Annotated in this window: 105 protein-coding genes and 2 pseudogenes (1 of these 107 running past the window's edge); 47 read left to right on the forward strand and 60 right to left on the reverse strand. The window is 54.0% G+C overall.

Annotated elements, in window-relative coordinates; genetic code table 11:
- The first annotated feature begins 18 nt into the window (after positions 1-18).
- The 3 genes from JGF26_RS04545 (at position 19) to JGF26_RS04555 (ending at position 1,627) form a co-directional block, all read left to right on the forward strand.
- Positions 19-762: a 3-oxoacyl-ACP reductase family protein gene (locus JGF26_RS04545; protein WP_049008033.1), complete on the forward strand. Its 744-nt coding sequence runs from the start codon at positions 19-21 to the stop codon at positions 760-762.
- A gap of 183 nt (positions 763-945) precedes the next feature.
- Positions 946-1,251 (forward strand): type II toxin-antitoxin system RelE/ParE family toxin, encoded by a 306-nt coding sequence (locus tag JGF26_RS04550; RefSeq protein ID WP_134707296.1) that lies wholly within the window; start codon positions 946-948, stop codon positions 1,249-1,251.
- Complete coding sequence (locus tag JGF26_RS04555) at positions 1,223-1,627, forward strand: helix-turn-helix transcriptional regulator (RefSeq protein WP_045909615.1); 405 nt, start codon at positions 1,223-1,225, stop codon at positions 1,625-1,627. Before JGF26_RS04550 ends, JGF26_RS04555 begins: the two co-directional genes overlap by 29 nt.
- Here the strand turns inward: JGF26_RS04555 and JGF26_RS04560 are convergent.
- The 7 genes from JGF26_RS04560 to entC all read right to left on the reverse strand — a co-directional run bounded on the left by JGF26_RS04560 (position 1,624) and on the right by entC (position 8,965).
- Positions 1,624-1,821, reverse strand: a complete 198-nt coding sequence (locus tag JGF26_RS04560) for a YbdD/YjiX family protein (protein ID WP_006177086.1) — start codon at positions 1,819-1,821, stop codon at positions 1,624-1,626. The two genes, JGF26_RS04555 and JGF26_RS04560, sit on opposite strands and share 4 nt — an antisense overlap.
- A 60-nt stretch (positions 1,822-1,881) precedes the next feature.
- Positions 1,882-3,987, reverse strand: a complete 2,106-nt coding sequence (cstA, locus tag JGF26_RS04565; protein WP_028019508.1) for a pyruvate/proton symporter CstA — start codon at positions 3,985-3,987, stop codon at positions 1,882-1,884.
- Positions 3,988-4,136: 149 nt separating this feature from the next.
- Positions 4,137-4,550, reverse strand: a complete 414-nt coding sequence (entH, locus tag JGF26_RS04570) for a proofreading thioesterase EntH (protein ID WP_134707295.1) — start codon at positions 4,548-4,550, stop codon at positions 4,137-4,139.
- Positions 4,550-5,305, reverse strand: a complete 756-nt coding sequence (entA, locus tag JGF26_RS04575) for a 2,3-dihydro-2,3-dihydroxybenzoate dehydrogenase EntA (RefSeq protein ID WP_134707294.1) — start codon at positions 5,303-5,305, stop codon at positions 4,550-4,552. Before entA ends, entH begins: the two co-directional genes overlap by 1 nt.
- Positions 5,305-6,159 carry an isochorismatase gene (locus JGF26_RS04580; RefSeq protein ID WP_134707293.1) on the reverse strand — a complete coding sequence of 285 codons (855 nt, stop codon included), beginning with the start codon at positions 6,157-6,159 and terminating at the stop codon, positions 5,305-5,307. Before JGF26_RS04580 ends, entA begins: the two co-directional genes overlap by 1 nt.
- A 10-nt stretch (positions 6,160-6,169) precedes the next feature.
- Entirely contained in the window at positions 6,170-7,777 is a 1,608-nt protein-coding gene (gene entE, locus JGF26_RS04585) for a (2,3-dihydroxybenzoyl)adenylate synthase EntE (protein ID WP_134707632.1), read from the reverse strand.
- A gap of 12 nt (positions 7,778-7,789) precedes the next feature.
- Positions 7,790-8,965 carry an isochorismate synthase EntC gene (gene entC, locus JGF26_RS04590; protein WP_134707292.1) on the reverse strand — a complete coding sequence of 392 codons (1,176 nt, stop codon included), beginning with the start codon at positions 8,963-8,965 and terminating at the stop codon, positions 7,790-7,792.
- A 186-nt stretch (positions 8,966-9,151) separates the two neighbouring features.
- Between entC and fepB the strand changes: the two genes are divergently transcribed.
- A complete protein-coding gene (fepB, locus tag JGF26_RS04595; RefSeq protein ID WP_134707291.1) occupies positions 9,152-10,111 on the forward strand; it encodes a Fe2+-enterobactin ABC transporter substrate-binding protein in 960 nt (319 codons plus the stop codon).
- A gap of 46 nt (positions 10,112-10,157) precedes the next feature.
- Here the strand turns inward: fepB and entS are convergent, their stop codons facing one another.
- The gene (entS, locus tag JGF26_RS04600; protein WP_134707290.1) at positions 10,158-11,405 is read right to left on the reverse strand and encodes an enterobactin transporter EntS; all 1,248 of its coding nucleotides are present in this window, start codon (positions 11,403-11,405) and stop codon (positions 10,158-10,160) included.
- Between the two features lie 108 nt (positions 11,406-11,513).
- On the opposite strand from entS, the gene fepD reads away from it, so the two are divergent.
- From fepD to fepC, 3 genes are read left to right on the forward strand one after another with little or no spacing between them, the layout of a single operon-like run.
- The gene (fepD, locus tag JGF26_RS04605) at positions 11,514-12,518 is read left to right on the forward strand and encodes a Fe(3+)-siderophore ABC transporter permease (protein ID WP_134707289.1); all 1,005 of its coding nucleotides are present in this window, start codon (positions 11,514-11,516) and stop codon (positions 12,516-12,518) included.
- On the forward strand, positions 12,515-13,507 hold the full coding sequence (fepG, locus tag JGF26_RS04610; protein WP_134707288.1) for an iron-enterobactin ABC transporter permease: 993 nt from the start codon (positions 12,515-12,517) through the stop codon (positions 13,505-13,507). The genes fepD and fepG overlap by 4 nt, the downstream gene beginning before the upstream one ends.
- Positions 13,504-14,304 (forward strand): iron-enterobactin ABC transporter ATP-binding protein, encoded by an 801-nt coding sequence (gene fepC, locus JGF26_RS04615; RefSeq protein WP_134707287.1) that lies wholly within the window; start codon positions 13,504-13,506, stop codon positions 14,302-14,304. The genes fepG and fepC overlap by 4 nt, the downstream gene beginning before the upstream one ends.
- 57 nt (positions 14,305-14,361) lie before the next feature.
- Here fepC and entF read toward each other — a convergent pair whose 3' ends face one another.
- From entF to fes, 3 genes are read right to left on the reverse strand one after another with little or no spacing between them, the layout of a single operon-like run.
- Positions 14,362-18,219 (reverse strand): enterobactin non-ribosomal peptide synthetase EntF, encoded by a 3,858-nt coding sequence (gene entF / locus JGF26_RS04620; protein ID WP_134707286.1) that lies wholly within the window; start codon positions 18,217-18,219, stop codon positions 14,362-14,364.
- Entirely contained in the window at positions 18,216-18,428 is a 213-nt protein-coding gene (locus tag JGF26_RS04625) for an MbtH family protein (protein WP_028019520.1), read from the reverse strand. The genes entF and JGF26_RS04625 overlap by 4 nt, the downstream gene beginning before the upstream one ends.
- Before the next feature lie 10 nt (positions 18,429-18,438).
- Positions 18,439-19,638: an enterochelin esterase gene (gene fes / locus JGF26_RS04630; protein WP_134707285.1), complete on the reverse strand. Its 1,200-nt coding sequence runs from the start codon at positions 19,636-19,638 to the stop codon at positions 18,439-18,441.
- Positions 19,639-19,782: 144 nt separating this feature from the next.
- On the opposite strand from fes, the gene JGF26_RS04635 reads away from it, so the two are divergent.
- Together JGF26_RS04635 and entD are read left to right on the forward strand one after the other, a co-directional pair.
- A complete protein-coding gene (locus tag JGF26_RS04635; RefSeq protein ID WP_108090632.1) occupies positions 19,783-22,032 on the forward strand; it encodes a TonB-dependent siderophore receptor in 2,250 nt (749 codons plus the stop codon).
- Positions 22,033-22,117: 85 nt separating this feature from the next.
- Entirely contained in the window at positions 22,118-22,774 is a 657-nt protein-coding gene (entD, locus tag JGF26_RS04640) for an enterobactin synthase subunit EntD (RefSeq protein WP_134707284.1), read from the forward strand.
- Positions 22,775-22,888: 114 nt separating this feature from the next.
- On the opposite strand, the gene betT is transcribed toward entD, so the two are convergent.
- Positions 22,889-24,922, reverse strand: coding sequence for a choline BCCT transporter BetT (gene betT / locus JGF26_RS04645; RefSeq protein ID WP_134707283.1), 2,034 nt, complete (start codon positions 24,920-24,922; stop codon positions 22,889-22,891).
- A 128-nt stretch (positions 24,923-25,050) separates the two neighbouring features.
- On the opposite strand from betT, the gene betI reads away from it, so the two are divergent.
- From betI to JGF26_RS04685, 8 genes are all read left to right on the forward strand, one after another.
- Positions 25,051-25,638, forward strand: coding sequence for a transcriptional regulator BetI (gene betI / locus JGF26_RS04650; protein WP_134707631.1), 588 nt, complete (start codon positions 25,051-25,053; stop codon positions 25,636-25,638).
- Between the two features lie 13 nt (positions 25,639-25,651).
- Positions 25,652-27,124 carry a betaine-aldehyde dehydrogenase gene (betB, locus tag JGF26_RS04655; protein ID WP_134707282.1) on the forward strand — a complete coding sequence of 491 codons (1,473 nt, stop codon included), beginning with the start codon at positions 25,652-25,654 and terminating at the stop codon, positions 27,122-27,124.
- 13 nt (positions 27,125-27,137) lie between these two features.
- Positions 27,138-28,802 carry a choline dehydrogenase gene (betA, locus tag JGF26_RS04660; RefSeq protein WP_134707281.1) on the forward strand — a complete coding sequence of 555 codons (1,665 nt, stop codon included), beginning with the start codon at positions 27,138-27,140 and terminating at the stop codon, positions 28,800-28,802.
- 143 nt (positions 28,803-28,945) lie between these two features.
- Positions 28,946-29,509 (forward strand): fasciclin domain-containing protein, encoded by a 564-nt coding sequence (locus JGF26_RS04665; RefSeq protein WP_134707280.1) that lies wholly within the window; start codon positions 28,946-28,948, stop codon positions 29,507-29,509.
- Between the two features lie 43 nt (positions 29,510-29,552).
- The gene (locus tag JGF26_RS04670) at positions 29,553-30,107 is read left to right on the forward strand and encodes a sigma-70 family RNA polymerase sigma factor (RefSeq protein ID WP_134707279.1); all 555 of its coding nucleotides are present in this window, start codon (positions 29,553-29,555) and stop codon (positions 30,105-30,107) included.
- Positions 30,104-30,751 carry an anti-sigma factor gene (locus tag JGF26_RS04675; RefSeq protein WP_134707278.1) on the forward strand — a complete coding sequence of 216 codons (648 nt, stop codon included), beginning with the start codon at positions 30,104-30,106 and terminating at the stop codon, positions 30,749-30,751. The genes JGF26_RS04670 and JGF26_RS04675 overlap by 4 nt, the downstream gene beginning before the upstream one ends.
- A 273-nt stretch (positions 30,752-31,024) precedes the next feature.
- Positions 31,025-31,765 (forward strand): SDR family oxidoreductase, encoded by a 741-nt coding sequence (locus JGF26_RS04680; protein ID WP_134707277.1) that lies wholly within the window; start codon positions 31,025-31,027, stop codon positions 31,763-31,765.
- Between the two features lie 33 nt (positions 31,766-31,798).
- Complete coding sequence (locus JGF26_RS04685) at positions 31,799-33,493, forward strand: thiamine pyrophosphate-binding protein (protein ID WP_134707276.1); 1,695 nt, start codon at positions 31,799-31,801, stop codon at positions 33,491-33,493.
- A 33-nt stretch (positions 33,494-33,526) separates the two neighbouring features.
- Here the strand turns inward: JGF26_RS04685 and JGF26_RS04690 are convergent, their stop codons facing one another.
- Positions 33,527-34,225 (reverse strand): GNAT family protein, encoded by a 699-nt coding sequence (locus JGF26_RS04690; RefSeq protein WP_134707275.1) that lies wholly within the window; start codon positions 34,223-34,225, stop codon positions 33,527-33,529.
- A 201-nt stretch (positions 34,226-34,426) separates the two neighbouring features.
- Between JGF26_RS04690 and JGF26_RS04695 the strand changes: the two genes are divergently transcribed.
- From JGF26_RS04695 to JGF26_RS04715, 5 genes are all read left to right on the forward strand, one after another.
- Positions 34,427-35,995: an ABC transporter substrate-binding protein gene (locus JGF26_RS04695; RefSeq protein WP_108090639.1), complete on the forward strand. Its 1,569-nt coding sequence runs from the start codon at positions 34,427-34,429 to the stop codon at positions 35,993-35,995.
- A 98-nt stretch (positions 35,996-36,093) separates the two neighbouring features.
- Positions 36,094-37,107 carry an ABC transporter permease gene (locus JGF26_RS04700; RefSeq protein ID WP_134707274.1) on the forward strand — a complete coding sequence of 338 codons (1,014 nt, stop codon included), beginning with the start codon at positions 36,094-36,096 and terminating at the stop codon, positions 37,105-37,107.
- A complete protein-coding gene (locus JGF26_RS04705) occupies positions 37,107-37,940 on the forward strand; it encodes an ABC transporter permease (protein ID WP_108090641.1) in 834 nt (277 codons plus the stop codon). The genes JGF26_RS04700 and JGF26_RS04705 overlap by 1 nt, the downstream gene beginning before the upstream one ends.
- Complete coding sequence (locus JGF26_RS04710; RefSeq protein WP_134707273.1) at positions 37,933-38,769, forward strand: ABC transporter ATP-binding protein; 837 nt, start codon at positions 37,933-37,935, stop codon at positions 38,767-38,769. The genes JGF26_RS04705 and JGF26_RS04710 overlap by 8 nt, the downstream gene beginning before the upstream one ends.
- Entirely contained in the window at positions 38,756-39,460 is a 705-nt protein-coding gene (locus JGF26_RS04715; protein ID WP_134707272.1) for an ABC transporter ATP-binding protein, read from the forward strand. Before JGF26_RS04710 ends, JGF26_RS04715 begins: the two co-directional genes overlap by 14 nt.
- Before the next feature lie 109 nt (positions 39,461-39,569).
- Here JGF26_RS04715 and JGF26_RS04720 read toward each other — a convergent pair whose 3' ends face one another.
- The 4 genes from JGF26_RS04720 to budA all read right to left on the reverse strand — a co-directional run bounded on the left by JGF26_RS04720 (position 39,570) and on the right by budA (position 43,438).
- A complete protein-coding gene (locus tag JGF26_RS04720) occupies positions 39,570-40,043 on the reverse strand; it encodes a cold shock domain-containing protein (protein WP_028019531.1) in 474 nt (157 codons plus the stop codon).
- Between the two features lie 131 nt (positions 40,044-40,174).
- Positions 40,175-40,945: a (S)-acetoin forming diacetyl reductase gene (locus tag JGF26_RS04725; protein ID WP_028019532.1), complete on the reverse strand. Its 771-nt coding sequence runs from the start codon at positions 40,943-40,945 to the stop codon at positions 40,175-40,177.
- Positions 40,946-40,965: 20 nt separating this feature from the next.
- Complete coding sequence (gene alsS / locus JGF26_RS04730) at positions 40,966-42,645, reverse strand: acetolactate synthase AlsS (RefSeq protein WP_028019533.1); 1,680 nt, start codon at positions 42,643-42,645, stop codon at positions 40,966-40,968.
- A 13-nt stretch (positions 42,646-42,658) separates the two neighbouring features.
- On the reverse strand, positions 42,659-43,438 hold the full coding sequence (budA, locus tag JGF26_RS04735) for an acetolactate decarboxylase (protein ID WP_028019534.1): 780 nt from the start codon (positions 43,436-43,438) through the stop codon (positions 42,659-42,661).
- 105 nt (positions 43,439-43,543) lie between these two features.
- On the opposite strand from budA, the gene JGF26_RS04740 reads away from it, so the two are divergent.
- Positions 43,544-44,425 (forward strand): LysR family transcriptional regulator, encoded by an 882-nt coding sequence (locus tag JGF26_RS04740; protein WP_114978036.1) that lies wholly within the window; start codon positions 43,544-43,546, stop codon positions 44,423-44,425.
- Between the two features lie 72 nt (positions 44,426-44,497).
- Here JGF26_RS04740 and JGF26_RS04745 read toward each other — a convergent pair whose 3' ends face one another.
- Both JGF26_RS04745 and JGF26_RS04750 read right to left on the reverse strand, forming a co-directional pair.
- Entirely contained in the window at positions 44,498-44,860 is a 363-nt protein-coding gene (locus JGF26_RS04745) for a cupin domain-containing protein (protein WP_028019536.1), read from the reverse strand.
- Between the two features lie 75 nt (positions 44,861-44,935).
- Entirely contained in the window at positions 44,936-45,754 is an 819-nt protein-coding gene (locus tag JGF26_RS04750) for an AraC family transcriptional regulator (protein ID WP_164989094.1), read from the reverse strand.
- Between the two features lie 205 nt (positions 45,755-45,959).
- Between JGF26_RS04750 and JGF26_RS04755 the strand changes: the two genes are divergently transcribed.
- Both JGF26_RS04755 and JGF26_RS04760 read left to right on the forward strand, forming a co-directional pair.
- The gene (locus JGF26_RS04755; protein ID WP_028019538.1) at positions 45,960-46,550 is read left to right on the forward strand and encodes a hypothetical protein; all 591 of its coding nucleotides are present in this window, start codon (positions 45,960-45,962) and stop codon (positions 46,548-46,550) included.
- 38 nt (positions 46,551-46,588) lie between these two features.
- Positions 46,589-46,864: a hypothetical protein gene (locus tag JGF26_RS04760; RefSeq protein WP_075204635.1), complete on the forward strand. Its 276-nt coding sequence runs from the start codon at positions 46,589-46,591 to the stop codon at positions 46,862-46,864.
- Between the two features lie 81 nt (positions 46,865-46,945).
- Here JGF26_RS04760 and gstA read toward each other — a convergent pair whose 3' ends face one another.
- Positions 46,946-47,551 carry a glutathione transferase GstA gene (gene gstA, locus JGF26_RS04765; protein ID WP_134707271.1) on the reverse strand — a complete coding sequence of 202 codons (606 nt, stop codon included), beginning with the start codon at positions 47,549-47,551 and terminating at the stop codon, positions 46,946-46,948.
- Positions 47,552-47,670: 119 nt separating this feature from the next.
- On the opposite strand from gstA, the gene JGF26_RS04770 reads away from it, so the two are divergent.
- The 4 genes from JGF26_RS04770 (at position 47,671) to JGF26_RS04785 (ending at position 51,263) form a co-directional block, all read left to right on the forward strand.
- Positions 47,671-48,555 (forward strand): LysR family transcriptional regulator, encoded by an 885-nt coding sequence (locus JGF26_RS04770; protein ID WP_134707270.1) that lies wholly within the window; start codon positions 47,671-47,673, stop codon positions 48,553-48,555.
- Between the two features lie 295 nt (positions 48,556-48,850).
- On the forward strand, positions 48,851-49,306 hold the full coding sequence (locus tag JGF26_RS04775) for a hypothetical protein (RefSeq protein ID WP_134707269.1): 456 nt from the start codon (positions 48,851-48,853) through the stop codon (positions 49,304-49,306).
- A 505-nt stretch (positions 49,307-49,811) separates the two neighbouring features.
- Positions 49,812-50,171: a hypothetical protein gene (locus JGF26_RS04780; RefSeq protein ID WP_028019542.1), complete on the forward strand. Its 360-nt coding sequence runs from the start codon at positions 49,812-49,814 to the stop codon at positions 50,169-50,171.
- Between the two features lie 657 nt (positions 50,172-50,828).
- Positions 50,829-51,263, forward strand: a complete 435-nt coding sequence (locus JGF26_RS04785) for a hypothetical protein (RefSeq protein ID WP_134707268.1) — start codon at positions 50,829-50,831, stop codon at positions 51,261-51,263.
- Positions 51,264-51,489: 226 nt separating this feature from the next.
- Here the strand turns inward: JGF26_RS04785 and JGF26_RS04790 are convergent, their stop codons facing one another.
- A complete protein-coding gene (locus tag JGF26_RS04790; protein ID WP_134707267.1) occupies positions 51,490-54,552 on the reverse strand; it encodes an efflux RND transporter permease subunit in 3,063 nt (1,020 codons plus the stop codon).
- On the reverse strand, positions 54,549-55,577 hold the full coding sequence (locus JGF26_RS04795; RefSeq protein ID WP_167587141.1) for an efflux RND transporter periplasmic adaptor subunit: 1,029 nt from the start codon (positions 55,575-55,577) through the stop codon (positions 54,549-54,551). Before JGF26_RS04795 ends, JGF26_RS04790 begins: the two co-directional genes overlap by 4 nt.
- A 304-nt stretch (positions 55,578-55,881) precedes the next feature.
- Between JGF26_RS04795 and JGF26_RS04800 the strand changes: the two genes are divergently transcribed.
- Together JGF26_RS04800 and JGF26_RS04805 are read left to right on the forward strand one after the other, a co-directional pair.
- Positions 55,882-57,300 (forward strand): efflux transporter outer membrane subunit, encoded by a 1,419-nt coding sequence (locus JGF26_RS04800; protein WP_134707265.1) that lies wholly within the window; start codon positions 55,882-55,884, stop codon positions 57,298-57,300.
- A 28-nt stretch (positions 57,301-57,328) separates the two neighbouring features.
- A complete protein-coding gene (locus JGF26_RS04805) occupies positions 57,329-58,219 on the forward strand; it encodes a Mig-14 family protein (RefSeq protein WP_134707264.1) in 891 nt (296 codons plus the stop codon).
- A gap of 263 nt (positions 58,220-58,482) precedes the next feature.
- On the opposite strand, the gene JGF26_RS04810 is transcribed toward JGF26_RS04805, so the two are convergent.
- Both JGF26_RS04810 and JGF26_RS04815 read right to left on the reverse strand, forming a co-directional pair.
- The gene (locus JGF26_RS04810) at positions 58,483-59,670 is read right to left on the reverse strand and encodes an ATP-binding protein (protein ID WP_134707263.1); all 1,188 of its coding nucleotides are present in this window, start codon (positions 59,668-59,670) and stop codon (positions 58,483-58,485) included.
- On the reverse strand, positions 59,667-60,353 hold the full coding sequence (locus tag JGF26_RS04815) for a response regulator (RefSeq protein WP_134707630.1): 687 nt from the start codon (positions 60,351-60,353) through the stop codon (positions 59,667-59,669). Before JGF26_RS04815 ends, JGF26_RS04810 begins: the two co-directional genes overlap by 4 nt.
- A 103-nt stretch (positions 60,354-60,456) precedes the next feature.
- On the opposite strand from JGF26_RS04815, the gene JGF26_RS04820 reads away from it, so the two are divergent.
- From JGF26_RS04820 to JGF26_RS22320, 4 genes and pseudogenes are all read left to right on the forward strand, one after another.
- Positions 60,457-61,233 (forward strand): MipA/OmpV family protein, encoded by a 777-nt coding sequence (locus JGF26_RS04820; RefSeq protein ID WP_134707262.1) that lies wholly within the window; start codon positions 60,457-60,459, stop codon positions 61,231-61,233.
- A 190-nt stretch (positions 61,234-61,423) separates the two neighbouring features.
- Complete coding sequence (locus JGF26_RS04825) at positions 61,424-62,326, forward strand: ATP-grasp fold amidoligase family protein (protein ID WP_167587139.1); 903 nt, start codon at positions 61,424-61,426, stop codon at positions 62,324-62,326.
- A 196-nt stretch (positions 62,327-62,522) separates the two neighbouring features.
- Positions 62,523-62,771, forward strand: coding sequence for a hypothetical protein (locus JGF26_RS04830; protein ID WP_134707260.1), 249 nt, complete (start codon positions 62,523-62,525; stop codon positions 62,769-62,771).
- Positions 62,772-63,036: 265 nt separating this feature from the next.
- Positions 63,037-63,209 (forward strand): annotated as a pseudogene (locus JGF26_RS22320) (cytoplasmic protein); the annotation flags it as partial.
- 242 nt (positions 63,210-63,451) lie between these two features.
- On the opposite strand, the gene JGF26_RS04840 reads toward JGF26_RS22320, so the two are convergent.
- The 8 genes and pseudogenes from JGF26_RS04840 to JGF26_RS04885 all read right to left on the reverse strand — a co-directional run bounded on the left by JGF26_RS04840 (position 63,452) and on the right by JGF26_RS04885 (position 74,041).
- A complete protein-coding gene (locus tag JGF26_RS04840) occupies positions 63,452-63,838 on the reverse strand; it encodes a hypothetical protein (protein ID WP_134707259.1) in 387 nt (128 codons plus the stop codon).
- A 225-nt stretch (positions 63,839-64,063) separates the two neighbouring features.
- A complete protein-coding gene (locus JGF26_RS04845; RefSeq protein WP_134707258.1) occupies positions 64,064-64,396 on the reverse strand; it encodes a hypothetical protein in 333 nt (110 codons plus the stop codon).
- A pseudogene (locus JGF26_RS22325) lies at positions 64,389-66,099 on the reverse strand (RHS repeat-associated core domain-containing protein); the annotation flags it as partial. The gene JGF26_RS04845 and the pseudogene JGF26_RS22325, both read right to left, overlap by 8 nt.
- Positions 66,100-66,535: 436 nt before the next feature.
- Complete coding sequence (locus tag JGF26_RS04860) at positions 66,536-67,156, reverse strand: hypothetical protein (protein WP_134707257.1); 621 nt, start codon at positions 67,154-67,156, stop codon at positions 66,536-66,538.
- A gap of 308 nt (positions 67,157-67,464) precedes the next feature.
- Positions 67,465-68,361, reverse strand: coding sequence for an HNH/endonuclease VII fold putative polymorphic toxin (locus tag JGF26_RS04865; protein WP_134707256.1), 897 nt, complete (start codon positions 68,359-68,361; stop codon positions 67,465-67,467).
- Positions 68,362-68,958: 597 nt separating this feature from the next.
- Complete coding sequence (locus JGF26_RS04875) at positions 68,959-69,363, reverse strand: SMI1/KNR4 family protein (protein WP_134707255.1); 405 nt, start codon at positions 69,361-69,363, stop codon at positions 68,959-68,961.
- Positions 69,363-73,586: an RHS repeat-associated core domain-containing protein gene (locus tag JGF26_RS04880; protein WP_203250357.1), complete on the reverse strand. Its 4,224-nt coding sequence runs from the start codon at positions 73,584-73,586 to the stop codon at positions 69,363-69,365. The genes JGF26_RS04875 and JGF26_RS04880 overlap by 1 nt, the downstream gene beginning before the upstream one ends.
- Before the next feature lie 17 nt (positions 73,587-73,603).
- Positions 73,604-74,041: a DUF1795 domain-containing protein gene (locus tag JGF26_RS04885; protein ID WP_134707254.1), complete on the reverse strand. Its 438-nt coding sequence runs from the start codon at positions 74,039-74,041 to the stop codon at positions 73,604-73,606.
- 219 nt (positions 74,042-74,260) lie between these two features.
- On the opposite strand from JGF26_RS04885, the gene JGF26_RS04890 reads away from it, so the two are divergent.
- Entirely contained in the window at positions 74,261-74,920 is a 660-nt protein-coding gene (locus JGF26_RS04890) for a helix-turn-helix domain-containing protein (RefSeq protein ID WP_134707253.1), read from the forward strand.
- Positions 74,921-74,923: 3 nt separating this feature from the next.
- Here JGF26_RS04890 and JGF26_RS04895 read toward each other — a convergent pair whose 3' ends face one another.
- Positions 74,924-78,031 (reverse strand): efflux RND transporter permease subunit, encoded by a 3,108-nt coding sequence (locus JGF26_RS04895; RefSeq protein ID WP_134707252.1) that lies wholly within the window; start codon positions 78,029-78,031, stop codon positions 74,924-74,926.
- A complete protein-coding gene (locus JGF26_RS04900; protein WP_134707251.1) occupies positions 78,031-79,206 on the reverse strand; it encodes an efflux RND transporter periplasmic adaptor subunit in 1,176 nt (391 codons plus the stop codon). The genes JGF26_RS04895 and JGF26_RS04900 overlap by 1 nt, the downstream gene beginning before the upstream one ends.
- 302 nt (positions 79,207-79,508) lie before the next feature.
- On the opposite strand from JGF26_RS04900, the gene JGF26_RS04905 reads away from it, so the two are divergent.
- The 3 genes from JGF26_RS04905 to catA all read left to right on the forward strand — a co-directional run bounded on the left by JGF26_RS04905 (position 79,509) and on the right by catA (position 81,198).
- Positions 79,509-79,904: a Spy/CpxP family protein refolding chaperone gene (locus JGF26_RS04905; RefSeq protein WP_164881355.1), complete on the forward strand. Its 396-nt coding sequence runs from the start codon at positions 79,509-79,511 to the stop codon at positions 79,902-79,904.
- Between the two features lie 217 nt (positions 79,905-80,121).
- The gene (locus tag JGF26_RS04910; protein ID WP_323673942.1) at positions 80,122-80,439 is read left to right on the forward strand and encodes a hypothetical protein; all 318 of its coding nucleotides are present in this window, start codon (positions 80,122-80,124) and stop codon (positions 80,437-80,439) included.
- A gap of 99 nt (positions 80,440-80,538) precedes the next feature.
- Positions 80,539-81,198, forward strand: coding sequence for a type A chloramphenicol O-acetyltransferase (gene catA, locus JGF26_RS04915; protein WP_049007426.1), 660 nt, complete (start codon positions 80,539-80,541; stop codon positions 81,196-81,198).
- A 98-nt stretch (positions 81,199-81,296) separates the two neighbouring features.
- On the opposite strand, the gene JGF26_RS04920 is transcribed toward catA, so the two are convergent.
- Positions 81,297-82,187, reverse strand: a complete 891-nt coding sequence (locus JGF26_RS04920; RefSeq protein WP_134707250.1) for an oxidoreductase — start codon at positions 82,185-82,187, stop codon at positions 81,297-81,299.
- Positions 82,188-82,292: 105 nt separating this feature from the next.
- Between JGF26_RS04920 and JGF26_RS04925 the strand changes: the two genes are divergently transcribed.
- The gene (locus JGF26_RS04925; RefSeq protein WP_108090655.1) at positions 82,293-83,414 is read left to right on the forward strand and encodes a YbdK family carboxylate-amine ligase; all 1,122 of its coding nucleotides are present in this window, start codon (positions 82,293-82,295) and stop codon (positions 83,412-83,414) included.
- Positions 83,415-83,445: 31 nt separating this feature from the next.
- On the opposite strand, the gene JGF26_RS04930 is transcribed toward JGF26_RS04925, so the two are convergent.
- On the reverse strand, positions 83,446-86,154 hold the full coding sequence (locus tag JGF26_RS04930) for a cation-transporting P-type ATPase (RefSeq protein ID WP_134707249.1): 2,709 nt from the start codon (positions 86,152-86,154) through the stop codon (positions 83,446-83,448).
- A gap of 488 nt (positions 86,155-86,642) precedes the next feature.
- Here JGF26_RS04930 and JGF26_RS04935 point away from each other — a divergent pair, with 488 nt between their 5' ends.
- Positions 86,643-86,891 carry a DUF1158 domain-containing protein gene (locus JGF26_RS04935; RefSeq protein ID WP_028018441.1) on the forward strand — a complete coding sequence of 83 codons (249 nt, stop codon included), beginning with the start codon at positions 86,643-86,645 and terminating at the stop codon, positions 86,889-86,891.
- A gap of 55 nt (positions 86,892-86,946) precedes the next feature.
- Here JGF26_RS04935 and JGF26_RS04940 read toward each other — a convergent pair whose 3' ends face one another.
- Positions 86,947-87,288: a RamA family antibiotic efflux transcriptional regulator gene (locus tag JGF26_RS04940; RefSeq protein WP_028018442.1), complete on the reverse strand. Its 342-nt coding sequence runs from the start codon at positions 87,286-87,288 to the stop codon at positions 86,947-86,949.
- Between the two features lie 32 nt (positions 87,289-87,320).
- Entirely contained in the window at positions 87,321-88,424 is a 1,104-nt protein-coding gene (locus tag JGF26_RS04945; protein ID WP_028018443.1) for an MBL fold metallo-hydrolase, read from the reverse strand.
- 190 nt (positions 88,425-88,614) lie between these two features.
- Between JGF26_RS04945 and JGF26_RS04950 the strand changes: the two genes are divergently transcribed.
- From JGF26_RS04950 to nfsB, 3 genes are all read left to right on the forward strand, one after another.
- A complete protein-coding gene (locus JGF26_RS04950) occupies positions 88,615-89,205 on the forward strand; it encodes a TetR/AcrR family transcriptional regulator (protein ID WP_028018444.1) in 591 nt (196 codons plus the stop codon).
- Positions 89,195-89,563: an MmcQ/YjbR family DNA-binding protein gene (locus JGF26_RS04955; RefSeq protein ID WP_028018445.1), complete on the forward strand. Its 369-nt coding sequence runs from the start codon at positions 89,195-89,197 to the stop codon at positions 89,561-89,563. Before JGF26_RS04950 ends, JGF26_RS04955 begins: the two co-directional genes overlap by 11 nt.
- Before the next feature lie 120 nt (positions 89,564-89,683).
- Positions 89,684-90,337: an oxygen-insensitive NAD(P)H nitroreductase gene (gene nfsB, locus JGF26_RS04960; protein WP_108090658.1), complete on the forward strand. Its 654-nt coding sequence runs from the start codon at positions 89,684-89,686 to the stop codon at positions 90,335-90,337.
- Between the two features lie 34 nt (positions 90,338-90,371).
- Here nfsB and JGF26_RS04965 read toward each other — a convergent pair whose 3' ends face one another.
- Positions 90,372-91,400 carry a DUF2157 domain-containing protein gene (locus tag JGF26_RS04965; RefSeq protein WP_108090659.1) on the reverse strand — a complete coding sequence of 343 codons (1,029 nt, stop codon included), beginning with the start codon at positions 91,398-91,400 and terminating at the stop codon, positions 90,372-90,374.
- Positions 91,397-92,266 (reverse strand): helix-turn-helix transcriptional regulator, encoded by an 870-nt coding sequence (locus tag JGF26_RS04970; RefSeq protein ID WP_108090660.1) that lies wholly within the window; start codon positions 92,264-92,266, stop codon positions 91,397-91,399. The genes JGF26_RS04965 and JGF26_RS04970 overlap by 4 nt, the downstream gene beginning before the upstream one ends.
- Positions 92,267-92,373: 107 nt before the next feature.
- Between JGF26_RS04970 and JGF26_RS04975 the strand changes: the two genes are divergently transcribed.
- On the forward strand, positions 92,374-93,810 hold the full coding sequence (locus JGF26_RS04975) for an MFS transporter (protein WP_134707248.1): 1,437 nt from the start codon (positions 92,374-92,376) through the stop codon (positions 93,808-93,810).
- A gap of 66 nt (positions 93,811-93,876) precedes the next feature.
- Positions 93,877-95,121 carry a mechanosensitive ion channel family protein gene (locus JGF26_RS04980; protein ID WP_134707247.1) on the forward strand — a complete coding sequence of 415 codons (1,245 nt, stop codon included), beginning with the start codon at positions 93,877-93,879 and terminating at the stop codon, positions 95,119-95,121.
- 44 nt (positions 95,122-95,165) lie between these two features.
- On the opposite strand, the gene pheP is transcribed toward JGF26_RS04980, so the two are convergent.
- From pheP to JGF26_RS05015, 7 genes are all read right to left on the reverse strand, one after another.
- Complete coding sequence (gene pheP / locus JGF26_RS04985) at positions 95,166-96,554, reverse strand: phenylalanine transporter (RefSeq protein WP_134707246.1); 1,389 nt, start codon at positions 96,552-96,554, stop codon at positions 95,166-95,168.
- Between the two features lie 117 nt (positions 96,555-96,671).
- Positions 96,672-96,947: a DUF1471 family periplasmic protein YahO gene (gene yahO, locus JGF26_RS04990; protein ID WP_024906894.1), complete on the reverse strand. Its 276-nt coding sequence runs from the start codon at positions 96,945-96,947 to the stop codon at positions 96,672-96,674.
- A gap of 149 nt (positions 96,948-97,096) precedes the next feature.
- Positions 97,097-98,128: an ABC transporter ATP-binding protein gene (locus JGF26_RS04995; protein ID WP_134707245.1), complete on the reverse strand. Its 1,032-nt coding sequence runs from the start codon at positions 98,126-98,128 to the stop codon at positions 97,097-97,099.
- A 1-nt stretch (position 98,129) separates the two neighbouring features.
- Positions 98,130-99,704, reverse strand: a complete 1,575-nt coding sequence (locus JGF26_RS05000) for an iron ABC transporter permease (RefSeq protein ID WP_028018454.1) — start codon at positions 99,702-99,704, stop codon at positions 98,130-98,132.
- A gap of 24 nt (positions 99,705-99,728) precedes the next feature.
- Positions 99,729-100,745, reverse strand: coding sequence for an iron ABC transporter substrate-binding protein (locus tag JGF26_RS05005; protein WP_028018455.1), 1,017 nt, complete (start codon positions 100,743-100,745; stop codon positions 99,729-99,731).
- 330 nt (positions 100,746-101,075) lie between these two features.
- Positions 101,076-102,296 (reverse strand): cytochrome P450, encoded by a 1,221-nt coding sequence (locus tag JGF26_RS05010; protein WP_108090664.1) that lies wholly within the window; start codon positions 102,294-102,296, stop codon positions 101,076-101,078.
- Between the two features lie 348 nt (positions 102,297-102,644).
- Entirely contained in the window at positions 102,645-103,010 is a 366-nt protein-coding gene (locus tag JGF26_RS05015) for a S24 family peptidase (RefSeq protein WP_134707244.1), read from the reverse strand.
- Positions 103,011-103,169: 159 nt separating this feature from the next.
- On the opposite strand from JGF26_RS05015, the gene JGF26_RS05020 reads away from it, so the two are divergent.
- Positions 103,170-104,276, forward strand: coding sequence for an acyltransferase (locus JGF26_RS05020; protein WP_134707243.1), 1,107 nt, complete (start codon positions 103,170-103,172; stop codon positions 104,274-104,276).
- An 83-nt stretch (positions 104,277-104,359) separates the two neighbouring features.
- Here JGF26_RS05020 and JGF26_RS05025 read toward each other — a convergent pair whose 3' ends face one another.
- The 13 genes from JGF26_RS05025 to JGF26_RS05085 all read right to left on the reverse strand — a co-directional run.
- Entirely contained in the window at positions 104,360-104,797 is a 438-nt protein-coding gene (locus tag JGF26_RS05025; protein WP_134707242.1) for a tail fiber assembly protein, read from the reverse strand.
- Between the two features lies 1 nt (position 104,798).
- Positions 104,799-106,133, reverse strand: coding sequence for a hypothetical protein (locus tag JGF26_RS22330; protein WP_238934099.1), 1,335 nt, complete (start codon positions 106,131-106,133; stop codon positions 104,799-104,801).
- Positions 106,134-106,450: 317 nt separating this feature from the next.
- Positions 106,451-107,155, reverse strand: a complete 705-nt coding sequence (locus tag JGF26_RS05035; RefSeq protein ID WP_134707241.1) for a hypothetical protein — start codon at positions 107,153-107,155, stop codon at positions 106,451-106,453.
- Position 107,156: 1 nt separating this feature from the next.
- A complete protein-coding gene (locus JGF26_RS05040; protein WP_134707240.1) occupies positions 107,157-108,575 on the reverse strand; it encodes a ubiquitin-activating E1 FCCH domain-containing protein in 1,419 nt (472 codons plus the stop codon).
- Positions 108,572-108,904, reverse strand: coding sequence for a hypothetical protein (locus tag JGF26_RS05045; protein ID WP_059446078.1), 333 nt, complete (start codon positions 108,902-108,904; stop codon positions 108,572-108,574). The genes JGF26_RS05040 and JGF26_RS05045 overlap by 4 nt, the downstream gene beginning before the upstream one ends.
- Positions 108,901-109,617 (reverse strand): hypothetical protein, encoded by a 717-nt coding sequence (locus JGF26_RS05050; protein WP_134707239.1) that lies wholly within the window; start codon positions 109,615-109,617, stop codon positions 108,901-108,903. The genes JGF26_RS05045 and JGF26_RS05050 overlap by 4 nt, the downstream gene beginning before the upstream one ends.
- Complete coding sequence (locus JGF26_RS05055; RefSeq protein ID WP_134707238.1) at positions 109,614-110,633, reverse strand: hypothetical protein; 1,020 nt, start codon at positions 110,631-110,633, stop codon at positions 109,614-109,616. The genes JGF26_RS05050 and JGF26_RS05055 overlap by 4 nt, the downstream gene beginning before the upstream one ends.
- Entirely contained in the window at positions 110,633-110,908 is a 276-nt protein-coding gene (locus JGF26_RS05060) for a hypothetical protein (RefSeq protein WP_134707237.1), read from the reverse strand. The genes JGF26_RS05055 and JGF26_RS05060 overlap by 1 nt, the downstream gene beginning before the upstream one ends.
- Positions 110,905-111,621, reverse strand: coding sequence for a hypothetical protein (locus JGF26_RS05065; protein WP_134707236.1), 717 nt, complete (start codon positions 111,619-111,621; stop codon positions 110,905-110,907). The genes JGF26_RS05060 and JGF26_RS05065 overlap by 4 nt, the downstream gene beginning before the upstream one ends.
- A 2-nt stretch (positions 111,622-111,623) precedes the next feature.
- Positions 111,624-113,624 carry a hypothetical protein gene (locus tag JGF26_RS05070; RefSeq protein WP_134707235.1) on the reverse strand — a complete coding sequence of 667 codons (2,001 nt, stop codon included), beginning with the start codon at positions 113,622-113,624 and terminating at the stop codon, positions 111,624-111,626.
- Between the two features lie 123 nt (positions 113,625-113,747).
- Positions 113,748-114,332, reverse strand: coding sequence for a hypothetical protein (locus JGF26_RS05075; protein WP_134707234.1), 585 nt, complete (start codon positions 114,330-114,332; stop codon positions 113,748-113,750).
- 2 nt (positions 114,333-114,334) lie between these two features.
- Positions 114,335-114,772, reverse strand: a complete 438-nt coding sequence (locus tag JGF26_RS05080) for a hypothetical protein (RefSeq protein WP_101699744.1) — start codon at positions 114,770-114,772, stop codon at positions 114,335-114,337.
- A gap of 3 nt (positions 114,773-114,775) precedes the next feature.
- Positions 114,776-115,343, reverse strand: partial view of a hypothetical protein gene (locus tag JGF26_RS05085; RefSeq protein WP_134707233.1) — the end only. Its footprint extends 827 nt past the window's final position; 568 of the gene's 1,395 nt are visible here — the last part of the coding sequence; the start codon falls outside the window, past its right edge — the gene reads right to left on this strand; the stop codon is at positions 114,776-114,778.

Genomic DNA, 115,343 nt, shown 5'->3' on the forward strand with positions numbered 1-115,343 from the left:
TTTCGCAACGAGGTCATCATGCAGATCGATTTAACAGGTAAGAGGGCGCTGGTTACCGGCGCCAGCCGTGGATTGGGTCGTGCGATTGCGCTGTCACTGGCACGCGCCGGTGCCGATGTAGTTATTACGTATGAAAAATCCTATGATAAAGCCCATGCCGTCGCCAGTGAGATACAAGCGCTTGGGCGGCGCTGTGAGGCGGTTCAGGCCGACAGCGCCAGCGCCGAGGCCATTCAGGAGGCCGTGACTCACGCGGCGCGTACCCTCGGAGGCCTGGATATCCTTGTGAACAACGCCGGGATTGCGCGCGGTGGCCCGCTGGAAGCCCTGACGATTGCGGATATTGACGCGATGATTAACGTCAATATTCGTGGCGTGGTGCTCACGACTCAGGAAGCGCTGGTGCATATGTCCGACGGCGGACGCATTATCAATATCGGCAGTTGTCTCGCTAACCGGGTGGCGATGCCCGGTATCGCCGTTTACGCCATGACCAAATCCGCCCTCAACTCTTTCACCCGAGGACTGGCCCGCGATCTGGGACCACGGGGGATTACCGTTAATCTTGTCCATCCAGGCCCGACAAACAGCGATATGAACCCCGAGGACGGTGAACAGGCTGAAGCCCAGCGCCAGATGATTGCCATTGGTCATTACGGTCAACCTGAGGACATTGCCGCCGCCGTAACCTTCCTGGCAAGCCCGGCAGCTGGACAGATCTCCGGCACAGGGCTGGATGTTGACGGCGGTTTGAACGCCTGATCGCACACATGATGCAAGCCTCTGTCGTCCGGCAGAGGCCTTTTCGAGCAGCTTCGACGATTCGCGTTTTGCCGCTTTCTCCCGTTATTTCTCCGCTCTACAGTACCCCATAAGAAATTCGGAATTTATCTAATAGTCTTATTATTTCCTTATATTTTGTGTGGGCGTACAGTGGAGGTACGGATGAAGATTGTCTGGTCCAATGGTGCAAAGAAGGCGTTTTCAAAGATTGACGAGCGGTATCAGCGACGCATTGAGGTAAAGCTTACTGAGCTGGATGACCGTTCAGCTCCCCGGCCCGATATCAAAAAAATATCGGCGACAGAAGATCATTTCCGACTACGTGTTGGCGATTACCGCATCATCTATACGCTTCGGGACGATCCCGACAACCATTGTTATGTTTTGGCCGTCAAGCGCAGAACTTCAACGACTTACCTGCATGAGGAGAGTGCCACCTATGGCTGTACAGCTAATCAAGGACGATAACGGGAAAACGCAGTACGCCGTTATTCCCTATCACGAATATTTTCGTATGCTCTTACAGATGTCAGAAATTGACGACGAAACCGATGACGATCTAGAGGATATTGAGGTCGAACACGATAGTCTGGATGACGTGGAATTGCCCGGAGAAGTGTGCAGCATCATGACCTGGCAGAACGTCAGCCTGCAGGCCGCGTGGCGTATCCTCCGCGGGTTATCCCAGCAGGAAGTGGCAGAGAAACTCGGTATCAGCCAGTCTGCTGTGTCACAGCTGGAAGCGCTGGACTCCCGTCCGCAAAAACGCACCCGCGAAAAACTCGCGGCAATTTATGGCTGCAAGCAGGAGCAAATCAGCCTCTATTTACCGAAAGAGGGTTAACAGCACTTCGCGCCGCCCTTGCCGCCGTAGCGGGCATCCTGGCGATCGCGGAAAAATTCTTCGTAGGTCATCGGCGTCTGGTCGGGATGGGTGACGCGCATATGCTCGACGTAGTTGTCGTAGTCCGGCACGCCAATCATCATTTTGGCGGCTTGTCCCAGGTACTTACCTGCTTTGGAAAGGGTGTCGAACATAATTCAGATCTCACAGGAAAAGTAGGCCGGGTAAGGCGAAACCGCCACCCGGCACACAGGTTAATGCGCCCCTTTCGCCTGGGTAACAATCTCTTCCAGGTTTTCAGGCATTGGCTCATACGGCGTCTCTTTCGCCGTCGGCTTGTCTTCTTTCAGCGCTGCCAGCGCGGTTTTGAGAGAATACAACGCCAGCACCACGACCACCACCATAAAGAAGATGGTCAACCCGGCATCCAGACGGTTGTTAAACACCAGTTGCGACAGCTGAGACTCCGTATACTGCGCCGGGATCTTACCGCTGTCGATCATCGCCTGGAACTTGTTGGCAATGGCCAGGAAGCCCACTTTGTTATCCGGGCTGAAGGCTTTCTGCCAGCCCGCCGTCAGGGTACAAATCAGCAGCCACGCCGTTGGCAGCAACGCCACCCATGCATAACGCTGGCGCTTCATCTTGAACAGTACCACCGCGCAGAGCATCAGCGCCATGCCTGCCAGCATCTGGTTGGCGATACCGAACAGCGGCCACAGGGTGTTAATCCCGCCCAGCGGATCCACCACGCCCTGATGCAGGAAATAGCCCCACGCCAGCACGCACAGCGCCGTTGCCAGCAGGTTGGCCGGTAACGAATCAGTCCGTTTCAGGTTCGGGGAGATAACGCCCAGCAGGTCCTGCAACATAAAGCGTGCTGCACGGGTACCGGCATCTACTGCGGTAAGAATAAACAGCGCTTCAAACAGAATGGCGAAATGATACCAGAACGACACGTCCATCAACCCGCCCAGTGCGCCGTGCAGAATGTAGGCCATACCAACTGCCAGCGTTGGTGCACCGCCCGCACGCGAAATAATCGACTGTTCGCCGACTTCATTAGCAATACTGGTCAGTGTATCCGGCGTAATGGCAAAGCCCCAGCCGCTCACCACCTGAGCCGCAGAGGCGACCACGTCAACGGTTCCGGCTGGTGCCAGTACCGCCATTGGGCTGTTCATCGCAAAGTACACGCCCGGATCGATAATACAGGCAGACACCAGCGCCATGATCGCCACGAAGGATTCCATCAGCATCCCGCCGTACCCAATCAGGCAGGCCTGATTTTCATTGGCAAGCATTTTCGGCGTGGTCCCGGAGGCAATCAGGGCGTGGAAGCCAGACACCGCACCACAGGCGATGGTAATAAACAGGAACGGGAACAGATTGCCGGTCCAGACCGGACCAGTACCGTCAATAAATTTGGTCAGCGCAGGCATGGTCAGCGTCGGGCGCATAATCAGAATGCCGATAGCCAGCCCAACGATGGTGCCAATTTTCAGGAATGTAGAGAGGTAATCTCGTGGGGCCAGCAGCAGCCACACCGGCAGCACCGCCGCCACAAACCCGTAACCCACCAGCATCCAGGTCAGTTGTACGCCAGTAAAGTCGAAGAACGGTGCCCAGGTTGGGCTTTCCGCCACCCAGCCGCCGGAAATAATGGCGAACACCAGCAGCACCAGACCAATCACCGACACTTCGCCAATACGTCCCGGACGCAGGTAACGAATGTAGATCCCCATGAAAATGGCCAGCGGAATGGTGAAGGCGACGGTGTACGTCCCCCACGGGCTGTGGGTCAGCGCTTTCACCACGATCATCGCCAGCACCGCCAGAATGATCACCATGATCATAAAGGTCGCCACCAGCGCAATCACCCCAGCGGTTGCACCCATCTCCTCTTTCACCAGTTCACCCAGTGAACGCCCGTCGCGACGGGTGGAGACGAACAGCACCATAAAGTCCTGCACCGCCCCTGCCAGCACCACGCCGGCAAGGATCCAGATCATCCCCGGCAGATAGCCCATCTGCGCCGCCAGCACCGGCCCCACCAGCGGGCCCGCTCCGGCAATCGCCGCAAAATGGTGTCCGAACAGCACTTTTTTGTCGGTCGGCACATAGTCCAGCCCGTCGTTATGGCGGACGGCAGGCGTCATGCGCGTAGCGTCAACGCCTAAAACGTTCTTAGCAATATAGCGGCCATAAAAACGATACGCGATCAGATAAATGCAGACGGAGGCGACGACTATCCAGAGCGCATTGATCTGTTCCCCCCGATTGAGGGCGATATAGCCCAGGGCAAAAGCTCCCACAACGGAGAGCCCTGCCCATATAAGGTATTTCCCTGAGTTGTTCATAGTTGTTGTCCGTTGTTGTGAAACAGTAAGATGTTACATTTTGTTTCTAGAACAACGGCAAAAATTTAACAACTTTGAAACGCAATAATGTGTGGTCAAACCAGACATTTACATCACAATGTTAAGCCGATCACTATCAGTTGAATGGCTTAGCCCAATACCATCGTACTCAACCGGTAGGTACAGCAGCGCCGTCCCTGCTCGTCGAACACTACAATCTCCCAGCTCTGGCTGGAGCGCCCCAGATGCAGCGGCTGACACACGCCACGCACCTTACCCTGAGACACCGCGCGATGATGCGTGGCATTCAACTCGGTTCCTACCACGTTCTGCCCGGCGCGGGTCATCAGAAAACCGGCCATTGATCCCAGCGTTTCGGCCAGCGCCGCTGAGGCACCGCCGTGCAGCAGGCCAAATGGCTGATGCGTGCGCACATCCACCGGCATTTCGGCTTCCAGCGTGTCGTCACCGAGGCGGGTATAAACGATCCCCAGATGCGCCACCAGGGTGTTCAGACTGGTGGCATTCAGTGCCTCAAGCGATAAATGACGTTTCCAGATCATTACGCCCCCAGCGTGGAACCGCCGTCCACCACAATATCCTGCAAGGTAATATGGCTAGCGTAGTCAGATGCCAGGAACAGAATGGTGTTGGCAATCTCCTGCGGACGGGCGATTTTACCCAGCGGGATGCCAAGCTTAAATTGCTCGCCGAAGCCGCGAATGCGCTGTTGCTCTGCATCGCCGCTTTTCCACAGCGTGCGCTGCATATCGGTATCCGTTGAGCCCGGCGACACCAGGTTACAGCGCACGCCGCTGCCCGCCAGTTCCAGCCCGACGGTCAGAGCCAGGCTTTTCAGTGCGGCTTTCGAGGCACCATAGGCACTCATCCCGATGCGCGGCGTGTGCGCCGCATCAGAGGCAACGGTGACAATTGCCCCGCCCTGCTGGCGACGGAACTGTCCCATCGTCTGCTGAAACAGGTTAAACGCCCCGCCGACGTTAACCGCAAAGGTCTGCTGCCACTCCTCCTGTGAGAGCCGATCCGTTGCCCCCATGCGCAGAATACCGGCGGCATTCACCAGCACGTCAAGGCGGTCGAGGGTTGCAAACATGCGTCCGCAAACATCAGCCACCTGTTCGGCGTCCGCCACATCCAGCTTTTCAGTGGCGAACGGATAGTCGCCCTGTGGAAAGGCCAGGTCGAAACCCGTGACCTTAGCCCCGGCATCCACAAACGCCAGTGCCGTTGCATAACCAATACCCTTACCTGCGCCCGTCACCCAGACGCTTTTACCGCTAAAATCGAACCCCGCCATTACTTCACCTCGCGGGAAAGTAGCGTCCACCAGGCATCGATGGTTGGATTTTTTGCCAGCATCACGAAGTCAATGTCGCCGTGCACTTTACGCCAGCGGGCAGCCAGCGCCATCATGCGCACCGAATCCAGGCCATAGTCGATCAGATTTTCGTCATCCATCGGTTCATCGGATTCGTCCAGCAGCGGCAGAATAACGTCACGCAGCGCGGCTTTCGATACCGGGAGCGACGGCAGCAACTCGTTGGTCATCACCACGCGCCCGGAGCGGCCCGCCACATAGTTGAGCGACATCAGGTGCTCGTCGCGGGTGAAATCCGCCAGCGCGTCGGCAATAAAAAACGGCTTGATGTCGCGCATAAAGGCATCGGTAGCGGTGGTCATGCAGCCGATGTGGGCGTACACGCCGGTAATCAGCAGCTGGTTGCGGCCCGTTTCTTTCAGCATCTGCTCCAGCGGCGAACGGTGAAAGGCGCTGTAACGCCATTTTACCAGCACTGTGTCGGCTTCGTCCGGCGCCAGCTCAGCCACAATACGCTGCTGCTCAGGTGAACGGGTCAGACCCGGTCCCCATATGTCGTTCAACAGGGCGCGGTCTTCATCGCTCTGCTCTTTTGGCTGCGCGGTGTAATACACCGGGATGTTATGTTCTTTGCAGTACGCTCGAAGTTTCGCGATATTCGCTACCACCTGCTGCATCATCGTGCTGTTTTCGCCCCAGAAGTTCAGGAAGTACTCCTGCATATCGTGGATCAACAGCGCGGCACGATCTGGCTCAAACGCCCAGTTCACTTTACTGGTCGGCAGCTCTGCGGCGGTTGGTAGCGCATAGGCGGTTAATTTTGGGATAGCCATACTCTGTTCCTTAGCCCCGGGCGCGTTCAGCAAGCCACAGGCGCAACTGTTTCTTATCGACTTTACCGACAGGCGTTAGCGGGAGCGCATCAACGCTCTCCACGCGGTCCGGCAGTTTGAATTCGGCGACGCCCTGCTCACGCAGGAAGCGGCGCACTTCGACCGCGCGCAGCGGCTGTTTCACCACCAGATACGCACAGCTCTTTTCGCCAAGCAGGCTGTCCTCCATGCTTACCAGCGCAGCGTGGATCACCACCTCGTGGCGCAGCAGCAGGTTTTCGATCTCTTCGGCGGCGATCTTCTCCCCGCCGCGGTTGATCTGATCTTTCTCACGCCCCTGCACGGTGATGTAGCCCTGTTCGTCAATGGCGATCAGATCGCCGGAGCAGTAAAAGCCGTCGGCGTCGAAGGCACTGGCGTTGTGTTCCGGGCTGTTGAAATAGCCGCGGAAAGTGTACGGCCCGCGGGTCATCAAACGCCCGACTTCGCCGCGCGGCAGCGGATGACCGTGCTCATCAGCCACCCACACTTCGTCGTCCGGACACATCGGACGTCCCTGAGTGTTGATGATGCGTTCCGGGGAGTCGTCGAGGGCGGTGTAGTTCACCAGCCCTTCCGCCATGCCAAACACCTGCTGAAGCTGGCAACCGATTTCAGCCGGAATACGCGCGGCGAGCGTAGCGGATAACCGTGCGCCCCCCACCTGCAACAGCGTGAGTGATTTCAGTTGAGTGTTTCCGGTTCCTTCGGCAATCGCCTGTAGCCAGAGACTGACCGCGGGTGGCACCAGCGAGGTGACAGTAATCTGATGCTGTTCAATCAGCGGGAAGCACAGCGTGGTGCTCGGATCGTTCGCCAGCACCACACAACCACCCGCCGTGAAGACGCCAAGCGATCCCGGCGAGCTCATGGCGTAGTTATGCGCCGCAGGCAGCGCGTTCAGGTAACGGGTTTCAGCGGTAATGCCGCAGATCTCGTTGCTACGACGGATGCTGTAGTCGTAATCGTTGTGCGTGCGCGGGATTAGCTTCGGCGTGCCGGTGCTGCCGCCGGAGAGCTGGAAGAAGGCAACTTCGTCGGCGGGCGTCGGGTTCGGGATGAAGTTGTCAGCCGGACGCGCAATCGCCGTTTCCAGCGCATGTTCCCCTTTATCGCCACGCAGCAGCACGACGCGGACCGAGCGATGTTCATCAGTAAAGGTATTGAGAAACACATCGTCAGTAAAAAGCGCATGGTCGCGATCGGCGATCAGTACGGCGGGTTTAATTTGCGTGGTATAAGCATTCAACTCGCTGCGCTGATGGCTAAAGAGCGCGTTAACCGGAGCCACGCCGATTTGCAGCAGCGCGAAAAAGGTGATGTAGAATTCGGCCACGTTACCGAGTTGAACCAGTGCCGTTTCACCGCGATGCAGTCCCTGCGCCTGTAAAGACGACGCAAGATTGTTCACCGCCTGATTAAACACGCGGTAGGTAATGCGACGATCGCCGTCGATAATCGCCACCGCGTCGCTATCCGCGCGATCCGTCAGGATGTGGGTCAGGGGCAAATCCTGCCAGTAGCCTTTTTCTCGGTAGCGCCGGGCAAATTCCTCGGGCCATCGGGTAAAGGGGATGATCATGAGTATTCCTTAATGCAAACCAAAAACGTTGAGCATGGTGGAGAGCTTCACACCGGTTTCGCGCCACTCACCCACCGGGGAGGAAGCAGGCACAATGCCCGCCCCGGCAAACAGGCGAACAGATTTCTCATGCAGACGCGCGCAGCGGATGGTCACTACCCATTCACCGTTACCTTCGCTATCGCACCAACCGACGATGCCGCCGAACAGTTCACGATCGAACGGCTCCAGTTCGGCAATCAGTTCTTTTGCCGCCTGATGCGGGAACCCGCTCAGTGCCGGGGTCGGGTGCAACAGGCAGGCCAGGCTCAGGGCGTTTTCGTTTTCTCGTGCGTTACCTTCCACCGGCGTCGCCAGATGCCACAGCGTGGGTGTCGTGATCAACTGCGGAGAATCAGGCATGCTGAGATGGTGGCTGCGCGGCGCCAGAGTAGTTTTCATCGCCTGAGTGACCAGGTCGTGTTCGTGGCGATCCTTCTCAGAGGCGAGCAGTTTATTGCCCGCCTCGCGGTCAAGCACATCGTCGGGCTGACGACGCGCAGAGCCTGCCAGCGGGAGCGAGCTAAAATGCGCCCCCTCTTTTCGCAACAACAGTTCCGGACTTGCTCCCAGCAGCACGCCCCCCTCTTCCAGCGGCACATGGAAGTTAAAGCTCGCCGGGTTCTGGGCGATAAGACGCTCCATCAGCGCACCGCTATCAATGTTGTTATCGGTCGCGATATCAATCAGGCGCGAGAGCACCACTTTGTTCACCTGAGGTGTGGCGGTAAGTGCGGCGGCGCGGGCGACCATCTCTTCAAAAACAGGCTGCGGGGGAATTTCGGTGCGTTGCTCCACCTTCAGCGCCTGCGAGCCGGAAAAATAGCGAGCGGATTGCTGACGTGCAGGACGGGAAAAGGTCTGCCAGCGTTGTGGAATAAACAGTGACGACCGTTTGCGGGTATCGAACGGAATAGCCCCCACCATCACCGGATGCGCGATACCGCTGGCTTTTGCATCCCGGAAGGCCTGCGCTAATTTTTGCTGGAAGTGGCCAGTCAGATCATCACCACCGACGGCAGATTCAGAGAAACGGGCAAAACAGCCGGACGTGGTAAAGCTGCGGTAAGGCGACATAAAGAAAAAGCTGTCTGATTGCAGCGTGGTCGCGGTGTGCTGAACTTCCTCAGCCAGGGACGTATCCATATCATCCTCCTGAAATGATAAAAGAAGCAATAATGATTATCATTTATGTTTTCGTCGGCTAACCTAATCCCACAGCGCTCCGCTGTCAACCATCGGGTAAATACTTGTGCGACAAACGCTTGCATCCCTTTCTTACAACCATGAAAATGAGAAGCATTATCTTCAACAAAAACAGGATGCCGCTCAGTGAAATTCCCTGCCGTTTGCCGCAATGCCCTTTTTTTAACAGGACTTTTTGTTTTAGGACTAACCTCAGCCACCGCCGCAGACTGGCCGCGCCAGGTCACCGATAGCCGTGGCGTGCATACCCTGGAGAGCAAACCGGCGCGTATTGTCTCAACCAGCGTGACGTTAACGGGTTCCCTGCTGGCGATTGATGCCCCGGTGGTTGCCAGCGGCGCCACCACGCCCAACAACCGCGTGGCAGATGCACAGGGCTTTTTACGTCAGTGGGGGGATATTGCGAAACAGCGCAGCGTTGCGCGTCTTTACATTGGGGAACCCAGCGCCGAAGCGGTCGCCGCGCAAATGCCGGATCTGATTTTGATCGGCGCCACCGGCGGGGATTCTGCACTGGCGCTCTACGACCAGCTCTCCGCCATTGCTCCGACGCTGGTGATCAATTACGACGATAAAAGCTGGCAGGAACTGCTGACGCAGTTGGGCACCATCACCGGGCAGGAAAAGCAGGCCGCAGAGCGCATCGCGGCGTTCGATAAACAGCTCGCGCAGGTGAAACAGCAGATGAAGCTGCCGCCGCAACCGGTAAACGCCATCGTCTACACCGCCGCCGCGCACAGCGCCAACCTATGGACGAGTGAATCAGCTCAGGGCAAGCTGCTGCACCAGCTAGGCTTTACGCTGGCGGAATTGCCCGCCGGATTACACACATCAAAAAGCCAGGGTAAACGCCACGACATCATCCAGTTGGGCGGCGAAAACCTGGCAACGGGGCTGAACGGTGAAGGGTTGTTTGTGTTTGCCGGTGACCAGAAAGATGTCGACGCGATTTACGCCAATCCGCTGCTGGCGCATCTGCCTGCGGTGGAGAACAAACGCGTCTGGGCGCTGGGAACAGAGACGTTCCGCCTGGATTATTACAGCGCGATGTTGGTATTAGACAGACTGAATACAATGTTTAAGTAGGCATTAACCCTCCCTCTCCCTGTGGGAGAGGGCTGGGGTGAGGGCATCACGCCGCACCGTCGTTCAGAACAACCTCCTGCCTGAACCGCCGCAACTCCACAAGCACCATTAACAGAATCACACCCACAATCGTTAACGCAAACCCGCAGCTGCTCGCCGACGCCACCGGAGTCATCATTGCCCCCAGCCCACCGAGGATCGCCGCACCAATCGCATCGCCCGTTACGTTTTGTGCCGTCCACAGGCCATTAATTCGCCCCAGCATTCCTTCCGGTGTCTGGGTCTGAATCAGGGTATATTGCAGCAGCGAACTGATAGCACTCAGCCAGCCGAAGATCACCAGGCAAATCACCCCCAGCGCCCACACCGGCATCAGGCTGAAGAAACCAATGGCGATAAACGAGGCCAGCGTGGCAAGCAGCATAATCAGCCCCGGGCGTACACTCTGCGCCAAATTACCGCTGGTCAGCGCCCCGCACGCCGCGCCAAGCGGAATGGCGGCGTAGAGAATGCCAATCTCCGAGGCGCTCATCTGCCACTCTCCCGCCAGCGCCGGGTACAGCACGCGCACGGCGCTGGCCATCGTCAGCAGGCCACCGAGCAGCGCAATCCCGCCAATCAGCGGGTTGCTGAACAGGAAACGAATAGCGGCCATCAGAGATTTCAGCGGATGCTCGCGCGGCTGCGGCGGTGGCGGCAGCAACGGCAGGCGCAACAGCGTCAGCGTGGTGATGAAGGTGCCCGCCGCCGCCAGTCCATAGTTCCACGCCACGTTACCGGTCGCCAGCAGCAGACCGCCGAGCATCGGCGAAATCACCGAGCCCAGACGCACGGTAAGCATGGTAATCGCCCCCGCCTGCATCAGGTTCTCGCGTCCGACCAGCGCGGGAGTGGCAGCCAGCAGTGCCGTTACCCCTAGCGAGGCAAAAAAGCCGTCCCACAACCCGAGGGCGTAAATCGCCACAAGCGAGGGTTCGGGCAGCATGGCGTTCAGACACAGCCCGATAAACCCCACGCCGCAGGTGCCGCGCGCCAGCAGGATCAGCTTTTTACGCTCGTAGCGGTCCGCCAGCACGCCGCCGACCATCAGTCCGATAAACATCGCCCCGCCCGTAAAGGTAACCGATAACCCCACCAGCCAGCTGGAGTCCGTTATGGTCTGGATCTGTACCGGCACGGCAACGCCGAGCAGGCCGAGAGATAAAATGGAGATAAAGCGGGCGATAAAAACTGCCCGGTATGCAGGGTGCGTTTTAAGCAGGCTGAGGTTGAGCAGCCAGGATCTTTGATTCATGACAAAGCCTTGAGTGTAATTCTACCCATTCCATGGGCGCACATGCTAACATAGCTAAATAAGATAGATAACGATAATCACTATCATTATCAAATCATGGATGTTGCTATGTCGTTTTCCTCTTCTTCGGTGCGCGCCATTGCCGTGCCCGTTTTATTGCTGCTGTTGATCCTTGCGATTGCACTCAGCCTGCTGGTCGGCGCTAAGCCGCTGCCCGCGTCCGTTATCGTTGATGCGCTCACCGGCACCTGCCAGAGCGCCGACTGCATCATCGTGCTCGACGCCCGACTGCCCCGCACGCTTGCCGGACTGCTGGCCGGTGGCGCGCTGGGCCTTGCGGGTGCTCTGATGCAAACCCTCACCCGCAACCCGCTGGCCGACCCTGGTATTCTGGGCGTCAACAGCGGTGCCAGTTTTGCCATTGTGCTCGGCGCGGCCATGTTCGGGTTAACGTCAGCGTCTGAACAGCTGGTGATGGCCTTTTGCGGCGCGCTGGTGGCCTCGCTGGTGGTGGCGTTTACCGGCAGCCAGGGCGGCGGGCAACTCAGCCCGGTACGTCTGACCCTTGCGGGTGTCGCGCTCGCGGCGGTGCTGGAAGGGTTATCCAACGGCATCGCCCTGCTCAACCCGGACGTTTACGACCGGCTGCGCTTCTGGCAGGCCGGCTCGCTGGATATCCGTACGCTGGAAACCTTAAAGGTAGTGGTGCTCCCGGTGATCATCGCTGCCGCCGTCGCGCTGTTTTTAAGCCGGGCGCTGAATAGCCTGAGCCTGGGCAGCGATACCGCCACTGCGCTTGGTAACCGGGTTGCACGTACCCAACTCATTGGTCTTCTTGCCATTACCGTCCTGTGCGGCAGTGCAACGGCGGTCGTCGGCCCAATCGCCTTTATCGGCCTGATGATGCCGCACGTGGCGCGCTGGCTGGTGGGGGCAGATCACCGCTGGTCACTGCCGGTCACGCTTCTTGCAACGCCTGCCCTGCTGCTGTTTGCCGATATCCTGGGACGTTTGCTGGTCCCCGGCGAGCTGCGCGTCTCGGTGGTCAGCGCCTTTATCGGTGCGCCGGTGCTGATTTTCCTGGTACGCCGCCGACGCGGAGGTGGCGCATGATGGCCCCATCCCGACGTTTAGTCGCCTGTGTCTCCCTGCTGGTTATCACCATTCTGCTGCTGGCAACGTGGAGCCTGCGCAGCGGCGCGGTGACGCTCGATTTCACCCAGGTGTTTAACGCCCTGCTCGGCAGCGCGCCGCGCAATATAACCCTGGTGGTGACGGAGTGGCGACTGCCGCGCGTGGCGATGGCGATACTGGTGGGCGCGGCGCTCGGGGTGAGCGGCGCGATTTTCCAGTCGCTGATGCGCAACCCGCTCGGCAGCCCGGACGTGATGGGCCTCAATACCGGTGCCTGGAGCGGCGTATTAGTGGCAATGGTGCTGTTTGGTCAGCACCTGACGGCCATTACCTTTACCGCAATGGCCGGGGGCATTCTGACCTCGCTGATTATCTGGGCGCTTGCCTGGCGTAACGGTATCGACACCTTTCGTCTGATCATCATCGGCATCGGCGTGCGTGCAATGCTGATGGCGTTTAATACCTGGCTTTTGTTGCAGGCGTCACTGGAAACCGCGCTCTCTGCGGGACTGTGGTACGCCGGTTCCCTGAATGGCCTGACATGGGGCAAAACCTGGCCCGCGGCACCATTGATTGTTCTGATGTTTATCGGTGCCCTGCTGCTGGTGCGCCGTATGCGTCTGATGGAGATGGGTGATGACAGTGCCTGCGCCCTGGGTGTGAGTGTTGAACGTTCGCGCCTGATGCTGATGCTGGTCGCCGTCTTGCTGACCGCAGCGGCGACGGCGATTGCCGGGCCAATCTCGTTTATCGCCCTGGTGGCACCGCATATTGCCCGGCGTCTTAGCGGCACTGCGCGCTGGGGCTTAACCCAGGCGGCGCTGTGTGGCGCATTGTTATTGCTGGCCGCCGATCTCTGCGCCCAACAGCTGTTTATGCCTTATCAACTTCCGGTGGGCGTCGTGACCGTCAGCCTCGGCGGGATTTACCTCATCGTCTTGTTAGTTCAGGAGTCACGCAAGAAATGACTGACTTAGCTTCCCGCTTGCGCGGCGACAACTTAACCCTGGGTTACGGCAAAAAAATCATTGCCCGTGACTTAACCGTTGCTATTCCGGACGGCCACTTTACGGCGATTATCGGCCCGAACGGCTGCGGAAAATCGACCCTGCTGCGCACCCTCAGCCGTTTGATGACGCCAGTTGAAGGCAGCGTGTACCTCGACGGCGAGCACATCCAGCACTTCGCCAGCAAAGAAGTGGCCAGGCGCATTGGGCTGCTGGCGCAAAACGCCACTACGCCGGGCGATATCACGGTGCAGGAGCTGGTCTCTCGCGGACGCTACCCGCATCAGCCGCTGTTTACCCGCTGGCGTAAAGAGGATGACGAGGCGGTGACCCGCGCGATGCAGGCGACGGGCATTACCGATCTCGCCCGGCAAAGCGTGGATACCCTCTCTGGCGGGCAGCGCCAGCGCGCGTGGATCGCGATGGTGCTGGCGCAGGAGACGTCCATTATGCTGCTGGACGAGCCGACGACATGGCTGGACATCAGCCATCAGATTGATTTGCTCGAATTGCTGAGCGATCTCAACCGCACGCAGGGGTATACCCTGGCGGCGGTACTGCACGATTTGAATCAGGCCTGCCGCTACGCCACGCACCTGATTGCGCTGCGCGATGGCGAAATTGTGGCGCAGGGCGCACCGGGAGAGATTGTGACACCGGAGCTGATCGAGCAGATCTACGGCATGCGCTGCATGATAATTGACGATCCGGTGGCGGGCACGCCGCTGGTAGTGCCGTTAGGCAAGCGTGCGGTCTGATGCCCTCACCCCGGCCCTCTCCCACGGGGAGAGGGTTAGGGTGAGGGGCTTTAAACGTTACCCCAAAATCTCCCTCAACACCGGTCCTATCTTCTCAAACGCCTGCGGTGAAATGATATCCACGTGGGCGCAATCCTGACTATACACCTCAAGCTCCGCCACCCACGGCGACCAGGCCTGCTGCGGGTCCATCGTTCGAGTGCGTTCGGCAACAAACAGCGTCGCTTTACCCTCAAAGCGCGCGCTGTGCGCCGTGGTCAGTAGCCGCACCGCATCGGCGTAGTTGCCTTCAATGGCACTGAATAGCTCGCTGGAGCCTTGTCCCTGCTGCGCGGCGATAAACGCCTGACGCTCGCGCTCAATTTCCGCCAACACTTCCGGGTCGAGGCCGTTGGCCTCTTTCTCCGCCCAGTTCTGGGTTTCCGGCGGCCAGGTATCCAGCAGGCCGAGGAATGCCACCTCTTCACCCTGCTCGCGCAGTCGGGCCGCAATACCCTGAGCCAGCGTACCGCCGAGGGAATAGCCGAACAGGTAATACGGCCCCTGCGGCTGCTGGGCTCTCAGTGTCGCCAGATGATGTTCGATCACACCATCCAGATCGGCGCACTGCTGCATTGGCCCGTCCGGGCGCGGCGACTGAATGCCGGTAATCGACCAGCGCGGGCTAAGATAACGCGCCAGCACGCTAAACTGCCAGGCAAAGCCGGACGCAGGGTGGAAGCAAAACAGCGTCGGGCCATCGCTTTCACGCAGCGGCAGAAGAGCTTCATACCCCAGACGCTGCGCCTGCTCGTCGCTCATCTGTGAATCTAACAGCGCGCTAAGCTTGCTCACCGTCGAGGCGACCATAATTTGCCCCGGTGTGACCTTGCGGGCAAACGCGCGGCTGAGCTGTGCCGCCAGGCGCATCGCCAGCAGAGAGTGTCCTCCGAGGGCGAAGAAATCGGCTTCGATATCATTCACCTCACAGCCTAGTAGCGCAGAAAACGCCTGCGCGACGGCAACTTCGGTGCCCGTCTCCGGCGCGCGGCCGGAAGTTTGACGGGTGAGCTCCGGCAGCGGCAGCGCCTTGCGGTCAAGCTTGCCGTTCGCGCTTAACGGCAGCGCACTGATTTGCAAAAGCACCACCGGCACCATATGCGGCGGAAGCCGCGCTTTAAGCGATTCCAGCAAGGTATCACGATCCAGCGGCAAACCGGATTCGGAGACAACGTACCCCACCAGCTGACGGGCATCTCCACCCGTTGCCGCCGCCTGGTTGAACACGCAGGCATGCGCCACGGCCTGCGCGACGTCCGGCAGGGACAGCATCGCCCGGTCGATTTCACCCAGTTCGATGCGCTGGCCGCGAATTTTCAGCTGATCGTCACTGCGGCCTAAATACTCCACCGCGCCGTTATCCAGCCAGCGGGCGACGTCACCGGTGCGGTACATACGTTCACCCGGCGCGAACGGGTCAGCGATAAATCGGCTGGCGGTCAGATCAGGACGTCCCAGATACCCTTGCGCCAGCTGAATACCGGTAAGATAGAGATCGCCCGCTACGCCAAACGGCACCGGGCGCATCATCGCATCCAGAATGCGCAGCCCCGTGTTCCACACCGGGAAGCCAATTGGCACGCTGTTGCCCTCCACCGCCGCCAGCTCTGGGCCATACGCCGGATACCAGCTGACGTCCACAGCCGCTTCCGTCGGGCCGTAGAGGTTATGTAGCGGCGCATGGGTCAGTTGCTCCCATTCCCGGCAAAGCGCCGTCGGCAGAGCTTCACCGCTGCAGAAGACCTGCTTAAGCGACTGACAACAGTCGACGTTCTCCGGCGTCAGCGAGGCGACAAATGCCGCCAGCATCGACGGTACAAAGTGAGTGGTGGTCACACCGTGTTGCGCGAAGAAGGTCTGCATCGCCTGCGGATCGCGGTGAGCTTCCGGCTCGGCCATTACCAGCTTCGCCCCGGCAATAAACGGCCACCAGAACTCCCACACCGAGACATCAAAGCTGCACGGCGTTTTCTGCGCTACCACGTCACTGGCGTCCAGCGGGTAGTGATCCTGCATCCACTTCAGGCGGTTTACGATGGCAGTATGTCCAACCATCACCCCTTTCGGGCGGCCAGTAGAGCCAGAGGTAAAAATGATGTACGCAGTCTGCTCCGGCTTCGCCAGGCGCAGCGGTTCCGCATCCGCAGCCGGTAACAGTGTGTTGTAACTAAACGCCGTGATCGGGAGATCGCTAAAGCGCGGGAGCTGCTCGTCGGTGGTGATGAGTAGCGACGGTTTCGCATCCTCCAGCATCATCCGCAGACGGTCGTCCGGGTAACCGGTATCCAGCGGCAGCCAGGCAGCGCCCGCTTCCACAATGCCGTGCAGAGCCAGCGTCAAAAACACCGAACGCGGTAAGGCCACCGCCACGCTGTCGCCCGGCTTCACGCCGCGTTCGCGCAGTAACGTTGCCAGGGCGACAACCTGCTCGCGCATCTGGCGATAGTTCAGTTCAATATGCGCGTCCGCCAGCGCAGGGGCGTCCGGCGTTTTGCTTGCCTGATTCGCAACCAGATCCGGCAGCGTGGTGGACGGCAGCGCCAGCCCGGTATCGTTGATGCGGGCCAGTTGCTGATATTCCTGCTCCGAAACGGTTTCCACTTCGCCGCAGCGCAGGTCCGGGTTGGCGGCAAACTGCATGAGCATCGCGTTCAGGCGCGAAACGTGGCGGGCGAGCGTTGCTTCATCGTAGCGCTGTTTATTGGCGAGGATCTCAATGCTCAACCCACCCTGCTCGTCCGGGAACAATGCCAGCTCCAGATCGTTCACCGGGCCGGTTGCCAGCGTGTGGGTGGTGGCCTCTACGCCGTCGATATCCAACTGATAATCGAACATCTTAATGTTCAGCACCGGGCCAAACAGGGCTTCGTCGCCTGCGGCGCGCCCGCTGTCGCGCACGATCTGCTCGGCGTCGTAGCGCTGGTGGCGGCGCATTTTTTTCAACTGGTTCGCCAGGCGCAATGCCAGCTCTGGAAGGCTCTCCTGCGGATGGATATTTACCGCCAGCGGCAGGACGTTGAGTACCGGTCCGGTGGCGGTCAGCGCGGCGGACCCCATGCGGCGCATAAAGATAAACCCGGCGGCGTAGTCCAGCCGTCCGGTGAGGCGCCCGAGCCACAGCGCCACCAGCGCAAGCGCCAGATCGGTACGCTGCACCTGCCCTCCCGCCTGTGCCAGTTGGGTAAAGGCACGGCTGTCAGCGGTCATGTTCAGACGCAGAATGTCGGTGGTTGCTGCACGCCCGGGTAGCGGCGTGGAAGAGAGCGAAACGGGGGAAGGAAGCGCTTTCCGCTGTTCAGCCCAGAAAGCGCCATCACGCTGATACGCCTCGCTGTCGCGATAGCGCTGGTACTCTTCCACCACCTCAGCGAAAGGCGTAAACGGGGATTCTGGCGTGGGTTCGCCGTTTTTCCATGAAGCATAAATCGCGGCAATATGGCGCGTAATCGCCGGGAAGCTGAAGCCATCCACCACCAGGTGGTGATAACGCTGATACCAGTACCAGTGGCTTTCAGCTACCTGAATCAGCTGGTGAAACGCCAGCGGCTGGCCGCTGTCCACACGCAGGTTCTGGTTGAGATCGGCTGTCATCAGCGCCACAGCGTCATCGTGTGAGCCGACGCGAATGACGGTGGGTTCCGGCAACATCATGGACTCATCCAACCACTGCCACACTTCACCGTTATCTTCTGCGAAACGCATGCGCAGGGTATCGGCCTGCATCATGCCTTCAAGAATGGCTTTGGCCAGCAGCGGCGCGTCAATATCGCCTTTCAGTTCGGTGTAGTGCGCCACGCTCCAGGCGTTGGGCAACGTGGACAGTTGTTCCGCCATCCAAATACCCGGCTGGGCGGCGACAAGAGGAAGACGGTTCATGCACTCTCCCCCGCATAATGAGACGGTTCTAACGTTTGCCAGTGCCCGGTCAGCCACTGCTGGCACGCTTCCTGCGACTGTGCTTCACATACCACGCGCCACCCCGCCGGCAGTTCGCACTGCTGCGGCCACAGGCTGTACTGCCCCTGGTCGTTACGCAAAATGGCGAACTGTCCCTGCGGATTATCGAAAGGATTGCTGAATTCCATACAGACTCCGTTATTGAATGAGCGGCTGCCAGAGGGTCATCAGCCCCTGCGTCAGCCCACCGCGCCAGCAAAGCGCATCGTGTCCGCCGTCAACCTGACGCCAGAAAATCGGCTGCTGCGCGTGTAGTTCGGCGTAAATCGCCTGATTGGCATTGAAAATCAGCGGCTCGTTGCGCCCGGCCTCAAGGACGATACGCAGCCCTCTCGCGGTTAGCTCACCCGCTCTGAGCTGTTCAATGAGGCACCCGTCCTGCTGCCCGCCGCGGTGCGGCCACCAGTACGAGCCGGACTGGCTCAGCACGCAGCCAAAGCGCTGCGGCCAGTTGAGTCCGGCATAAAGTGAAGAGAGTCCGCCAAAGCTCTGTCCCGCCAGCACGGTACGGTCGGCGCGATCGCTAAATGGCGCACGTTTTTTTACAAGAGGGAGAACCTCTTCCTGCACCGCCAGCCAGAAATCGGGGTTGCAGGGCAGTTCGCGGCTGCGATGTTCCATGTCGATCACATCGATCAATACGTAGACCGCAGGCGGCAGTTTGCGCTCGGTGGTGAGCGACGTCAGCGCAGGCCAGACGGGCATGCTTTCGGCCCAGAACTGCCCGTCGAGCAGCACCGCCAGCGGGCGCTCGGGGTCGTCATCTCCGGTGGTAAAAATCCACACGCGGCGGCGGTTGTTCAGACGCGTGCTGTTCCACTCAATGCAGACCGGCGGCTGATACGGCGTATCGGGACGATCCCAGCCGGGCTGAACGGGCGCGTCCGGCATCTCCAGCGCCGAGACGGCATGACCGCGACCGCCGCGCCAGCTCTGCGGATTCAGCGGGTCGGAAACCGCGTGCGGCAGCAGCCTGCGCCAGCCTTCGCGCAGCGCCATACGCTCCGGCTGCTCGCCTTCAAACACGGTATCGGCAAAATCGTTTTCGTTATCGGAGGGGATAAAACAGTAGCTCCCCCGCCATTCGGGGCTGAACTCACCCTGCCACTGCCAGACATCGGTATCGGGAATGCGTTCGAGGGACTGCGGTCGGGCATTTTGATGGTGGTCTGTTACGCCAGTGACGTAAAGCCAGACGCGTTTGATCGGTGACGTTCTTTGCGTTCCTGCCGGGTCACGCCACCAGAACGTGACGCGATATTTTCCCTTTTCCGGCTTCCATTCAGGCCCCTTTTTCGACTGCCACCACGCTTCACTTCCCGTTGTTAACGCCGTCACCCTTATAACCTCATGTTTAACAGTCTTTTTTGTTTCATAGCAAATTTTGTTGATAATATTATTGATAACTATTTGCATTTGCAATAGCGTAGTGCCCGCGCTGTGGGAAGCGCTCATAAAACAACCATAAAAGCAGGACGTACAATGAATAAGAAGATTCACTCTCTGGCCTTACTGGCCAATTTAGGGATTTACGGCGTCGCGCTACCCGCTCTGGCAGACGACAATACCGCCTCCGCGCAGCACGAAGACACGATGGTGATCACCGCCGCCGAGCAGAATCTGCAGGCGCCGGGTGTATCGACCATTACCGCCGATGAAATTCGTAAAAATCCACCCGCACGCGACGTGGCTGAAATCATCCGTACCATGCCGGGCGTTAACCTGACCGGGAACTCCACCAGCGGCCAGCGCGGTAATAATCGTCAGATCGACATCCGTGGCATGGGGCCGGAAAACACCCTGATCCTGATTGACGGCAAACCGGTGACCAGCCGTAACTCCATCCGTCTGGGCTGGCGCGGCGAGCGTGATACGCGCGGTGATACCGGCTGGGTACCACCGGAGATGATCGAACGCATCGAAGTCATCCGTGGCCCGGCCGCCGCGCGCTACGGCAACGGCGCGGCAGGTGGTGTGGTGAACATCATCACCAAAAAATTCGACGACCAGTGGCACGGCTCCTGGAACACCTATCTGAATGCGCCTGAACACAAGGATGAAGGGTCCACCAAACGCACCAACTTCAGCCTGAGCGGCCCGCTGGGCGGTGACTTCAGCTTCCGCATGTACGGCAATCTGGACAAAACCCAGGCCGACGCATGGGACATCAACCAGGGTCACCAGTCTGACCGTACCGGTGCCTACGCCGACACGCTGCCGGCAGGCCGTGAAGGTGTGGAGAACAAAGATATCAACGGCGTGGTACGCTGGGACTTCGCGCCGATGCAGTCTCTGGAGTTTGAAGCAGGCTACAGCCGCCAGAACAACCTCTACGCAGGCGATACCCAGAACACCAACAATGACAACAGTTCCAGCGGCCTGGTGAAGAAAAACTACGGCAAAGAGACCAACCGTATTTATCGTCAGAACTTTGCGGTGACATGGAACGGTGGCTGGGATAACGGCATTACCACCAGCAACTGGGCACAGTACGAACACACCCGCAACTCGCGCCTGGGCGAAGGGCTTGCGGGGGGGCTGGAAGGCCTGTTCAACAGCAATAAATTCACCGACACCGACCTGGCCGACGTGATGCTGCACAGCGAAATCAACCTGCCGATTGATTTCCTCGTTAACCAGAACCTGACGCTGGGCACCGAGTGGAACCAGCAGCGTATGAAGGACTCCACCTCCAATACGCAGACTCAGCAAGGCGGTAAGATCCCTGGCATGAGCGACGATCGTAGCCCGTACTCTTCAGCGGAGATCTTCTCTCTGTTCGCCGAGAACAACATGGAGCTGACCGACAGTACCATGCTGACACCAGCGCTGCGCTTCGATCACCACACGATTGTGGGCAACAACTGGAGCCCGTCCCTGAACCTGTCGCAAGGCCTGGGAAATGACTTCACGCTGAAGATGGGGATTGCGCGCGCCTACAAAGCACCAAGCCTGTACCAAACCAACCCAAACTACCTGCTGTACAGCAAAGGCCAGGGCTGCTATGCCAGCTCTGATGGCGTCGGGTGTTACATGATGGGTAACGACGACCTGAAAGCGGAAACCAGCATCAACAAAGAGATTGGTCTTGAGTGGAAACGCGACGGCTGGCTGGCTGGCGTGACCTGGTTCCGCAACGACTATCGCGACAAGATTGAAGCGGGTTACGCGCCGGTGGGTCACACCTCTTCCGGTAAAGTGCAGACGGATATCTACCAGTGGGAAAACGTGCCGAAAGCGGTGGTTGAAGGTCTGGAAGGCTCCCTGAACGTGCCGGTTAGCGACACGATCAACTGGACCAATAACATCACTTACATGCTACAAAGCAAGAACAAAGAGACAGGCGACCGTCTGTCGATCATCCCGGAGTACACGCTGAACTCCACTCTGAGCTGGCAGGTCCACCAGGATGTATCGCTCCAGTCGACCTTCACCTGGTACGGCAAGCAGCAGCCGAAGAAGTACAACTACAAAGGTCAGCCTGTGACCGGGTCTGAGAAAGACGAAGTGAGCCCTTATAGCATCGTTGGCCTGAGCGCGACCTGGGACATGACCAAAAACGTCAGCCTGACCGGCGGCGTGGACAACGTCTTCGACAAACGCCAGTGGCGCGCGGGTAATGCCCAGACCACGGGCAACGCCACCACCGGTGCGTATATGTACGGTGCGGGTGCGTATACGTATAATGAACCGGGTCGCACCTGGTATATGAGCGTGAATACGCGATTCTGATACAGGCAGTAACTCCCCCCTCTCCCGTTGGGAGAGGGACGGGGTGAGGACATCAGGCCGCACTATTTGCTGATAGAGGAAAAACATGCACACCACCCACAGCACGTTCATTCTCGCCGGCCACACCGTCCACCACATCACCTTCGACCCAGCCACCTTCGCCGACGCCGATCTCCTCTGGCTCCCCCACCACGCCGAGCTTTCAAACGCCGGGCGCAAACGCAAAGCCGAGCATCTGGCCGGGCGCATCGCCGCCGCGTATGCGCTCGGTGCGATAAATGAACGCGCGATTCCTGGCATTGGCCCCAGCGGCGAACCGCTCTGGCCGGAAGGTGTGTCGGGCAGTATCACCCACAGCGGCACGCAGGCGATGGCGGTTGTTGTCCGTCATCCAGATGCCCTGATCGGTATTGATTGCGAAGCCATTCTTCCAGACCGTGAAGCCCGCGAAATCCAGGACGGCATCATTGATGTACAGGAAGCGATATGCCTGACGCGATCGGGCTACCCTTTTGCGTTGGCGCTGACGCTCGCTTTTAGCGCCAAGGAGAGTTTATTTAAGGCTCTCTTCCCGAAGGTGAATACTTACATGGGTTTTGAGTGGGCGAGAGTCACAGAGTTAACCGAAAAAACAATCACGCTGGCGCTTTCGCACCCGGTTGGAGAATATCCTGAGGGTAAACGCTTTACTCTCATCTGGCAGAATAATGATACGAGCGTGTGTACGCTGCTAAAAGCCTGATGGCGCGACGCTTATCAGGCCAACGGTAAAGCGGCGTTGTTGGCCGGGTAAGGCATCGCCGCCACCCGGCATGAGGGCAGCGGCGATGTCTTTGTACGTTATTCAGATCAAGGCTTAAACATCCGGGAACATCACGCTATTCCCCGGCGCTTCCCGGTGCAAATGGATAAAGTTCAGGTGCCGTTCATACTGGTCCAGAATGTCCGTGATCACCTGCTCCTTGCTGTAATCCATCAAATCATTCCCCTGGCTACCCTCCAGTAAGAAGGTTTCCAGCCGGTAGTAGGTCGACTTCCCGCTGCGCGCCCGGTAGGTAAAACCGGGCACCGAGTACTGCTGCGGCCAGATCTGGTAGACAAAGTTCTGCTCGTCGCCCATATGCACCAGCAGATTCAGATGCCCTAACGTCTCTCCCTCCTCCGGCGGCAGGTTTTTCAGCTCCACGTAGGCACCACGCAGCTTCAGTTCCTGCGCCACCTCTTCCATCGCCGGGAAGCAGACCGTCTCCATCATCTGTTTGGTGTAGCGCGTGCCCGGGTAGTTCATCAGGCGCGACAGGCGTTTCTTCCAGCTCAGCCTGTCTTGTGCGCCCATCGGGCGCGGCGCGGTGTCACGGCTGGCGCTTTCGCGGCGGTAATCTTCCACCTTGAGGGATTTATACAACCCGGCCATCACAAAGAAGATCACGAAGCTGAACGGCAGCCCCATGATCACCGTGGTGTTCTGCAACGCCGAGATCCCGTTGGTCATCAGCATGCCCAGCGTCAGCAGGCCTATGGCGACGGACCAGAAGATGCGCAGCCAGTTCGGCGCATCGCTGTTGATGTCCTTCAGCTTCGAGGTGAAGTTACCCAGCACCAGCGCGCCGGAATCGGCCGAGGTGACGTAAAACAGCAGGCCGGTAATGGTCGCCACGGAGGCGCTAAAGGTGAACGCAGGGTACTGCGCCAGCAGGCTGTAGAAGCCGCGCTCCGGGTGCGCCATCGCTTCCTGCGCGAAGGTTGCATTGCCGTGGATGATCTCATGGAGCGCGCTGTTGCCGAACACCGACAGCCACAGCAGGGTAAAGGTGAACGGGATAATCAGCGTGCCCATCACAAACTGGCGGATGGTGCGGCCACGTGAAATACGTGCCAAGAACAGGCCAACAAACGGCGACCACGCCACCCACCACGCCCAGAAGAACAGCGTCCAGTTGTTCATCCATTCGACCGGGCGATCAAAGGCGAAACTGTTCAGAGTCATCCCCATAAAACGGTTCACGTAGTCGCCGACGTTAAGCACTAACGCATTGAGCAGGAATGAAGTGTCCCCCATAAACAGCACGAACAGAATTAGGCCAAGCGCCAGGGCCACGTTCAGCTCGGAGAGCACGCGAATGCCTTTATCTACCCCCGACGTCACCGAAATGGTGGCTATAATCACCGACAGCGCAATCAACGCCGCCTTGGCAGCCATCGAATCCGGAATATCAAACAGCACGCTCAGGCCGTAGTTGAGTTGCACCACACCGATGCCGAGCGTCGTCGCGATACCAAAGATGGTACCGATCACCGCCGCAATGTCGACGCTGTGACCAATCGGCCCGTTTATCTTTTTCCCGAAAATTGGGTACAGCGCAGAGCGGATGGTGAGGGGTAAATTATAACGATAGCTAAAGTATCCGAGCGCCATCCCCATCAGGGCGTACATCGACCAGCCGGTTAAGCCGTAGTGGAACAGCGTCCAGACCATCGCCTGACGCGCGGCCTCCATCGTCTGCCCTGCCCCTTCCGGCGGCTGCATATATTGCGTGACCGGTTCCGCCACGGAGAAGAACATCAGGTCGATGCCAATGCCCGCGGCAAATAGCATCGCGGCCCAACTCAGCAGGCTGAACTCGGGTTTTGACTGCTCTGGCCCAAGCTTCACCGAACCGAAGCGCGAGCAGGCAATACAGACGACAAAGACAATATAGAGCGTCGCCGCCAGTAAGTAGTACCAGCCGAAGGTCTTCGACACCCAGTTAAGGGTGCGTCCAATCCACTCGGCAGAAAAACCGCTAAAGAAGATCGTCATCAGGGAAAACAACAAAATCAGCCCGGCGGAAGTATAAAAAACGACCGGGTTGATTTTGTCTTTTTCTCTGTCTTGTGAAAGGTCTGTCATCCAGTATCCTCACTGTTTTTGTAACTATTAAAATCCAAATCCGCAACAATTAAGACACATTTTATATTGAACGTCCAATCAAAAACCGCTTTAATGTATAACCAAAGCTGATGAATGGAGTGGCAAAAATGCCCAAAGTGGGGATGCAGCCGATCCGGCGCAGGCAGCTAATTGACGCCACGCTGGAAGCAATAAATGAAGTGGGAATGCATGACGCGACCATCGCGCAGATCGCCCGTCGGGCGGGCGTGTCCACGGGGATCATCAGTCACTATTTCAAAGATAAAAATGGTCTGCTGGAAGCGACCATGCGCGACATCACCGGCCAGCTTCGCGACGCGGTTTTAAGCCGTTTGCACGCTCTGCCGGACGGCAGCGCGGAGCAGCGTCTGCAGGCAATTGTCGGCGGCAATTTTGATGAAACCCAGACCAGCAGCGCAGCAATGAAGGCCTGGCTGGCCTTTTGGGCGAGCAGCATGCATCAGCCGATGCTCTACCGCCTGCAGCAGGTGAGTAGCCGCCGTCTGCTTTCGAACCTGGTGTACGAGTTCCGCCGCGAACTGCCGCGCGAGCAGGCCCAGGAGGCGGGCTATGGCCTAGCGGCGCTGATCGACGGGCTGTGGCTGCGCGCCGCGCTGAGCGGCAAGCCTCTGGATAAGCCACTGGCGCAATCGCTCACCAGCCACTTTATCAGCCAGCATTTACCGACCGAATAACCGAGGAGAATTTATGTCCCGAATGGCAGAACAGCAGCTTTATATCAATGGTGGTTATACATCCGCCACCAGCGGTCGCACCTTCGAGACCATCAACCCGGCCAACGGTGAAGTCCTGGCAAGCGTTCAGGCGGCCGGGCGTGAAGATGTCGACCGCGCCGTGGAAAGCGCAAAACGCGGGCAAAAAATCTGGGCAGCGATGACCGCAATGGCGCGCTCGCGCATTCTGCGCCGAGCTGTCGACATCCTCCGCGAACGTAATGACGAACTGGCGAAGCTGGAAACCCTCGACACCGGTAAAGCGTATTCCGAAACCTCAACCGTCGACATCGTCACCGGCGCGGACGTGCTGGAGTACTACGCGGGGCTGATCCCGGCGCTGGAAGGCAGCCAGATCCCCCTGCGTGACAGTTCGTTCGTCTACACCCGTCGCGAACCTCTGGGCGTGGTGGCGGGCATCGGCGCGTGGAACTACCCGATCCAGATCGCCCTGTGGAAATCTGCTCCGGCTCTGGCGGCAGGCAATGCGATGATCTTCAAGCCGAGCGAAGTGACCCCGCTTACCGCGCTCAAGCTTGCCGAGATCTACACCGAAGCGGGCCTGCCGGACGGCGTGTTTAACGTCCTGCCGGGCGTGGGTGCGGAGACCGGTCAGTACCTGACCGAGCATCCGGGCATCGCGAAAGTCTCCTTTACCGGGGGCGTCGCCAGCGGCAAAAAAGTGATGGCCAACTCGGCGGCCTCGTCCCTGAAAGAGGTGACGATGGAGCTGGGCGGCAAATCCCCGCTGATTATTTTTGACGACGCGGATCTCGATCTCGCGGCAGACATCGCCATGATGGCCAACTTCTTCAGCTCCGGCCAGGTATGTACCAACGGCACCCGCGTGTTCGTGCCTGCGAAGTTTAAAGCCGCGTTTGAGCAGAAAATCGTTGAACGCGTGGGCCGTATCCGCGCGGGCGATCTGTTCGATGAACGCACCAACTTTGGCCCGATGGTCAGCTTTCCGCACCGCGACAGCGTGCTGCGCTACATCGCCAAAGGCAAAGAGGAAGGCGCGCGCGTGCTGTGCGGCGGCGACGTGCTGAAGGGTGAAGGCTTCGATAACGGCGCGTGGGTTGCCCCGACCGTGTTCACCGACTGCACCGACGAGATGACCATCGTGCGCGAAGAGATCTTCGGCCCGGTGATGTCCATCCTCAGCTATGAAAGCGAAGAAGAAGCGATCCGCCGCGCCAACGACACCGACTACGGGCTGGCGGCGGGTATCGTCACCACCGACCTGAACCGCGCGCACGGTGCCATTCATCAGCTCGAAGCGGGCATCTGCTGGATCAACACCTGGGGTGAATCCGCCGCAGAGATGCCGGTCGGCGGCTACAAACACTCCGGCATTGGCCGTGAGAACGGCGTGATGACGCTGCAGAGCTACACCCAGGTGAAGTCCATCCAGGTTGAGATGGGTAAATTCCAGTCCATATTTTAACCGGGAGGTTTATTTGCAATTTGACTACATCATTATCGGGGCCGGCTCTGCCGGTAACGTACTGGCAACGCGACTGACCGAAGATCCAAACACCACCGTGCTGCTGCTTGAGGCGGGCGGGCCGGATTACCGCTTTGACTTCCGCACCCAGATGCCCGCCGCGCTGGCGTTTCCGCTGCAGGGCAAGCGCTACAACTGGGCGTACGAAACCGAGCCAGAACCCTTCATGAACAACCGCCGCATGGAGTGCGGGCGCGGCAAAGGGCTGGGCGGCTCGTCGCTGATCAACGGCATGTGCTACATCCGCGGTAACGCGATGGACCTCGACCACTGGGCAAAAGAGCCGGGCCTGGAGCACTGGAGCTACCTCAACTGCCTGCCCTACTACCGCAAAGCCGAGACGCGTGACGTAGGGCCGAACGACTACCACGGCGGCGACGGCCCGGTGAGCGTTACCACCTCGAAACCGGGCGTGAACCCGCTGTTTGAAGCGATGGTGGAAGCGGGCGTGCAGGCGGGCTATCCGCGCACCGACGATCTCAACGGCTATCAGCAGGAAGGCTTCGGCCCGATGGACCGCACGGTGACGCCGCAGGGCCGACGCGCCAGCACCGCGCGCGGCTATCTGGATCAGGCGAAACCGCGCCCGAACCTGACCATCCGCACCCACGCCATGACCGATCGCATACTGTTTGACGGCAAGCGCGCGGTGGGCGTCGAATGGCTGGAGGGCGAAAGCACCATCCCGTCGAAAGCCACCGCTAACAGGGAAGTGCTGCTGTGCGCCGGAGCCATTGCTTCTCCGCAGATCCTCCAGCGCTCCGGCGTGGGCAACGCGGAGCTGCTGAAACAGTTCGATATCCCGCTGGTGCATGATTTACCCGGCGTGGGTGAAAACCTGCAGGATCACCTGGAGATGTACCTCCAGTACGAGTGCAAAGAACCGGTCTCCCTCTACCCAGCCCTGCAGTGGTGGAACCAGCCGAAGATAGGCGCCGAGTGGCTGTTTGGCGGCACCGGCGTGGGCGCGAGCAACCACTTCGAGGCGGGCGGGTTTATCCGCAGCCGCGAAGAGTTTGAGTGGCCGAACATTCAGTACCACTTCCTGCCGGTAGCGATTAACTACAACGGCTCGAACGCGGTGAAAGAGCACGGTTTCCAGTGCCACGTGGGCTCCATGCGCTCGCCGAGCCGTGGGCACGTGAGGATTAAGTCACGTGATCCGCACCAGCATCCGGCGATCCTGTTCAACTATATGTCCCACGAGCAGGACTGGCAGGAGTTCCGCGACGCGATCCGCATCACCCGCGAGATCATGCACCAGCCGGCGCTGGACAAATACCGTGGCCGCGAAATCAGCCCGGGTATCGAATGCCAGACCGATGAACAGCTGGACGAGTTCGTGCGCAACCACGCCGAAACTGCCTTCCATCCGTGCGGCACCTGCAAGATGGGCTATGACGAGATGGCGGTGGTCGACGGTGAAGGCCGCGTTCACGGCCTGGAAGGGTTACGCGTGGTAGATGCGTCGATTATGCCGCAGATCATCACCGGCAACCTGAACGCCACCACCATTATGATTGGCGAGAAGGTTGCCGATGCCATTCGCGGTCGCGAGCCGCTGGCGAAGAGCACGGCGGCGTATTATGTGGCGAACGAGGCACCAGTAAGACGCTAAGCCATTTCCCCTCTCCCCACCGGGGAGAGGGAATTCACTTCCCCGCCAAAAATTTATTTTCATTTCACTGCATCCAGTTTTCACCCTGCCCTCGTATGTGAGTATGTGAGCAACTCCTTTGCTCCTGAATCCGAGGAAAGATGATGAAAAAGCTAACCCGTGTTGCATTTGTAACCAGCGCTTTACTCTTCTGTGCAGGCGCTTCAGCAGCCATGACGTCAGGCTCCGTGATGGTGGGTGGAGCGGAAATGTTCCCGAGCAAAAATATTGTTGAGAACGCTGTGAACTCGAAAGATCACACGACCCTGGTGGCCGCCGTCAAAGCGGCTGGACTGGTGGATACGCTTCAGAGTAAAGGGCCCTTCACCGTCTTTGCGCCCACCGATGCGGCGTTTGCGAAATTGCCTGCGGGTACGGTCGACAATCTGGTGAAGCCAGAAAATAAAGCGCTGCTCACCAGCATCCTGACCTATCACGTGGTAGCGGGTAATTACGATATGAAAGCGCTGGAGCAGAAAATTAAGCAGGGAGGCGGTCACGCGGAGCTTAAGACCGTAAACGGGCAACCGCTGTGGATCATGAGCAACGGCCCGCACAATATTCAGCTCAAGGACGGCAAAGGTAACGTGGCGAATATCAGCACCTATGACGTCCATCAGAAAAATGGCGTTATCGATGTGATTGATACCGTCCTGATGCCTAAGTAGTTGTCTATACTTCGGAAGTGTGACGTTGCCTTCCGGGAAAAACATGGATAACGCGCTGGCTGAACAGCAGTTGAAATTAATGCAGGCGGTCGCAAACGGCGATCGCCGCGCATTTGAGCAACTATACCGACTCACTTCACCGCATCTGTTTGCCGTAGCGCTGCGCATGCTGCGGCATCGCGCCTGGGCAGAAGAGATCCTTCACGACTGTTTTGTCACCGTCTGGAGTAAAGCTGAAACCTATAACGCCGCCCTGAGCTCTCCGATGACCTGGCTTACGCATATTGTTCGCAACCGCTGTATTGACTGGCTGCGCAGCGGGCAAACCCGCGCTGCCGCCCGCGAGGAGTCGTATTCTGAAGAGACTCTGCTGAGCGAAAGCGACGAGCCGAATAGCTGGCACGACGACGTGCAGGCAGCGCGGCTCAGGCATTGCCTGGAACACCTGAGCCACGAACAGCGTCAGAGCATTACGCTCGCCTACTATCAGGGCATGTCCCACAGCGATATTGCTGACTGGCTTCAGCAGCCTGTGGGCTCAGTAAAAAGCTGGATCCGCCGCGCAATGGATCATCTTCGGGAGTGTGTGGGCCTATGAATGACGCTGAAAAACGCGACGACATGCTGGCAGCAGAATATGCCCTCGGCACCCTTCGGGGAGGGGCGCGGCTTCAGTTTCAGAAACGGCTTGCCGATGAACCTGGCCTGGCTGCCCGCGCTGCGTACTGGCAGAACATGTTCAGCACGCTTGATAGCCATCTTGTGCCAGTCCCTCCGCCAGAAACGGTGTGGAAGAGAATCGCCCTCGATCTGCCATCTACAACGCCTTTGCGTAAAAGCCGTCCTTATATCAGCTGGATGGCCGCGGCTTCCCTCGCCGCCGTTACCGTCATTACCTGGTATTCCACCCGCACGCCGGAACTTGTTCCGCTGATAGTGCTCAACGATGCCCGGCAGCATGGGGAGTGGGTAGTCAGTGCGGACGCCAGACGCGAGCATCTGAGCATTACCCCGCTCAGACCGAACGCCGTTGCGGCGAAACATAGCCTGCAGCTTTGGCTTATCCCTGACGGTCAGGCGCCGATATCGCTGGGGCTACTGCATACCGCCATACCGACACGCGTTACTCTCAGGAACACAGTTCTTACTCCTGACGCCACGATAGCGATAAGCCTTGAACCAGAGGGTGGCTCACCCACCAGCCTCCCCACGGGCCCCGTGCTTTACAGTGGAAAAATATAATCTTCGCACCTTAATCGCAGGGACGCGAGGGTCACCCAATTTCATTCTGTTCATATGACAGTTACATATAAGAATTAAATATTAGGCTTGCAATTAATTTTATTATTATAAAACGTTATTGACATACTCTTCCGTACTCCATTAAGTTTCAAACGAACCTTATTCCATGTCAGATATACAATATATCAAAAACAAGAATTAAAGAATTTTCTGTTATTCTTTAATTCTTCCCTGCCTTTTATTTTCTGAATCACACTACAGTGAGATAAGATCATGAATAATAGTGCAAACAAGGTTGTCGTTATCACCGGTGCCAGCAGCGGGATTGGTGAAGCCATTGCCCTCCATTTAGCGAATAACGCGTTTTCGCTGGTACTGGTGGCGCGCCGTCAGGAAAAAATTAATGCCCTCGTGGACAGGATAATCCAGCAAGGCGGTAAGGCCATCGCCGTCAAGGCCGATGTTACCCGTCAGGAAGAGGTCCAGCGCGCCATTGAGGCCAGCATCGCCGCATACCAGCGCGTGGACGTGCTGATCAACAACGCTGGCTTTATGGCTATCGCCCCCCTCAGCGAGCTGAAAACTGAAGAATGGGACAAGATGATTGATACCAATCTGAAAGGGGTACTGTACGGCATCGCGGCCGCATTACCGGTGTTTCAGCGTCAGGGAAGTGGTCACTTTATTAACGTTGCCTCGGTGGCGGGCATCAAGGTCCTTGCCCCCGGCGGCGTGGTGTACAGCGCGACAAAATTCGCCGTTCGCGCGCTGAGCGAGGGTCTGCGTCAGGAAGCAGGTAAAACGATACGCACCACGCTTATCTCTCCCGGCGCGGTCGAAAGCGAGCTGCAGTTCGGCAGCTCAGACGAAGAGAGTAAAAAATTTCTCCATGAGTTTTATAAGCAGGCTATTTCGGCTGACGCGATTGCCCGCTCCGTTTTATTTGCCATCGAACAGCCAGGCGACGTTGATATTAATGAAATTGTTGTTCGCCCGACGCAGGAAGAATTTTAGCATGAATTAAATAACGCTGAATGAGGTTTAATTATGATTAAATCATTAACGTCCTTATCAGATTTAAATATGCGGTCAGGCGCCGATATTCTCCTTGAGGTGCTGGAGAGTGAAGGCGTGGAATATATTTTTGGTAATCCGGGTACCACCGAACTTCCGCTCATTGATGCCCTGCTTCGCCATGAAAATATTCACTATATTCTGGCGCTTCAGGAGAGCACCGTGGTGGCGATTGCCGACGGCTATGCGAAAGCCTCCGGCAAAACGGGCTTTATCAATTTGCATACTGCCAGCGGCCTGGGGCACGGCATGGGGAATCTCATTAATTCGCGGATCATGAAAACCCCGCTGGTGGTCACCGTTGGACAGCAGGATACGCGACACTACGTCCGCGATCCGCTTCTGTATGATGATATTGTTTCTATTGGCTCCCCGGTCATGAAATGGGCGCAGGAGGTTACCAGCGCCGACCAGCTCCCGGTGCTGGTGCGACGCGCGTTTCACGCGGCCAGCTACCCTCCGGGTGGCCCGGTCCTGCTCTCTCTGCCGATGAACGTGATGGAAGAGCTGAGCGACGCCGGGATACAGACGGCGTCCAGAGTGGACTATCACACCGTCGCGGGCTCGCTGGAGGAGCTGGCAGAGGCACTCAGCGAGATCGCACCAGGCAGGATAATGATTGTGGCGGGCGATGAGGTGCACTCCAGTGGCTCGACGCAGGAGATTGTCCAGCTGGCGGAAGCGCTCAGCGCCCACGTCTACGGCTCCTCCTGGCCGCTGAATTTGCCTTTTCCCACCCAGCACGCGCTCTGGCGGGGCAATATGCCCACCACCGCCAGTGAAATCGCCAGCATCATCAACGCCTACGATGCCGTATTTATCATCGGCGGCAGAAGCCTGATTACCATTTTATATAGCGAGGGCGAGGCCATTCCGGAAACCTGCGCGGTGTATCAGCTCTCGGCGGATATGAACGAACTTGGCCGCACGTATGCCACTCGCCTTTCGGTAATGGGGGATATCAAACTGTCCCTGCACGATCTGTTGCCGAAGCTTGAGCAGCGCCGGGTGGCAAGCAAATTGACGCATCAGCGGCTGCTCAAAGCGGCACGCGCTGAACGTGAAAAAGAGTGGCAACTGCAGGAAGAACGTCTGGCAGCCGAGCGGTTGCGCCCGACCCTTTCGCCGATGGTCGCAGCATATGAGGTCATCCGGTGCATTCCGGCGGGTACCACCATCGTTGATGAGGCGATAGCGACCGCCAGACATGTCCGCCGGTTCATCTCTGACCAGCAGCATCAGCGGTACTACTTTATGCGCGGCGGCGGTCTGGGCTGGGGGATGCCCGCCTCAGTAGGGCATTCGCTGGGACGCGGGCGGGAACCGGTGATATGCCTGATAGGTGATGGAGCCTCCCTGTACTCGCCGCAGGCGCTCTGGACGGCGGCACATGAAAATCTGCCGGTCACCTTTATCGTCATGAATAACAGGGAGTACAACATCCTGAAAAACTTTATGAAGAGCCAGGCTGACTACAGCTCAACGCAGCTGGGGCGTTTTATCGGGATGGACCTCGTGAACCCGCATATCGATTTTCAGTCGCTGGCCACTGCCATGGGCGTCCACTGCTGCCGGGTGACCGAGGCTGCAGATATCGCCGAAGCGGTAACCCGCGGACTACAGTCCGGAAAAACCAATTTGATTGAAATTGCCATTTCCGCGGATTAGCCGCGTGTTTACGCTGTACCCTACATAAAAAGCTTATAACCGAAACGCCTCAAGCCGCTTAATCTGCCGCCCTTCCCCGTCAAAATTCTCCGCCGCCAGCCAGGCGCGCAGTTCGGCGTCTCTTTGCGGCCATTCGCCGTCAATAATAGAAAGCATATCGCTGTCGCGGTTGCGCCCTTTGCGCACCAGCTTCTGGCGCAGGCGCCCTTCCCAGACAAACCCCAGCCGCTCCGCCGCCCTGCGTGAGGCAATGTTCATTGAATCGCACTTCCACTCCAGACGACGGTAGCCGTGCTCAAACGCATTTTTCAGCAGCAGCCACACCGCTTCAGTACCGATGCGGGAGCCTTTCATTTTGCGCGACCAGGTCACGTGACCGATTTCAACCGACCCCAGCAGCCGCTCGTTAGCCATATAGCTCACCAGCCCCACCGCACGTTCAGTGCGTAAATCAATGACGGCAAACGGCACCAGCTCGTCATCCAGCACCTTTCCCAGCACCCAGTGTGCGGTGGCTTCCACGCTTTCAGGCTGCGTGCTGGCAAGCCATGTCCAGTCGCTGTCGTCGCCCAGCGCGTAGGCGTCATAGAGATCGGCTGCATGGCGATCGACATCCAGCGGCTCAAGACGGCAATACTGACCGAACAGCGGCGTGCGGGTTAATACGCGCGCGCCTTTCCAGCCAGGAACGATATCGTTAACGGTTTGACCATGTTGATTGATTTCGGGCACGACGGTGACTCCCTGAAAGGTAAGGAGTTTGTTATAGCAGGTTAAAAAGCGGGCGAAAAGCAGCGTATTCTAATAGCCCGAGCGCATGCGATATTCCCGGAAGATATAAGCAAAGCTGAATTTCGACTTTGCGGAATTTAAGAGTCGACCTAACGTAGCGGAGCATAAAACAATCACAATATATTCTTCTCAGGGATCGCTATGACGAAAAAACTGTTGCCGTTACTGGTGCTGGCTGCGCTCTCAAGCGCTGCCCACGCCGCTACTCCGCCCAACACGCTGGTTGTTGCCCAGGGGCTTGATGACATCGTAAGCCTCGACCCGGCCGAAGCCAACGAGCTTTCCAGCATCCAGACCGTGCCGAGCCTCTATCAGCGCCTGGTACAGCCGGACCGCGATAACCCTGAAAAAATCACCCCGATTCTGGCAGAAAGCTGGGAAGCGGACGCGGCAGCAAAAACGCTGACGATTAAACTTAAGCCCGATGCCAAATTCGCCTCCGGCAACCCGCTGCGCCCGGAAGACGTGATCTTCTCCTATACCCGCGCCGTAACGCTGAACAAATCTCCGGCGTTTATTCTCAACGTGCTGGGCTGGGACGCGAGCAACATCGCCAGCCAGCTGAAGAAAGTGGACGACCATACCCTCACGCTTCACTGGACGGCGGACGTTAGCCCGTCGGTGGCGCTGAATATTCTCTCCACGCCGATTGCCTCCATCGTCGATGAAAAGCAGGTCGCGGCAAACGTGAAGGATAACGACTTCGGTAACGCCTGGCTGAAAATGCACTCGGCGGGCAGCGGCGCGTTCAAAATGCGCGTCTATCAGCCGCATCAGGCCATCGTGCTGGAAGCCAACGAGTCAGCGCCCGGCGGCGCGCCGAAGCTCAAAAGCATCATCATTAAAAACGTCCCCGACCCGGCTTCACGCCGCCTGCTGATCCAGCAGGGTGATGCGGACGTGGCGCGCGATCTGGGTGCAGATCAGATAAGCGCCCTGGACGGCAAGCCTGGCGTGAAGGTGCTGAGCATTCCGTCCGCCGAGCAAAATTACCTGGTGTTTAACACCGGCAACAGCGCCAACCCGCTGCTGAATAACCCGGCCTTCTGGGAAGCGTCGCGCTGGCTGGTGGACTATGAAGGCATCACCAAAAACCTGCTGAAAGGCCAGTACTTTGTTCATCAGAGCTTCCTGCCGGTCGGGCTGCCGGGCGCGCTGGAAGACAATCCATTTAAGTTTGACCCGGCAAAAGCGAAAGCGATCCTCGCAAAAGCGGGGATTAAAAACGCGCACTTCACGCTGGACGTGGAGAACAAGCCGCCGTTCATCACTATCGCGCAATCCATGCAGGCGAGCTTTGCCCAGGGCGGCGTGAAAGTCGATCTGCTGCCTGCCGCCGGGAGCCAGGTCTATGCCCGTGTGCGCGCAAAGCAGCACCAGGCGGCGATTCGTCTGTGGATCCCGGACTACTTCGACGCGCACTCTAACGCCAGCGCCTTTGCGTGGAACGACGGAAAATCCAGCACCGTGGCCGGACTGAACGGCTGGAAAATTCCAGAGCTGAACAAAGCCACGCTGGCGGCGGTAGCCGAGCCGGATCCGGCGAAGCGTCTGGATCTCTACAAGAAGATGCAGGAACAGCTGCAGCAGAATTCGCCGTACGTGTTCGTCGATCAGGGCAAAACCCAGATCGTGGTGCGCGATAACGTGAAGGGGTATCAACAGGGGCTGAACGCGGATATGGTCTGGTACGATCGCGTCACGAAGTAGCCCTTGTTGCCGGGTGGCGCTGCGCTTACCCGGCCTACGTTCTCGGTTTTTGTAGGCCGGGTAAGGCGAAGCCGCCACCCGGAATGAAGAGATCTCCCATGCCACATCTATCCACCCGCGTGCTCCAGGGTCTGCTGACCCTGCTGCTCACGCTCTTCGGGCTGCTGCTCGTCACGTTTGCGCTCTCGGCGTTTTCACCGGTCGATCGCGTGCTGCAGATCGTCGGCGATCACGCCAGCCAGTCCACCTACGATCAGGTTCGCCACCAGCTAGGGCTGGATCGCCCCCTGCCCGTGCAGTTCTGGCACTACCTGCAAAATCTTGCCCACGGTGATTTAGGCACGGCCAGCGCCACCGGGCAGCCGGTGCTGCAGGACCTGCTGCACGCGTTCCCCGCCACGCTGGAGCTGGCGACGCTGGCGTTAATCATCGGCGCCGTGCTCGGCGTGATTGCCGGGGTGCTGTGCGCCCGCTACGCCGGTTCGCCGCTCGATCTTGCCATCAGAACCCTCACCCTGCTCGGCAACTCGGTACCGATCTTCTGGCTCGGCCTGCTGATGCTGGCCCTGTTCTACGCGAAGCTGCAGTGGAGCGCGGGTCCCGGCAGGCTGGACGATATCTGGCAGTTCACCGTCGAGCCGCGCACCGGCTTTGCGCTGATGGATACCTGGCTTTCCGGCGACCGCGAGGCGTTCCGCAACGCCGTCAGCCACCTGGTGCTGCCGGTGCTGCTGCTGGCCTATTACTCGCTCGCGAGCATCACCCGCCTGACGCGATCCGCCTGCCTAAGCGAGATGAACAAAGAGTACATTCTGCTTGCCCGCGCCAAGGGTGCCGGGGAGATGGCCATTCTGCTGCGCCACGTGCTGCCGAACATTCGCGGCACCCTTCTGACGGTGATCGCCCTGGCCTACACCAGCATGCTGGAAGGCGCGGTACTGACCGAAACCGTCTTCTCCTGGCCGGGCATCGGGCGCTACCTCACCACCGCCCTGTTCGCCGGAGACACCACCGCCATCATGGGCGGCACGCTGCTGATTGGTATCTGTTTTGTGCTGATCAATAACCTTACTGACCTGCTCGTGCGGGCGACCGATCCCAGGGTGCGCTGATGCCGTTTTATCTTTTCTTACGCCGCCTGCGCCGCTCCCCCGCCGCGTTTTGCGGGCTGGCTGCCATCGCGCTGCTGGTGGCTATCGCCCTGTTCGCGCCGTGGCTCGCGCCGCTTGACCCGAACTGGCAGGACGCCGCCGCGCGCTTACAGGCACCCAATATCCAGCACTGGCTGGGCACCGACAGCTACGGTCGCGACCTGCTTTCACGTCTGATTTACGGCACCCGTCCGGCGCTCGGACTGGTGGCGTTAGTCACCGTTATCACCCTGCCCGCCGGGCTGCTGGTGGGGATTTTGTCCGGCTACTACGGCGGCTGGATGGAGCGCATCCTGATGCGCTTTACCGACGTGGTGATGTCGATGCCGCGCCTGATCCTCGCCTTCGCGTTTGTGGCGATGCTCGGCCCCGGGCTGGTCAACGGCGCGCTGGCGCTGGCCCTAACCACCTGGCCCGCCTACGCGCGGCAGGCGCGGAGTGAAATTCAGCGTCTGCGCCACAGCGACTATCTCGCCGCCGCCGAAATGATGGGCATTCGCGGGCTGCGCCTGTTGGTCGGCCATATTCTGCCCCTGTGCCTGCCGTCCGCGATTGTGCGGCTGGCGCTGGATCTGGCGGGGATTATTCTGGCGGCCGCCGGGCTGGGCTTCCTCGGCCTTGGCGCGCGTCCGCCGATGGCCGAATGGGGCGCGATGATCGCCGACGGCATGCAGGTCATTTTCGACCAGTGGTGGATTGCCGCCATTCCGGGCGGCGCGATTCTGTTTGCCAGCCTCGCCTTTAACCTGCTGGGCGACGGCCTGCGCGACGTACTGGAGCCACAGCATGACTGAACAACGCGTCATCGTCGATGCGCTGAATATCGACTACCCCGCCGCGCGCGTGGTCAACAGCCTGAGCTTCACGCTGGGCAACGAGCGGCTGGCGCTGGTCGGGGAATCAGGCTCGGGCAAATCGATGTCCGCCCGCGCCCTGATGGGGCTGGTGCGCAAGCCCGGCATCGTGAGCGCGAACCGGCTTAACGTGCTCGGCAACGACCTGCTGACCCTGAGCACCCGCCGCTGGCAGGCGCTGCGCGGTAACGGGATTGCGATGGTCCTGCAGGACCCGCGCTACGCGCTGAATCCGGCGAAAAACGTCGCCGCTCAGCTTGATGAGGCGCTCACCCTGCATCAGCGTCTGCCCCGCTCAGAACGACGTGAACGCATGCACGAGATTATCTGCGCCGTAGGACTCAACGAACATGTCCTCACGCGCTACCCCGGCGAGCTCTCCGGCGGCATGGGCCAGCGGGTGATGATCGCCATTGCGCTGATCAACAACCCGCAGGTGCTGATTGCCGACGAACCCACCTCCGCGCTGGACGCTCGCCTGCGCAACCAGATCCTCGAGCTGCTGGTGCAGCAGAGCGAAGAACGCCAGATGGCGATGCTGTTAATCAGCCACGACCTGCCGCTGGTGGCGGAACACTGCGACCGCGTGCTGGTGATGTATCAGGGCGAGAAGGTCGATGAGATGGCGGCGAACCGGCTTTCGCAGGCGACGCATCCGTATACGCGCACCCTGTGGACCTGCCGTCCAAACGCCAACACCTTCGGCCAGATGCTGCCGACGCTGGACCGTTCTCAGCCGTGGAAGGAGACCGATCATGACGCTCGTTGACGTTAAGGATCTCCAGGTGAGCTTCGGGGAGAAATCGGCCGTGTCCGCCGCCAGCTTTGCCATCGAGAAAGGCGAAACCTTCAGCCTGATAGGTGAATCCGGCTGCGGGAAATCGACTATTCTGCGCGTGCTGGCGGGGCTGCAGCGCGAGTGGAACGGCCGCATTTCGATCCAGGGAGACGCGTTACGGCCAGGACGGCGTTTTGAAGGCGAGCTTCGCCGCAACGTGCAGATGGTGTTTCAGGATCCGTGGGCGTCGCTGCACCCAAACCACACCGTTGCGCGCACCCTGTCGGAGCCGTTAAACATCCACGGCGAAACGCAGATTACCGAAAAGGTGGCGGATGCGCTGCAGCAGGTGGGGCTTTCCGCCGACGCGGGCAAGCGTTATCCGCATCAGCTTTCCGGCGGCCAGCGCCAGCGCGTGGTCATTGCCCGCGCGCTGCTGCTGCGCCCGCAGCTTCTGCTGCTGGACGAGCCGACCTCGGCGCTGGATATGTCCGTGCAGGCGGAAATTCTCAATCTTTTGAACCGCCTGAAAGCCGAGCACGGCATGACCTACCTGCTGGTGAGCCACGATGCGGACGTGATTGCGCATATGTCCGACCGGGCGGCGTTTATGGCGCACGGGGAGATCCAGAGGGTGTTTGACCGCGAGGCGATGTTGCGGGGCGAGCACCGGATGGGGTAAGTGCGCGCGGCGGTGCCCGGTGGCGCTGCGCTTACCGGGCCTACGTTTCGTGCCGCGTTGAGGTTTTTTTGTAGGCCGGGTAGAGCGGAACCGCCACCCGGCAAAAAAATCACTTCAGCAGCTTCACCGTAGCATCAATGTCGATCTCATCTTCGGTGAAGATCAGCGTCGTGTTCTGGAAGGTGGTGATCGCCAGCTTCTTCACCGTGCGCATTTCGCCCGGCTTTTTCTCGGACTTCGGCTTAATGCTGTTCATCAGCAGCCCCACCGACAGCACCGCGTTCTCTTTGTCGATTTTAGTATCAACCGGTTCTTCTTCGTTAAACACCACGAAGGATTTGATCGAGGTGAGCTTCACGCGCTCGCCGGCAATATAGAGGTGTTTACTTTCCGGGATCACCTTCACCGCATAGGCGGAAAGGCCTTTGTTGTTGGTGGTTGGCTCGAAGGTCACCGCCGCATCTTTCTTAATCAGATCAGGGTTCGCGACCTTAATCACATGAAAATAGCGGTTGTCGCCGTTTTCATCTTTGATAAATCCAAAGCCTTTATCTTTAAACCACGTTGTGATTGTACCGTTCATCGCTGTTACCGCCTGTCAGATCGTAATGACTAAAGTTTTGCAGCGCGCAGTGTAATGCACAATGGCTGAGGAGACAAAAAAAAGCCCCTGCACGGGTGCAGGGGAAAACTCATGTCAGAGCTTATTAGTATTTAGTTAAACACCATCCCACCATCAATTAAGAGCGACTGGCCGGTCATATAGTCGGAATCTGGCCCGGCGAGGTATGAAACGCAGGCAGCGACGTCTTCTGGTTCAGACAAACGGCCAAGCGTAATGCGTTTGGCAAAGGTTTCAGTCCCGTAGCCGAGCGGTTTACCTGCCGCCTCAGACACCTGACGGTCGATCTCCGCCCACATTGGCGTTTTAACGATCCCCGGGCAGTAGGCGTTAACGGTGATCCCCAGAGGAGCAAGATCCCGTGCTGCCGTCTGGGTTAAGCCGCGCACCGCGAACTTGCTGGAACTGTACACCGCCAGTTCCGGGTTGCCGGTATGGCCCGCCTGAGAGCAGGCGTTGATGATCTTGCCGCCGTGCCCCTCTTTACGGAAAGCATCGATCGCGGCCTGGATGCCCCAGATCACCCCTTTCACGTTAATGTTGTAAACCTTGTCGACAATCTCCGGTGTAATCGACTCGATTGGCGTGGAAGGCGCGATCCCGGCGTTATTCACGATCACATTGAAACCGCCCAGTGCGGTACGCGCTTTCTCCACCGCCGCAAATACCTGATCGCGGTTCGAAACATCCACCTTCACGGCGACAGCACGACCGCCGTTACGGGTAATTTCATCGGCAACCGCTTTCGCCGTTTCCTCGTTGTAATCCGCAATGGCGACGGCGAAGCCATCTTTCACCAGGCGCAGCGCAATCGCTTTACCAATCCCCTGGCCTGAGCCTGTTACGAGAGCAACTTTTTGCATTTCTCTGTCCTTATATTGAGTCACAAAATCTGGCTGAGATGGAGCTGGCCCATCAGCAGCGGGTTATCGCTATAGTCGACGGGAATGGCCACCACGGCGGGGCCATCGACATCCATTGCTGCACGCAGCGTCGGTTCAAGCGCATCGGCGCTCTCCACGGCAAAACCTTTCGCACCAAAGGCGTCGGCATACACTTTGAAATCGACCGGGCCAAACTCCACGCCGGAAAGACGCTGGTATTTTTTCTCTTCCTGAATGGCGACCATGTTGTAGCCGTTATCCACCCAGATGATGTGCAGCACGTTGGCGTTGAGACGTACAGCGGTTTCCAGCTCCATGCTCGACTGCAGGAAACCGCCGTCACCGGAGACCGAAACCACCTTGCGACCCGGGTTCACCAGCCATGCGCCAATGGCCCACGGCAGCGCGACGCCCATGGTCTGCTGACCGTTGGAAATCATCACCTGACGTGCCCGGAAACTGTAGAGATAACGGGCGATCCAGATGTGGAAGCTGCCCATATCCACGGTGAGCGTGACGTCGCTGTTTACGATGTCCTGCATGGCACGCACGATGCGCAGCGGATGCAGGGCAAACTGGTTAAGCGATGCGCCACGACGATCGAGCAGATCGCGCTGATGCTGACGATCGACCAGGATTTCAGAGGCGCGTGGACTCAGCTCCAGCTTATGATCGATCCGGCTGGAGAGCAGATTGAGTGTTTCGGCGATGTCTCCCACCAGCTCAAGATCCGGCACATAGTTACGTTCTTCATAGGCAGGCAGCACATCAATGTGCACCAGCGTGGCATCCCCGCTGTTCCACATAGACGGTTCGTACTCCACCGGGCTGTAGCCGATGCAGATAATCAGATCCGCCAGATGGAGCAGCCTGTCGCCCGCCTGGTTATTGAACAGACCGACGCGTCCGGCAAAGCGGGTGAAGTGCTCCTGGTTCACCGCCCCGGCAGCCTGATAGGTACTGGTGACCGGAATGCGGCTTTTCTCCAGCAGCTTACGTAGCGCGTCACTGTTAGCAGGCTGGCTGGCCATCAGGCCAAGCAGGATGACCGGGTTTTTGGCTTTTTCAATTAGCTTTGCCACGTCGTTAACCGCTGACTCCGGTGCCGGGCCCATTCGTGCTGCGCCACTGGCAGGCAAAATCGCGCCTGTCGCGGGCTGGTCGACAATATCCTGCGGCAGGCTGACGAACGCGCCCCCCGGTCTGCCGTGCTCGGCGGCACGGAATGCATTCGATACCACTTCGGCAATCGCATCCGGAGAGCTGACTTCCACCGCGTATTTGGTGACAGGGCTGAACATGGCGACCGTGTCCATGCTCTGGTGCACCAGTTTGGCTTTATCCGCTCGCTTGACCGCCCCGCCCAGCGCTACCACCGGGTCGCCTTCGCTGTTGGCGGTGGCAATGCCGGTGATCAGGTTGGAACAACCCGGCCCGGAGGTGACCAGCGCCACCCCGGCCTTGCCGGTCAGGCGCCCTACCGCCGCCGCCATAAACGCCGCATTCGCTTCGTGGCGCACGGGAATGATCTCAATGGAGGAGTCCAGCAGGGAATCAAAGACTTTGTCGATTTTCGCCCCCGGAATACCGAACACCTGCTTCACGCCCTGCGCTTCCAGCTGGCCGACGACCATATCGGCGCCATGCGCCCACTGACGTGACTGTTTCTCACTGTTCACGGTAGTTCTCCTGTTAGTTTTCGACGGAACGGATCGCTGCATCAAGATCGCTGGGGTGCAGGTTGGCCTGCAAAAACGCACTGTCGGCGGGCAGGTCAATCATCAGCTTGTGAATTTCACCGAAGGTCAGTACGCCGCTCTCCAGCTGGTAGTCGAGCAGATGGCCCCCGCCCTGACGGTCGTCGGTGATGAAATGTTCGTGGTAGCCCGCCACGTTAATACCCTGCATATGCTGTGGCGTGCGGAACCCGACCAGTACACCTTTCCGCTGGTTGAAGCGGAACACTGGCTGGTCGTCCAGCACGTCTGTCATCGCCCGGTACGGCGGCTTCTGACGTGGTACCGTGCGGGTATGGGCATGGCGGAAGTTACCGTCGATACGCAGCGCGCAGAACAGGTTATCGGAGGGGATTTGCTGGTCGATCACGTCGTGGATCTGCTGGCGACTGACCGGCCCATCAAAGGTTTTACGATACTGCGGCTGGAACCAGGTCATCACTGCAAACGGCGTTTTCTGCTCTGGCTTCGCGGCGCGGGCGCTGCCGTCGGCGCGCAGCTGGTACACCTGGCTACTGAAGGCAATCATTTCGCCGTCCAGCTCGTTGAAAGTGCCCAGACCAAAATCACCGTGTGCCAATAGATCGGCGATGGTGGTGTTCCCCTCGTACACGCCGCTTAGCAGGGCGCTCATTAGCGATGTCTGATAGATCACACTGTCAGGATGCTGAGCGGAGAACCCTCGCAGGGTCTCGCACAAGCTGGCCTCACAGTCGCAGGCAGATGAATGCATCATCATGCTCGTCCTCTTCAACTTTATTTAGAAAGGTTAAATAAATGTTGACCCGATTCAGCAGAGAGTTCCAATATAGAATCCATGCTGGTTTGAGACGTTTTAGATATGGAACTTCGTTATCTGCGGTATTTCGTCGCGGTTGCTCGCGAGCGACACTTCACCAAAGCGGCCAAAGCGCTGGGTATTTCTCAGCCTCCTCTGAGTCAGCAGATCAAACGGCTCGAAGAGGAAGTGGGCACGCCGCTGTTCAGACGCCTGACGAGGGGCGTGGAGCTGACCGAAGCGGGGGAAGCGTTCTATGAGGATGCCTGCAAGATCCTGGCGCTGAGTGACGCCGCGCTGGAAAAGGCCCGCGGAATCGCGCGCGGGCTGAACGGTAATCTGTCGATTGGCATCACCAGCTCCGACGCTTTTCATCCCAAAATTTTCGCGCTGATTCGCCAGTATCAGGTGCAGAACATGGCGGTACAGGTTCACCAGGTGGAAGCTAATATGTCTTCGCTGACGACGATGCTGGCTGAGGGTGAGCTGGATATCGCCTTCGTGCGTCTGCCGTGCGAGAGCAGCAAGGCATTCGAGTTAAAAATCCTCGACCGGGAGCCGATGGTGGTGGCGCTGCATCGCGACCATTCGCTGGCGGCGTGCGGCGATCTGGCGCTGGATCAACTCCGGGATACGCCAGTGGTGCTGTTCCCGCAGGAGGTCGCGCCCGGCCTGTATGACCGGGTTTACGGCTGCTGCGAACGGGCCGGGATCGACGTGCAGCACGCGCTGCAGTCATCACAGCTTTCGTCCTCTCTGAGCATGGTTTCCGCCGGCGGCGGCTTCGCGCTGGTACCGAAATCCATGGCGGCCATTTCTCCGCCGAATGTTACCTACCATGCACTGAGCTCACCGGCGCTTTACACCGATATCGCACTCTGCTGGCGGCGTTTTGAACGCTCGCGGACGGTGAAGCGGTTTCTGGCGATGATGAGTGAGGGGTAGCAGCCGGTTTGGTTGGTGGCTTTTGTAGGCCGGGTAAGGCGCAGCCGCCACCCGGCAACATAGCCTCCGTCGTCAAATCCAGACGTCGTTCTCTGCGGTGCGCTCCCCACCTTCGTGTCCGGTATTCAGGACCCCACACGGTTCTATCATCATCATTTTTACCGTCGTTTCAGCAGACGTTTTATGTTCAACGCCTTTTGGCACAACGTACATTTCCCCTGGATTGACGAGCACATGTCCGTCAAGAAAATCAATACGTAACACGCCCTCGACCACGATGAATGCCTCATCGGTTTCAGGGTGCGCGTGCCATATAAAATCACCCGATATTTTGACGATTTTAAACTGATAGTCATTCATCTGAGCGATGACTTTCGGCTGCCAGTGCGCGTCGAAGAGAGAGAATTTATTGTCTAAATTAACAGGACTATACATTGCGACACTTCCTATGGTTGAGAAGCATCCAGGATAGAATAAGGCCGGCGTGCCGGTCTTGAACGATCGTGCAAATCAGGCAGGATGACCTTTAATGAATTTTTGCCAGCGCCCCGGCGACATACCCAACGTTTTGATGAACTGACGAGTCATGTGACTTTGATCTGAAAACCCCGCTGCAGCGGCAGCCTCAGCAAGCGACAGGCCCGCCTGAATCAGGCGTCGACAGTATACAAGTCGACGCATGGTCACATAGCGATAAGGACTCGTTCCATAAAGCGCACGAAAATCCCGGCTGAGGCTCCAGCGATCTCTGCCACTGACGGCGGATAAAGTATCCAGCGTAATATTGTGAATGAATTCAGTGTGTATATATTCGCGCGCGCGTTCTGCGGATTGATAATCCACCCGATTCCGGCGAAAACGTTGTCCTCCCACGACGGCGAGCGTGTGGGCGAGATCGTAGAGCGCATCGTCTTCTTCCAGCGTATCGAAAGATTCTTCCGGCGCTTTTAACAGCGGTTCGGTCGCTGCAAAAAGCCGGGGATCGGATGAAATTCCGCCGGGAATAAACGGCAAAGGCTTTCCGCCCAGGATTTTTTGAATTAACGCCGGATCGATATACAACATCCGATACTGGAATCCGTCGTTCGTTCCCGCCTCTCCGTCATGTATTTCGTCAGGGTGCAGGACCATTGTCCCGCCCGGCAGGCTATGTTGTTTACTTCCCCGATAGTGAAAACTCTGCACCCCGGATAAGGTCCGGCCTATGGCATAAGTGTCGTGACGATGCGGCTCATAGCCATGCCCGCTGAAATACGCCTCTATGCGCTCTATTTTTCCGGGTTGTTGCGCCAGTCTGACCCAGTCTTTGTTAGCTTTTGCATTCGACATATATGACACCTGATGCCCTGTGAGGGTGAAACAACACCATAAACGCATCGGGTGCAGTTTGGAAAGTTGTTGCAGGCAACGCGGGGTCGGATCCAGGACTTTGCTGTTTTATTGATATACGCTCCGGAACTACGTTTTCCTGGTAATTGTTTGCCGCATGCCATCTGTTACTCTGACAGAGTGCAAAGGATGACAAGGACGTGAAATGCTGAACCCCGGATTCGTTACCCGCAAAGCGCTTGCTCTCTGGCGGGATGTCCCTGCTTTTTTACCCCAGTTTCAGTTCCATGAGAAACATCGAGCGGTCATTCATACTTCCAACCCTGAAAATATTCTGCCGTTGATTGCAAGCTTTGACGTCCAGCAAGACCCCGTCATTCGGCGGCTGATGTCTTTGCGGCAATTACCGCAGAAATTTCTGCACAATCAGCAGACTAACTCGACGGGCAACTTTGGGCTGCACAGTTTTACGCTGTTGCACAGCTCAGCATCCGAGCTCTGCTTTGGCTTAAGAGGGCAATTCTGGCGGACAGATTTCGGTCTGGAAAACGCGCCCGATGCGATTGCTTTTCAGGCACCCGCCGGGCCGGGCAGCGCAAAACTGTTGCTGCGCTACCAGGTAGCGGAACTGGCGCCAGGTCAACATGAACTCTGTACTGAGACCTTCGTCTATTGTCCGGACAAACGTACTCAACTCAAAATGGCGGCCTACTGGCTGGCAATACGGGCAGGGAGCGGCTGGATCCGTAGAAGGACGCTGGAGGCTGTCAGGTTGCATGTTGAAAATCAGAAGTGAGGGATTCCTGTGAAATGCCCTGAGCACTGGAGGTTTTGATGACTATACGAGTTATTACATTTTTGCTCATACTCGGCGCATTTGCTGTAAATGCAGCTGGTGGCGGTAATGGTGGGGATGGTGGGGATGGAGGAAATGGTTCGGATGGAGGAAACGGTTCGGATGGCACCGTCTCAGCTCCGGGCCGTGCGGGTTGTCCGGGCGGAACAGATCCGGACGCGTCGGGAAAATTTTATCTTCCAGGAACAAAACAGCAATGCAATCCCGGGAAGCAGGATGCCGTGAAAAGCGCCATGCAATCAGATGCAGAGTGACAGTATGCTAACCCATCCTGACTCCACATCCTCACTTGCCTCCTGCTTCAGGCATTAATACCTGCGGCGGAATAAGCAGACCTAGACTTTCTCCTCCGCACGCAATGCGGCCTGCACAGCGGGCCGGGCACTGATTTTTTCCCTGTACGCCAGTAGCGCGGGCCAGTCGTTGAGTTCAATTGAGAAGAATGTGCACCATCCCAGCACGGTGAAAAGATAGGCATCTGCCACGCTGAATGCCGATCCCGTCAGATAAGCGCTAGTGGAGAGCGTTTCCTGAAGAAAACTGAACCGCCTGAACAGCTTCTCACGAAAAATCGATTTGGCCTCTTCCGGCAACATATTGTTGAAGAGAGGTGCCAAACCAGCGTGTATTTCGCTGGTGATAAAGTTTAGCCATTCCTGAAGCCGCACTCGCTCCCAGCTGTCTGCTCGCGGTGCCAGCCCACTTTCTGGCTTGAGGTCTGCCAGGTACTGCAAAATGGCTGGCCCCTCGGTCAGGATTTTCCCGTCATCCAGCTCAAGCGCTGCGACATACCCTTTAGGGTTAATGGTCAGGAAGTCGCGCCCGTCAGCGGTAAGCTTGCTCCTGTTGTCCACTTTAATCAGTTCAAACTCAATCGCCAGTTCGCAAAGCACGATATGGGGTGAGAGTGAGCAGGTATCCGGGGCGTAATAGAGTTTCATAATCTCTCCGTTAAAGCGGCTGTGTGATGAAGATTCGGTTTGCATCACTGTGCTTAAAACCGATCTCGCTGTAAAATTAATGATTCATAAATTAGCCATTAGCTGAGCTACTGATACCCATGATGAATCTTTTACACTGGCGCTTACTGGTTGCAGTGGCCGATGCCAGTAATATTTCTCGTGCCGCTGAAGAGGTTGGCATGACGCAGTCGGGTGCCAGCCAGGCGATCGCTCAGTTAGAGGCCTCATTAGGATTTGCGATATTCACGCGAGAGCGACGCCACATCGGCGTGACTGCCCTGGGCGAGCAGGTTGTCAAAGAAGCAAGGAGTATGCTGGCGCGGCTGGATGCCATCCGTGCACTGGCGGATGAGAGCCGGGGGCTGAGCGGCGGGCGCATTCGTCTTGCCAGTTTTCCTTCGGTGACATCCACATTTTTGCCCGGACTACTGCGCGATTTTAAGCGCCTGCATCCTGAAATCGAGGTGGTTGTACTGGAAGGGACGGACCAGGAAGTCGAAGAGTGGCTGGCGGCAGATACGGTTGATCTGGGCGTGGTAATGAACCCTGTTCCCGGGCGTGCTGAAGCGCTCCTGGGACAAGATGCGTGGGTCGCGGTGCTGCCAGCCAGTCACCGTCAGGCTCGTTATGCGCGTTCGCGGGGCATCACCCTTGAGGAACTGGCAGACCAGCCCTTCGTGCTCGCAACCGGCGGTTGCGCCGTCAATGGAAAAAGCCTGATGGAACAGGCTGGCTTGCAGCTGTCTGACGTGCGGGTGACCGTCCGGGACTGGATCAGCGCCTGCCTGCTGGTGCGCGAAGGCATGGGCGTTGCGCTGATACCTGAATCCGCTCTGCCGGATGAATTACGCGGTTTGTGCGTCGTGCCCGTGACGCCTTCGCTGTACCGTGAGTTTGGGGTGGTTTGTTCGGCGGCGAGCAAATCCTCCCGAGCAACTCAGACGTTATTGGAAGTGTTGCTCAAAATGAAAAGGTCTGCGTAAGGAGTTACGGCGGTGCAAATTGTGCCCGGCGGCGCTGCGCTTGCGCGGGCCTACGGTTCGTGTCGCGGGGAGGTTTGGTGTTTGGTTTTGTAGGCCAGGTAAGGCGTAACCGCCACCCGGCAATGCCCTTCTGGAAGCCGCCTCGCAAACCTGCAAGCAACCTTATGTAATTCTTAGGCATCCCTTTTCATCCCTTCTTCACGGTCGTAAAGTGCCTGCGTTGCGGCACATCCGTAACCGGGCGTAGGAACCCGTTAGCATAACATGACATTTTTTTGCACAACGAGGATGCTAAATGGCTACTACACCTAACTTTTCTTATGCGCTCTCTGAAGAAAGCGCTGTTCACCACCTCATCAATCTTCAGCTTTGCGATTCCTCAGATCTCTTCGAACTGGCTGACACCTGCGCCGCCTGTGTGAGCGTGCTGGTTGAAACTGACGATCCCGTGACCTTTTCCATTCTTTGCGAGCGTTTGCTGGCGCTGCTTAAACGCCTGCGTGAACGTTGCGATACGGAACTTCCCCCACATCTGGTTGAACGGCTCATCGCGGGGGAGAAGATCGTTTCCTGCGTGCCGGACTGCTGGCAGGAGACGGCGTTGCAGGTGGATTATGCTGTGGCGTTAACGCTGGCGGTGATAGGCGGGACACTGCCTGCGAGCGTGGTGAAAGAACTCATCGGGCTACTGCATGATATGGTCTGGCTGTTGGCGGAGTTTGTGAAGGAGCCTTATATAACGGCGCGCTGAGGTGGGTAATGGGAGGCCGGGGTTCTGCTTGGTAAAAAAACTGGATGTTGTGCGATAGCGGGTTAAATCCCGGCACGACGGAGCGGTGCGGCTTGAGCAGAACTCCGGCGAAAACAGCGTATTTCATGTCATTCGGATTCCCACATTAAAGGTTTACTTCAACCTGCCGTTAATACTGACAACTTCTGTTCAGTCATACATCTGAACAGGAACAAAGATATTTCCAAATAGTATTTGTCACTTTTTTAACTTCATTGGATGAATGATGCGACATCTTAAAATTACCGTTACATTCTTATCAGTAATATTACTGTCCGGGTGTTCTTTAAATAAAGACCATTACAAAGGCTTGAGCCACAATTTATGCTATTACAATCAAGATAATATTGTGTACAAATCGAGAAATGGCACCTGCGTATTCCTTGCAGACACAATATATTCAACGACATACAATAATAAAAGTTACACATTGTCATTCAGTTCTTTGTCAGCAGACTCAGGCTATATGAACGTATTTGAGGTGACAAAGCAAAACACACCGGAAATTATCAGCCTTTTCAGTGACTTTATTGCATGGTCAGCACTCGACCAACCTCAGATGCAAAGTGAAGAGGTTAAGTTTAATAATAGCGATAAATCGAAGAGACAAGTTGCAACCAGTGCTTCTGCTACAAAACAGTTTCGGTATATTAGCAAGCCACCAAAAACTCTTGGGTATGAGGAGTATGAGAACAGTCCTCTCCTGATGATTCAGTTAAATTTAAGCCTGTTTGGATTTCCAATGACGGATTACTGGTTAATTACGCCAGAAGAGGCCCGTAAACTCATTGTCTTGATACAAATATTATCTGCCGATTTAGATTGATTTACAGCAACATTCGGTTTTAAAACGTTCGTCACAGCAAGTGAAGGAATGGCACTGGTTTGGGCTGGCAATGACCAGTCAGCCCTATGTTGATGAAGATGCGGTATTGTTAGCAACTTCTACTTCTGGCACAGGGCAGACGAACTTGTTGAGATGAAGGTCCGCAGTGAGCGAACAGCGGACGCTATTGCCAACTTTAGCTGTTCTGGCTTATAAAGTTCTATCTACCGCACCTGTTTGAGGTCAAGTGTGACGTACTGCGTTTTTTGCAGGGTCAACAGGCCGAATCCCCTCTGCAAGAATCGTGCTATCTGCTGGCCGAAGCGATCACTAGTAGTGACGTGAAGCCATGGAAGAAGGATGGCATTCCTGATAAAACTCAGAGCTAGGCGGGTAGTGATATTTTAATTAAAAAAAATGTCTAAATTCTGGAAGCATCTTATGTTTGATGCCAACCAAAATAAGTACAACATTAAAAAACACAAAATAAAAAAATCAATTTTTTCTCGGTTAGCAGGTCATATAATGCTAATTGATTTTATGTTGATAAACTCTTGATTCGATCTTGATAAGGAAACTGCATCATTTGCGCCTGGATAGTGTGGAAACGACCTCTTTATAGATGTAGCGTTGTTTTTTAAAAAGGTATTTTAATTTGTGATGGTCATGATAGGTGCAAAAGTGAAATTTATCAATATTCCTATGGCGTTATTTATTTCTGTCTTCTTAATGTCATGCAGCAGCAAAGAGCCTAGAGTAATATCAAAGGTTAAATCCCTACAAATTCCTGTAGTTCAGAGGGAAAATAACTCCAGAGATAACAATCAGATGTTATTGAATTATTTCCACTCTAAAAACATGTCTTATATTAATAACCTGACCACCCTTTTAAAAAGCAGCTACGTTAATGACAGTAACTCAAAAGACATTTTTGATGAGCATAGCCAGGTCCATCAGGCATATGTAGCGCTGACAAATCTTGAGCAGGCAGGAATGGTTAATGAGACATATTATAATGATAAAAACATTCAAGGCATTACGGCATTGAATGGGGTTCTAAGTCAGATAGAAAAAGAAATAAATTCACAATAAAATTAATTTGTTATAATTACGTAAGTTATATCTAACAGCCTAGCACTACCAGTTAAGCTGGCATCATTCAAAGTTTGGTGATAGTGCTATGACTTAAAAATCAGACGTTACCCTCCTTTAAACGACAACCTCTCACCCTGAAATGCATCGCTCGTAATCTTTTCGTCATCTTGATTTGGCTCCGGACGGCCTCGAGGCCATGGCACGTTCCGGAGCCAGAGTTGTCTTACTGTCCTTCCTGTTGTCCTCTGCGCTCATGTTCAAGCAGGTAACTCAGCAATGCAGGAAGCAGAGTAAGTGTGAAGAACGTTGCAGCAACCAGTCCGCCGATGATGGCGAACGCCATGGGCCCCCAGAAAACCTGTCTCGCGATAGGGATCATGCCAAAAATTGCCGCGCAGGCTGTAAGCATAATCGGCCTTGCCCGATGCAGGGCGGCATTACGAATGGAATCGGTATTGCTAAGTCCTGCCTTAAGATTTTCATCTACTTCTGCAATCAGGATAATGGCATTACGGATGATCATGCCGCTCAGCGCAATGACACCCAGTAAAGCCACAAATCCTAATGGCGTTCCTGTTGGCAAAAGAGCACCTACGACACCGATAAAACCGAACGGAGCCATGAGTGTGGCGAGAACGACGCGTGAGTAACTCTGCAGCTGTACCATCATCACACCAAGCATAATAATTACAGTGACAGGCAGAACCGACATCAGTGAATCATTCCCTTTGTCTGACTCTTCAGACGCACCGCTGACTGCAACGGTATAACCGACAGGAAGTTTTTGTCTGAATTGCTCTATGGCAGGTGCCAGGTCGCTGACCACACTATCGACATTCTGCCCGCTATTCACATCCCCCTGCACGGTAACAGAAGTTTCGCGATCACGTCGTTGGATCATGGGATTTTTAAGATACCAGCTGAAAGAGGCTACCTGCGAAAGCGGTATCTTCGCCCCGTCTGGGGTTGTAATCAGAGTCCCTTCCAGGCCGGATAAATTCTTACGATCCACCTCACTTCCCTGTAGCACAACATCCGTACGGTGATTCTGTTCTCGCAGTTCGGTCACCGGTAATCCGCTATAAAACATATTCAGAACATTAGATATTTGCTCTGTCGTCAGGCCGGCCATACTTGCAGAAGCCTGATTGACATTCACTGCAACCGAACGCTGGGGATCTCCCGCAGTCAGATTCAGCCCGGTTACACGCGGATCCTTGGCCATCATTGCTGATAGCTGGCGTGCATAAAGACGAGTCTGGTTGAAGTCAGGGCCGCTGACCCTGTACTTCAACGGCCATCCTACCGGCGGCCCCAGTTCCAGAGGCGAGATGCGCGTCACTATATCGCTGAACCTGTCACGCAGGATCGCCGATAATTTTGTCTGCAGGGCGTTACGGGATTCCAGGTCTTTTGCCACGACAACTAACTGGGCAATATTCTCGGCATCTGACATAAGATCCATAGGAAGATAAAAACGGACAGCTCCAGTACCTATATAGCTGGAATATTGTTTCACGCCTTCTTCTTTGTTGAGGATTTCTTCAAGACGATGAGTTTCCCTTTCCGTTAGCTGCTGTGTGCTGTTCTCGGGTAATGTCAGACTAATCAGAAGTTCCGGACGGTCAGATACCGGGAAGAATTCGCTTTTCAGCCATTGGCTACTCCAGACAGATAATCCCAGTAATGCAATTGACGAGAGTGTGACGGCCATCCGGTGTTTAAGAGTGAGTTCGATGAGGGACTCGTAGGCGCGTGATAAACGTCCCTTACTTTCATCATGAGGGCGAATCTTTGCACCGGAAAGAAGCCAGACACCACTCAGCGGTGAGAAAAGGACTGCCACAACCCATGAGCTGATCAGCGAGATAAAGATCACCGCGAACAGGGAGTAGCAGTATTCTCCTGCCATCGACTTTGCGAACCCTACCGGGATAAAACCGGCAATCATCACCAGTGTTCCGGTAAGCATTGGAAATGCCGTTTTGACGAAGGCACTTGATGCTGCCTTCCGCAGAGGCTCCCCTTTCTCAAGATGGGATATCATGGACTCTATCGTGATCATGGCATCATCTACCAGTAATCCTAGCGCGATGATCAAAGCTCCCAGAGATATACGCTGCAGACCTATTCCGGCCAGATCCATGCCTGTAAATGTAAGTGCCAGCACAATTGGAATTGCAACAGCAACGACCAGCCCTGCGCGCAAACCAAGTGATACAAAGGAAACAGCCAGAACGATGACAATCGCTTCCATAAGTACATGAAGAAAGCCATCAACGGCCTCATCCACAATGGCAGGTTGGTTTGCAATCTTTGTTATGCTTATGCCGTGGGGAAGAGCGGATTTGATTTTTTCCAGTTGCAGGTCGAGATCGTGACCGAACTGCAGCATATTCCCGCCCGGTAGCATAGCGACGGCAATTCCCATCGCGGGCTGTCCATTCACATGGAACAATGGAGAAGGTGTTCCATCCCGCGTTCTCTCTATGCTGACAATATCGGTCAGGGCAACCGTGCGACCGCCTGCAGTCAGACGGATATGCTTCAGGGCTTCCTCGGTCATTTGAGCCCCGGTAACATCAACACTTACACGATCGTTCTTTGTCCGTAACGTACCTGACGGGGTTACGGCATTGTTATGTCTGATCGCAGCAATGATGTCATCAGGTGAAATGCCCATTGATGCTATCTGGCGCGCTGAGAAACTCAGCACGATCTGTTCCGTCTGAATGCCTACCTGTATTGTTTTTCCAATATCTTTAACGGTCCGGAGCTGACGCTGGATGTTATCGACCATCTCCCGCGTTTCGGTGAGAGTGAAACCGTCAGCTGTGATCCCAAAAATCGTGCCGTAAGTAGCATCGTATTCATCATTAACAACAGGAGGGGTGACCTGCTCAGGAAGCAGCGCAGTTATGTCCTGCATTTTCTTCCTCAACTGCTGCCAGACAGGTTTAACTTGCTCAGGCGGCGTATCATCCCGGAGATTTAGCGTCACTTCGGTTGAACCATTTCTGGTTTGGCTTTCTACGCTGTCAAACCACGGCAATTCCTGCACGGATTTCTCAATAGGATCAGTCACCAGACTGACCATCTCTTCCGGTGTTGCTCCGGGCCATTGTGCGCTGATGACGGCGGTCTTAATAGTGAACGCGGGATCTTCATCGCGTGATAACGAGGTGAAAGAGAGATAGCCACCGACCATAATGATAAGCAGCAGGAAGCTGACTAGCTGTTGGTGTGCGATTGCCCATGAAGAGAGATTAAATTTACCGGTATTCATTTCGTCTCTCCGGATACAAACGCCACTTTTTCACCATTTTCCAGCGTATTGGTACCCGCAGACACTACGCGTTCTCCCTGCGTCAGCCCACTGGACACCCATGCTTTATCTGAGGTATAGCGTTCGATCACAACTGACCGTAATTCAAGATTACTGGTTCCTGGTTTAACAACAAAAACGGCAGGATGGTTGCCTGAACGAGTGAGGGATGACGCCGGTACCGGGAAATATAACTGGTCTGAGGTCTTCAGCCCGACAGTTACAGCCCGACCGAATACATTTTTAGCGTCTGTGGTTTCCAGGGTCGCCCGCACCAGGCTGGTACGTGTGATGTCATCCAGTGTGGGGGAGATATAGCGCACATGTGCTTTAACGTCCCCCTGGTCTGTATTAACCAACACAGTATCGCCAGTATGCAGACGTGAACTTGTTTGAACGGGAACGCTAAACTGAACCTCCGCAGTATCAGAGGCAATTTTAATGACGTCCTGGCCTGCCGTGACATTTTGTCCTACAGAGGGTGTATACAGGGTGATCACACCATTAAAAGGAGACGTCAGAGAACTGAAACCAGATTCATTTAGTGCACCAGATTTTTGTGCCTGAGCCCGGACTCTTCGGGCTGTCAGCGTTGCCATGGTTGCCCTGGCATCCTCGAGCTGCGCGCGCGACGCAGTGCCAATGGTATAGAGTTTTTGTATCCTCTCCAGCTCCAGTCTGCCTTTATGCTCAGCCGCCAGCGCTTCCTGATACTCCGCAAGTGTAGCCGCCATATCCTCTTTACTTTGCGAACCGGAAAGTGTGGCAACAACCTGTCCCATTTTTACTCTGCTACCCACATCAACGGGGCGGGTGGCGAGCCTGCCATCCAGACGGAACTGCAAACTCACTTCAGCCGCAGGTTCAATAATACCTGTCCATGAAGAGGCTGGCAGAGGTTGTTGCGATGCCACCCAGGTGCGGACCTGACGTGGTTGAGACGTTTCATGCACGGCTTCATCGCATCCGGCGAGGGTCATTGCCATGCAAACTAACAATACTGCCGGTGATCGACTTAAAAACGGGTGAAGACGTTTTGAGGAGTGTTTTGGGTATGCCATTACGCGGGATCTCAGTAAATTTAATATCCGCATCTAACCGCATAAAGAACAAGGAACATTTCAGGGATTATCAAGAAATGGTCAATCCTCGCTCATTTCCCGAAAAAACAGGGGTGTATTGCATCCCCCTTGTATTGCCCTTGATTGTTCATTGACAGAGTTCGGGATAATTATCCTGGCGGGCACACCTGGAGGTCTGCAGAAAACTTAACAGGCAACAGGAGTAAAAATGGTGTTTCCGGTATCAATCAAACTTCGTGTGTCAGCCATTACGGTGATGACCTCTTTACTACTTTCAGGCTGCACAATGGCACCGGCATATCAGAGACCGGAAGCCCCCGTGCCATTAGCCTGGTCACATAAAGACACTTCTGTTGAAGGTATGCATACAACGGCAGCAAACGGGCCTTTTTTCAAAGACAGTAAGCTGCAGCAACTGATAAAACTGACCATCGACAATAATAAGGACCTCGAACTTTCTGCACTGAACCTGAAAAAATCAGGTGTGCAGTACGGGGTAGAAAGACTATCCTGGTTGCCAGCAGTTAGCCTGACCGCAGAAAAAACCGCAGCTCATGAGCCTGCAGGGATCTTTGATACTGTTGATACCGGTTCGGTAACGTATCATCAATACGACGTTAAACTGGTCTCAGCTTCCTGGGAAGTGGACTTCTGGGGGCGTTTGCGAAGCCTCAGGGAAGCATCCCTCAATGAATATCTTGCAGCGGGAGCCTCATCAAGAGCCCTTAAGATCAGCCTCATTGAGCAGGTGGTCAGTGCCTATCTGATCTATATCACCGACCAGGAAAACATCAGTATTGCCCGTCAGAAGCTGGACAATGTCCAGCAGCTCCGATACATGCAACAGCAAGCCTTTAATGCCGGAGACATGACTAAAAATGCGGTTATGGACGCTGATAGTGCGGTAAACGACGCACAGTCAGAACTGAACCAGACAGAGGCGCAGGCGCAACAGGATTTAAACTCGCTTCAGTTTCTTGTCGGCACCCAGCTACCTGACTCTCTGCTGAATGTGTCACCTGAGCATGATTGGGCTTTTCCGTTAATTAAAGCAGGAACGCCATCAGAGGTTCTGCTCAAACGTCCCGATATTATTGCCGCTGAGTACCAGCTGAAAGCTGCCAATGCCAGTATAGGCGCGGCAAGAGCGGCATTTTTCCCGTCGATCTCTATCACCGCTGAAGGCGGATCATCCACGGCTGATATGGGTAAATTACTTGCGGGTGGCACTGCTAACTGGAGCTTTATTCCTACGCTCAATCTTCCCATTTTCGATGGGGGTAAGAACCAGGCCAACCTCAGTCTGGCCGAGCTGAATAAGAAAATTGAGATCGTCAATTATCAGAAAGCAATACAACAGGCGTTCAGGGATGCATCTGATGCTCTTGCAGGACAGGCATCCCTGAAAAAGCAAACCATCCAGACATCCGGTATCTTTGATACTGTCAAAGAACAATACCGAATGGCTGAAGCAACGCGGAACGCTGGTCAGATAAGCAACGCAACTCTACTGGAAAAAAACAATGAGCTGCTTGCTGTTCGTAAGCAAAATGCTAATGCTCGTCTCAAATACCTTATTCAGGGGGTGAAAGTATTTACCATCCTGGGTGGGGATGATTCGATTTAATAATTAATATTTATATCAGGTTATTACCATGAGTCTGAAACATTCAATATCAGGATGGAAGCCCTGTAGTTATGACGTTTATGCTGAAACATACCAGAGATTTGGTGGCAGCGTTAATATGCATCCTGATATTGTTGAGTTCTTTATGAGGAAAGGTCAGCGAGGATTTTCATTCTGGAAATATTATAAAAATGGTGATGTTGTCGCTGCCTATTTCATTGTTGATAATAATGAAGTGGGCTTGAATGTATGGCGGGAGTATCCAGTATCCTTCGATGAAGTCATGCTACCGGTATCGGCAGATCAAAAAATATGGCTCCCTGATAAAACAAACCGTTTGTCATCACGCCACCGTGATAACATCCTGAATTCTGCATTTTTCTACAGAACGAAGCGCAGTATATGCCGGGTTAAAACTTCTTTTTCAGGTAAAACCATCAAGAAGCGAAACGGAGAATTAAGGAAGTTCATAGGCATGGGGGGAAAATGTTACCGCCTGTCAGATATGTCACCCAAAGAGATAGCCAGTCTATATGTCCGTCTGTTCAAGTTGCGGTTTGCTGATTCTGTCCGCTGCTATGAGGAAGAAAAGATTGAAGAGCTGCTATCCGCCGTGCCGCACCTGATTTTCGGTAACGTGTTGTTTTATGCTGATACGCCTTGCGCTATTGATCTGGTACTCAGTGCGAACAGTGACAACATGGTGTATTTTGACGTGCCAAATGGTGGTGTTGACCCTAAATATTCAGCATTCAGCCCGGGCAGTATGCTGATGTGGGCCAATATTTCAGATGCGCGTAACTTATGCACTACGCAGGATAAAGAAATGGTATTTTCAATAGGGCTTTATGAGAAAGACTGGGAATATAAATTAAGGTGGGCCGACACAGCGAAAACAGGAAAAGTTATCTGCTTTTAAATGTTAATAACTCCTCTACCGGTTTACTTTCTTTTGACTCGGTTAGAATTTGCCTCCCATAAAGCAATAATAACTAACTGAATAAAAAAGCCAAAAATCGCGCCTGCTATTATGCAGGCGTTTATCTCATTAATTTTATGAAAAGCAGAACTGACGCATTCAAGAAAAGCCCACATGGTAAACTCCCGTTTACCATGTATTTAATCAGTGGATTATCAAGATTCTGTTGGCCTGGCGTAAAGGGATCATCAACGGTCAAAAATTTAAGACTTCCTCAACGATACCCTGAAAGCAAGTCCACCTTTTTTATTTTTCTCTACCTCCAACTGCCCTCCATGCGCTTCACATATCGCCCGGGCAATAGAAAGCCCCAGGCCAGAGCCCCCGGAATGCCTGGATCGTGAAACCTCTTCGCGAACAAATGGGGTGAAAATATCTTCAAGCAGCTCATCCGGAACGGCAGGACCTTTGTCCCTGAAAATAACCGAAACGGTATCTGGAGTGGCGTCGTAACTGATATCAAGCACGCCACCATCAGCTGCATAGCGTAATGCATTATCCATCAGTATCAGGAAAACCTGTCCTAAACGATAGGGGTCTGCTACTCCGCTCAGCATCATATTCTGGTTGTGTCTGATGGATACGCCCGCTTTCTCTGCAGAAGGTGTAATCCATGCAATTTTTTCCCTGACAATCTCATTAAGACCGGCGGGTATCATGCTCAGATTTAACTGGCCGGCATCAGCAAGCTTCAGCAAATGCAGATCTTCAACCAGCCGATTCAGTTCGTTAAGTTGCTGCATGACCATTTTCAGCTGGGTTTCGCTGGGCTCAAATACACCATCAATCATGCCCTGGAGTCTTCCTGTGGCTGCGGTCAACGGAGAACGAAGTTCATGGGCCATGGCAACATGTGATTTTTTTAGATCCTTTTCATAACGCTCAAGCTGCATCGACATCCCATTAAAATTTTCGCTGAGACTACGTAATTCCAGAGGAAGATTATCCGGGATTTTTACTTTTGCGCCGAAGCTACCCTGAGCAACAGATTTAGCTGCATTAGCAAGGGCACTTATCTGCTTTGACAGAGGGCGTGCTGTTCTCAGCGTCAGTGTGAAAATGATGGGCATTACGATAAGGACGAGTACAGCCAGAATTAGCCAGTCAGTGATCCCTAATTCTGGCTTCCAGTAGTCCACGCCATACCATTGATCAATAATCGCGTGATAGCGGTTAATATTTAGCCAAGGGTTTTTAATTAACTCAGCGAGCTCGGCCCTGACCTCAACAGGCATTCTGTACTCGTGCCACTTGTTATCAATGTAAAAGCGCAGCCACATGCAGAAAGAAATCAGGATTATGCTGCCTACTGCCAGCGAAATAACCTTACGGCATATCCAGTTCCACAGAGAGCTGTTTTCACTTTTCTGAATACGCAATTTTCTGTTCATGAGTTAGCAAACCTGTAACCAATGCCCCTGACATTAATCAGAAGATCAGGTTGACCCGCAGCTTCGAGCTTTTTACGCAAATTATAAATATGCGTATCAACCACCCTCTCAAGGGCATCGCTTTCCGGGAGGCAGGCCTCCAGTAATGCCTGGCGCGTGAAGGCCTTAGATGGCGACTTCAGGAACGTCATCAGAAGTGCCAGTTCTGTTGGGGTCAACTCAAGCGGCTGCGGGGTGCCGCCTTCTTTTTCCACGACAACTATCATGGAGTCCATATCAGCTTTTATATTTCTGAACTGGAGGATATCTCCGCTACGTTGCCCGGCATAACGACGCAGGACAGCATGAACGCGTGCGACGACTTCTCCGGGATTATAAGGTTTAACCACATAGTCATCGGCGCCGTAACGAAGCGCACTGATTTTATCCGCCCCGTCGCTGATGGCGGTGATCATGATTACCGGGATATCGCTGCGGCGTCGTACTGCAAGCAGGACATCAGTACCACTTATAGATGGCAGCATAACATCAAGGAGAATGATATCGGGCTTCCAGCTGAAGACCAGATCCATACCACGTTGCCCGTCACTGGCAATCGAGGTATGGAACTGATCCCTTTTAAGATATGCCTCAAGTACATTCGCAGCATCCAGATCGTCTTCAATGATTAAGACACGTTTCACATAAGCACCTTGATTAAACCTTGATAAACCCTTGCAGAGTTCTTGATTATTTGTCGGCATACTTCCGCACCTGTTAAGAAGCATAATTCATTCCGGGAGTTTTATGAAGGAATTAAATACGATCCTGTCGGCAATATTTTTACTGCCGTTTGCAACCTACGCCTCGTCTGATGTACATAAATCTGAGGTAACCGTTGGTATAGGAGCTCAATATGCTCCTCAATATATGGGGTCCGATAAATATGACTCAACAGTCGCGCCTTATTTTGAATGGACTGACGGAACCTGGTTTTTGAATTCAGAAAAAGGGGCGGGACTTACATATTCCTTTGATAATGGTATTTACCTGGGACAGGCTCTGGGATATACATGGGGTCGGACTGATGATGACGGTTCCTGGCTACAGGATGGTTCCAGACATCTCAAAGGAATGGGTAAAATAAAAACAGCGCTGAACTCGACGACAACGCTGGGTTGGTGGATGGCTCCGTGGATTGGATTTGAGGGTAATATTATTGCCCCCCTGACTGAAAGCCAGGGGGTTCTGTATAACATCGGTCTCAATGTTGTTTTGTTTAATAATGACAGCGACACACTTACCGTCAGTACCATTCGTAATTATGGCGATGCACGGTACAATAATACCTGGTTTGGTGTGAACGAAAAGCAAAGCGCAAATTCAGGATTTAAACAGTTTAATTCCGATTCGGGGTTAACCAGTGTCGATTACGGTATCAACTGGCAACACACATTTGATGATAACTGGTCTGGCTATGCAGACCTGCGCTATACAACACTGGCAAACCGCGTAAGTCATAGTCCCATTGTTGAAAAAGATGACTACCTGGCTTTCACTATTGGTGCGTTCTATACATTCTGATCGTCAAAGCAGAAAGCCAAAAAAAACCTGCCATTTAATGGTGGGTTTTTTATTTGTACTTTACTATGAGTCATGCCACATAAAATGAAGGCGTTGTAAAATAACATACCGACATAACCTTCATATAAACTTGATTGTTCATTGATACTGAACCTGTATGCTCACTGCTTTAACACAATAGGGCATGATAATGTTAAAGCAAAGATATAAGTTAATTGAGTATAAGCTCAGAGCATTGCGGACCTTTTTTGTATCCGATGAAAAATATCGGAGGATGAAATTCAGGAAGATATTCAATCAGGACCTGGATTTATCACAACCATTAACTCTGAACGAGAAAATAAACTATCGCATGGTTTTCAATCGCGATTTTTTCTTGACCATTATTGCTGATAAAATCGCTGTTCGGGACTATGTGGAAATGATGGTTGGTGATAAGCATCTGGTTCCATTGCTTGCCGTTTTTGATAAAATAAGACCGCACGACTTTGAAGGCCTTCCGGATTCTTTTGTCATCAAATGTAACCATGACAGCGGAAGTTCTATCATCTGTCATGATAAGAGACAACTTAACAAAAAGAGAGTGGTTGATCATTTCAATCGACGGTTACGTATGAATCCTTATTATACTAATCGGGAGTGGCAATATAAAAACATAAAACCTAAGATATTAGTTGAGCGAAAGCTTAATGTTTTTGATGGAAAAATCCAGGATGTCACACCCGAAATGTTCCGGGTACATTGTTTTCACAAAAAACCCATGTATATCGAAGCAGATTTTACCTGCGTAAACGGCAAAGAATATGTCAATGTTTATGACCCAAATTGGGTGCTACAGCCGTTTACGCTTGGATATGGTAACACCCCTTACAACATTGGTCGTCCCGGATCGTTAGACGAGATTCTTGATGTTGCAGCGAAACTAGCCACTGACCTTGATTACTGCAGGGTCGATCTTATGGTTGAGAACGAAAGGGTCTACTTCAGTGAAATCACGCTGACTCCTGAAAGTGGTCAACTGAAGTTCAGTCCTGCAGAATGGGACTTACGACTTGGTTGCTTATGGGATATGCCTGTGATGAGGGTCGATTAGCTTCCGGGAATAATATTCTGTCACGGAACGAATGGCGACGTGGCATGGAGGGTCTGCCTTGAGCGAACTGCAGACGTTACATTCATGATGGCTAAGTAGCCCCACCACATGAGGCTGTGATAAATTAACCACCAAATTTTTGCTACAAGACCTTTTTTCCTTAGTTGCCATAATTTAACTTCATGTAGGAATTCAAATGAATAGTAAAAATGTTGAACTGAATGCTGCCAAAGAAAGACTGGCTAAACTGATTGATGATTTGCACGTGTTAGAGCGTGAATACGACAAAGCGATTGAACATGCTTCAAGCTATCATGGATATGATGAGAGAATAGAAAATGCCAGAGACGAAAAGGCTAGAGGTGTGTACGAGAGTATGAACGAGGTTAAAAATCAGATAACGAATCAAACTAAATTGATTGAAGCGCTAGTAACTGCCTACTGAGCAACTATTATTCTTGCCTTATACAGCTGGCCTACCGCCAGTTACCCATCCCTTAGGTTCATTTATCATAATAGCCTTCAACGACAACGTCCGCTCTTGGCACAAAGCGGACATTTCTTTCACAGTCACCTCATAAAGTGTTCGCAAACATTAAATGAGCGCCTTCATCACGAGCATATGAACACTGCACTCCATCAATGTTTCTACATTATCAACCCACCAACCATCACCTATAATGTTTCCTGTCTGAAAACAAGGGGCAAGGATGCACGTAGTCTCGAGAGCGCCTTTCGACACAGCCACCAGACAATTTCCTAATCAAGCACCCGCTCTGGACGATCTTTACCGGGTACTAAAAAAGGAACATTATCCATCACCAGACGACATGCGAAAGCGCTTTCCCAGCCTGGATCGGATGAAATCCGGGAAAAATGGTGGTCATTGATTTACCGCTGGCATCGATTAAATGCATATCCTGAGCGAGAAGATCATCAAGATAAAAAGGTTGTTAGAACCAGTAAATGTCCCCACTGCTCTAGTCACGAAGATGTTACCTCGTGTCAGGGAGATCCAGGTTTCATTCGGTTGTAAATATAAGTACAGCAGAGCCCGGCATCCTGCAGCAGGCGGTAGTCCTGCCACAGGAATGGGTCTACCCGATCGGATAGACATAATTAATTTTATAAAAATGCTGTTTCGCCACTACCAATTTTCTTCACTTCAAGCCCTTTAAATTTGATGCCAATCCCATGTTCCTGATCCAAATCGGTCGAGAACATGAACCCAAATTCATTGTCCTCATCTGGGGAAAGGTAAACTTTCAGCAAAATCAAGTCTTTTGCATCCGCAGCATATATACGCTTGCTATATACCTGGGTTTCAGTTGCGATTTTCTCGAAAAAATCTTTCTGTTTCTTAATAAGAAAATCGATGTCTTTTTTCATTTTTTCATCGACCGAATCAGATTCAAGGTTTATGCATTGGACGAGAGAAGGACCAAATACCGATAATACTAAATCGACTGAAACACCTTCATCATCTACATAAAAATCCAGTTCAAGTGACATTACCACCCCTATTTCATTTTGGATTAAATGAGTTGGCTGTTTTCTTAGTTTCAAGAGACTCCTACTTAACCCCGTGATATTTTTCGAATTGATTTATAGAACCTCAATGCGGGAAAGACATAACGAAGTGCAGTAACTTTTGACTCTAATGGAGCATTAACCATCAGAGAATAAAAAAAGAGTCGGTAAGGATTATTTCCCAACCGACCATTTACAATACAGAAGTTACTTTCTTGAGAACGGAAAAAGGCATTCCCTAAAAGAACTTTCCTTCACTTCACTTTGAAATTCTCGACCATTTTCAAGTTCTAATTTATCTAATTTAGCCAAAACAAACCTTTCGTTCTCAGCATGAGCTTTATCATAAAAATCAATAGATTGCTGCCCTAAATCATCAATCTCTATTAGTTTAGAAAAAATAGAGTTAATCAGAGGACTACCTGCGTACATTACAGATTCGGTTTCCTCACAAGAAAATTTTAAATACATTATCGCTTTTTTCAAGGCGACTACTTCACTTTGATTTAAAGTCAAATATTTTTCTTGGTTATCAGCCACACCTACCTCCTCTAGACTTTATTTGCTCCTGATTCATCTTCAGTCGTTGCTCATAAGGTAAATGGGATACAATATCATAAGGGTTTTTGCCAGCATGAAGTACCTCACCTAATTTTAACCGACCTGAATGAATGTATTCTAATTCGGAACTCTGGATAATGTTACCCATTTGGAAATTATCAGCTTTGAATATAATTGAATAGTCACCACGTCCTGTATGTAATGGATCGTTAATGAAAATATCTCTCATTGCATCCTGAGGTGACATTAAGATATCAGTAACATAAACCTTACCTTTTGAGTTAGGTTCAATAACTCCGGAATTCATGATGCGATCTAAGCCAGCCTTATCCGTATAATGGATAAATACATCTTCTCCGCTTAAACCCCACGGATCGATCCAAGATAACGGATTCGGCGCATACTGATAAAGGTTCCACCCACCATTCAACCCAATCGGATCCTGCACAATAAACCGCCCGACCTGCGGGTCGTAGTAGCGGAACAGGTTATAGTGCAGTCCCGTCTCACCGTCAGCGTACTGTCCGGCATAGCGAAGCGGCTGGTGAGCCATCGCCGTGCGATTCACAAGCCGTGAGAACCCTTCGCTCTGATGGCGTACCTCGCCAAAGCTGCCGTACTGGCCGCTCCAGCGCACCGTGCCATGCTCGTCGGTCACTTCCAGCGGCGCGCCGTTCAGGTCGGTGTTGAACCAGTAAATCTCACCGCTGCTCTGGTCACGAAGGTGATCCACCCGCGCCAGCGGGCTCCAGGCTTCATTCGGGTCGTAAATATAGGTGATGCACAGCCCGGCGTTCTGCTGCTCCTGCAGCAGACGGTAGCCCTGCCACAGGAAGCGGGTATCGGTGGTGCCGTGCGTCGTGGTGACGATTTTGCGCGTGCGGCGACCCAGCGCGTCATAGTGATAGCGCACCTCAAACCGCCCTTCCGGCCCGGTTCCCCGGGCGGACACCAGACGGTTCTCGGCGTCATAGACATAATGCTGTTCATACAGCCCGTTGCGGCGGCTGACCAGGTTGCCCCAGTGGTCGTATTTCATAAACAGCGCCTGCCAGTGCTGCAGGCGGTTATCCGTCACCGGTACCGCGTCGTCATTGGCAGCGAGGTTATCCGCGGCGTCATAGCTGAACTGCGCGCGGCTGTGCCCCTGGCGGGCCTCGTAGTGCTTCAGCAGACGCCCTTCGGCGTCGTAGCCGTAATCCACTTCACCGCGCAGCGTGTCGCTGACGCCGGAAAGCTCACCGCGCGCGGTACAGGCGTTCCAGTAGCGTCTGCTCCGGCAGGGTCACGTTCGTGCTCAGTTCGCTGCGCTGCAGGGTGCGTCTGCCGAGGCTGTCATACTGGCGGAGCTGCTCGCGCGCGCCCTGGGTGCGGCGAACCTCACGGTGCAGGCGGTCGCGGGTGAACTCGGTCACCAGTTGCTGCCCAAAGCGGATGGCGCTGACGTGGCCGGAGCCGTAGTGCAGCCAGGCCAGCTTTTGCTCGCCGGGCAGCGTCAGGCTGGTCAGATTGCTCAGGGCATCCCATTCGTAACCGACCGCGGCGTTAATGCCGGATTCGCTCAACACGCGTCCGGCGGTATCGTGGCGGTAAACGATCTCATCGCTTTCGATACCCAGGGCAACGCCCTCAGCTGTCGGCGTACGGCGGATGCGGGTGATTTGACCGCTCAGAGCGCGGAAGTAGCGGTTTATATAAGACAATCATGCTACCGCCACACCCTGATAAATTAAGCTATCTGCACGATACTTATGTTACTTTTTAAACAGCAGGTTAAATAGAAAAAACTTACTCAAAGTTTCCTGCTGTTTTATGGTCGACTTTTTCGGCATTTCCTATTCCAACCGTAAACCAAAATCTCTGCCGGACATACACGCAAACCCAACTTTCCCCCTCATGAGCAACTGACTCGCAGGAAGGGGGTTGAGACCAAGCACAGTGTCACCGTAAATATTTCGAACGGCTATATTTTTCTGATGGAGGACAGTATAGTTAAAGGGATTAAGGGTATGCCTGCTTAGCTGGTTTTGCCAAATTAGAATAAAGAAAACCGGAAAGATAAGAGTATCTTTCCGGTTTTCTTTATTAATCAGTTAGCTAACTTACAAAAAAACAACCTTACCATTCTTTCAGATTATCAACTGAGTCAACTTCTTGAAAACCAATTCCATTACTATTACTATTACTATTACTATTACTATATTCAATAGCCCTATCCCATACATTACAATCAAAAAGAATTACATCGCCCCCAGCGACAGGTGTAAAAAACCGGTAAAAAAGTAATTGATAGCATTTTTCTATTAAACAATTTATTACACTTACTTCAACGCCACCATAATCATCATATAGATTAAGTAGGTCAGGTTTCTCAGGAAAAACATCTTCAGGCAATCCTTTATTAGCTCTTAATTTATTTTTCAGAAGCATCCTGCGATAATCTGCTAGTTGCTTATGCACTTGTTCGTTATTGTTGCCATAAAAATAAACCCCATTTCTGCTTAGGGTTGAGCAAACATCAAGAGTTTTATCCTCTTGATTAAAACACATAAGATTATTAAATAAAAAGGACAATAGTCCTTCCGATTTTTCAGTTAAAAAACCATAAGGACCGTATCCATTACTATCTATATTGTATTGATAGCAAATACAATAAGCCTCCGATGGTAAATCAGTTTTGAAATGACCTGATTGAATAATCCATTCGGAAATAGAAAATTTAATTAATTTCTCAGGCATATTATTTACCATGTAAAAATCATCTCATTGCCTTTAGGGTCAATCACATGCACATGACCACTAGAATGATGCTCAGGAATACCAGTTTGACCAGCGTCCGGGTGGCCGTCGGGATGCTCAAACCAATGATTTTTCCCATTAGGATTACGCCTACCTAGTGATTGCACACCATTGGCTTTCATTCCTCCCCAATTTTCACCACGACTGGTTACATTTAAATCATCCAGACTAATATTTTCACCACCTCGCGAAATTCGAGGTACTTGCGCATGTTGCTGAGGGAGGATTTATTACCCTCCCATGCTTTATTACTTTGAAATTGTATAAGCTGTTATTGAAGAAACATCAATGAATTTTGCTTTTATTGAGAGAGAGAATGTATCATCCTGAGCTGAAACGATGATAAAACCATCTTCCTTAGATATGTTAATATCTACAGAAAAATTAGTCTTATTCCATCCAAATAAGCTAACTTCCGCTATATCAATAGCAGTCAATTGCAATTGCACAACATTACATTTCTGAACGATCCATTTTTTCGGTGGTTGCGAAGGATAATTTGTAATGTTGAACCTTAGTGTGATTTTTGGCCCATCCCTATGGAAAATCACATCGTGAAGTTCAACATTGCGTAATGAAGGCTCTTCATCGGTGAAGATAGAAGAAATGCTTCTTTTATCAATTAATAAATCAACCCATGAGTTCATTTTCCCTCCTTTAAATGGATAATGTTCTAGCGTTCCAGGTATAGTACCATTTCGGGTATCACTGATCGGTCGAACATTTAAATGTGGCCCTTGGTTGCCAGGTGTTCCTGGAGGTCCATAGATATGCCCTGGTGAATGGTCCTGAATTACAATGGATTCACCATCTGGACACGAGAAAGTATATTCTCGTGTCTTTAAAGGTAAATGTTCGTCTCCTAAAATAGATTTCCAGTTTCGATCTTTTAAAGGTGCTAGCTCAACTTTTGATGGTTGCTGACTCGTTGGTATTTCGGCATCTCTTTTCGCTGCCCCAATGGTTGTATTTCTCGACTTAAATTTTGAACTACAACTAGCAACACCCAGCGGATCAATCCACCCCAACGGATTGGGCGCATACTGATAAAGATCCCCTCCATCGTTCAGCCCAATCGAATCCAACACAATAAACCGACCGATCTGCGGGTCGTAGTTGCGGAAAAATTTTGAAACTAGAACCATTTTGTGATTCTGGCAAGGAAGGATTGACAGGCATCGCTTTCAGTTGCAAAAAAATCAACCTCTGTGCGTTTTCCATGTTCACTATAAAAAACACACCATAGCCCTCCATCGAGGATCAAACATAATGTCTCATCCTTAACACCATCAATAGAGTAGCTATTTCTGGGTATGTTTAATTTATTTAACTCACTTTGTAACTCTACTCTATCCACACGTTTTGCCTTCTGTTTGCTTAATTAATTTCAAATGTCCGGAATCAATATCACTCTGTACAGATTGTTGGAGCTTATATTGAGTACCCATACCCAGCTCCCCAAACCAAGGAGCGATTTTCTTTCCTGTACATTTGACGCAGACCTCACAAAACTATAAAGATATATTGTTTTCCATCAGTTCATGGAGGCAAAGCCCATATCAGTTCTGAAAAAAAATCAATAGCTAACGTTCAATATTAAAAAACCCGACATAAGCCGGGTTATAAATCTATAAAATACTTAACTAATAACTAAAATTCAATAGGCTAGACGGTTTCTGACTTTGATTTTTCGATAACAACGACCTCGCAGCCTGTGAATTTTATAAACTGTCTTTATTATTTTAAGAAAACAGTTCTTCTATAAATTCTGAGAACGAATCAGCGACCAACTCAACCTCTTTATCATCCATCAGAAAAATAAATACCTTCCCTAATGAATCATCAGATTTGAGAGATAGTAGAAAAGTGTTCCCCCCGTCATCATAAGCAAAAGGAACCATATTCCTTAACTCGCCAAACGACTCGATAAGGTCACGATAGAGTTGCTCAATTGGCAGGTCACCATATTTTATAGGGTTAAAACCGCCAAGCATAAAAGGATTACCATCTTCATTATCATTAGGATACCCACCATTATTTTTAAGATAAAAATCAAGAAATGATGCGGGAAGATGATGATCAAAGTACGCATTGAACGCGTTTATTTCGTCTACAGTCAGTTTATTTTCTGAATCAGTAAGATACATTAGCATTTTCCTCCAACGGTTCTGCGGGCACGGTTTCTAGCTGGATGAGTATAGGCATTTCCAGTGGCAGCCTTGTACTGACTAACGCCACCAGTATGCGAAATTCCCTGATGAGCACTTTGTTTAACCAATTGCATAGTCCCTTTGTTAGTTTCAGGATTATAATCATCAAGATGGTGCCAGACATAACCACTTGGCGTCGTTTTTTGATTCAATCCAGCCTCTATATTTGCAGCATGGAAATCTTGCAAATAATCTCCGGTATATTCAATAGAAACAACAGGATTAATGCCGGCTTTATTATACAAGGCATTACTTCCAGAATAATCCAGCCCGCCAGTAGGGGTTTGAACAACACCACTGTATCCACGCTCACTAAGCTTTGCGATTGGGTCAACGGCAAGACCCAGCGGATCAATCCACCCCAACGGATTCGGCGCATACTGATAAAGGTTCCATCCGCCATTCAACCCAATCGGATCCTGCACAATAAACCGCCCGAGCTGCGGGTCGTAGTAGCGGAACAGGTTATAGTGCAGCCCCGTCTCACCATCAGCGTACTGCCCGGCATAGCGAAGCGGCTGGTGAGCCATCGCCGTGCGATTCACAACCCGTGAGAACCCTTCGCTCTGATGGCGTACCTCGCCAAAGCTGCCGTACTGGCCGCTCCAGCGCACCGTGCCATGCTCGTCGGTCACTTCCAGCGGCGCGCCGTTCAGGTCGGTGTTGAACCAGTAAATCTCACCGCTGCTCTGGTCACGAAGGTGATCCACCCGCGCCAGCGGGCTCCAGGCTTCATTCGGGTCGTAAATATAGGTGATGCACAGCCCGGCGTTCTGCTGCTCCTGCAGCAGACGGTAGCCCTGCCACAGGAAGCGGGTATCGGTGGTGCCGTGCGTCGTGGTGACGATTTTGCGCGTGCGGCGACCCAGCGCGTCATAGTGATAGCGCACCTCAAACCGCCCTTCCGGCCCGGTTCCCCGGGCGGACACCAGACGGTTCTCGGCGTCATAGACATAATGCTGTTCATACAGCCCGTTGCGGCGGCTGACCAGGTTGCCCCAGTGGTCGTATTTCATAAACAGCGCCTGCCAGTGCTGCAGGCGGTTATCCGTCACCGGTACCGCGTCGTCATTGGCAGCGAGGTTATCCGCGGCGTCATAGCTGAACTGCGCGCGGCTGTGCCCCTGGCGGGCCTCGTAGTGCTTCAGCAGACGCCCTTCGGCATCGTAACCGTAATCCACCTCTCCGCGCAGGGTGTCGCTGACGCCGGAAAGCTCGCCGCGCGCGGTGTAGCGATACAGGCGTTCCAGTAGCGCCTGCTCCGGCAGGGTCACGTTCGTGCTCAGTTCGCTGCGCTGCAGGGTGCGTCTGCCGAGGCTGTCATACTGGCGGAGCTGCTCGCGCGCGCCCTGAGTGCGGCGAACTTCACGGTGCAGGCGGTCGCGGGTGAACTCGGTCACCAGCTGCTGTCCGAAGCGGATAGCGCTGACGTGGCCGGAGCCGTAGTGCAGCCAGGCCAGCTTTTGCTCGCCGGGCAGCGTCAGGCTGGTCAGATTGCTCAGGGCATCCCATTCGTAACCGACCGCGCCGTTAATGCCGGATTCGCTCAACACGCGTCCGGCGGTATCGTGGCGGTAAACGATTTCATCGCTTTCGATACCCAGGGCAACGCCCTCAGCTGTCGGCGTACGGCGGATGCGGGTGATTTGACCGCTCAGGTCGCGGAAGTAGCGGTACTCCGCGTGGCGCTGAGTGCGTCCGATCAGCAGCCCGCTGTCGTCATAGCTGAACTGCTGGACGCGACGAGCGATACCGCCATCGGTGGCAGGCCGTCCGTTTTCTTCGAGCGCGCAGAGGAACCCTCGCGCGTCCCATTCCATATGGCGCACGGTCTCGTCCGGGCGCGTTTCGCTGAGCGGTCGGCCCACGGCGTCGTAGGTGAAGCGGTATTCCCCCCCGTTGCCGTTCTCGAGTCGCAGCAGGTTACCGCGCGGGTCATAGCGCCACTGGCGCACGCGGCCAATACGGTCGGTAAGGCTGACCGGGAGGCCGAGCGCGTTATAGGCCCAGCTCACCTCGCTTTCCAGCGGGTCGCGCCAGCCCGTGAGCTGGCCGCGTTCGTTCCACACCAGCGACTCGCGGCTGCCGTCCGGATGGATCACGGCGCTCAGCAACCCGGCACGGCTCCACTCCCGGCGCGTGGTATTCCCTTCTGCATCCTCGCTGGCAATCAGCTGCCCGAAGCGGTCGTAGGTGAAGCGGGTCACGCTGCCGGAGCAGTCGGTGCGCTGCGTCAGCAGCCCCTGGTGATTCCAGACAAGGCGCACCACGCCGCCGATGGCGTCGGTGATGCTCTCCGGCAGGTTTTCTTCATCGTCGGGATAGCGATACGCGGTGGTGCTACCGGCCGGATCCGTTTCCGACAGCAGGCGACCGCGAAGGTCGTACATTGACTGCGATGAGGTGCCGTCCGGGTACACCGTGTGGGTGATGCGGTCGGTCAGACGATGCCAGTGATACTCCGTGCGGCGACCCGCCGGGTCCGTCTCGCTGGTCATACGGCCATATTTGTCCCACGTGCTGCGGCGCATCGCACCGCCGGGCAGAATGACATCGCAGAGCTCGCCGTCGCGGTAGACAAACGTCGTCTGGCGACCGTCGTAATCCGTGAAGCGCGCAACGTTGTCGTCGTCATCCACCAGCCAGTGCGTCTGCGAACCGTCATCGCGGATGGCCCGACGGATGCCGTTATCAAAATCATATTCGAACGTCAGCTGTTCGCCACCGCTATGGCGGAAGCCGACCACGCGAGGCAGGCCGTCAATCTCGCGCCAGCGGTATTCACTCAGCAGGCCATTGGCGTCCTCGTGGGCGCTCATTAGCCCGTCCTGCCAGCTGAAGCGTCGGCGCACGCTACCGCCCCGGCCGGTCACACAGACCAGCCGGCGCTGTTCATCATAAGCGTAACTGACCAGGCAGATCTCGTCATCCAGCCAGGCGCTGGCGAGTCTGTCACGGTCGTAGCGGCAGACCACGCGCTGGCCCGCGCTGTCGGTCAGGGCATGCAGGGTATGATCCGCATTCCACTCGAAGAGAATATCGTTGCCGCAGGGCTCAGAGAGGCGCTGGAGCAGCGACGGAGCATCATCCTGCAGCGGCGCATAATGCCAGCGCTCGCCGCTGACGTCATACACCGACCAGCTGTCGTCAGAGTGATGTTCAAGCCAGCTTTTTTCGCTTTCGCAATAGGTGCGCAGCCCTTTCGGTACCTTCGGGAAGGCGACGTAATCGCCAGACGGTGCGCGCCACACCAGGCCGTCCTGATAAGGTTCAAGGCGGCTTTCCCAGAACAGGCTCCAGCCGCGGCCCAGTACGCTGTCGCCGGGGTTGCCGCTGCGCCAGTAGCGCTGCCAGCGCACCGGCAGACGGGAAGGCAGGACGAAATCCAGCTCATCATCCCCGCTGAGAAACTTCTGTCCGCTGACAATATCCACCGGGCGGGCAATGATCCCCGCCGCCGCCACGCCGGTCATCAGCGTGCCGGCGCGGCAGGCGATACGGGCCAGCTTATTAATGCCAGGGATTTTGCCCAGCAGCTTAGACAGCGCCCCGACTTTGCCGGCCGCACCGCCCCAGCCGCCGATAAGCCCGGCGAACAGCAGGGTAAGATCGGAGACTTTGTAGAGCCACTCCGGGACTTCAGACTGAATGGGCAGGGTTTGCTGCGGATCGCCGCCGATGATGACGTTGTCCGAACCGGTCATCACCTTCGCGTCGCAGGTGGTTCGATCCCCGATACGGGCCGCAGGCAGACCGTTAATAGAGACCCGCGAGGAGCCTTCGGCCATCTGCTGCGAGCCGTCGTCAGAGCACTTCACCGCGCTGTCCGTGGCCATGGCGGCAGGTTTACCGTTGATAAACACATTGGGCGAGCCGGAGGTGATGACGCCTTTCTTCGTCATACTGGATGCCCCGGCGTCTGCGATGCTGTCCCGGGCGGCGGTCGCCAGCTCCCCGGTGTAATACCCCACGGCCAGGCTGGCACCGACGAGCAGGACGCCCACACCAAGACAGGATGCGCCAAGGCCGGCAATAAACATGGCCCCCGCCAGAATCCCCCCGGCGGCGGCAATCAGACCACCGACAATCGTTCCGGCAATCATCCCGGCCAGCGCACCAGAGTGGCCGATATCATCACCAACGCGTGCAGCTTCAAACATAACAACGGTCCCTGAAGTTACTGGTGGAAGCGGAAGCTCCTGAGAAGTTCGCCAAACAGCGCGTTGTCGGCATCGCCGAGCGCGCGCGTGCAGGTCATGGTGAACACCAGAATTTTATGGCTGTCGACAGTAAACACCGCCTGCTGCTGCCAGACGCGTTTCCCGTCGCGCAGGTAGCTGGCATGGACAATTTCACCCTGTAAAAGGCTGTCGCCAAGCGTCGCGTCGCTGCGCTCACCCTGCTTCCAGCCTTTGATGTGTTTTTCCATCAGGGAGAGCTGGCGATCGATATACGCGGCAAGCGTTTCGCCGGGGTTGAGGGCATCGCGGGAGATATTAAACGCTGGTGCATCCGCCGCGGGCGGCGCGAATACGTTTACGGTACGATCCTGATAGCCATCAGGAAAGTTGATCAGTCCTTCACTGAAAAGGCACTGCGAAGATGGTTCTGACATTGAGCGGGTCCCACCACATTTTTTCAGAAGCGGTAAGTTTCGCATATGTGTTTAAGGCTGACTATCCCCAGATTATTGCCCACCGACCATGCAGGAGTGCTCCAGTTCTCTGTACCGATATCGCAAGGTTTCTGGTGAGGCTGATATGAGGAATATGGACGATAATTTTGCGTTCTGCGATACTGATTTACTCACCCGCAAGCATAAAAAAACATCGCCATGACCACACCGACCGCCGATACACTCCAGCTCACACTGAAAAAAATACTGGCGCTCAAACCGCAGGAGAACATTCAACGCCTGCTGGATGCCCTGCTTCCGCAGGCTGAAAAGATGCTGGTCCGCCGTCCACGGAGTTTTTATAAAAATGGTCCGGAGATCTATCTGCTGACCGAAGGTCATTTCTGGCTTCACCGCAAGCAGGATGACCTGGAACTCAGTATGGCCACCGCACCACATATCTTCGGGCTTGCTGAGATACTGATGCCTCTGGGCGACACAACCTACGTTCGCTTTGCACCTGAGAGCGAGGTTTATGTGCTGTCTGGCCAAAAAGCGCAGCAGGTATTCAGTGAGCAACCCTTGCTATGGCAGGATGCCGCGACCGTACTGGCGTTTCATCTGCACTTCTCCACCTGGCGAGACCTGCATCTGCTTAACGACAATGCTTACGATACTGTCCGTGGAAAGCTGCTGGAACTGGAGTTAAAAGACGATGACTTTCGTCAGGCACGCTCCATCCTCAGTTATATTCAGTCCACCACTAAGCTGTCCCGCAGCACAGTCCTGCGGATCCTCAAAGACCTGACCGAAGGCGGCTACGTGGAAGCGCAGCGAGGGAAACTGATCCGTATTGTTCACCTTCCGCTGCGCTATTAAGTGCTATTTTTTACGGGCCACCAGCCTCATCACCACCACGTAAAACACCGGGACGAAGAAGATGGCGAGTAACGTGGCACTGATCATCCCGCCCATCACCCCAGTACCGACGGCATTCTGGGCACCGCTTCCTGCACCATCGCTGATCACCAGCGGCAGGACACCCAGAATGAAGGCCAGCGAGGTCATCAGGATCGGTCTCAGTCGCATGCGTACCGCCTGCAACGTGGCCTCCAGCAGAGGGCTCCCCTCTTTTAACATCAGATCCCGGGCAAACTCGACGATCAGGATAGCGTTCTTCGCTGACAAACCGATGGTGGTCAGCAGCCCGACCTGGAAGTAAACATCATTGTTCAGGCCACGCAGCATGGCCCCTGCCAGTGCGCCAATGATACCCAGCGGCACCACCAGCATCACGGCGAACGGAACGGACCAGCTCTCATACAGGGCAGCAAGGCAGAGGAACACAACCACCAGTGAGATGGCGTACAGCGCGGGAGCCTGATTGCCCGACTGCTGCTGTTGCCAGGACATGCCGGTCCACTGATAGCCAAACCCGGTTGGCAGTTTGGCGGCCAGTTTTTCCATCAGCATCATTGCCTGCCCTGAACTGCGCCCGGGTGCAGGCTCACCCAGGATCTCCATGGATGACTGGCCGTTGTAACGCTCCAGGCGTGGTGAACCATATTCCCAGCGGGCGCGGGCAAATGCCGAGAACGGTACCATCTGGTTGTGGTTCCCCTTGACGTACCAGCTGTTGATGTCATCCGGTAGCATGCGATACGCCTGATCGGACTGCACGTAGACTTTTTTCACTCTCCCCCTGTCGAGGAAATCGTTCACGTAGGTGCCACCCAGCGCAGTAGAGATGGTGTTATTGATTGCGTCATTGCTCACGCCCAGTGCTTCCGCTTTTTGCTGATCGATATCCAGTTTCAACTGCGGGGCATCTTCCAGCCCGTTTGGCCGGACTTTGGTCACCACATTGGGGAACTTACGCGTCATCATCAGCAGCTGATTTCGCGCCTGCGTCAGCGCGGCATGGCCACGGTTGGCTTTGTCGATCAGCTCAAAGTCGAAGCCAGTGGCGGTGCCCAAATCCGTAATGGCAGGCAGATTAAAGGCGAAAGCGACGCCGTCATGAATCGTGCGGGCAAACGTATGATTGGCACGTTGAATTATCGCCTCCACGCGGTTTGCGGCACCGTGACGCTGAGACCAGTCTTTGAGGCTGACAAAAGCAATACCGTTGTTCTGACCGTTGCCGTTAAAACCAAAGCCCGCCACGGTGAACACCGAATTCACATTCGCTGCTTCATTATGCAGATAGTAGCGCGTCACCTTATCCAGACTCGCCTGAGTCCGTGACTGCGTCGCCCCGGCAGGCAACTGCACCATGTTCATAAATACCCCCTGGTCCTCATCTGGCAGGAACGAGGTAGGCAGGAAAACAAACATCGCGGCCATGCCGGCGACAATCAGCAGGTAAATTGCCATCATGCGCCCGGTCTTGTTGACGATGCGCGCCACACCGTTCTGATAGCGATCGGCATTGGTGTCGAACATCCGGTTAAACCAGGCAAAAAAGCCCCGCTGCGGCGCATGGTTGCCCGGCTTCAGAAGAGTGGCACACAGCGCAGGCGTCAGGATCATGGCCACCGTCACGGACAGTACCATCGCCGACACGATGGTGACGGAGAACTGGCGATAAATCGCCCCTGTCGAGCCGCCAAAGAAGGCCATCGGTACAAATACCGCGGAGAGAACCATCGTAATACCGACCAGCGCCCCCTGGATCTGCCCCATTGATTTGCGGGTCGCTTCGACGGGGGAAAGCCCCTCCTCGGTCATCACGCGCTCGACGTTTTCGACCACTACAATGGCATCGTCGACCAGCAGGCCTATCGCCAGGACCATCCCGAACATGGTCAGTGTGTTGATGGAGAACCCACAAGCGGCCAGCACCCCGAACGTGCCCAGCAACACCACAGGTACAGCAATGGTCGGGATCAGGGTGGCACGGATGTTCTGCATAAACAGGTACATGACCAGGAACACCAGCACTATCGCTTCAAGCAGCGTTTTCACCACATCGTGGATAGATATTTTCACAAACGGTGTGGTGTCGTACGGATATACCACCTTCATTCCCGCCGGGAAAAACGGTTTCAGCGTGTTAATTTCGGCTTTTATGGCTTTCGCTGTGTCGAGCGCGTTCGCGCCAGTGGCCAGTTTGATCCCCAGCCCAGCCGCTGCCTCGCCGTTGTATTCTGCGCTGGAGCTGTAGTTTTCACTGCCCAGCTCAACGCGCGCCACATCACGCAGGCGAACCTCTGAGCCATCTTCATTGACGCGCAGAATAATGTTACCGAACTGCTCCGGCGTGCTTAAGCGGGTCTGAGCGATGATAGAAGCATTCAGACGCTGGGATGCCGGAGCCGGTAACGCCCCAAGCTGTCCACCCGCAATCTGGTTATTCTGCGATTTGATCGCTTTTACAACCTCTTCCGTGGTGAGCTGGTAGTTGTTCAGCTTGTTCGGATCAAGCCACACGCGCATGGCATACTGCGCACCAAACAGCTGCACCTGCCCAACGCCCTGCGTCCGGCTGATCGGATCCTGCACGGTCGATGCCACATAATCGGCCAGATCGGCCTGTGTTAAGGCACTGCCCTTCTCACCGGTGAACCCGACAACCATCAAAAAGCTGCTGCTGGCTTTCTGAACATTAATGCCCATACTCTGCACCGTGGCAGGCAGAAGCGGCATCGCCAGCTGCAGCTTATTTTGCACCTGAACCTGGGCGATATCAGGATCGGTTCCGTTTTTGAATGTCAGCGTCACAGTGGCATTGCCCATCGCGTCGCTGTTGGAAGACATATACATCAGGCCGTCGAGGCCGTTCATCTTCTGTTCGATAACCTGCGTCACCGTGTCTTCCACGGTTTTGGCATCAGCTCCCGGATAGCTGGCGGTGATCTGCACAGCGGGTGGTGCGATGGTCGGATACTGCGACACGGGCAACTTCAGAATCGACAGGCCACCGGCAAGCATCAGCACAATGGCGATCACCCAGGCAAAAATCGGACGGCTAATAAAGAAGTTCGACATTATTTGCCCCCCGCACGATTGCCAGGCGCCCATGCTGCCATGCTGTCATCTTCGGTTGGCAAAACGGTCATCCCCGGTCGCAGCATCAGCTGACCTGTAACGATCACCCGGTCACCTGCCGATAACCCCGCCGTGACACGCCATTGATTACCCGTGGCCTGCGCAGCCTGAACGCGACGCATCTGCGCCCGGTTGTGGCTGTCCACCACCATCGCCGTTGCATCACCGCGCGGTGTACGGGTAATGGCCTGCTGCGGCACCAGCAAGGCATCGGTACGCATCCCTTCAGTGAGATGCGCACGGACAAACATTCCCGGCAGCAACGTGCTGTCAGGGTTTGGACACACCGCGCGCACCGTAATCGACCCTGTTGTTTGGTCAACAGTGACATCAGAAAACTCAAGCTGGCACTTACTGGGATACAGACGACCATTATCCAGCTGCAGCATGACGTCTGCCTGCCCGTTCTGCTGTGTGATCTGGCCTTTTGCCATCTCGCTTTTCAGCGCCAGAAAATCATCGCTGGACTGCGTCACATCGATATAAACCGGATCCAGCTGTTGCACCGTCGCAAGCGCTGAAGACTGACTGTCGGTGACCAGCGCCCCTTCGGTCACGGAAGATTTACCAATCACGCCTGAAATTGGTGAGGTCACTTTGGTGTAGTTGAGGTTGATTTGCGCCTGTTCGACCACCGCTTTCTGGGCTACAACCTGGGCATCAGCCTGCTGGGCGTTAGCCATCGCCGTGTCATAGTCCTGCTGGCTGACATAATGGGTTTTTATCAGCGCGCGGTAGCGGTTCGCCGTGAGATGCGCCTGAGTGGCCGCGGCGGTGGCTTTTGCGAGGTCGCCTTTGGCACTGTTCAGCGCGGCCTGATAGGACGCAGGATCTATCTGATACAGGGACTCGCCCTCATGCACATGGCTTCCCTCCACGAAATTTCGTTTCAGGATGATGCCGCTGACCTGCGGACGCACATCAGCCACCCGAAATGCCGATACCCTGCCTGGAAGTTCGGTTTGTACAGGCAGTGACTGGCTGCGCAGTGTAACCACGCCCACCGGATGGGGAGCCTGTGCGCCGGGCACCGGGGCGTTGCGGTCGCACGCGGTGAGTAGCAGAGAGCAGGATATGACCAGCCCTCCGAGTAAACGGGAATAATTGTTTTTCATCTCTTTAGCCTTTCAGTCCGAAGTTTGTTTTTTTAATATCGCCACGAACTATATCGGCCCGAATAAATAACGGGAGTGTCATTTGGTACTTTGTAAAAATTGACCTGAATAATCATTTCACCTTACTGTTTATTGCGTATCGTCAGATACGTTCCATCCTTGAAAGTCCGGTTTCTCTGCCACGGCATATTGGTGGCAGAGTTTTTTCGCCCCATAATTTCGGTGAAAGTTCCAAATGAGACTTTTTAAGGAAGCTATATCAGCTACAGTGAATACCACTTATTAAAATGGAGAAATATCCCATGAAATTTCCTACTATCATATTAGGCTTATCGACTTTCATCTTCTCAGGCATGACGCTGGCTGCGGAGCCACTGGCACCTCAACCAGAAACGTTTGGCAGCGTGTTACAGCTAGATAAATCGCAAAAAACGCAGCTCATTAACCTGCATGCTGATGCACAGGAGTGCATGAACAATATCGATGCAAGCCAATTTAATCCGCAGGCGTTTTTAAAAATGGTTAAAACGGGTAACGTGGATGAGAAAGTATTTAAGCAACAAATAGCGATCCAGAATGGACTGCATGAACAGGCGGCACATTGTCGAATTACGTACTACACCAACGTCAGTAAAATGCTCACACAGGAGCAAAAAAAGAAACTCGTGGAGATGTATAAGCAGCAGGCCGCAGGGTAATTTCGCAAACCTGTTATTCATCGTGTTGCAGGCCGGGAAAACACCCCGGCATGCTCTTTCCGGAAGCCGCCTCGCAATACTGCATCACATGGCCTGGCGGCGGGCGGAGTTGTGAAAGAGCAGAATTTCGGCCAAATACAACTCTATTTTCCTGGTAATTGCCTGTGGTAAGCCATCTGTTACTCTGGCTGTGCTCACGGGATGACAAGGAAAAGAGATGCTGAATCCAGGATTCGTTACCCGCCCTGACGCTATTCTGCCGTTAATTGCCAGTTTTGATATCCAGCAAGATGCCGTTATTCGGCGCTTAATGGCATTAAGGAAAATTCCACTAAAAATCCTGCGCAATCAGCAGGCTCAGGCAGCCGGTGATTTTGGCTTGCACAGTTTTATCCTGTTGAAAAGCTCGGCATCAGAGCTCTGCTATGGCTTAAGAGGACAATTCTGGCGGGCAGATTTCGGTTTGGAAAACGTGCCGGATGCCAGTGCATATCAGGCGCCAGTTTCGCCGGGCAGCAGAGCGGATATGCTCTGACATCTCCTTTCTTCCCGTATAAGGATGCGCTACTCTCACCAGTGCGTTCTCGACCAGCACGGTTCGGAACCTGTCGGCTTGCCAGCAAAAGGATAAAAAATGAAAAAAATAATTCCAGAATATACACCCGTTGATTTATCGCGTTGGGCAAGAAAAGAGCATTTTGAGGTATTTCAGGGGTTTGCTCAAAGTACATTTAACCAAACGGTTCTGATAGACATTACCGCGCTGCTGAAACATATAAAAGAGGTTGGCTGGAAATTCTACCCTACGATGATTTTCCTCCTTGCTAAAATTGTCAACAGGCATACGGAGTTTCGTATGGCCATAAAGCACAATGAGCTTGTCATTTGGAATGAAATTCATCCCAACTATACTATTTTCCATAATGAAACAGAGACCTTTTCATCAATGTGGAGCCATTACGATGGCAATATTCAACACTTCCAGAATACTTATTCAGAAGACGTTGCACGCTATGGTAATAACCTTGCATATTGGCCTAAGGAAGAGTCTCGGGAAAATATATTTTTCGTATCGGCTATTCCCTGGGTGAGTTTTACCAGTTTTAATGTCAACGTTGCTAATATGCAGAACTTTTTTGCTCCGATGTTCACTCTCGCAAAATATTACGAACAAGATGGGAAAGTACTGTTACCTCTCGCCGTTCAGGTACACCATTCCGTGTGCGACGGTTTCCATGTGGCAAGACTGTTCAATGAATTACAAGAACTCTGTAATGACTTGCCACATCAATAGAAGGAAATAGGGGGTATATTAATCAGACATCAACGATCGATTCTGAATGTCCCGCAATGGATGCCAGCGCTCCCCTCTCTCTAAGACCGCTTTCTCCTTTATCCCGGACCTTCACTCCCTGCCGCCAGCAGTGGCACTACCACGTCGCTAATGGGAACCGGGATACCGTGCGCGCGACCATAACGTTGAATAACACCGTTACGAATATCCCACTCCAGCGGCCGGTTGGCCTGACGATCTGCGAGGATCGATGTGCCTAAATCGGCAGGTGCATGCTGGAAGTTTGTCAGGATCTCTTGTGCCACCTCATCGTCCAGGTTTGCCCCCTCGGCACGAGCGACGGCCAGCCCTTCACGCAAATACGCAAGCGCCAGCTCGCTAATATCCTCGCGAGAGAACATCCCGGCGCGACGATTGGCCAGCACCATCAGGCCAGCCACCGCATTTTGCAGCAGTTTGCGCCATGCCACACTGGAGAAATCTGCCGACAGTTCAACCGCACAGCGTGTGCCACGCAGGGCATCGACCACTCGTTGTGCCTGCGGGACATCCCGCAATGTCAGACGCGGTTTGGCGCGCAGCCATACTGAGGCATCCGGCTCACGCTGCGCCGGGAACCAGACCACCGACGGCAGTACCGTTGCGCCGTTGACCCACGGCTCAAGCTGAGCTTTTTGCTCAACGCCATTTTGCAGGGCGCAGACCACGGTGTTTTCGTCACACAGCACGCGCAGCCATCCGGCGCTGTCGGCATTTTGCGTCGTTTTTACCGCCACAAAAACGAGATCAACGGGGAGTGTAATGATACTCGGATCCGTTAATACCGGACCGGGCACCACCGTTTCCCCCTCATCGTGACGCAAACGTAATTCCGGGTGCGCGGTGCGTCCGCACAACAGCGGCGTGCGGCCAGCGTCATGCAGCACTGCGGCAATGGTGGTCCCAATAGCACCGGGTCCAATCAGCGCAATGGTTGGATAGTCAGACATGAGTCACTCCCCTTTTGCTAAGCCTGCTAACAGTTATACCACCCTGAGACGAGCGCGCCACCCTCGTTGTCTATACTCAACACATAACAGACAACGGAGTGCGCCATGCCTTTACCCGATTTCCATTCCTCCGAACCTTTCACTCTTGGCATCGAACTCGAACTGCAGGTGGTGAACCCGCCAGGATACGATCTCAGCCAGGACTCCTCAGCCCTTATCGCCGCCGTTAAAAACGACATCAAAGGCGGTGAAGTCAAACACGACATCACCGAAAGCATGCTCGAAATCGCTACTGGGGTGTGTCAGAACATCGACCAGGCGGCAGCACAGCTCTCTGTGATTCAGCAAAGCATCCTGCGAGCGGCAGCGGATCAGCATATTCAGATTTGCGGCGGCGGAACGCATCCGTTCCAGAAATGGCAGCGTCAGGAAGTGTGCGACGACGAGCGCTATAACATCACGCTGGAGCGCTTTGGCTACCTGATTTTGCAGGCGACGGTGTTCGGCCAGCATGTGCATATCGGTTGCCGGACCGGGGATGACGCCATTTATCTGCTGCACGGCCTGTCACGTTTTGTGCCGCACTTCATTGCCCTGGCGGCGGCATCGCCGTACATGCAGGGCACAGACACGAAGTTTGCCTCGTCGCGGCTTAATATCTTTTCCGGATTCCCGGATAACGGCCAAATGCCGTGGGTTAACAACTGGCAGGAGTTTGAAGGGCTGTTCCGCCGTTTGAGTGCCACCAGCATGGTCGACAGCATTAAAGATCTGCACTGGGATATTCGTCCCAGCCCACATTTTGGCACCGTGGAGGTGCGGGTGATGGATACCCCGCTGACGCTCGGCCACGCGATCAATATTGCCGGGTTAATTCAGGCTACGTCACACTGGCTATTGACCGCGCGGCCCTATAAGCATCAGGAGCGGGATTTTCTGCTGTATCGTTTTAACCGTTTTCAGGCATGCCGTTACGGATTAGAGGGCATTCTGACGGACGTTTACACCGGCGAGCAGAAGACTGTTGCAGAAGAGATCGACTGGCTGCTGGAGCAGGTTGCACCGTCGGCCGAGAAACTCGGCGCGACAAGTGCGATAACGGAAATTGCCCTGCTGTTAAAGCAGGGCAAAAGCGAAGCGCAACGCATGCGGGACTTTATTGCAGACGGTGGCTCACTTATCTCCCTGGTGCAAAAACATTGCGAACTATGGGCAACCGCTCCGTAACCCTCTCCCCACCTGGGGAGAGGTGTTTACGTTATACAGCCTTACGGAACCTGCGGGTCAGTCGCTTCTCGATTTCGACGACAAAGAACATCACACCAGCGACCGCCAGGGTCACGAACCAGTAACGCAGCGGTAAGGCTTCCGTACCAAACAGCATCTGCATAAATGGCAGGTAGATAATCGCCGCCTGAAGCAGGAACAGCACACCCGTCACCAGCCAGATCCCTTTGTTCGCCAGCAGGCCGCGGTTCAGGGAGAATGATTCCGTGTTGCGGCAGTTAATCATGTAAACCCACTGGGCACAGACCAGCATCTGTAGCAGCACGGTGCGGATGAACTCCGCGCTGTGGCCGCGCGGGGCCAGCCAGGCTTCAAGTGCAAAGGCCGCAATGGCAATCATGGTGCCGACGAAGGCCACGCGCCACACGGCGTAGGCATCCATCACGTGCTGTCCGGTCTTACGTGGTGGACGACGCATGATGTTGCGTTCGGCGGCCTCAAAGGCCAGCCCGAAGGAGAGCGTGGCGGAAGTGGCCATGTTCATCCACAAAATCAGCACCGGGGTCAGCGGAATGATATTTCCTGCCAGCAGCGCAATGACAATCAGCAGCCCCTGCGCGAGGTTGGTCGGCATAATGAAGAGGATGGTCTTCTTCAGGTTGTCGTAAACGCGACGCCCCTCTTTCACCGCGCTGGCGATGGTGGCGAAGTTATCGTCCGTCAGGACCATGTCCGCAGCCTCTTTGGTCACTTCCGTGCCTTTGATGCCCATCGCGATGCCCACATCCGCCTGACGCAGCGCCGGGGCATCATTAACACCGTCACCGGTCATGCCGACGATTTCACCTTTATCCTGCAACGCTTTCACCAGGCGCAGCTTATGCTCCGGGCTGGTACGGGCGAAGATGTCATACTTCACCGCGGCTTCAGCCAGCCCGGCGTCGTCCATTTTCTCCAGCTGATAACCCGTTACGGCCTGCTCGCTGTTACTGATCCCCAACATCTGGCCGATGCTCATTGCCGTCTGCGGGTGATCGCCGGTGATCATCTTCACGCGGATCCCCGCCTGCTGACAGGCGTTTATCGCCGCAATGGCTTCCGGACGCGGTGGGTCCATCATCCCGGCAATACCGAGGAAGATTAGACCGTGCTTCAGCGCATCGTGGGTTAACGCCTGCTCGCCGCTCGTCGGTTTGAACGCTGCTGCCACCATACGCAGCCCCTGGCGCGCATAGCGCTCCATCTCGGTTTCCCAGTACGCGCGGTCGAAATCTTGTGTACCGTTACGGCTCTGCTGCTGCGCGCACAGGGCGAAAATCACATCTGGCGCGCCGGTAATTAAAATCTGCTCCTCACTGCCGACCTGGTAGTGAGTACTCATGTACTTATACTGCGAGTCAAACGGGATCTTGTTAACCAGCGTGGTCATGACCGGCTCAAGATGAGCTTTCGCTGCCAGTACCTTTAGCGCGCCTTCGGTCGGCCCGCCGGTAATCCCCCACAGACCGCGCTCGTCCTGAATCAGCTGGCTGTCATTACACAGGTCAATGGTACGCAGGTACTGCTCCAGCACGGTGCCAGGCTGGATTTGTATGGGCTCGTCGCTCCCCTCCAGGTAAATATTGCCCACCGGCTCGTAGCTGTTACCATCTACACGATAGCAGCTGTCAGCGGTGATGATGGCTTTTACCGTCATCTCGTTCATGGTCAGGGTGCCGGTTTTGTCCGAGCAGACCACGGTCATTGCTCCCAGAGTTTCCACCGTCGGCAGTTTGCGGATAATGGCCCGCTTACGCGCCATCGCCTGCACGCCCAGAGAAAGGATGATGGAGATAATCGCCGGCAGGCCTTCCGGTACGGATGCTACCGCCAGGCTAATCAGGGAGAGCAGTAACTCGCCCATCGGGATCTCACGAAATACCAGGCTGAAAACAAACAGCGCAGCCATCATTGCCAGAATAATGACGAAGATCGCTTTACCCAGCTTGTCCATTTGTACCAGCAGCGGCGTGCGGTGCTTTTCGATGCCCGCCATCATCTGGTTGATGTGGCCGAGTTCCGTATCCTTACCGGTCGCGGTGACCACGCCAACGCCGCCGCCCGCACTTACGGTCGTTCCGGAGAAGACCATGTTGGTACGATCGCCCAACGGTAATTCACCGTTCAGCGGATAAATGTGTTTATCCACAACCGTGGATTCACCGGTCAAAATCGCTTCTTCTACCCGTAAATTATGCGCTTCGATGAGACGCATATCCGCCGGAATACGATCTCCCGCACGTAATACGATAATATCGCCCGGGACTATTTCAGTTGTCGGTATAGTTTCATGATTGCCGTTGCGAATAACGCGCGCCTCACTGGAGAGCATATTGCGAATACTCTTCAGGGATTTTTCCGCATTACTTTCCTGAACATGGCCAATTAACGCATTAATGACTGCGACACCCAAAATAACCAGCGTATCAACCCAGTGGCCCATTACTGCCGTTAATACGGCGGCGGCCAGCAGAACGTATATCAAAACATCATTAAAATGGGCCAAAAAACGCAGCCAGGCGGGTTTACCTTTTTTCTCCGGCAGCGCGTTCGGACCAGATTTTTGCAGACGCGCCTGCGCCTCTGCACGGTTCAGACCGCTGGCCTGGCTCTGCGTGTGGGTAAGCACCTGCTCGACGCTCTGCTGATATGCCAGCCCGCCGGAAGGCGGCACGTTTGGGGACAATTTTTTTTCAGTCATCGTATTTTTCCTTCAATATCCGGTGAAGAGAAGCCTGAATTCCTTTCTGGCTTAAATAAATTCATTTTAAAGTCTTGCGGGTAAAATTGATCTACCGCAATATAATTGCGTCTCGGTTATTCAAAACTGCTTAAAACTATTTCGATGAGCTAATTTTTACAAAATGTTTCTAAACCAAATCTAAACGAGGAGGAACCATGTTTGGTATTTATCGCGGGCGCCGCCTGGCGTTATACATTATCGCAGCCATTGTTATTGCCACGTTAATTGGTTATAGCACCTATACATTTGTAAAATTATTTTCGTAACGCAGACATTTATTGACATAACGCGATATTAATTTAATTGTCTGCCGGATAATATTTTATTCCTGTGATTGACACACAGATTACGGCGATTATTTTCTTGAAATCGAGTAGGCGGGTTTATATTGCTTTACGTTCCGGGATGCCGGACAATGACATTTTTAACTGACGATTAACATTAAGATGAAACACCCGTTAGAATCACTGCTCACCGCGGGAGGCATTTTATTGCTGGCCCTGCTTTCGTGCCTGCTGCTTCCTGCGCCCTCGCCTGGGCTGGTGCTGGCGGAGAAACTGGTTACCACCTTCCATATGGTCGATCTTAACCAGCTTTACACCATTTTGTTCTGCCTGTGGTTTTTACTGCTTGGGGTTATCGAATTCTTCGTGTTGCGTTTCGTCTGGCGTCGCTGGTTTTCACTGGCGTCGTAAGCCATAAAAAAGCCGGGTAATGGCTACGCCTTACCCGGCCTGAATTTCGATATGTTCAATGCGCCCGGCTATGATTCTCTTTGCGGTATGCTCCGGGCGGCTGGTTGAACGTGCGGGTAAAGATGCGCGTAAACGTCTGCTGCGAGTCATACCCGTAGCGCAGGCAGATTTCATAGACGCGCTCGTCTGATTCGCGCAAATCGCGCGCCGCCAGCAACAGCTTGCGTTCACGGATATAACGTCCCAGACTCTCCCCTTTGTACTGCATAAAGAGTCTCTGCAGGTGCCATTTCGAGTAACCCGCGTGGCGAGCAATCTCGTCAATACGTAATGGCTGATGCAGGTTGTCGTCGATCCACTCGACGATGGTATCAATGACTTGAGCGGAAATGGTCATACAGCTCTCCCCTTCTGCTTCTCGTTTAAACATTATTCCCACCATTCACGAAATGTTTGCGTGGTATCGCTCACCCGAACAGGCTCACCCAGCTCCGGTGTCAGCAGCCGATAGTTTTTGTCCTTGCTGGCTTTTGCCAGCTGGATCAGCGGGTCGTTCCATGTGTGTTTCGCCAGTACGAAGCGCCCGTTATGCCCGGGCACGACGGCTTTTGCATTAAGATCGGCTGAAGCCTGCGCCGTTTCATCCGGCAGCATGTGGATGTACTTCCAGTCCTGGTCGTACTGGCCGTTTTCCATAATGGCTAAATCCACCTCGCCAAACTGTTCGCCGATAGCCCTGAAGTGTGGGCCGTACCCGGAGTCACCGCTGTAGTAAACCTTCTGCTCTGGCGTAACGAACATAAAACTGCCCCACAAGGTTTGATCGCGTTTGATACCGCGTCCGGAGAAGTGACGCGCCGGCAGTACATGCACCGTCAATTCATCACTGATGTGCACCGACTGGTTCCAGTCTCGCTCGTCGATAATCTCTGGTTTCATCCCCCAGTAACGCAGGTGAGATCCGACACCCAGCGGTGTCACCACACGCTTCACTTTCGGCAGTAATGCCCTGATGGTGGCGTAATCCAGATGATCGTAGTGATCGTGCGAGATAATCAGCAGGTCGATTTCCGGCATGCTCTCAGCGCGCCACGGGTACTCGCCGGCAAATGCTTTATTCAGGAACGAGAACGGCGCGGCGTAGTTACCCAGCACCGGATCGATCAGAATGCGTTTGCCCGCCAGCTGGAGATACCAGGAAGAGTGACCAAGCCACACCAGGGTGTCCTGCTCCAGCGGCAGGCTCGCAAGATCGGTTTTCACCATCGGCAGCGGCTGAGCCGGGCGTGCGTTTTCCGTTTTTTGGGTCAGAAACTCCCACATCGCCACCAGCATATTTTTGTCACCGTTATAACCCGGTGTCGGCAACGTATTATGGAATTTCCCGTCACGATGCTGTGGGGAAGCCTCGACTTCCGTGAGCTGAGCCCCCTGCGGGGACTGGCCAAATCCGGCATTCAGGACAAATGGTAAACTTGCAGCTGAAGCAATAATCATGACAAACACCACGCAGATGAATTGAGGCTTTTTCATATCCTGACCCGAAAACGCGCCCCATCCGATGGTTTGCGCGGGGTAAACTTGATTATGAGTGAGTAAGCACTCATTATAGATGTGATGATAAAGTCGTCAAGACGTTTTCGATCTTTGACATTCCGCGTTGCAGCGTGTCAAAGCACGTGTTTCAATCAGGGTTTTTATAATTGACAGGGGGAAAAATTTAGTGGCACGTCCGAAGAGTGAAGATAAAAAACAGGCCTTGCTGGAAGCCGCAACGGTGGCGTTTGCACAGTCAGGTATTGCCGCCTCAACGGCACTCATCGCCCGAAACGCGGGCGTCGCCGAAGGGACTCTGTTTCGCTACTTTGCTACCAAAGACGATCTGCTGAATGCCCTCTATCTGCACCTGAAGCAGGATCTCTGTCAGGCTATGCTGTCCAACCTGGATCGCAGCCTTACCACGCCAAAAGAGCACACGCGAAACATCTGGAATAGCTACGTTGACTGGGGGATCAAAAACCCTCTCGCTCACGCCGCGATTCGCCAGCTTGGCGTGAGTGAAAAGATCAACGCTGAAACTGAGCAGGCTGTGAAAGAGATGTTCCCCGAGCTGCATGAACTCTGCCGCCGCTCGGTGCGTCATGTATTTATGTCTGATGAATTTAAAACGTTCGGCGATGCGCTGTTTTTATCGCTGGCCGAAGCGACGATGGAATTTGCCACCCGCGATCCTTCCCGCGCCGTTGATTTTAAAGCGCTCGGCTTTGAGGTGATGTGGCGCGGGCTTGCCCAGGAGGAGAGCGATGGAGAGTAAGGCCTTGCAGGAGCACGCAAAACGCGTGGCGCTGGAGCTGCCGTTCACCGAACACTGCTGGCCGTTTGGGCCGGAGTTTGACGTGTTTAAAGTAGGCGGAAAAATTTTCATGATTGTGGCGGTTGCCCACAGGCGCCCGCACGTTAGCCTGAAATCAGACCCGGAGAAATCCCTGCTTAATCAGCAGATCTATCGCGGGATAGAGCCGGGCTACCATCTGAGTAAAAAGCACTGGATTTCCCTTTACGGCACTGACGATGTGACACCGGAACTGGTTACCGACCTCATCAATGATTCCTGGCATCTGGTGGTGGATAAGCTACCGAAAAAAGACCAGAAGTGGATCCGTCCAGCTTGATTGTTCGTCTGAGACGAACAGAATAAGCGCTCGAATTGCACTTATCTTTTTCCGCGTCGCGCTGTAATCTGCTCACCTTTCGCGCCCGCGCTCGGGCGAATTTCATCACCAGGAGTTGTTATGGATATCATTTCTGTCGCCCTGAAACGCCACTCCACCAAGGCGTTCGACGCAAGCAAAAAACTGACCGCTGAAGAAGCGGAAAAAATCAAAACCCTGCTGCAGTACAGCCCGTCCAGCACCAACTCCCAGCCGTGGCACTTTATTGTTGCCAGCACCGAGGAAGGTAAAGCACGCGTGGCGAAGTCTGCTGCGGGCACCTATGTCTTCAACGAACGCAAAATGCTGGATGCTTCTCACGTGGTAGTGTTCTGCGCGAAAACGGCGATGGATGATGCCTGGCTGGAACGCGTTGTGGATCAGGAAGAAGCTGATGGCCGCTTTGCGACATCTGAAGCGAAAGCCGCGAACCACAAAGGCCGCACCTATTTTGCTGACATGCACCGCGTGGATCTGAAAGATGACGACCAGTGGATGGCGAAACAGGTTTATCTGAACGTCGGTAACTTCCTGCTGGGTGTGGGGGCGATGGGTCTGGATGCGGTACCGATTGAAGGTTTCGACGCCGCGATCCTCGACGAAGAATTTGGTCTGAAAGAGAAAGGCTTTACCAGCCTGGTGGTGGTGCCAGTTGGCCACCACAGCGTGGAAGATTTCAATGCCACGCTGCCGAAATCTCGCCTGCCGCTGAGCACGGTTGTGACCGAGTGCTAAACAAAACGGGCCGCTCAGTGCGGCCCGTTACGTTTTACCGGCCGCCAGCATGCCAAATCCGCTCCGCATACCGCCCTATCACCGCCAGCGACGCCGCCAGAATCAGGAAGAACACCACCTTATTCATGCCGTCCCAGAAGTACTCGAAATAGCGGGTATAAAGGTTGATGGCAAGAAACGTCAGACCAAAGCCGCGCAGCATACCGTCGTCGGTTTTCAGGCTGATATAAATACAGATTACCGCAGCCACCGCAAACAGCAGCGCCCACGGCAGAAGCGATGCCTGCGTCACGCTGTACCAGTTATCAATATCGTAATTGCCAAATATCGACATGATCCACAGGGCGACAAACAGGTACGTTAACCCCATTGCTTTGCTGGTCGTGTAGAGCTGTCGCGCCTGCAATAACGCCCGCAGAACCCAGCACAACGCCAGCAGTCCGCCACCGAAGAAGATAAACCGTACCGGGTAGTTCATCCCCAGCCAGTACGCGCCCCAGCCAGATACATAGCCCGTCTCAGCACCAAACCAGTTGCCAAGTGAGAGCAGGAAAAACAGCCACACCAGCCCCGAGCGACCAAAAAAGCCCACCAGCCCGTAAATCACGCAACCTGCCAGGAACAACGGTGCCACGTGGCCGCTGCCGTTATCGAGCCGTTCGCCAAGCTGCCAGAGCGCGATGGCGGTAAAGAAGACCCCAAGGAACAGGATCGCCTCAGTACTGTAGTGCCACTGGGTTTCCCGCCGCTGTCGGCTGAATCCCCACAGGTAAAACAGCACCGCAATCACCGCCGGTAACCCGATGCGGGCGAAAGAAGAGAAAGCGAAGAATTCGATAATACGCGCCATCAACTCACTGTCGGAGAACAGGCTGCCAATGGCGATGATCACACAGGCGAGCGCCGTCCAGAAGGCGTAGCGGCTAAGGCGCTGCCAGTCCATGGAGACGCGTTTCAGGGTCCCGGTCAGCCGTTGGTGTTCGTCGTGGGTTAACACACCGTCCTGTTGCCACTCATCGAGTGCGCGACGTAAAAGCCGCTCCTGTTTTCGGGTCACCTTCATTTAGCCTGCTCCGCCAGCCATTCCATTGCTTTCTCCCCCGCGTCATCCACTGGCAGATAAACCAGCAGTCGCGAACCGTTGCGAGGAGCAGAGTACCAGTACATTTGTTGCAGGGTAAACTCCCCAAGTTCAGGATGGGTGAATAGCTTGAGCTGGTTTTCCACGCCGCGCACCTCGTTGCGCTGGTGCCACAGGGTTTTAAACTCGTCAGATACCGCGAAGAAGCGTGCCAGTTTAGCTTCCCAGAGCGGGTCACCCCGGTGCTCGGCCATCGCCGCCCGGAAATAGGAGACAAATATCGGCAGTACATCGTCGCGCCGGCCAAGACGAGCACGCCACGCAGGATGCGTGAGGAACAGATAAATACAGTTGCGATCTTCCGGTGGGATAGCATTGAAATCGACCCCCATCAGATGACCAAAGCTGTCGTTCCACGCCACGATGTCGAAATTCGGTTTCTGAATACTGGCCGGTTTTGGCATCAGCGTATCCAGCAGACGGCGCGTACCTTCGCTGATCCCCTCGCAGCAGGTCGCCTGCGGTGCTTCACCCGGCGGTAATCCTGCCAACACAAACAGGTGCCGTGCTTCAGTCGGGGTACATTGCAGTGCTTTTGCGACGGCGGCCATGACCGCGCTGGAGGGATTAACATCCCGGCCCTGCTCAAGCCAGGTGTACCAGGTCACACCCACGTCAGCCAACAGAGCGACCTCTTCCCGGCGCAACCCTGGCGTGCGTCGACGACCACTACGCGGAAGGCCGAGACGCTGTGGATCAAGGCTTTCGCGACGGGCACGCAGAAACGCGCCCAGCTGTTTTCGGGTGTCATCCTGAAGTGAGACGACAGGTTCAGACATCAGCGCCATAAATCCCCCTGCATGGTAGTGCCAGTACCAGTATAAGTAAGAACTGGTACCCGTTTATCAGATAGTTGATGCTACGACCATCTGATGAATGACGCAATGGAGTTACCATGAATACGTCAGTTGTTTCACCGGGTCGCGCAGGCCTGATATTGCTGTTAACCGGCCAGATGCTGCCCATGATTGATACCTCAATCACCAACGTGGCGCTGGACGCCATCACCCATTCTCTGCATGCCACCGCCACCGAGCTGGAGCTGATTGTCGCCCTATACGGCGTGGCCTTCGCCGTCTGTCTCGCGCTCGGCAGCAAGCTGGGGGATAACCTTGGCCGTCGTCGTCTGTTTATGTGGGGAGTGGCAATCTTTGGCCTGGCCTCGCTGCTGTGCGGGATTTCGGGGAATATTGAACAACTGCTTGCTGCGCGCATTGTGCAGGGTGCTGGCGCGGCGTTGATCATGCCGCAAATTCTCGCCACGCTGCATGTCACATTGAAAGGTACGGCCCACGCCAAAGCGATAAGCCTGTTTGGCGGGATCGGCGGGATCGCGTTTATCGTCGGGCAGATGGGTGGCGGCTGGCTGGTATCGGCGGATATCGCCGGGCTGGGCTGGCGTAACGCGTTCTTTATCAACGTGCCAATCTGTCTGGTGGTTCTGGCGTTGAGCTGTCGCTATGTGCCGGAAACCCGTCGCGAAACGCCGTCGCGCATTGACTGGGCGGGAACCGTGTTGCTGGCAGTGATCCTCTGCTGTCTGCTGTTCCCGATGGCCCTCGGCCCGCAGTGGCACTGGTCATGGCCGCTGAAGGCCGCGCTGATTGCGATTATCCCGCTGGGATATCTGATGGTATTGAATGCCCGTAAAAAAGAGCGTGAGGATGCCCATCCGCTGATCCCAACGCGTCTGATACAGCTTCGCAGCATTCGCTTTGGCGTGCTGATTGCGATGCTCTTTTTCAGCGTCTGGTCCGGGTTTATGTTCTGTATGGCGCTGACCATGCAAACCGGTCTCGGGATGGCGCCGTGGCAGTCGGGGAACAGTTTTATCGCCCTGGGTGTGACCTACTTTATTTCAGCATGGTTTGCCCCGCGTATGATCGCCCGCTACAGCACCAGCACGATCCTGCTGACCGGGCTGGCGATCCAGATTATCGGCCTGCTGGCGTTGATCGCCACATTCCGCCTCTGGGGCATGAACAACACAACGCTGACCCTGGTTCCGGCGACCGGCCTGGTTGGATATGGACAGGCGCTGATCGTCAACAGCTTCTACCGCATCGGGATGCGCGACATCCAGCCTGATGATGCCGGTGCCGCGAGTGCGATCCTGAGTACGCTTCAGCAGGCGGCACTCGGTCTTGGTCCGGCCATTTTCGGCGCAATTTTGCTGCACGGGCTGAGGAATCATCACGGGGATTATACTCAGGCGATAAACCTCTTCCTGGCCGTCGAAACAGGTTTGATGCTTATCCTTGCGCTGGCGACGTTACGTATGCGTCATCGTCTGTGTCTGCCCGTGGTGAAGACCTGCCACGTCACTAAATAAGCCAGGCAGATTTGCATAACAGGTTTGCAGCCGCCATTATGGGGCTGCATCAATACAGGAGACGTTATGCAGGAATTAATTGCTCAGGTTGAAGAGTTAGGCATTGAAATTAATCACACCACTTCTTTAGTGATTATCTTTGGTATTATTTTTCTTACTGCCCTTATCGTTCATTTTATTCTGCACAAAGGGGTACTGCGCGTTTTTGAGAAACGCGCGCAGGCCAGTAGCCATTTGTGGTTACAGATCATTACCCAGAATAAGTTATTTCACCGTCTGGCCTTTACCCTTCAGGGGATAATCGTTAACGTTCAGGCGGTTTTGTGGCTGCAAAAAGGCAGCGAAGCGGCTGAAATACTCACCACCTGCGCGAAGCTGTGGGTAATGGTCTATGCGCTTCTCTCCTTCTTCTCCCTGCTGGATGTGATATTCAATCTGTCGCAGAAAATGGCCACCGCGTCACAGCTGCCGCTGAAGGGGATATTCCAGGGAATCAAGCTGGTGAGTGCGATTCTGGTTGGGATCTTAATTATCTCCCTGCTGATTGGACAATCCCCCGCCATTCTGATTAGCGGGCTGGGTGCGATGGCCGCAGTCCTCATGCTGGTATTTAAAGATCCGATTCTGGGGCTGGTCGCCGGAATACAGCTGTCCGCCAACGATATGCTCAAGCTGGGCGACTGGCTGGAAATGCCTAAATTCGGCGCGAACGGCACGGTGACGGATATTGGCCTGACCACCGTGAAAGTGAGAAACTTCGATAACACCATCACAACGATCCCAACATGGGCGCTGGTGTCCGATGCCTTTATCAACTGGAGCGGAATGTCGGCTTCAGGTGGGCGACGTATTAAGCGCAGTCTGAATATTGATACCACCAGCATTCATTTTCTCAACGAGCAGGAACAGCAGCAGCTGATTCAGGCGAAGCTGCTTAAGCCCTATATGGCCGCGCGGCACGAGGAAATTTCACTCTGGAATCAGGAGAACGGTGAAGGGGAGTCGGTATTAAACCTGCGTAAGATGACCAATATTGGCACCTTCCGCGCCTACCTGAATGAATATCTGCGCAATCACCCGCGTATTCGCAAAGATATGACGCTGATGGTGCGCCAGTTAGCGCCTGACGCGAATGGTCTGCCGATTGAAATATATGCCTTCACCAACACGGTGATCTGGGCAGAATATGAGGAGATTCAGGCCGACATCTTCGACCATATTTTCGCGGTGGTGGATGAATTTGGGCTGCGTATTCACCAGTCCCCCACCGGAAACGACATTCGATCTCTGGCAGGTGTTATCGCGAAATAAGCATTTAAGCCCGGTAAGCGCAACGCTACCGGGCGAAAACCGCACTATTTCTTGCGGGAAAGCTTAAACGCTGCAAACAGGAAAATCACCCACACCGGCAGCAGCATCGCCGACAGGCGCATCTCATCCATCGTGCACATCAGCACCAGAATCAGCCCCAGGAAAGCGATACAGAGATAGTTACCTGCCGGATAGAGCAGCGCCTTAAACTGTGTTTCACGCCCCTTGCGACGCATTGCCGCGCGAAAACGCAGGTGCGCCAGGCAGATCATGATCCAGTTCAGGAGCAACGTGGCAACCACCAGCGCCATCAGCAGGCCAAAGGCCTCTTTCGGTAACAGATAGTTAATCAACACCACCAGCGACGTGATAGCGCCAGAAAGCAACAGCGAATTCACCGGCACGCCACGACGGCTGACGCGGGTTAGAAACCTCGGCGCGTTGCCCTGCACAGAGAGGCCAAACAGCATGCGGCTGTTGGAGTAGACACCGCTGTTATAGACCGAGAGTGATGCCACCAGAATGACGAAGTTCAGCGCAGAGGCTACCACGTTGCTGTTCAGATCGTGGAAAATCATCACAAATGGACTGCTGTCTGACTTCACCTCAACCCACGGGTAGAGCGCAAGCAGCACCACCAGCGAACCGATATAGAACAGCAGAATACGGTACACCACCTGGTTGACCGCTTTAGGAATGCTTTTATGCGGATCGCGCGCTTCAGCAGCGGTGATGCCAATCAACTCCAGGCCGCCAAAGGAGAACATAATCACGGCAAGAGAGAGAATAAGCCCCTTCCAGCCCGTTGCCAGGAAACCGCCGTGTTGCCACAGGTTGTCGATAGTGGCACGCTCGCCACCGTGACCTGAGAACAGCAGCCAGAGGCCAAAGCCGATCATACCGATAATCGCCAGCACTTTAATCAGCGCGAACCAGAACTCGGTTTCACCATACAGGCGCACATTCACGAGGTTAACGGCGTTAATGATAATGAAGAAGGCCGCCGCCCAAATCCACGTCGGAACGTCCGGCAGCCAGTACTGCATATAGATGCCAGCCGCCGTGAGCTCAGCCATCCCCACCAGCACGAACATCACCCAGTAGTTCCAGCCGGACAGGAAGCCTGCAAAAGGGCCCCAGTATTTATAAGCAAAGTGTGCGAAGGAGCCTGAAACCGGCTCTTCAACGACCATCTCACCGAGCTGGCGCATGATCAGGAAGGCGATAACCCCGGCGATACCGTAGCCCAGCAGAACCGCCGGGCCAGCCATCTGAATCGCAGGGCCGATACCGAGAAACAACCCGGTACCAATTGCGCCGCCGAGGGCAATTAACTGAATATGTCGATTTTGCAAACCACGTTGCAGCGTCGGATTCTGTTCCGACGAAGCTTCAGTGCTACCGTTGCCTGAAGCGGATGACGCGTCTTTCACGTCCTACCCCTGTCTCTTTTTTAGAAGGGGCACGTTTTAACACTTCATGCTGGAGGTAGCAAGGGATTGGGTGGAACCTCGGGCAGCCACCCCGATACCGGAGTGGCTGTGGTGTCATTATTTTTTCTTGTAAATATTAGCCGTACCGTGAATTTTATTGTTGGTGTTACCTGAAGTGAGCACCAGCACATCCGCGCCTTTCTTATCCGCTTTTTCAATCAGCTCTTTTTTTGCGTCATCCACCGATACTTCATTCGAGGTGCTTACCGTACCGATTTTTTGATACTGAGACGCAACTTTCTTGAACTCATTTTTTGTCAGCAGCTGGGCAGCAAACGCATTGGTCGTAAACAGTAACGCAGTTCCCAACAAAATAGCCGTTGTCTTTTTCATAACCTTTTTCCTTGAGATTAATCAGCAACTACGAAAAACCTCACACATTATGGTGAGGTTTTATGAGCATGGTAGAGAATCTCAGGAAATGCCATACGTCCTAGAAAATTCTTTTATAACAACCCGTTGCATGAAATTACTAACGACTATTAAGAATATTCAAAAACACGCGCCGTGCCAGCAATATCAATGCATACAGACGTCCCAGGGTTCCACCCAGGCTGGCTTACCGTCTTCAGAATCACAGGCTGCTGTTGCCCGGCTAATCCCAGGGTGAGCGTCGACAGCTGACCGGTGAAATCCACATCAAGAATCGAGATCGGGCTTTCATGCGCTGCACATGCCGTTACGCGCAGTTGTTCGGGGCGCATCATTACCCTGCCCTCTCCTTTCGCATGCGCGTTGTCCGTCGGCACCTCACCCAGCGCGCACAGGGCAATCCCGGCATTGAGCAGAGCTGGCAGGATCACCGCATCCCCAAGAAACAGCGCCGTTTCTTCGTCAACAGGCTGCGTGTAGACTTCATAAGGCGTACCAACCTGGGTAAAACGTCCGGCACGCATGACGGCAACCTGGGTGGCAAACGACAACGCTTCGTTCTGATCGTGGGTGACCAGAATGGAGGCAACGCCCGCTTCAGCCAGCAGATCGGCCGTTGCTTTGCGCGTCATCGCGCGCAGGCCCGTATCCAGAGCCGAGAAAGGTTCATCCAGCAGCATCAATGAAGGACGTTGGGCCAGCGCACGGGCCAGCGCCACACGCTGCTGCTGCCCACCGGAAATCTCATGCGGCCAGTGCGTCGCTAGCTGCCTGTCCAGCGAAACCATATCCATCAGCGCTTCAATACGCTGACGCTTCTCATGACGTGTACCGTCCAGCCCCCAGGCTATGTTATCTGCCACATTAAGATGCGGGAACAATGCGCCCTCCTGAGGAACAAAACCGATCCCGCGCAGGTGGGCAGGGACAAAACTGTTCTCATCGAACAGCGTTCGCCCCTGCATGACAATACGCCCGGTGTCCGGTGTTTCAAACCCGGCAAGAATTCGCAGCAGCGTGGTTTTACCTGACCCGGATGGCCCGACAATTGCCGTCCGGCTCCCGGGGGCAACGCTCAGGTTTAAGCTGTCGAGCACCTGCACATCAGAGAATGTTTTAGAAATGGAGGTTAATTCAAGCATGTCAAAGCCCTGCAATTTTTTTCGACTGCATATAGAGAATGGCGGTCAGCGGGAGTGAAATCAGGATCATCAGCATTGCGTAAGGGGCAGCAGCCACATAATCGATCTCGCTGGTCAGCGCCCAGAACCCGGTGGAGAGCGTGCGTGTGCCCAGCGGAGAGAGCAGCAGAGTCGCAGTCAGCTCGTTGCTGACACCGAGGAAAACAAGTGCCGCCCCCGCTGCCGCACCCGGCGCTGCCAGCCGCATTGTGACGCTCCATAGCGCCTTCGCCGGCGTACTGCCAAGACTGCGCGCCACGTTTTCCAGTTCCACCGGTGCCTGTGCTATCCCGGCACGCAGGTTAATGAGTGCGCGGGGCATAAACATCAGCAGATAGGCAAGGAACAGGGTAATTTCCGTCTGGTAAATGGGACGGGCGTAATGAATGGTGACAGTGACCAGCGCAAGCGCGGTGACAATCCCCGGCAGCGAACTGGTGATGTAGATGCAGCCTTCCAGCATACGAAAAACGCGGTGGGGGTAGCGAATTCCGAGCCAGGCGATGGGGATCACACACGCTGTCGTCAACAGAGCACCACCCACACCAAGCATCAGCGTCTGGCGCAGTGAGTGCCAGAGATCGGCGCTCATCCAGTTTTGCACACCGCCGAGCCAAATCCAGCGACACAGAACAATTAATGGCACGCCCAGTGCCAGAACAATCAGCACGATGAAAAACAGCTGACCCAGCGCAGCCGCAGCGGGTTTCAGCGGCCAGCGCTTCTGTTCACGTGCGGCACCAGCACCAATGCGCGCGTAGCGTGCTTTTCCGCGCGTCACGCCTTCCAGCACTAAGATAGCCAGACAGCACAAGGCCAGTACACCCGCCAGCATGTTTGCGGCAGGACCGCTGAAGGTAGACTGAAACTGGTCATAAATCGCCGTGGTGAAGGTATCAAAACGGATCATCACGTACAGGCCATATTCCGCCAGCAGGTGCAGCGCCACCAGCAGCGCGCCGCCGCAGATAGCCAGCTTGAGTTGTGGCAGCACCACGCGGAAAAAGACCCGCCACGGCGGCGTGCCGAGCGAAGCGGCCACATCTTCCAGCGTCGGGTCAAGGCGGCGCAGCACCGCCGCTACCGGCATATAGATAAAGGGATAGTAGGCAAGCACGGAGAGGAACACGCCTGCAGAAAGTCCATGCATCGACGGGACAACACTTACCCACGCATAACTTTGTACAAACGCGGGGATAGCCAGCGGTGCCACCGCCAGCGCAGACCAAATCCCCCGCCCGGCAAGCTGCGTGCGCTCTGTGAGCCAGGCGATTGCTACGCCTGTCACAATACAAAGCGGAACCGCTAACGCCGTCAGCCACAGCGTGTTGCTGAGCAACTCAGCAACACGCGGGCGGAACACCAGCGCCTTAATCGTCTCCCAGCCCGTCTCAATGCCAATGGCAATGATAAAACCTAAAGGCAGAAGCGCCATTAATGAAAACAGGACAGCTAACGCAACCATCGGCAGTGCAGGACGCCTGCGAGCAGGCTCCTGCACTCTGTTTTTGCCGATGTCGAGACTTAGACCAGACATAAGACGTTCACTTTACTCTCAGGATCACAGCAGACCGGCTTGTGTCATCAGCTCGATAACTTTTTTACTGTTGAGCGTTGAAGGTTCAACTTTCGGCGCATCGAGATCTTTCAGCGGAACGAGTTTCGGGTTAGAGGCAGCATTTACACCCACAGCATATTCAAAGGCATTGTTGGTACGCAGGCTTTCCTGGCCTTCTTTACCCGTGATGTATTTGATGAACGCCTGTGCTTGCTCTTTGTGTTTGCTGGATGCCAGTACACCACCGCCGGAGAGGCTCACAAACGCGCCCGGATCCTGGTGTTTGAAGTAGTAGAGCTGGGTGTTTTTGCTGTTTTCACCCGTTTTGGACTGGTCGACAAAACGGTAGTAGTGATAAATCACGCCGCCATCAATCTGACCGGCATTGACGGCCTTCATGACGGTGCTGTTACCTTTGTAGGCAACAAAATTGGTTTTCATCGCTTTAAGCCATTCCAGAGTCGCCTTCTCGCCTTTCAGGGCCAGCATTGCGCTCACGATGGCCTGGAAATCTGCGCCTGACGGTGATGCCGCCCAACGGCCTTTCCACTCAGGTTTCGCCAGATCCATCAGCGATTTTGGCAGCTGCTGTTCGGTCAGTTTTTCCGGGTTATACACGAACACCGTGCTGCGGGCAGCAATCCCGATCCAGCGACCGTGTGCCGGACGATATTCTGCTGGTACCTGTTTCAGGGTATCTGCATTCAGCGGCGCGAACAGGTTGGCATTATCCACCAGAACCATGGACGGCGAGTTTTCCGTCAGGAATACGTCTGCTGGCGATGCGCTGCCTTCCTGAACCAGCTGGTTACCCAGCTCGCTGTCATCACCGTTACGCAGAGTCACTTTAATACCGGTTTCTTTAGTAAAACCGTCAACCCACGACTTAACCAGGTTTTCGTGCTGCGCGTTGTAGACAACGATACCCTCGTTGTTATCGGCCGCAACTGATTGTGTAGAAAGTAAAAGTGATGAAGACAACAAGGCAAGGGAGAAACATGACAGCAGACGAGAATTCATGAACATATCCTTAATTGACCAACGTGATTAACAACGCATAGCTTTGTGGGACAGGATTAAAGCATACAAAAACGCTAATGATAATTAGTATCAATCCAGTTTTAGCGTAAAAGTGTAAAATTTCATTATAGAGGTGTTTAAAGTGATAAAAATCCAGATTTAAGAATGGAGAAAAATAAAGATTAAGAAATCCTTAAGGGCAGCCCTAATAAAAGATAATTAGCATTCTATTTATTAAGCCGTTATTTAACCGAAAAGAAAAGAATAAAAATTAGACCACAGGGCATTAGAAAAAAATGACTCCCTTCATGTCATTGTCCTGTTATCGTATTAGTCGATCTTAAGCGGAAGTGTCTCCAGTGTTCTCAGGATCAGACTTCGATTCGACCATTTCGCCTCACCGTCCAAAGCAGTAATCCCTCGCTTGCTCAGGGCCGTCGCCAGATTTTCAGCCTGAAACTGCGCCAGCAACTGCCCGATGCACTGGTGCACACCTGCTCCAAACCCTAGCTGTCGCTGTGCATTCTTTCTGCCCGGAATAAAGCGCGACGCCTCTTCAAAAACGCGTTCATCCCGGTTAGCGGAGCCAAGGCACAGCAACACGTTATCGCCAGCCTTCAGTTCACGCCCCAGAAAATGCACAGGAGCCGCAACCTTCCGCCTTCCCATCTGAAGCGGGGATTCAAAGCGCATCGTTTCGCTTACTATCTCTTTCATCCGCAGCGTGTTATTTCTGACCCCATCCTGCAATTCCGGATGCAATGCCAGCATATAGAGCAGATTTCCGGTTAGCGCTTCGCTGGTTTCACTGCCGCCAATAAGCATCGTGATGCAGTCCGTGCTAAACCGCTCATAAAGCGCATTCCCATCTCCGCCATATCCTTTCAGCAGGCTGCGATAAAACAGCGAATCGTAACCTTCTCTGTGCGCCTGTGCGAGCTGGAGAAAGCTATCATCCAGACGGGAGAGCGCTTTTATCAGCCTCTGAAGCCCCTCACGGTCAATGGCGCTGGGATCCAGCAATAGCCTGATGGCACTTTTCTCTTGCTCCACCACCTCCTGTTGCGCCTGCGGCAGGTTAAGCCATACGGTGAAAAGCTTCCCCCATAGCGGCGCTGCAATCTGCCGAACTCCGTCAAACGGGCGAGCTGTGGGTAAAGCGGCTACCACTGAATGTGATTCGTGTGAGATGAGATGGGTTAATGCCCTCCAGGATTCGCCGGTAAACAGAGCCTGCAGAGCCTGACGGTGAGCGCGATGAACACTTCCCTCCTCAAAAAGGACAATGCCGTAGAGAAGATCCCGCAGCCGGGGCGGAAGGTTAAAACACTCTTTTTCCAGCACAGCATGCACGTCTTCAGGGATACCTGAAGAGACGAATGCACGCTCCTTCATTGCCTGATACACGTCCTGATAGCGGGTAAGCACCCATGTTTTCCCGATTCGCGTCACCGGCTGATGGTTTCGCATATGGTGATAGACGTCGTGAAGATTCTCCTGAAAGACAGGAGAGGCAGGATTAAACCGAAGCGCTTTGTCGACATATGCCATGGGTGAGCCCTCATCACAGGATTAATCACCATTGAGTTAAGCAGGGATATGTTTCAGTTCAAGTATGGCGATGGAGTCTGGGGGATTACGGGGATCAAATGGCACGCCCTGTAGGATTCGAACCTACGACCTACGGCTTAGAAGAACGTAGAGTACTATTTAACACACTGTAATGTAATTAGTTTTTCCGCGCTCGCGCCGGATTTGTGTCATTACGTGTCGTTGTATGCTTCTGCGTTTCATTATGTGGCATCCATGCATGACACATCTGTGACACAGAGAGTGCACAGCCATGCCGCCTGGCATAGCTATGCCCTTTCCCCATCACATCACCGGGCAGTCGTCGAACTAGCCAGAGCGCGCATCGTTGATGCTGTACGTGATCACCCCAAATACCGGCCGCGATGTATCCGATGCCTCATCCTTCGATGGTAACGGCTCCCTCCTCCCATTTTCAGGGTTTTCCAGGTAAGGATGCGGATGTGTCCTGTAGCGCATGATCCTGAACTCACCATCAACAGCGCAGACGAGCAGAGAACCGTCTTTCGGTGTCAGCGATGAATCGACGATGAGCATGGCCCCTTTCATAATCCCAGCACGCAGGTATGTAGTGCCGGCTATCATCATGTACGTGGCTGAAGGATGCGCGATAAGCCTCTTGTCGAGTGATATGCGCTCTTCAACGTAGTCTGCTGCTGGTGACGGGAACCCCATAAAGCACCTCCTAAAAATACTGTATAAAGATACAGTAGTATTTTTAGTTATGCAGATCAAGTTATCAACGATGAATAGTGGTATTCGTTCTCAATACCTTCCTCCCATGCTAAGATCGATGCCACAAAACATCGATTCACAACTTAATGAAATAATTTCATGGAATACATTAATACCATAACTGAAGCGGACAATGTTCGCGCAAAAGGCAAAGTGAGAGTTGCATTTTTAGACGGAATACGTGGTTGGGCGGCGTTGGTTGTTGTTTTTAGTCATTTAATGGGGGGAGTTCTCGCTCTAGAGAATCCGGAATTTGTATCTCTACCTTACTTCCACTTCCTCACAAATGGTCATTTATCAGTTCTGATTTTTTTTGTATTGTCAGGATATGTTTTAAGCATAAGCCAAATTCAATCAACCAAGGGAAACTTACCTCTAGCTGTTGTGTCACGCTACTTTAGATTAGCAATTCCAATACTTTTCTTCGCGATTATCGCCTATATTTTCATGAGCCTTGGCCTTTTCTTTAATGTAAAAGCGTCCATTGAAAATGCATGGCTTGGAGGGTTTTATGTCTTTGAGCCTTCACTATATAACGCGTTAAAGTTTTCCGTATATGATGTTTTCTTTAATTACGACCCTAACATTACGTACAATTCATCTGCATGGACTATGCCAATTGAGTTAGTTGGTTCTATGCTGATTTATGCATTCATTGGTATGTTTAAGCCTCAAATTAAAGCACTGCACTTACCCGCTATAATCTTTACAATATTCTTGTATTTCAACTCACCGTACATGTTTTGCTTTATGGTGGGTTATCTTTTGGCTGTCATTAAAATAAGAATTTCAGATATCAACATAAGAGGTTTTGATTTCATTCTTTTGCTCTCTTTTATTTTTGTGATATATATAGATACATATCACAGGCCTGTAGAAGAGAATTTGCAGGCACTTGAGGCTATTGTGATAATTTTTTGCGTATCTTACTCAAACACTCTAAAAAGATTTTTCGAAAACAAAATTTCTTTATTTTTGGGTGAGATATCATTCCCTCTATATCTTGTCCAGATAATTGTCATATGCTCATGGAGTTCATTCCTTAGGATTTACTTCATAGAAAACAGCGTTACTGGATTCACTTCAATGTTCTTGATTTTATCATCTAGCTTGGTGATGTGCATAGCTTTATCAAAACTGTTAACACCAGTTGATAAATATAGCGTTATTTATTCCAAGAAAATAGCCGGCAAGTTATTAATGTAATTTAAAGCCCCGCCACAAATTTTGGCGGGGTGTTTATTGTTAAATAAGTCTATATTACCAATATTAATTATGGTATCGCTTCATTAACTCTTTGTCGGTGACTCCGGCCAGTTAATATTTGGAGCACTACTGGTATCAACAGCGTCAAGCGCATCAAGATAATCAAGCCAGAGATTATACTGCGCCAGATCATCACCTTTGAGGCGACCGATAGCCGCCTTCCCAGGCCATTGCTTAACATTAATATTTGCATTAGCCAAGCCGACAAGTCGCATCTTTTCAGCATCCGCGATGGCAATGAGTTGCTCTTTGGTCGGGGCTGGTACCGGCTCCCATGCTGGAAGTCCGTCTTCACCAGCAACACGATATTTATCAGCATGCCCGACCGATGTGAATTCAAGGAAGCAATCTTCATCCACCTCCTTGCCATCTTTGGGCCATGAGCCTGCGGCTTCATAGTCAGGTTTTAGTGAGATCGGATAAAAAGCGTTCGTGCTTGCACTGTATACATAATTGCTCATTTTAAGATCCTATAGCAAACCATTCGACAGTCACAGACATGCCCTGGGTAATTGTTTTATCGGTGAGGTTAACGGCGATTGCTTTTAACCGAATCTGATTAGTGTCTATTGCTTCTGAAGTCGCAAAACAAGGGGTATTTGTCAGAGTCTGTCCACCAGTTGCATATGTATGAAGAACTCCATTCGGGAATGATATAGCGAAGCTGTCAACAGCCACATCACCAGAGGCATTAGCCGCAGCCATGCTGATCCTTCCCCACTGGAAAATAAGACCATTCGGCAACTTCGCATATCCTTTGGTGACAGCTGAGTAAGGAAACGCGCTCATGTCAGGGATCTGGCCTGCGGCAGTCCCTACAGATTTAGTGGCTGCAGTGCCTAACCCAAGATTTGTTCTCGCAGTGGCAGCGTCTGTTGCCCCCGTTCCGCCTCTCGCTATTGAAAGAGGTATAACCGTCCCTGTGCTGGTTTGCGCTCCCCAGGTTCCGGCGTTATCAATAATTACAGACCTGGAAGAATCAGGCGAAGACATTGCTGTGACTGATCCGGAAATACCAAATTGCGCTATACCAAGATTTACTCGCGCCCCGGTAAGCGTGTTTGCCCCGGTCCCTCCCCCTTGAATGGTCAAAGGCAGAGCGTTTCCTAATGAATCTTGCACCCCCCAGTTACCGGAATTTGAAACATAGAAGAAAACGCCGGACGTCGGAGCGGAAACAGTGCTAATAGTTCCAGAGGTAGCGAAACTTTGGACGCCAAGATTGATTCTGGCTCCGGAAAGCGTGTTAGCACCAGTACCACCGCCAGCCAGTGGCAATGGAAGTGCATTACCTGCGGAATCCTGAACACCCCAGTTTCCACTTGGAGTCACATATAAGAAGACTCCACCGGATGGAGCAGAAACAGTGGTAACCGAACCATCATTATTGAACGACTGAAGTCCGAGGTTGGTCTTGGCTGTTGTCACAGTGCCGTCGGCTTTGATGTCTCCGAACGGGTTACTTCTGGAAAGGAAGTTGCCAAGGACATAGCTTAATGTGCCTGCAGTCATCATATTTGCGGCAATGTCATTTGCAGACCAGGCGCGGGCCACCGTACCCTCCTGGGCTCGCTCAATTGTCATCACGTCGCCGCTTCTGGCGGTTACATGTACGATCTCGGTGATGAGTCCTGTTGCCGCGTCGACCAGAGTCAATTTAAAAAAGCTGGTTCCACTTGCTGGAGAGGGGAATAATGACCCGGTTCCGGTGTTTACAGTAAGAGAGGTCGCAGATGAGCTAATTCCTGCAGCCAGCACAGTTTGTGCGTTGTTGGCCGCTAAAAGTGTGAGAGCCATTTATCCTCCGGGATCAGGGCGTAAAAAAACCGCTCATCGCGGTTTGTCGGTTATGTTTTAGAGATATGAGGTGTTAAGGATGTCAAACTTATCAGTATTTATTTTCAAAGCCCTTCTTTCCGCGCTCAGTGTTATTACTATTGCCTTTTCAATTTTTTTAATTATTCTCGTATGTGACATGTGGGCTCAGGAAGGAATTCCACCACTTGAGAATATTAAATTCAGCATTGCATTATTCATTGTTACAGTAATGCTACTGATTATATGTCAGTGTTTTAAATACCTTGTTGACATGGCAATAGATACTCGAAATAAGACTATCCGATAATAGTTACAGTTACCGGTTGGTAAAATGGAATGTGCAGCAGGCCGCTATCAAAAGCTTGCTTAAACAAATCAGCATACTCATAATCATTGCTTTTTATAAGTATGCTCGATTTCTGGTTGAATGCCCTGGCGTTAAAAGAGGAAGCGTTAAAAATTGATGAATCGGTAAGCTTCCTGAATCCTTTTATTATTGAGATGCTGGCACCGGAATCTGAAAACAACACCGATATACTCCATCTCTGATCATTAACAACATCGACCCCATCAATGCCAGTCAAGAACCTCATCACCCTTCTCTTCAGCCATGGTATGGTGAAGTAAAAACCATCACCTTTATAAAAATTCCACGTCATGATGCGTTTGAACAGATCATCAGAAACAACCACCTGATCTGACTGATTTACAACCTTCCTGCCATTGAACGGTAGTTGGTTAAACAACATAGCATTGAATGGGCCATAAGCGCTTCTTTTACCACTTACCAGAACTGGGGGTTTAACACCGTAAATGCCCTTGGCTATCCACTTTAACTGATCACCAGCGTTATAGCCGCCAACGAATACCGGAAGGTTTGCCTGCCTCATCCATTCGTATGTCTGCTGGGCCATTTCGTTGTAAGCTGTGACGAACGCCTGCAGATCATCATCGTCGTTATACTGCGTATAAAGATATGATTTAATGATGTCCTCAAGCATTTCAAATCCCCTCAACAGTCACACCATTTGATGCTATAAACCAATAACTGTAAGGATCCCCGCTAATGATATTTGTGCCAGGATCTACCGCCGTAATAACTCCGTTGACAGTAACAATCACGTTAAGCGTAGAAACCAGGCTCATATCAAGCGTTGAATTAACAGACTGAAGGAACACATCCTTGATGTTGTTAATATTCATCGGCTTCCCGGCAAATATCCCATTAACATAATTAATAACAGGCGTTGAAACCAGTGAGGAAATAGTGGCATCTGTAAGGTAATTCACGCCTTCCGTTGCCCACTGGAATTTTATTGTCACAAGTTGCTGCAATGGAATAACGAAAGGGATCAGATAATTGTCAGGCCAGTCGTTAATTGTCACTACATTATTTCGCAAGTTAGGTGTAACGACACCACCGCCTGACCACACCCCAGAAGAAGTGGTGTTGATCCCGATAGAGAAGGTATGGGCAGAAAGAACTGTAACGGTCAGGTTAACGTTGTTAACTCCAGACATGCCTGTTACGCCAGACATCTGAATAATCTGTCCGGTTGTAAACCCGTGCGTGATATCAGTCGTAACGACTCCTGGATTGGCGTTTGTAATCCCGGTAACTTTTAGATCAGTTCCCTTCAACCTGCTGATGTCACCAGCAGACTTGTAAATGGCTCCAGCCATATCATAGATATCGCCACCGCCGCACATAACGATCCAAGATGAGCCGCTCTGGACTACCGAAACAAGGCGAGCCTGGACATTAGCAACATCGGTTAATTTCTGTCGGATGAACCCAGGATATCCCTGTACGGTAGACATCTGGGCCTGCCATACACGTTCGCGAAATTCGTAATCTGTCTCAGGGGCTGCGCCCGGAGTGCCAGCGACAGGGTTTGTGCAGGTTAGAGTGATATCAGATGGAAGGCTTGTAACAATCTGGTTTACCGACCCTACAGGCACAGCCCACGTCCCCGTATTTGTGGCCACGCAGGTTACCTGAGCGCTCGTTCCTGAAGACTGAATGATCGTCGCATCCGCTACCTGGTATGTGTACGTCCCATCACTAACCAAAAAACCCTGAGGGACAACGAAGCCAGCAGGCCCCGTGAACGTCACAGGAACTGTCGTGGAACCCTGTGTTTTTTGTGCACTTATACCTGATTGCTGAGCCAGTAGGTTCAGCATGTACATATTGGCTTTAAGTGGGCCAACGGAGTTAATCAGGTCTACACGAATTTGGTCGCAGATTAACAGCGCGCCAACGTCTGTTCCGACGATGTCCTCAATCAACGAGCCTGGCAGATCAGTGGTGATTCCAGGTGATAATTCTGTGGCTCTGGCGACAAGCTGGCTGCGCAGCTCTTCAGCGGTTTGCGGAACCGGTCCTGATGCGTCATAGCTTACGGACAAATCACTCATACGTTCACCGTTGCAATAATTTTTGAGCCGGCGTTAGTTATCGCCGAAATGTTGTAGACAGGGGGATCTTCATTGACCAGGGCAATTTGAAGAGAGGAAAAATACTGGCTGAATTGCCGCTGTAACCTGTCAACGTAATAGGTTGGCAATACCTGCTGGATGACGGAACCGTAGGAGGGTATGCCGTTGTTTGCGTAAAATGGAGACTCCTGCGGTGCCAGCTTAAGGTTCTGGATCAGCGTTGTCAGATAGATAGAGTCGTTGAAGCCATTTTCATCAGGTACAACCTCCACCCATTTTCCATCAGCATTTCTTCCGTAGGTTCTCATTGCGTGATATTCCCGTTGAAAGTAGAGGTTGGGGCTCCGGTGTTAGCACCGCCATTTCCGTTTGTATGCCGATGATCATTCAACCATGTCACAAGAGCAGCCCACCCGGTATGCATAATCTCCGGGCTGGTACTGGCGGTTGAGTCCTGCAACTTCCCGGAAGTTCCCGTGATGCTCCACATGCCCTGTGTAAGGGTGAGAACCGTGCTACCGACGGTGACCTTAAACAAATTTACGGCCGCAATCGTCACGCTGTCCGGCGTTAGCAGAAACGTCGTGTTGCTACCCTGATCACGAATGGTCACACCCTCAGGCCCATAGATGGAGACAACGTTACCGTCCACGGCTTCCCATTCCGTATTACTAATCGGAAGGTATACAAGGGCACTCAGGTTGGCTGGAGGCGTGAGGTCGGCAATACCACCTCCCTGCCCGCTGACCCCGCCAAGATAGGTATCAGCGGGAATAACAATGCCCTTGTCGCCGGGCTGCATCGGATATCGAATGTACTGTGGGCCGAAGAGTGGGATCGTGACATTAGGGAAAACGTATGGCGTGTCGTGCAGCTCGAAAGCCACCGTGACCATATTGCCTTTCTGCTCGACAATGCTCGCAGGAAGTATCTTCCCCGCCGCCTGGAAAGCCTCTTCAAACTTCTGCTCTGCGAACCTGTTCATGTTCCGGCCGAAGTTTAGCTTCTGGTCAACGCTCATTTTGTCTTAACCGCCTCCGCCGGGTATGCCTCGATCACAGTTATCCATGCTTCAGCTGTTGGCTGCCTGCTGTTCCCCAGCAATCTCACAGACTGTACGACAAATTCCCCATTAAAGGCTGAGTCATCGCGAAATTGTGAGTATGAGGATGCCTGGATCATCGGTCTGGCTTTCTCGGGCATCAAAATATGGTCGCCAGTTTCAATGTCAGCACGCATTACGCAAACCACACTGACGACCCCGAAACTGATCCATGTTGGCTGTCCGATCAGGTCATTGAAATTTATCTGGACAGGGTTTTTGCTTCTCACCGAGGCGCTGGTCTTTGAGTTCTGGTCTGGCTGGTTAGCGTAATCGTTATCCCACACTCTGATCTCGGTGCCATTCACCACGGCTATTTCTACCCCCGTGTAGCCAGGGTCCTTGATACGCGACAGTGAAAATGCTTTGAGGTTTTTGGCGAGCTCAGAAAGTGATCCGCAAAACATCGGGCGGTCGTAGTTCAGCGTCAGCCTGTCGCTGATGCTGATGTTTGGCGTAAATCCCCCCATCGTCATAAAGCACTGGGTCAACGCAACGGAGAGCTTTTGCCCCATAGACCACGGCATAGTCACCTGGAGAGGAACAATTTGCCCGCGGGTAGTGGAGTTAACCGGCCCGGCAACAATAATGAAATCCAGCCTTAATTCGGTGCCTTGCCAGTTTCCGAAGACCTGAAATATCGTGCCATCTATGGCAAGCTTTTTATCCCATACCCCTGCCAGTGGCAGCCCTTTAGACATACCGGCAAAGATCTGTATTCTCTTCCCGTAAAGGTCCTGGCGGGCCTGCTGCATTTCCTTTGGTCCAATCCCCCAGACAGTAAGATGGGTTTCACCGGCAGGAGTGGACTCCCCGAAACGCATAATGTCGAACTCAACCATCAGCGCGCCGGGGTTGTATACCCCGTTCTTAAGGCTTGAATACTGTCGTATTAAGGTATCACCATCAAAGATGTTGATTTCGTAATAGCGCATCAGCTTGTTACCTCAATCTGACCGTTTTTCTCACGCCAGATCATGGTTGTTGTGGTGAACACCCCGGCGATCAGGTTTATTCCTCCGGAAGAGGACGAACCAACAATGGCGGTATTCAATACAGGGTTTCCGGCACTATTCGTAACCAGTAAGTACCAGCGCTGCGCGGCGATGTTCCACTTTATCTGGCAGGTATAGACAGCCCCGTCCAGAACCGGCGAGAACGTCATGCTTTTTCTCTCAAGCCCGGTGAACGGATAGTTGACTGTACTCATATTCCGAATACCCCCTGCAGCTTGCCAATAACGCCGGTTACGGCCTCGGTTACTGAACCGCCGAGTGATGTATTGCCGAGCGCGCTGACGGTATTTGTCCATGCGCTGCTGTTGTTCTGGTCGCCACCATCAATCTTGCTTAGAAAACTGTTTACAGCCTGATCCGCAGCAGTCTCCGTGATAAGAGGCTGTTCGAAATCCCATAACCATGATCTCTGCGGGAGTGGGTCACTACCAGTTGAGTTATCCTTAACAGTCTTCAGAATGCAGTTGTTATAGATGATTGACGGCGTGGCCACTATGTAAGTGCCGCCGAGGTTTGCATGCGCCTGAAGCACCGCCTGCAGCGCGCTAAGCGTTACCAGTTTTGTCATTGCGCCTGTGTTCTCGTTAACAGGCGCGTCCATCATCAGGCTAACCCGCAATGGCTGAGCCAGAAGTGCATTGGCTGCGACAGTCTGGTTTGCGAACGGATAGCGTGCAATATCGTAATCGACCATTGTCGAACCCTGAACGGGGCGCCAGTGGCAAAAATATTTGTCCAGATCGGTAAGGTTTATTGCCCCGCCGATAAGCCCGGTCACGAAGCTCGCGCTCTGGGTGAGCGCCACTATTGGCAGCATGCCACCCGGGATAGCCTCCGCAACTCCATTGCAGAGGATAACCGGGGATATTTCAAAACCAAGCCGATAAAGCTCACGAGTAAACGCCATAATCATCGAACTCCGAGTTGCGAACTGGAAACAACGGCATTCCCGCCTGTGTTGTTGTAAACGACCATTCCAGAGCCATTACCCTGAAGCCCTCTATCAACAAGTTGCTGCAGCAGTTGATTGGTCTTATTCGTGTTTTTGGCTACCTCAGAGTTATCACCGCCACCAGCAACAGCAGGAGCAGCTTTCGAGCCCTGCATCGCTGCATACTGCTCCCGCAGTGTTCCGCTGGTGTTGCTGAATACCTGCATTACCGCATCTTCACTTACGCGGTTTCCGGCACCTTCTTTTGATGACATGCCCGAGATTAGCTTCGCAAGGATGGACGGGTCGTTGAGATTTAGCGCTTCTCGCGCACCAATGCCGGTGATCTTCACCAGATGGCGAATATATGCTTCGGTATCGTTCTCGTTCGATGGCGCCCATTTTTTGGCTATATCGCTGATGGTATTGATGCCGCGCGTGCCGTAAATCTGGAGTTGTTTTGCAGACGCCAGAACACCTTCATCCAGTGTCGGGAATACCGCGAAATCACCGCTTTTGGTGTTGTGGGTACCATACCCTTCAGCCCAGCGAAGATTGGTCGGGTTATTGAATCGATCGGCAATCGTTCTCCCCTTGGCAGTGACGTCTGCTGGCGTTGGGTCTACCGGTTTAACGTCACCACTGGAAAAGAATCGCTTAACACCTTTCAGCCAACCCCACACTCTCGGGTCATCTTCAGAGCCTGGTGTATAGGTCTTCCCTGTTTCGGGATCAGTAACTTTCTTATCGCTAAGAATTGAAGATCCTTCTTTCACATCAGCGACTGAAATGCTGGTTTTACCAACAACCCAGTCATAGACCTTCCCGATAAGCGCACCAAGCTTTTCGATGCCAGCCATAAAGCTGTCAACGTCCTTGGTAAACTCTGGCGATGCGAGATATTTTCCGAAACGCTCTATACCGCCGGCCAGCCCGTCAATCCACTTACCCAATTCCGGAGACTGCAGCACCGTATCAATGGCACCGGCCAGCGCATCAGAAAGCTTGCTCAGTTGCGGGGTAAGCGGGCCAAGACCACGCACAAACGTGTTGCGTATGCTCTGCCCGCTGTAATCCAGCTGGACGTTGAAATCCTGCCACTGCCTCGCCTGCTGGTCGGTGATCTGCAGTAATTTCGCATCCTTCTGCGCCCGGCGTTCCATCGCATCAATTTCTTCATCGCTCATGTTTTTAAAACGATTCAGGTCATCCAGGCTGAAAAAGTTCGTCAGACCGTAGGCGTTGGCCCCCTGTAGGGTGCTGCCATTTTTGACAAAGATGTCTCGTGCGTTGCGAATCATCTGTGGCAGGAGTTTCGCCGGATCCTGGTCAGGGTTGTTGATTCCCATAGCCTGGAACTGCCAGCGCTTTGACAGATCCATCTGACTGTCGCGGATAGCGCCCAGCGTTCCCGTCGGATTGCCGAGCGCTTTCTGATAGTTAATGGCTGTGGAGTCCAGCGCGCCGATGCTCGTCCCGATCCCGAGGGAGGTGAATCGCTGAGACCCGGTCGTGGCCGCCAGCCGGTTAAGCCCGAAAAGACCGCCCACTCCCAGCACGCCAGTGAACAGGCCAACGATACCACCCCATGACAGCAGGCTTGTGGTGGCATCCCTGATGTGCCCAGCCAGCGATTTCGCGTCCTTCGTGGCATCACTCAAAAAACCCTTTGAAGAGCGGGCTTTCTTGTTGAAGTCTTCCTGACTTTTGTTTGCCCTGTTCAGGCTGTCGGTGAGACGATCGAGGCCGCTGTTTATCGACAGAATGGCGCTGGCCCCCTCAGAGAATGCCTTAGCCAGAAGGTCGCCTTCTGCTTTCGCTTTGGCTGTCTCTTTAGTGGCATCTGTCGCGCCATGCGCCAGCCCTCTCCATGCCTCAGGTAGTTCCTCAAGTGCGGCCTGATATTCTTTAAACTTCTCCATAAATGAGACAAACTTGTCGTCATTTACGTCAATATCGACAATAGACTTAGCCACCATTGAAGGAACCCCTGTCTTTTAGCGCGGAAATGATGTATCGCTGGCGGTACTGCGCCGGGCTGGCGAACTCTTCGCCGGTTATTTCCCTGATTACCCGCCAGAATCCCTCATTCGACGCCCAGTCTAGGAGGGTATATATGACGTTTCCTGCTGGGCATTCTGGGTCTGGGTATCGCCATGAGGATTCGACGTCTGCAACGAATCGCGAAACGCCGTAGCGCTCAATGATTCGAGTCGCCCACCGTACATGCCGATCACTGACCCCACCGTCGGCGCAATCAGTTGAGCCTTCTGAATGGCAGAGGAAACCATAAAAAAAACCACCTCGCCTTCGACTTCTCGGTATTCATCAGGAGAAATGATCCCCTGCTTCATGGCCGCATCAAAAGAGGTTGTTTTCCATGCCCCGCCATCATTCCAGATGACGGATGTAAGGCGCTGGATCTCGTCAACGATGGTAGGCCCATGTTGACCCTGATCAGCGTTCAGATCCTGCTCGCGTTTGAGCTTTTTGCGAAGCATCATTGCTGCAACGCGAGCCGCACCCAGGCCTCCGACCTGTGAGATGAAGTTGGTGAAAAGGTTGCCCAGCAGCAGACAGTGCTCTTCCACCACCTCATATGGGAACGGGGTCACATGCAGGTACACGATTGACCCGTCTTCCCGGGTGATGTTTGTTACCAGGTTGAGCTTTTTGTCAATTTTCACAATCAGACCCACATGTTGTCGTTAGCCAGGATGTATCCGCTGATGGTCACCACGTACCCGGCATCCATACCGGTAAATGGCAGCTCGTTGAAGTTCACCAGATAAGCGTTAAGCACGGTGAAATTACTGAGCGTGTTCGCATCTGGGGTGATCACCACCTCGCCCAGTGCCGTATCGGTGGCGAAGCGGTTTTTGTAGCTGTCACTCAGGCCCTGGGTACGCAGCAGATGGACGGTGACAGTCACCTGCTGATATGGCGCCTGGCTGCCAACGGTTCCGGTCATCGTCGGAATGATGTCCGTCGCAGCGCCATCAGGGCGCATGCTGATCCCGTCCTTGCCAAGATAAGAGGCGGTGATGTTCAGCGCAGGAACGTCAGTTACCGATACTGCGCCGCGTACGCGATTGAGGAATCCCTGCGGTACTAATGGGTTTGCCATTTTTTACGCCCCTACAAAGTTGGTTACGTTCACGTTAAACGTGATGGATTCGAAGCCGCGGCGCGGCGTCATTACGGCGCTCAGACCGTTATATTTGCCATCGGCGTAATCGGACGGATTAAGGCTGGTGTAGTTCGCGAACGGCACGGCGTTGATCACCGCGTTCCCGGCATACGTGCCTTTCTCGTATTCGGTGTTGAAGTCCTGCTGAGTCAGGCCGGTACCAATCACGCGCCCCAGGATCAGACCGTAGCTGACGCCGTTGCGCATGGTTTTCAGCGCTCGGCGCTGCAGGCGGTCGATACCGTTCTGCTCGTAGTACAGCGGGTTAACGGTGGTGTTGGAGCCATTGATAACCTCGTTAGCCAGATCGAGCTCGAGGTTGATTGCAGTCCACGCCACTGAATACCAGTAGTTGAACGGATTGCCGTCCAGCATGTGACCGGCCACCAGCATTTTGTTGCTCAGACCACCTTCCGCGGCTGTGCCCACATAGTTAATGCTGTTGTCCTGGAGCTGCTTCAGCAGCGTGCCATTGCCTTCGACCGGGTATTCAGTAACGCCGTAGCCG

The organism is Enterobacter sp. E1 (genome assembly GCF_016809815.1).
In the GTDB taxonomy this organism is placed as follows: Bacteria; Pseudomonadota; Gammaproteobacteria; order Enterobacterales; family Enterobacteriaceae; genus Enterobacter; species Enterobacter adelaidei.

Coding starts and splice junctions, on each gene's coding strand:
- JGF26_RS04545 (WP_049008033.1), top strand. CDS start 19: ATGCAGATCGATTTAACAGGTAAGAGGGCGCTGGTTACCGGCGCCAGC.
- JGF26_RS04550 (WP_134707296.1), top strand. CDS start 946: ATGAAGATTGTCTGGTCCAATGGTGCAAAGAAGGCGTTTTCAAAGATT.
- JGF26_RS04555 (WP_045909615.1), top strand. CDS start 1,223: ATGGCTGTACAGCTAATCAAGGACGATAACGGGAAAACGCAGTACGCC.
- JGF26_RS04560 (WP_006177086.1), bottom strand. CDS start 1,821: ATGTTCGACACCCTTTCCAAAGCAGGTAAGTACCTGGGACAAGCCGCC.
- cstA (WP_028019508.1), bottom strand. CDS start 3,987: ATGAACAACTCAGGGAAATACCTTATATGGGCAGGGCTCTCCGTTGTG.
- entH (WP_134707295.1), bottom strand. CDS start 4,550: ATGATCTGGAAACGTCATTTATCGCTTGAGGCACTGAATGCCACCAGT.
- entA (WP_134707294.1), bottom strand. CDS start 5,305: ATGGCGGGGTTCGATTTTAGCGGTAAAAGCGTCTGGGTGACGGGCGCA.
- JGF26_RS04580 (WP_134707293.1), bottom strand. CDS start 6,159: ATGGCTATCCCAAAATTAACCGCCTATGCGCTACCAACCGCCGCAGAG.
- entC (WP_134707292.1), bottom strand. CDS start 8,965: ATGGATACGTCCCTGGCTGAGGAAGTTCAGCACACCGCGACCACGCTG.
- entS (WP_134707290.1), bottom strand. CDS start 11,405: ATGAATCAAAGATCCTGGCTGCTCAACCTCAGCCTGCTTAAAACGCAC.
- fepD (WP_134707289.1), top strand. CDS start 11,514: ATGTCGTTTTCCTCTTCTTCGGTGCGCGCCATTGCCGTGCCCGTTTTA.
- fepG (WP_134707288.1), top strand. CDS start 12,515: ATGATGGCCCCATCCCGACGTTTAGTCGCCTGTGTCTCCCTGCTGGTT.
- fepC (WP_134707287.1), top strand. CDS start 13,504: ATGACTGACTTAGCTTCCCGCTTGCGCGGCGACAACTTAACCCTGGGT.
- entF (WP_134707286.1), bottom strand. CDS start 18,219: ATGAACCGTCTTCCTCTTGTCGCCGCCCAGCCGGGTATTTGGATGGCG.
- JGF26_RS04625 (WP_028019520.1), bottom strand. CDS start 18,428: ATGGAATTCAGCAATCCTTTCGATAATCCGCAGGGACAGTTCGCCATT.
- JGF26_RS04635 (WP_108090632.1), top strand. CDS start 19,783: ATGAATAAGAAGATTCACTCTCTGGCCTTACTGGCCAATTTAGGGATT.
- entD (WP_134707284.1), top strand. CDS start 22,118: ATGCACACCACCCACAGCACGTTCATTCTCGCCGGCCACACCGTCCAC.
- betT (WP_134707283.1), bottom strand. CDS start 24,922: ATGACAGACCTTTCACAAGACAGAGAAAAAGACAAAATCAACCCGGTC.
- betI (WP_134707631.1), top strand. CDS start 25,051: ATGCCCAAAGTGGGGATGCAGCCGATCCGGCGCAGGCAGCTAATTGAC.
- betB (WP_134707282.1), top strand. CDS start 25,652: ATGTCCCGAATGGCAGAACAGCAGCTTTATATCAATGGTGGTTATACA.
- JGF26_RS04665 (WP_134707280.1), top strand. CDS start 28,946: ATGAAAAAGCTAACCCGTGTTGCATTTGTAACCAGCGCTTTACTCTTC.
- JGF26_RS04670 (WP_134707279.1), top strand. CDS start 29,553: ATGGATAACGCGCTGGCTGAACAGCAGTTGAAATTAATGCAGGCGGTC.
- JGF26_RS04675 (WP_134707278.1), top strand. CDS start 30,104: ATGAATGACGCTGAAAAACGCGACGACATGCTGGCAGCAGAATATGCC.
- JGF26_RS04680 (WP_134707277.1), top strand. CDS start 31,025: ATGAATAATAGTGCAAACAAGGTTGTCGTTATCACCGGTGCCAGCAGC.
- JGF26_RS04685 (WP_134707276.1), top strand. CDS start 31,799: ATGATTAAATCATTAACGTCCTTATCAGATTTAAATATGCGGTCAGGC.
- JGF26_RS04695 (WP_108090639.1), top strand. CDS start 34,427: ATGACGAAAAAACTGTTGCCGTTACTGGTGCTGGCTGCGCTCTCAAGC.
- JGF26_RS04700 (WP_134707274.1), top strand. CDS start 36,094: ATGCCACATCTATCCACCCGCGTGCTCCAGGGTCTGCTGACCCTGCTG.
- JGF26_RS04705 (WP_108090641.1), top strand. CDS start 37,107: ATGCCGTTTTATCTTTTCTTACGCCGCCTGCGCCGCTCCCCCGCCGCG.
- JGF26_RS04710 (WP_134707273.1), top strand. CDS start 37,933: ATGACTGAACAACGCGTCATCGTCGATGCGCTGAATATCGACTACCCC.
- JGF26_RS04715 (WP_134707272.1), top strand. CDS start 38,756: ATGACGCTCGTTGACGTTAAGGATCTCCAGGTGAGCTTCGGGGAGAAA.
- JGF26_RS04720 (WP_028019531.1), bottom strand. CDS start 40,043: ATGAACGGTACAATCACAACGTGGTTTAAAGATAAAGGCTTTGGATTT.
- JGF26_RS04725 (WP_028019532.1), bottom strand. CDS start 40,945: ATGCAAAAAGTTGCTCTCGTAACAGGCTCAGGCCAGGGGATTGGTAAA.
- budA (WP_028019534.1), bottom strand. CDS start 43,438: ATGATGCATTCATCTGCCTGCGACTGTGAGGCCAGCTTGTGCGAGACC.
- JGF26_RS04740 (WP_114978036.1), top strand. CDS start 43,544: ATGGAACTTCGTTATCTGCGGTATTTCGTCGCGGTTGCTCGCGAGCGA.
- JGF26_RS04745 (WP_028019536.1), bottom strand. CDS start 44,860: ATGTATAGTCCTGTTAATTTAGACAATAAATTCTCTCTCTTCGACGCG.
- JGF26_RS04750 (WP_164989094.1), bottom strand. CDS start 45,754: ATGTCGAATGCAAAAGCTAACAAAGACTGGGTCAGACTGGCGCAACAA.
- JGF26_RS04755 (WP_028019538.1), top strand. CDS start 45,960: ATGCTGAACCCCGGATTCGTTACCCGCAAAGCGCTTGCTCTCTGGCGG.
- JGF26_RS04760 (WP_075204635.1), top strand. CDS start 46,589: ATGACTATACGAGTTATTACATTTTTGCTCATACTCGGCGCATTTGCT.
- gstA (WP_134707271.1), bottom strand. CDS start 47,551: ATGAAACTCTATTACGCCCCGGATACCTGCTCACTCTCACCCCATATC.
- JGF26_RS04770 (WP_134707270.1), top strand. CDS start 47,671: ATGATGAATCTTTTACACTGGCGCTTACTGGTTGCAGTGGCCGATGCC.
- JGF26_RS04775 (WP_134707269.1), top strand. CDS start 48,851: ATGGCTACTACACCTAACTTTTCTTATGCGCTCTCTGAAGAAAGCGCT.
- JGF26_RS04780 (WP_028019542.1), top strand. CDS start 49,812: ATGAACGTATTTGAGGTGACAAAGCAAAACACACCGGAAATTATCAGC.
- JGF26_RS04790 (WP_134707267.1), bottom strand. CDS start 54,552: ATGAATACCGGTAAATTTAATCTCTCTTCATGGGCAATCGCACACCAA.
- JGF26_RS04795 (WP_167587141.1), bottom strand. CDS start 55,577: ATGGCAATGACCCTCGCCGGATGCGATGAAGCCGTGCATGAAACGTCT.
- JGF26_RS04800 (WP_134707265.1), top strand. CDS start 55,882: ATGGTGTTTCCGGTATCAATCAAACTTCGTGTGTCAGCCATTACGGTG.
- JGF26_RS04805 (WP_134707264.1), top strand. CDS start 57,329: ATGAGTCTGAAACATTCAATATCAGGATGGAAGCCCTGTAGTTATGAC.
- JGF26_RS04810 (WP_134707263.1), bottom strand. CDS start 59,670: ATGAACAGAAAATTGCGTATTCAGAAAAGTGAAAACAGCTCTCTGTGG.
- JGF26_RS04820 (WP_134707262.1), top strand. CDS start 60,457: ATGAAGGAATTAAATACGATCCTGTCGGCAATATTTTTACTGCCGTTT.
- JGF26_RS04825 (WP_167587139.1), top strand. CDS start 61,424: ATGTTAAAGCAAAGATATAAGTTAATTGAGTATAAGCTCAGAGCATTG.
- JGF26_RS04830 (WP_134707260.1), top strand. CDS start 62,523: ATGAATAGTAAAAATGTTGAACTGAATGCTGCCAAAGAAAGACTGGCT.
- JGF26_RS04840 (WP_134707259.1), bottom strand. CDS start 63,838: ATGTCACTTGAACTGGATTTTTATGTAGATGATGAAGGTGTTTCAGTC.
- JGF26_RS04860 (WP_134707257.1), bottom strand. CDS start 67,156: ATGCCTGAGAAATTAATTAAATTTTCTATTTCCGAATGGATTATTCAA.
- JGF26_RS04865 (WP_134707256.1), bottom strand. CDS start 68,361: ATGGTTCTAGTTTCAAAATTTTTCCGCAACTACGACCCGCAGATCGGT.
- JGF26_RS04875 (WP_134707255.1), bottom strand. CDS start 69,363: ATGTATCTTACTGATTCAGAAAATAAACTGACTGTAGACGAAATAAAC.
- JGF26_RS04880 (WP_203250357.1), bottom strand. CDS start 73,586: ATGTTTGAAGCTGCACGCGTTGGTGATGATATCGGCCACTCTGGTGCG.
- JGF26_RS04885 (WP_134707254.1), bottom strand. CDS start 74,041: ATGTCAGAACCATCTTCGCAGTGCCTTTTCAGTGAAGGACTGATCAAC.
- JGF26_RS04890 (WP_134707253.1), top strand. CDS start 74,261: ATGACCACACCGACCGCCGATACACTCCAGCTCACACTGAAAAAAATA.
- JGF26_RS04895 (WP_134707252.1), bottom strand. CDS start 78,031: ATGTCGAACTTCTTTATTAGCCGTCCGATTTTTGCCTGGGTGATCGCC.
- JGF26_RS04900 (WP_134707251.1), bottom strand. CDS start 79,206: ATGAAAAACAATTATTCCCGTTTACTCGGAGGGCTGGTCATATCCTGC.
- JGF26_RS04905 (WP_164881355.1), top strand. CDS start 79,509: ATGAAATTTCCTACTATCATATTAGGCTTATCGACTTTCATCTTCTCA.
- JGF26_RS04910 (WP_323673942.1), top strand. CDS start 80,122: ATGCTGAATCCAGGATTCGTTACCCGCCCTGACGCTATTCTGCCGTTA.
- catA (WP_049007426.1), top strand. CDS start 80,539: ATGAAAAAAATAATTCCAGAATATACACCCGTTGATTTATCGCGTTGG.
- JGF26_RS04920 (WP_134707250.1), bottom strand. CDS start 82,187: ATGTCTGACTATCCAACCATTGCGCTGATTGGACCCGGTGCTATTGGG.
- JGF26_RS04925 (WP_108090655.1), top strand. CDS start 82,293: ATGCCTTTACCCGATTTCCATTCCTCCGAACCTTTCACTCTTGGCATC.
- JGF26_RS04930 (WP_134707249.1), bottom strand. CDS start 86,154: ATGACTGAAAAAAAATTGTCCCCAAACGTGCCGCCTTCCGGCGGGCTG.
- JGF26_RS04935 (WP_028018441.1), top strand. CDS start 86,643: ATGAAACACCCGTTAGAATCACTGCTCACCGCGGGAGGCATTTTATTG.
- JGF26_RS04940 (WP_028018442.1), bottom strand. CDS start 87,288: ATGACCATTTCCGCTCAAGTCATTGATACCATCGTCGAGTGGATCGAC.
- JGF26_RS04945 (WP_028018443.1), bottom strand. CDS start 88,424: ATGAAAAAGCCTCAATTCATCTGCGTGGTGTTTGTCATGATTATTGCT.
- JGF26_RS04955 (WP_028018445.1), top strand. CDS start 89,195: ATGGAGAGTAAGGCCTTGCAGGAGCACGCAAAACGCGTGGCGCTGGAG.
- nfsB (WP_108090658.1), top strand. CDS start 89,684: ATGGATATCATTTCTGTCGCCCTGAAACGCCACTCCACCAAGGCGTTC.
- JGF26_RS04965 (WP_108090659.1), bottom strand. CDS start 91,400: ATGAAGGTGACCCGAAAACAGGAGCGGCTTTTACGTCGCGCACTCGAT.
- JGF26_RS04970 (WP_108090660.1), bottom strand. CDS start 92,266: ATGGCGCTGATGTCTGAACCTGTCGTCTCACTTCAGGATGACACCCGA.
- JGF26_RS04975 (WP_134707248.1), top strand. CDS start 92,374: ATGAATACGTCAGTTGTTTCACCGGGTCGCGCAGGCCTGATATTGCTG.
- JGF26_RS04980 (WP_134707247.1), top strand. CDS start 93,877: ATGCAGGAATTAATTGCTCAGGTTGAAGAGTTAGGCATTGAAATTAAT.
- yahO (WP_024906894.1), bottom strand. CDS start 96,947: ATGAAAAAGACAACGGCTATTTTGTTGGGAACTGCGTTACTGTTTACG.
- JGF26_RS04995 (WP_134707245.1), bottom strand. CDS start 98,128: ATGCTTGAATTAACCTCCATTTCTAAAACATTCTCTGATGTGCAGGTG.
- JGF26_RS05000 (WP_028018454.1), bottom strand. CDS start 99,704: ATGTCTGGTCTAAGTCTCGACATCGGCAAAAACAGAGTGCAGGAGCCT.
- JGF26_RS05005 (WP_028018455.1), bottom strand. CDS start 100,745: ATGAATTCTCGTCTGCTGTCATGTTTCTCCCTTGCCTTGTTGTCTTCA.
- JGF26_RS05010 (WP_108090664.1), bottom strand. CDS start 102,296: ATGGCATATGTCGACAAAGCGCTTCGGTTTAATCCTGCCTCTCCTGTC.
- JGF26_RS05015 (WP_134707244.1), bottom strand. CDS start 103,010: ATGGGGTTCCCGTCACCAGCAGCAGACTACGTTGAAGAGCGCATATCA.
- JGF26_RS05020 (WP_134707243.1), top strand. CDS start 103,170: ATGGAATACATTAATACCATAACTGAAGCGGACAATGTTCGCGCAAAA.
- JGF26_RS05025 (WP_134707242.1), bottom strand. CDS start 104,797: ATGAGCAATTATGTATACAGTGCAAGCACGAACGCTTTTTATCCGATC.
- JGF26_RS22330 (WP_238934099.1), bottom strand. CDS start 106,133: ATGGCTCTCACACTTTTAGCGGCCAACAACGCACAAACTGTGCTGGCT.
- JGF26_RS05035 (WP_134707241.1), bottom strand. CDS start 107,155: ATGCTTGAGGACATCATTAAATCATATCTTTATACGCAGTATAACGAC.
- JGF26_RS05040 (WP_134707240.1), bottom strand. CDS start 108,575: ATGAGTGATTTGTCCGTAAGCTATGACGCATCAGGACCGGTTCCGCAA.
- JGF26_RS05045 (WP_059446078.1), bottom strand. CDS start 108,904: ATGAGAACCTACGGAAGAAATGCTGATGGAAAATGGGTGGAGGTTGTA.
- JGF26_RS05050 (WP_134707239.1), bottom strand. CDS start 109,617: ATGAGCGTTGACCAGAAGCTAAACTTCGGCCGGAACATGAACAGGTTC.
- JGF26_RS05055 (WP_134707238.1), bottom strand. CDS start 110,633: ATGCGCTATTACGAAATCAACATCTTTGATGGTGATACCTTAATACGA.
- JGF26_RS05060 (WP_134707237.1), bottom strand. CDS start 110,908: ATGAGTACAGTCAACTATCCGTTCACCGGGCTTGAGAGAAAAAGCATG.
- JGF26_RS05065 (WP_134707236.1), bottom strand. CDS start 111,621: ATGGCGTTTACTCGTGAGCTTTATCGGCTTGGTTTTGAAATATCCCCG.
- JGF26_RS05070 (WP_134707235.1), bottom strand. CDS start 113,624: ATGGTGGCTAAGTCTATTGTCGATATTGACGTAAATGACGACAAGTTT.
- JGF26_RS05080 (WP_101699744.1), bottom strand. CDS start 114,772: ATGGCAAACCCATTAGTACCGCAGGGATTCCTCAATCGCGTACGCGGC.